This is a genomic window from Rhodococcus sp. Z13, assembly GCF_025837095.1.
GTDB classification, from domain to species: domain Bacteria; phylum Actinomycetota; class Actinomycetes; order Mycobacteriales; family Mycobacteriaceae; genus Rhodococcus; species Rhodococcus sacchari.
In genome coordinates, this window is sequence record NZ_CP107551.1 from 1204270 (window position 1) to 1319612 (window position 115343).

At 70.5% G+C, this 115343-nt stretch carries 109 protein-coding genes and 1 pseudogene (1 of these 110 running past the window's edge); 62 read left to right on the forward strand and 48 right to left on the reverse strand.

Annotated features, from left to right (window positions below; genetic code table 11):
* Positions 1-70 precede the first annotated feature (70 nt).
* Positions 71-1543 (forward strand): PucR family transcriptional regulator, encoded by a 1473-nt coding sequence (locus OED52_RS05565; protein ID WP_264153682.1) that lies wholly within the window; start codon positions 71-73, stop codon positions 1541-1543.
* A gap of 6 nt (positions 1544-1549) precedes the next feature.
* Here OED52_RS05565 and pucL read toward each other — a convergent pair whose 3' ends face one another.
* Genes pucL through uraD form a run of 3 tightly spaced genes read right to left on the reverse strand, consistent with a single transcriptional unit; the run spans position 1550 to position 3297 of the window.
* Complete coding sequence (gene pucL / locus OED52_RS05570) at positions 1550-2470, reverse strand: factor-independent urate hydroxylase (RefSeq protein ID WP_264153683.1); 921 nt, start codon at positions 2468-2470, stop codon at positions 1550-1552.
* Positions 2471-2473: 3 nt separating this feature from the next.
* Positions 2474-2803 (reverse strand): hydroxyisourate hydrolase, encoded by a 330-nt coding sequence (gene uraH, locus OED52_RS05575; protein ID WP_264153684.1) that lies wholly within the window; start codon positions 2801-2803, stop codon positions 2474-2476.
* Entirely contained in the window at positions 2800-3297 is a 498-nt protein-coding gene (gene uraD, locus OED52_RS05580) for a 2-oxo-4-hydroxy-4-carboxy-5-ureidoimidazoline decarboxylase (protein ID WP_264153685.1), read from the reverse strand. The genes uraH and uraD overlap by 4 nt, the downstream gene beginning before the upstream one ends.
* Before the next feature lie 215 nt (positions 3298-3512).
* Here uraD and OED52_RS05585 point away from each other — a divergent pair, with 215 nt between their 5' ends.
* Positions 3513-3905, forward strand: coding sequence for a hypothetical protein (locus OED52_RS05585; RefSeq protein ID WP_264153686.1), 393 nt, complete (start codon positions 3513-3515; stop codon positions 3903-3905).
* A 134-nt stretch (positions 3906-4039) separates the two neighbouring features.
* Here OED52_RS05585 and OED52_RS05590 read toward each other — a convergent pair whose 3' ends face one another.
* Complete coding sequence (locus OED52_RS05590) at positions 4040-5737, reverse strand: fumarate hydratase (protein WP_264153687.1); 1698 nt, start codon at positions 5735-5737, stop codon at positions 4040-4042.
* 237 nt (positions 5738-5974) lie between these two features.
* Here OED52_RS05590 and OED52_RS05595 point away from each other — a divergent pair, with 237 nt between their 5' ends.
* Together OED52_RS05595 and OED52_RS05600 are read left to right on the forward strand one after the other, a co-directional pair.
* Complete coding sequence (locus tag OED52_RS05595; RefSeq protein WP_264153688.1) at positions 5975-6745, forward strand: CPBP family intramembrane glutamic endopeptidase; 771 nt, start codon at positions 5975-5977, stop codon at positions 6743-6745.
* 13 nt (positions 6746-6758) lie between these two features.
* Complete coding sequence (locus OED52_RS05600) at positions 6759-7283, forward strand: 2'-5' RNA ligase family protein (protein ID WP_264153689.1); 525 nt, start codon at positions 6759-6761, stop codon at positions 7281-7283.
* 36 nt (positions 7284-7319) lie between these two features.
* On the opposite strand, the gene OED52_RS05605 is transcribed toward OED52_RS05600, so the two are convergent.
* Positions 7320-7535 carry a maltose regulon activator MalT gene (locus OED52_RS05605; protein ID WP_264153690.1) on the reverse strand — a complete coding sequence of 72 codons (216 nt, stop codon included), beginning with the start codon at positions 7533-7535 and terminating at the stop codon, positions 7320-7322.
* A gap of 132 nt (positions 7536-7667) precedes the next feature.
* Positions 7668-8447, reverse strand: coding sequence for a helix-turn-helix domain-containing protein (locus tag OED52_RS05610; protein ID WP_264153691.1), 780 nt, complete (start codon positions 8445-8447; stop codon positions 7668-7670).
* Positions 8448-8533: 86 nt separating this feature from the next.
* Between OED52_RS05610 and OED52_RS05615 the strand changes: the two genes are divergently transcribed.
* The gene (locus tag OED52_RS05615) at positions 8534-8950 is read left to right on the forward strand and encodes a DUF1330 domain-containing protein (RefSeq protein WP_318841909.1); all 417 of its coding nucleotides are present in this window, start codon (positions 8534-8536) and stop codon (positions 8948-8950) included.
* On the opposite strand, the gene mug is transcribed toward OED52_RS05615, so the two are convergent.
* Positions 8911-9477 carry a G/U mismatch-specific DNA glycosylase gene (gene mug, locus OED52_RS05620; protein ID WP_264153692.1) on the reverse strand — a complete coding sequence of 189 codons (567 nt, stop codon included), beginning with the start codon at positions 9475-9477 and terminating at the stop codon, positions 8911-8913. The two genes, OED52_RS05615 and mug, sit on opposite strands and share 40 nt — an antisense overlap.
* Before the next feature lie 25 nt (positions 9478-9502).
* On the reverse strand, positions 9503-10888 hold the full coding sequence (locus OED52_RS05625; protein WP_264153693.1) for a carotenoid oxygenase family protein: 1386 nt from the start codon (positions 10886-10888) through the stop codon (positions 9503-9505).
* A 190-nt stretch (positions 10889-11078) separates the two neighbouring features.
* On the opposite strand from OED52_RS05625, the gene OED52_RS05630 reads away from it, so the two are divergent.
* Both OED52_RS05630 and OED52_RS05635 read left to right on the forward strand, forming a co-directional pair.
* Positions 11079-12017, forward strand: a complete 939-nt coding sequence (locus OED52_RS05630) for a restriction endonuclease (RefSeq protein ID WP_264153694.1) — start codon at positions 11079-11081, stop codon at positions 12015-12017.
* A 115-nt stretch (positions 12018-12132) separates the two neighbouring features.
* A complete protein-coding gene (locus OED52_RS05635) occupies positions 12133-12891 on the forward strand; it encodes a DUF1906 domain-containing protein (RefSeq protein ID WP_264153695.1) in 759 nt (252 codons plus the stop codon).
* A gap of 33 nt (positions 12892-12924) precedes the next feature.
* On the opposite strand, the gene OED52_RS05640 is transcribed toward OED52_RS05635, so the two are convergent.
* The 3 genes from OED52_RS05640 to OED52_RS05650 form a co-directional block, all read right to left on the reverse strand.
* Positions 12925-14355, reverse strand: coding sequence for an MFS transporter (locus tag OED52_RS05640; RefSeq protein ID WP_264153696.1), 1431 nt, complete (start codon positions 14353-14355; stop codon positions 12925-12927).
* A 111-nt stretch (positions 14356-14466) separates the two neighbouring features.
* Positions 14467-14799 carry a hypothetical protein gene (locus OED52_RS05645; RefSeq protein WP_264154590.1) on the reverse strand — a complete coding sequence of 111 codons (333 nt, stop codon included), beginning with the start codon at positions 14797-14799 and terminating at the stop codon, positions 14467-14469.
* A 112-nt stretch (positions 14800-14911) separates the two neighbouring features.
* Positions 14912-15742 carry an Rv1157c family protein gene (locus tag OED52_RS05650; protein WP_264154591.1) on the reverse strand — a complete coding sequence of 277 codons (831 nt, stop codon included), beginning with the start codon at positions 15740-15742 and terminating at the stop codon, positions 14912-14914.
* Positions 15743-16112: 370 nt separating this feature from the next.
* Here OED52_RS05650 and OED52_RS05655 point away from each other — a divergent pair, with 370 nt between their 5' ends.
* Positions 16113-17369, forward strand: coding sequence for a mannosyltransferase (locus OED52_RS05655; protein WP_264153697.1), 1257 nt, complete (start codon positions 16113-16115; stop codon positions 17367-17369).
* Here OED52_RS05655 and OED52_RS05660 read toward each other — a convergent pair.
* Positions 17305-17601, reverse strand: a complete 297-nt coding sequence (locus tag OED52_RS05660) for a 4a-hydroxytetrahydrobiopterin dehydratase (RefSeq protein WP_264154592.1) — start codon at positions 17599-17601, stop codon at positions 17305-17307. The two genes, OED52_RS05655 and OED52_RS05660, sit on opposite strands and share 65 nt — an antisense overlap.
* A 25-nt stretch (positions 17602-17626) precedes the next feature.
* On the opposite strand from OED52_RS05660, the gene OED52_RS05665 reads away from it, so the two are divergent.
* Positions 17627-18034 (forward strand): (deoxy)nucleoside triphosphate pyrophosphohydrolase, encoded by a 408-nt coding sequence (locus tag OED52_RS05665; RefSeq protein ID WP_264153698.1) that lies wholly within the window; start codon positions 17627-17629, stop codon positions 18032-18034.
* 41 nt (positions 18035-18075) lie between these two features.
* Here OED52_RS05665 and OED52_RS05670 read toward each other — a convergent pair whose 3' ends face one another.
* On the reverse strand, positions 18076-18252 hold the full coding sequence (locus OED52_RS05670) for a hypothetical protein (protein ID WP_264153699.1): 177 nt from the start codon (positions 18250-18252) through the stop codon (positions 18076-18078).
* A 378-nt stretch (positions 18253-18630) separates the two neighbouring features.
* Here OED52_RS05670 and typA point away from each other — a divergent pair, with 378 nt between their 5' ends.
* The 5 genes from typA (at position 18631) to OED52_RS05695 (ending at position 24235) form a co-directional block, all read left to right on the forward strand.
* Positions 18631-20517 carry a translational GTPase TypA gene (typA, locus tag OED52_RS05675; RefSeq protein WP_264153700.1) on the forward strand — a complete coding sequence of 629 codons (1887 nt, stop codon included), beginning with the start codon at positions 18631-18633 and terminating at the stop codon, positions 20515-20517.
* A 79-nt stretch (positions 20518-20596) separates the two neighbouring features.
* On the forward strand, positions 20597-22570 hold the full coding sequence (locus tag OED52_RS05680) for an ABC transporter family substrate-binding protein (RefSeq protein ID WP_264153701.1): 1974 nt from the start codon (positions 20597-20599) through the stop codon (positions 22568-22570).
* Between the two features lie 61 nt (positions 22571-22631).
* Complete coding sequence (gene mshB / locus OED52_RS05685; RefSeq protein ID WP_264154593.1) at positions 22632-23507, forward strand: N-acetyl-1-D-myo-inositol-2-amino-2-deoxy-alpha-D-glucopyranoside deacetylase; 876 nt, start codon at positions 22632-22634, stop codon at positions 23505-23507.
* Positions 23508-23563: 56 nt separating this feature from the next.
* Positions 23564-23722: a hypothetical protein gene (locus tag OED52_RS05690; RefSeq protein ID WP_264153702.1), complete on the forward strand. Its 159-nt coding sequence runs from the start codon at positions 23564-23566 to the stop codon at positions 23720-23722.
* 66 nt (positions 23723-23788) lie between these two features.
* Entirely contained in the window at positions 23789-24235 is a 447-nt protein-coding gene (locus tag OED52_RS05695) for a hypothetical protein (RefSeq protein ID WP_264153703.1), read from the forward strand.
* On the opposite strand, the gene OED52_RS05700 is transcribed toward OED52_RS05695, so the two are convergent.
* Genes OED52_RS05700 through OED52_RS05710 form a run of 3 tightly spaced genes read right to left on the reverse strand, consistent with a single transcriptional unit; the run spans position 24186 to position 26967 of the window.
* A complete protein-coding gene (locus tag OED52_RS05700; protein WP_318841910.1) occupies positions 24186-24935 on the reverse strand; it encodes a uracil-DNA glycosylase in 750 nt (249 codons plus the stop codon). The two genes, OED52_RS05695 and OED52_RS05700, sit on opposite strands and share 50 nt — an antisense overlap.
* Positions 24932-26491, reverse strand: coding sequence for a PH domain-containing protein (locus OED52_RS05705; protein ID WP_264153704.1), 1560 nt, complete (start codon positions 26489-26491; stop codon positions 24932-24934). The genes OED52_RS05700 and OED52_RS05705 overlap by 4 nt, the downstream gene beginning before the upstream one ends.
* A complete protein-coding gene (locus OED52_RS05710; RefSeq protein WP_264154595.1) occupies positions 26488-26967 on the reverse strand; it encodes a PH domain-containing protein in 480 nt (159 codons plus the stop codon). The genes OED52_RS05705 and OED52_RS05710 overlap by 4 nt, the downstream gene beginning before the upstream one ends.
* 162 nt (positions 26968-27129) lie before the next feature.
* On the opposite strand from OED52_RS05710, the gene OED52_RS05715 reads away from it, so the two are divergent.
* The 8 genes from OED52_RS05715 to OED52_RS05750 all read left to right on the forward strand — a co-directional run bounded on the left by OED52_RS05715 (position 27130) and on the right by OED52_RS05750 (position 36966).
* Positions 27130-27330, forward strand: coding sequence for a hypothetical protein (locus tag OED52_RS05715; protein WP_264153705.1), 201 nt, complete (start codon positions 27130-27132; stop codon positions 27328-27330).
* A 45-nt stretch (positions 27331-27375) separates the two neighbouring features.
* A complete protein-coding gene (locus OED52_RS05720; protein ID WP_264153706.1) occupies positions 27376-29967 on the forward strand; it encodes a bifunctional FO biosynthesis protein CofGH in 2592 nt (863 codons plus the stop codon).
* Positions 29968-30119: 152 nt separating this feature from the next.
* On the forward strand, positions 30120-30443 hold the full coding sequence (gene fdxA, locus OED52_RS05725) for a ferredoxin (protein WP_264153707.1): 324 nt from the start codon (positions 30120-30122) through the stop codon (positions 30441-30443).
* 22 nt (positions 30444-30465) lie between these two features.
* A complete protein-coding gene (dapC, locus tag OED52_RS05730) occupies positions 30466-31575 on the forward strand; it encodes a succinyldiaminopimelate transaminase (protein WP_264153708.1) in 1110 nt (369 codons plus the stop codon).
* A gap of 35 nt (positions 31576-31610) precedes the next feature.
* Positions 31611-32351, forward strand: a complete 741-nt coding sequence (locus OED52_RS05735; RefSeq protein WP_264153709.1) for a rhomboid family intramembrane serine protease — start codon at positions 31611-31613, stop codon at positions 32349-32351.
* A gap of 5 nt (positions 32352-32356) precedes the next feature.
* A complete protein-coding gene (locus OED52_RS05740; protein WP_264153710.1) occupies positions 32357-33784 on the forward strand; it encodes an acyl-CoA synthetase in 1428 nt (475 codons plus the stop codon).
* A gap of 171 nt (positions 33785-33955) precedes the next feature.
* Positions 33956-35209 carry a PucR family transcriptional regulator gene (locus tag OED52_RS05745; RefSeq protein ID WP_264153711.1) on the forward strand — a complete coding sequence of 418 codons (1254 nt, stop codon included), beginning with the start codon at positions 33956-33958 and terminating at the stop codon, positions 35207-35209.
* A 101-nt stretch (positions 35210-35310) separates the two neighbouring features.
* On the forward strand, positions 35311-36966 hold the full coding sequence (locus OED52_RS05750) for a substrate-binding and VWA domain-containing protein (RefSeq protein WP_264153712.1): 1656 nt from the start codon (positions 35311-35313) through the stop codon (positions 36964-36966).
* Here OED52_RS05750 and OED52_RS05755 read toward each other — a convergent pair.
* Positions 36935-38269: an amino acid permease gene (locus OED52_RS05755; RefSeq protein WP_413247747.1), complete on the reverse strand. Its 1335-nt coding sequence runs from the start codon at positions 38267-38269 to the stop codon at positions 36935-36937. The two genes, OED52_RS05750 and OED52_RS05755, sit on opposite strands and share 32 nt — an antisense overlap.
* A 93-nt stretch (positions 38270-38362) precedes the next feature.
* Positions 38363-39316 (reverse strand): 2,3,4,5-tetrahydropyridine-2,6-dicarboxylate N-succinyltransferase, encoded by a 954-nt coding sequence (dapD, locus tag OED52_RS05760; RefSeq protein ID WP_264153714.1) that lies wholly within the window; start codon positions 39314-39316, stop codon positions 38363-38365.
* A 98-nt stretch (positions 39317-39414) separates the two neighbouring features.
* Between dapD and dapE the strand changes: the two genes are divergently transcribed.
* From dapE to OED52_RS05810, 10 genes are all read left to right on the forward strand, one after another.
* Positions 39415-40491 (forward strand): succinyl-diaminopimelate desuccinylase, encoded by a 1077-nt coding sequence (gene dapE / locus OED52_RS05765; RefSeq protein ID WP_264153715.1) that lies wholly within the window; start codon positions 39415-39417, stop codon positions 40489-40491.
* Positions 40492-40501: 10 nt separating this feature from the next.
* Entirely contained in the window at positions 40502-41323 is an 822-nt protein-coding gene (locus tag OED52_RS05770; protein WP_264153716.1) for an LOG family protein, read from the forward strand.
* Between the two features lie 23 nt (positions 41324-41346).
* Positions 41347-41907, forward strand: coding sequence for an LOG family protein (locus OED52_RS05775; RefSeq protein ID WP_264154596.1), 561 nt, complete (start codon positions 41347-41349; stop codon positions 41905-41907).
* Between the two features lie 111 nt (positions 41908-42018).
* Entirely contained in the window at positions 42019-43806 is a 1788-nt protein-coding gene (locus tag OED52_RS05780) for a long-chain-acyl-CoA synthetase (protein ID WP_264153717.1), read from the forward strand.
* Positions 43807-43825: 19 nt separating this feature from the next.
* The gene (gene folP, locus OED52_RS05785; protein WP_264153718.1) at positions 43826-44746 is read left to right on the forward strand and encodes a dihydropteroate synthase; all 921 of its coding nucleotides are present in this window, start codon (positions 43826-43828) and stop codon (positions 44744-44746) included.
* Complete coding sequence (locus tag OED52_RS05790) at positions 44743-45660, forward strand: glucosyl-3-phosphoglycerate synthase (RefSeq protein WP_264153719.1); 918 nt, start codon at positions 44743-44745, stop codon at positions 45658-45660. Before folP ends, OED52_RS05790 begins: the two co-directional genes overlap by 4 nt.
* 42 nt (positions 45661-45702) lie before the next feature.
* The gene (locus tag OED52_RS05795; protein ID WP_264153720.1) at positions 45703-46077 is read left to right on the forward strand and encodes a DivIVA domain-containing protein; all 375 of its coding nucleotides are present in this window, start codon (positions 45703-45705) and stop codon (positions 46075-46077) included.
* Complete coding sequence (locus OED52_RS05800) at positions 46074-46697, forward strand: DNA-3-methyladenine glycosylase I (RefSeq protein WP_264153721.1); 624 nt, start codon at positions 46074-46076, stop codon at positions 46695-46697. Before OED52_RS05795 ends, OED52_RS05800 begins: the two co-directional genes overlap by 4 nt.
* Positions 46698-46794: 97 nt before the next feature.
* A complete protein-coding gene (locus OED52_RS05805; protein WP_006554284.1) occupies positions 46795-46962 on the forward strand; it encodes a DUF3117 domain-containing protein in 168 nt (55 codons plus the stop codon).
* Positions 46963-47052: 90 nt separating this feature from the next.
* Entirely contained in the window at positions 47053-47895 is an 843-nt protein-coding gene (locus OED52_RS05810) for a putative RNA methyltransferase (RefSeq protein ID WP_264153722.1), read from the forward strand.
* Positions 47896-47907: 12 nt separating this feature from the next.
* Here the strand turns inward: OED52_RS05810 and glgA are convergent, their stop codons facing one another.
* Complete coding sequence (gene glgA / locus OED52_RS05815; protein ID WP_264153723.1) at positions 47908-49080, reverse strand: glycogen synthase; 1173 nt, start codon at positions 49078-49080, stop codon at positions 47908-47910.
* A 95-nt stretch (positions 49081-49175) separates the two neighbouring features.
* A complete protein-coding gene (locus OED52_RS05820) occupies positions 49176-49475 on the reverse strand; it encodes a metal-sensitive transcriptional regulator (RefSeq protein WP_264153724.1) in 300 nt (99 codons plus the stop codon).
* Positions 49476-49576: 101 nt separating this feature from the next.
* On the opposite strand from OED52_RS05820, the gene glgC reads away from it, so the two are divergent.
* Positions 49577-50791: a glucose-1-phosphate adenylyltransferase gene (gene glgC, locus OED52_RS05825; protein WP_264153725.1), complete on the forward strand. Its 1215-nt coding sequence runs from the start codon at positions 49577-49579 to the stop codon at positions 50789-50791.
* 36 nt (positions 50792-50827) lie between these two features.
* Here the strand turns inward: glgC and OED52_RS05830 are convergent, their stop codons facing one another.
* Complete coding sequence (locus tag OED52_RS05830; RefSeq protein ID WP_264153726.1) at positions 50828-51463, reverse strand: O-methyltransferase; 636 nt, start codon at positions 51461-51463, stop codon at positions 50828-50830.
* A 309-nt stretch (positions 51464-51772) separates the two neighbouring features.
* Here OED52_RS05830 and sigE point away from each other — a divergent pair, with 309 nt between their 5' ends.
* The 4 genes from sigE to tatB all read left to right on the forward strand — a co-directional run bounded on the left by sigE (position 51773) and on the right by tatB (position 54935).
* Positions 51773-52402 (forward strand): RNA polymerase sigma factor SigE, encoded by a 630-nt coding sequence (gene sigE / locus OED52_RS05835; RefSeq protein WP_264153727.1) that lies wholly within the window; start codon positions 51773-51775, stop codon positions 52400-52402.
* A gap of 16 nt (positions 52403-52418) precedes the next feature.
* Positions 52419-52766, forward strand: coding sequence for a zf-HC2 domain-containing protein (locus OED52_RS05840; RefSeq protein ID WP_318841911.1), 348 nt, complete (start codon positions 52419-52421; stop codon positions 52764-52766).
* An 82-nt stretch (positions 52767-52848) separates the two neighbouring features.
* Positions 52849-54465 (forward strand): S1C family serine protease, encoded by a 1617-nt coding sequence (locus OED52_RS05845; protein ID WP_413247720.1) that lies wholly within the window; start codon positions 52849-52851, stop codon positions 54463-54465.
* 71 nt (positions 54466-54536) lie between these two features.
* Positions 54537-54935 (forward strand): Sec-independent protein translocase protein TatB, encoded by a 399-nt coding sequence (gene tatB / locus OED52_RS05850; RefSeq protein ID WP_264153729.1) that lies wholly within the window; start codon positions 54537-54539, stop codon positions 54933-54935.
* A 64-nt stretch (positions 54936-54999) separates the two neighbouring features.
* On the opposite strand, the gene OED52_RS05855 is transcribed toward tatB, so the two are convergent.
* The 5 genes from OED52_RS05855 to OED52_RS05875 all read right to left on the reverse strand — a co-directional run bounded on the left by OED52_RS05855 (position 55000) and on the right by OED52_RS05875 (position 60174).
* Positions 55000-56133, reverse strand: a complete 1134-nt coding sequence (locus OED52_RS05855; protein ID WP_264153730.1) for an Mrp/NBP35 family ATP-binding protein — start codon at positions 56131-56133, stop codon at positions 55000-55002.
* A gap of 51 nt (positions 56134-56184) precedes the next feature.
* Positions 56185-57060 carry a lytic transglycosylase domain-containing protein gene (locus OED52_RS05860; protein ID WP_264153731.1) on the reverse strand — a complete coding sequence of 292 codons (876 nt, stop codon included), beginning with the start codon at positions 57058-57060 and terminating at the stop codon, positions 56185-56187.
* A 230-nt stretch (positions 57061-57290) separates the two neighbouring features.
* Positions 57291-58283, reverse strand: a complete 993-nt coding sequence (locus OED52_RS05865; RefSeq protein ID WP_264153732.1) for a lysozyme family protein — start codon at positions 58281-58283, stop codon at positions 57291-57293.
* A gap of 105 nt (positions 58284-58388) precedes the next feature.
* Complete coding sequence (locus OED52_RS05870) at positions 58389-58907, reverse strand: DUF1003 domain-containing protein (protein ID WP_264153733.1); 519 nt, start codon at positions 58905-58907, stop codon at positions 58389-58391.
* Positions 58900-60174 (reverse strand): magnesium transporter MgtE N-terminal domain-containing protein, encoded by a 1275-nt coding sequence (locus OED52_RS05875; protein ID WP_264153734.1) that lies wholly within the window; start codon positions 60172-60174, stop codon positions 58900-58902. Before OED52_RS05875 ends, OED52_RS05870 begins: the two co-directional genes overlap by 8 nt.
* A gap of 58 nt (positions 60175-60232) precedes the next feature.
* Between OED52_RS05875 and OED52_RS05880 the strand changes: the two genes are divergently transcribed.
* From OED52_RS05880 to OED52_RS05890, 3 genes are all read left to right on the forward strand, one after another.
* Complete coding sequence (locus tag OED52_RS05880; RefSeq protein ID WP_264153735.1) at positions 60233-61192, forward strand: HpcH/HpaI aldolase/citrate lyase family protein; 960 nt, start codon at positions 60233-60235, stop codon at positions 61190-61192.
* Positions 61193-61306: 114 nt separating this feature from the next.
* Positions 61307-61792, forward strand: a complete 486-nt coding sequence (locus tag OED52_RS05885; RefSeq protein WP_264153736.1) for a YflT domain-containing protein — start codon at positions 61307-61309, stop codon at positions 61790-61792.
* Between the two features lie 53 nt (positions 61793-61845).
* Positions 61846-62655, forward strand: coding sequence for a hypothetical protein (locus OED52_RS05890; RefSeq protein ID WP_264153737.1), 810 nt, complete (start codon positions 61846-61848; stop codon positions 62653-62655).
* A 7-nt stretch (positions 62656-62662) separates the two neighbouring features.
* Here the strand turns inward: OED52_RS05890 and OED52_RS05895 are convergent, their stop codons facing one another.
* Positions 62663-63091 carry a protein-tyrosine phosphatase family protein gene (locus tag OED52_RS05895; RefSeq protein WP_264153738.1) on the reverse strand — a complete coding sequence of 143 codons (429 nt, stop codon included), beginning with the start codon at positions 63089-63091 and terminating at the stop codon, positions 62663-62665.
* Positions 63092-63154: 63 nt separating this feature from the next.
* Between OED52_RS05895 and OED52_RS05900 the strand changes: the two genes are divergently transcribed.
* The 5 genes from OED52_RS05900 (at position 63155) to OED52_RS05920 (ending at position 68808) form a co-directional block, all read left to right on the forward strand.
* Positions 63155-64384 (forward strand): GNAT family N-acetyltransferase, encoded by a 1230-nt coding sequence (locus OED52_RS05900; protein ID WP_264153739.1) that lies wholly within the window; start codon positions 63155-63157, stop codon positions 64382-64384.
* Between the two features lie 128 nt (positions 64385-64512).
* Positions 64513-65859: an ABC transporter substrate-binding protein gene (locus tag OED52_RS05905; RefSeq protein ID WP_264153740.1), complete on the forward strand. Its 1347-nt coding sequence runs from the start codon at positions 64513-64515 to the stop codon at positions 65857-65859.
* The gene (locus tag OED52_RS05910) at positions 65856-66806 is read left to right on the forward strand and encodes a carbohydrate ABC transporter permease (RefSeq protein WP_413247721.1); all 951 of its coding nucleotides are present in this window, start codon (positions 65856-65858) and stop codon (positions 66804-66806) included. Before OED52_RS05905 ends, OED52_RS05910 begins: the two co-directional genes overlap by 4 nt.
* Positions 66806-67636, forward strand: a complete 831-nt coding sequence (locus OED52_RS05915; RefSeq protein ID WP_264153741.1) for a carbohydrate ABC transporter permease — start codon at positions 66806-66808, stop codon at positions 67634-67636. Before OED52_RS05910 ends, OED52_RS05915 begins: the two co-directional genes overlap by 1 nt.
* Positions 67637-67641: 5 nt before the next feature.
* Positions 67642-68808 (forward strand): ABC transporter ATP-binding protein, encoded by a 1167-nt coding sequence (locus OED52_RS05920; RefSeq protein ID WP_264153742.1) that lies wholly within the window; start codon positions 67642-67644, stop codon positions 68806-68808.
* A gap of 18 nt (positions 68809-68826) precedes the next feature.
* Here OED52_RS05920 and OED52_RS05925 read toward each other — a convergent pair whose 3' ends face one another.
* Complete coding sequence (locus OED52_RS05925; RefSeq protein ID WP_264153743.1) at positions 68827-69672, reverse strand: chromosome partitioning protein ParB; 846 nt, start codon at positions 69670-69672, stop codon at positions 68827-68829.
* Between the two features lie 73 nt (positions 69673-69745).
* On the opposite strand from OED52_RS05925, the gene OED52_RS05930 reads away from it, so the two are divergent.
* Positions 69746-70336, forward strand: coding sequence for a suppressor of fused domain protein (locus OED52_RS05930; RefSeq protein ID WP_264153744.1), 591 nt, complete (start codon positions 69746-69748; stop codon positions 70334-70336).
* On the opposite strand, the gene OED52_RS05935 is transcribed toward OED52_RS05930, so the two are convergent.
* The 3 genes from OED52_RS05935 to OED52_RS05945 all read right to left on the reverse strand — a co-directional run bounded on the left by OED52_RS05935 (position 70302) and on the right by OED52_RS05945 (position 73625).
* Positions 70302-70544, reverse strand: coding sequence for a hypothetical protein (locus OED52_RS05935; RefSeq protein WP_264153745.1), 243 nt, complete (start codon positions 70542-70544; stop codon positions 70302-70304). The two genes, OED52_RS05930 and OED52_RS05935, sit on opposite strands and share 35 nt — an antisense overlap.
* Positions 70545-70755: 211 nt before the next feature.
* Entirely contained in the window at positions 70756-72567 is a 1812-nt protein-coding gene (locus OED52_RS05940; RefSeq protein ID WP_264153746.1) for a hypothetical protein, read from the reverse strand.
* Positions 72558-73625, reverse strand: coding sequence for a magnesium and cobalt transport protein CorA (locus tag OED52_RS05945; RefSeq protein ID WP_264153747.1), 1068 nt, complete (start codon positions 73623-73625; stop codon positions 72558-72560). The genes OED52_RS05940 and OED52_RS05945 overlap by 10 nt, the downstream gene beginning before the upstream one ends.
* A 142-nt stretch (positions 73626-73767) precedes the next feature.
* On the opposite strand from OED52_RS05945, the gene OED52_RS05950 reads away from it, so the two are divergent.
* The 4 genes from OED52_RS05950 (at position 73768) to OED52_RS05965 (ending at position 77749) form a co-directional block, all read left to right on the forward strand.
* A complete protein-coding gene (locus tag OED52_RS05950; protein ID WP_264153748.1) occupies positions 73768-74622 on the forward strand; it encodes a PHP domain-containing protein in 855 nt (284 codons plus the stop codon).
* Positions 74619-75035, forward strand: a complete 417-nt coding sequence (locus OED52_RS05955) for a hypothetical protein (RefSeq protein WP_264153749.1) — start codon at positions 74619-74621, stop codon at positions 75033-75035. The genes OED52_RS05950 and OED52_RS05955 overlap by 4 nt, the downstream gene beginning before the upstream one ends.
* 467 nt (positions 75036-75502) lie before the next feature.
* On the forward strand, positions 75503-76696 hold the full coding sequence (locus tag OED52_RS05960) for an NAD(P)-dependent malic enzyme (protein ID WP_264153750.1): 1194 nt from the start codon (positions 75503-75505) through the stop codon (positions 76694-76696).
* A gap of 96 nt (positions 76697-76792) precedes the next feature.
* Positions 76793-77749: a glycine betaine ABC transporter substrate-binding protein gene (locus OED52_RS05965; RefSeq protein ID WP_264153751.1), complete on the forward strand. Its 957-nt coding sequence runs from the start codon at positions 76793-76795 to the stop codon at positions 77747-77749.
* Between the two features lies 1 nt (position 77750).
* Here the strand turns inward: OED52_RS05965 and OED52_RS05970 are convergent, their stop codons facing one another.
* Genes OED52_RS05970 through OED52_RS05980 form a run of 3 tightly spaced genes read right to left on the reverse strand, consistent with a single transcriptional unit; the run spans position 77751 to position 81063 of the window.
* On the reverse strand, positions 77751-78668 hold the full coding sequence (locus OED52_RS05970) for an alpha/beta hydrolase (RefSeq protein WP_264153752.1): 918 nt from the start codon (positions 78666-78668) through the stop codon (positions 77751-77753).
* 8 nt (positions 78669-78676) lie between these two features.
* Entirely contained in the window at positions 78677-79504 is an 828-nt protein-coding gene (locus tag OED52_RS05975; protein WP_264153753.1) for an SDR family NAD(P)-dependent oxidoreductase, read from the reverse strand.
* Positions 79501-81063 carry a flavin-containing monooxygenase gene (locus OED52_RS05980; RefSeq protein WP_264153754.1) on the reverse strand — a complete coding sequence of 521 codons (1563 nt, stop codon included), beginning with the start codon at positions 81061-81063 and terminating at the stop codon, positions 79501-79503. Before OED52_RS05980 ends, OED52_RS05975 begins: the two co-directional genes overlap by 4 nt.
* Before the next feature lie 70 nt (positions 81064-81133).
* Here OED52_RS05980 and OED52_RS05985 point away from each other — a divergent pair, with 70 nt between their 5' ends.
* Positions 81134-81820, forward strand: a complete 687-nt coding sequence (locus OED52_RS05985; protein WP_264153755.1) for a TetR/AcrR family transcriptional regulator — start codon at positions 81134-81136, stop codon at positions 81818-81820.
* Here the strand turns inward: OED52_RS05985 and OED52_RS05990 are convergent.
* The 7 genes from OED52_RS05990 to OED52_RS06020 form a co-directional block, all read right to left on the reverse strand.
* Complete coding sequence (locus OED52_RS05990; RefSeq protein WP_264153756.1) at positions 81777-83570, reverse strand: thiamine pyrophosphate-requiring protein; 1794 nt, start codon at positions 83568-83570, stop codon at positions 81777-81779. The two genes, OED52_RS05985 and OED52_RS05990, sit on opposite strands and share 44 nt — an antisense overlap.
* A 202-nt stretch (positions 83571-83772) precedes the next feature.
* The gene (locus OED52_RS05995; protein ID WP_413247748.1) at positions 83773-87444 is read right to left on the reverse strand and encodes a multifunctional oxoglutarate decarboxylase/oxoglutarate dehydrogenase thiamine pyrophosphate-binding subunit/dihydrolipoyllysine-residue succinyltransferase subunit; all 3672 of its coding nucleotides are present in this window, start codon (positions 87442-87444) and stop codon (positions 83773-83775) included.
* A gap of 278 nt (positions 87445-87722) precedes the next feature.
* Entirely contained in the window at positions 87723-91526 is a 3804-nt protein-coding gene (locus OED52_RS06000) for an ABC transporter ATP-binding protein (RefSeq protein WP_264153758.1), read from the reverse strand.
* 60 nt (positions 91527-91586) lie between these two features.
* Positions 91587-92378, reverse strand: coding sequence for an ABC transporter permease (locus OED52_RS06005; RefSeq protein WP_264153759.1), 792 nt, complete (start codon positions 92376-92378; stop codon positions 91587-91589).
* The gene (locus tag OED52_RS06010) at positions 92375-93580 is read right to left on the reverse strand and encodes an ABC transporter ATP-binding protein (protein ID WP_413247722.1); all 1206 of its coding nucleotides are present in this window, start codon (positions 93578-93580) and stop codon (positions 92375-92377) included. Before OED52_RS06010 ends, OED52_RS06005 begins: the two co-directional genes overlap by 4 nt.
* A gap of 119 nt (positions 93581-93699) precedes the next feature.
* Entirely contained in the window at positions 93700-94503 is an 804-nt protein-coding gene (locus OED52_RS06015) for an alpha/beta fold hydrolase (RefSeq protein WP_264153760.1), read from the reverse strand.
* 2 nt (positions 94504-94505) lie between these two features.
* Positions 94506-95237 (reverse strand): hypothetical protein, encoded by a 732-nt coding sequence (locus OED52_RS06020; protein ID WP_264153761.1) that lies wholly within the window; start codon positions 95235-95237, stop codon positions 94506-94508.
* Between the two features lie 73 nt (positions 95238-95310).
* Between OED52_RS06020 and OED52_RS06025 the strand changes: the two genes are divergently transcribed.
* Entirely contained in the window at positions 95311-96174 is an 864-nt protein-coding gene (locus tag OED52_RS06025) for a helix-turn-helix domain-containing protein (RefSeq protein ID WP_264153762.1), read from the forward strand.
* Positions 96171-96626 (forward strand): VOC family protein, encoded by a 456-nt coding sequence (locus OED52_RS06030; protein WP_264153763.1) that lies wholly within the window; start codon positions 96171-96173, stop codon positions 96624-96626. The genes OED52_RS06025 and OED52_RS06030 overlap by 4 nt, the downstream gene beginning before the upstream one ends.
* Positions 96627-96629: 3 nt before the next feature.
* Here OED52_RS06030 and OED52_RS06035 read toward each other — a convergent pair whose 3' ends face one another.
* Together OED52_RS06035 and OED52_RS06040 are read right to left on the reverse strand one after the other, a co-directional pair.
* Entirely contained in the window at positions 96630-97655 is a 1026-nt protein-coding gene (locus OED52_RS06035) for a glutathione S-transferase family protein (protein ID WP_264153764.1), read from the reverse strand.
* A gap of 26 nt (positions 97656-97681) precedes the next feature.
* Complete coding sequence (locus OED52_RS06040; protein WP_264153765.1) at positions 97682-98377, reverse strand: GNAT family N-acetyltransferase; 696 nt, start codon at positions 98375-98377, stop codon at positions 97682-97684.
* Positions 98378-98466: 89 nt separating this feature from the next.
* On the opposite strand from OED52_RS06040, the gene OED52_RS06045 reads away from it, so the two are divergent.
* The 4 genes from OED52_RS06045 to OED52_RS06060 all read left to right on the forward strand — a co-directional run bounded on the left by OED52_RS06045 (position 98467) and on the right by OED52_RS06060 (position 102918).
* Positions 98467-99939: a DHA2 family efflux MFS transporter permease subunit gene (locus OED52_RS06045; RefSeq protein ID WP_264154600.1), complete on the forward strand. Its 1473-nt coding sequence runs from the start codon at positions 98467-98469 to the stop codon at positions 99937-99939.
* Positions 99940-100044: 105 nt separating this feature from the next.
* Positions 100045-101103 carry a class I adenylate-forming enzyme family protein gene (locus OED52_RS06050; RefSeq protein ID WP_264153766.1) on the forward strand — a complete coding sequence of 353 codons (1059 nt, stop codon included), beginning with the start codon at positions 100045-100047 and terminating at the stop codon, positions 101101-101103.
* Between the two features lie 69 nt (positions 101104-101172).
* The gene (locus OED52_RS06055; protein ID WP_264153767.1) at positions 101173-101934 is read left to right on the forward strand and encodes a crotonase/enoyl-CoA hydratase family protein; all 762 of its coding nucleotides are present in this window, start codon (positions 101173-101175) and stop codon (positions 101932-101934) included.
* 51 nt (positions 101935-101985) lie between these two features.
* The gene (locus OED52_RS06060; RefSeq protein WP_264153768.1) at positions 101986-102918 is read left to right on the forward strand and encodes an adenosine deaminase; all 933 of its coding nucleotides are present in this window, start codon (positions 101986-101988) and stop codon (positions 102916-102918) included.
* A gap of 10 nt (positions 102919-102928) precedes the next feature.
* Here the strand turns inward: OED52_RS06060 and OED52_RS06065 are convergent, their stop codons facing one another.
* Positions 102929-104236, reverse strand: a complete 1308-nt coding sequence (locus OED52_RS06065) for a D-arabinono-1,4-lactone oxidase (RefSeq protein WP_264153769.1) — start codon at positions 104234-104236, stop codon at positions 102929-102931.
* A 75-nt stretch (positions 104237-104311) separates the two neighbouring features.
* Between OED52_RS06065 and OED52_RS06070 the strand changes: the two genes are divergently transcribed.
* Genes OED52_RS06070 through OED52_RS06080 form a run of 3 tightly spaced genes read left to right on the forward strand, consistent with a single transcriptional unit; the run spans position 104312 to position 106841 of the window.
* Complete coding sequence (locus OED52_RS06070; RefSeq protein ID WP_264153770.1) at positions 104312-104956, forward strand: TetR/AcrR family transcriptional regulator; 645 nt, start codon at positions 104312-104314, stop codon at positions 104954-104956.
* Between the two features lie 28 nt (positions 104957-104984).
* A complete protein-coding gene (locus tag OED52_RS06075; protein WP_264153771.1) occupies positions 104985-106178 on the forward strand; it encodes an amino acid deaminase/aldolase in 1194 nt (397 codons plus the stop codon).
* Positions 106179-106211: 33 nt separating this feature from the next.
* Positions 106212-106841 (forward strand): alpha/beta hydrolase, encoded by a 630-nt coding sequence (locus OED52_RS06080; protein WP_413247749.1) that lies wholly within the window; start codon positions 106212-106214, stop codon positions 106839-106841.
* Positions 106842-106962: 121 nt separating this feature from the next.
* Here OED52_RS06080 and OED52_RS06085 read toward each other — a convergent pair whose 3' ends face one another.
* The 3 genes from OED52_RS06085 to OED52_RS06095 all read right to left on the reverse strand — a co-directional run bounded on the left by OED52_RS06085 (position 106963) and on the right by OED52_RS06095 (position 110947).
* Positions 106963-108765 carry an AMP-dependent synthetase/ligase gene (locus tag OED52_RS06085; protein ID WP_264153773.1) on the reverse strand — a complete coding sequence of 601 codons (1803 nt, stop codon included), beginning with the start codon at positions 108763-108765 and terminating at the stop codon, positions 106963-106965.
* Positions 108766-108918: 153 nt separating this feature from the next.
* Positions 108919-109584, reverse strand: coding sequence for a phosphoribosyltransferase (locus OED52_RS06090; protein WP_264153774.1), 666 nt, complete (start codon positions 109582-109584; stop codon positions 108919-108921).
* A 52-nt stretch (positions 109585-109636) separates the two neighbouring features.
* Positions 109637-110947: a TrpB-like pyridoxal phosphate-dependent enzyme gene (locus OED52_RS06095; protein ID WP_264153775.1), complete on the reverse strand. Its 1311-nt coding sequence runs from the start codon at positions 110945-110947 to the stop codon at positions 109637-109639.
* Positions 110948-111108: 161 nt separating this feature from the next.
* Here OED52_RS06095 and OED52_RS06100 point away from each other — a divergent pair, with 161 nt between their 5' ends.
* Positions 111109-112977: a DEAD/DEAH box helicase gene (locus tag OED52_RS06100; RefSeq protein WP_264153776.1), complete on the forward strand. Its 1869-nt coding sequence runs from the start codon at positions 111109-111111 to the stop codon at positions 112975-112977.
* Between the two features lie 18 nt (positions 112978-112995).
* On the opposite strand, the gene OED52_RS06105 is transcribed toward OED52_RS06100, so the two are convergent.
* Complete coding sequence (locus tag OED52_RS06105) at positions 112996-114894, reverse strand: ABC transporter ATP-binding protein (protein ID WP_264153777.1); 1899 nt, start codon at positions 114892-114894, stop codon at positions 112996-112998.
* A 184-nt stretch (positions 114895-115078) separates the two neighbouring features.
* Here OED52_RS06105 and OED52_RS06110 point away from each other — a divergent pair.
* Positions 115079-115343: pseudogene (locus OED52_RS06110) on the forward strand (IS1380 family transposase) (it continues 1128 nt past the right edge of the window).

Here is a 115343-nt window from a genome sequence, read left to right on the forward strand (position 1 = left end):
ACGAAACGCCCCGGAAATACCGCCCTTCTACTGTGCGATCGTCCAAGACGATCACCAGGAGGTGAACACCATGCTTCTGCGGGATGTGGTGGAGGCCGAAGAGCTCGGGATCCGGGTGCTGTACGGGGACGACGAGGCGTTGTCGCGGCCGGTGCTGCGCGCCTGCACGACCGACATGCCCGACCCCACCCGCTACGTCAGCGCCGGGTCGCTGGTGTTCTCCGGACTGGTGTGGCGTCGCTCCGCGGAGGACTCGGACCTGTTCGTCAAACGGCTCGTCGGCGCGGGGGTGTCGGCGCTGGCGGCGGGGGAGGCGCTGTTCGGCTGCGTCCCGGACGACGTGGTCGACGCCTGCGCGCGGCACCGGATGCCGCTGCTGGTCGTGCCCGACGAGGTGCCGTTCAGCCGGGTCATCGAGTACATGACCGGGCGGATGGCCGGAGCGCGCATGGACCGTCTGCGCACGGGCCTGGCGCGGCAGCGGCAGTGGCTCGCCGCCGTCGCCGACGGGCGCAGCGTCGGGGAACTGCTCGAACGGCTCGCGCAGCAGTACGGGGTGCGGGCCCGGCTGATCACGGCGACCGGCACGATCATCGAGGGCGGCTGCCTCGACGACGACGCCCTCGACCGCATCACCGCGATCGCGGCCGGCGCGGTCCGCTTCCCTGCCGCGGCGCCCGGTGGACCGGTCGTGCTGTCGGTGGGGCGCGGCCTCTCCGAGCGGCTCGACGCCTGGTATGTGGTGGTCCACCCCGACGGCGCCGTGCGCGACCCCGACGGAACCGGGGTCGACCCCGAGTGCGTCGAGGCGTTCGAGGAACTCGCCTCGGTCGTCGCCCTCGACCGGACGCGGCGTGACGAACGCCGGCGGGTCGCGTGGGAACTCGCCGACCGCGCCACCGACCGGGCTCTCGGGCCGGGGGTGGTGGTGGTCGCCGAGGCCGAGGGGGACGTGCCCGTCCCCACCCTGCGCGGCCTGCTCGAGGACGTCCTGGGGGAGTCCGTCACCTCGGTCGACGCCTCCGGCCGGGTCGTGGCGGTGACCCCGGGTTCCGACACGGAGGTCGCGCGGGTGCTGCGTCGGCGCCTCGGCCGCCTGACCCCGGTGCTCGGCCGCGCGCGGCTGCTCGTGGGGGTCGGGGGACGGTGCACCGGCGACAACATCGTGGGCGCGGTGCGGTCGGCGACGGCCGCCGTGGCCGCCGCCCGCAACGACACCGCCGCGGTGTGCGTGTGCCGCGCCGAACTCGACTCGGCCGTCGGCTTGCTGTCGACGCTGCCCGACGCCCTACGGCGTTCCTACGCCGACCGGCTCCTCGGCGACGTGATCGAACACGACCGCCGCACCGACGCCGGGCTGCTCACGACGCTCGAGACGTTCCTGGACTGCGACGGATCGTGGCGCCGCACCGCCGACCGGCTGCACGTGCACCTGAACACCGTGCGCTACCGGATCGGCAAGGTCGAAGCGCTCACCGGGCGCAGTCTCACCCGCACCGGCGACCGCTTCGACCTGTACCTCGCGTTGCGTTCCCTCGCCTGAGACCGATCACACGGCGCCGGTGTAGGGCTCCCACGCGATCCCGGCGTCGGGGGCGTCCTCGCGCAGCACGCTCGCCTGGATGAGACCGTAGGGGCGGTCGTCGGCGTGGAACACCTCGTTCGCGTTCTCGACACCGAATCGTTCGAGGTCGTAGGTGAAGTGGTGCTTGTTGGGTGCCGACAGGCGGATCTCGGCCAGCACCGGATACCGCTCCAGAGCGGCCTTGCCCATCTCGAACAGGGTCTGCTGCAACGCCTTCGAGTGCAGGGTGGCGAACACTTCGCACAGGGTCGCGCGGATACCGGCGTAGGTCTCGTCCCAGTCCACGTCGGTGCCCGCGAACCGCCACCGCGCCTCCAGGCTCGTCGCCATGATGCGATCGGTGGTGGGTTCGAGGACGGTGTACGGATCGGTGAGGAAGCCGCGGAACTCCGACCCGGTGGACTTGAGGATCACCAGATCCTTCAGACCGCCGATCACCCATTCCTTCCGCTCGGATCCGGTGCCCTGCACGGTGATCGCGGCGGTGCGCACCTCGGATCCCTTACGGGTCCAGGTGTGGTCGTGGCCGACGCCGTCGACCACGACGCGTTCCCAGGCGTACTCCTCGATCTCGATGCGGGCCGCCCCCACGGGTTCGATGTCGTCGACGAAATGCCGTGCGAGCGCGAGGCCGTACTCCTCGACGAACTCGACGCCCTTCTCCTTGGCGTAGGAGTAGATGGTCTGCTTCTGGGTGTCGGTGGGCAGCACGGAACTCTGGTCGCCGTCGAGATGCGCGGCGTCGAAATCGCCTCGCAGGCAGGAGGAGACGTTGAGGTCCCGGATGGTGTGGCGATCGGTGTCGCGCACGATGCGGACGACCCGGTTCTCCGCCTTGCCGTAGCGGTGCGGTCCGAGGACGATCTTGCCGGTCAGTTCGGTCATGGGTCAGCTCCCGCGGTAGGTGGAATAGGAGTAGGGGGACAGCAGCAGGGGGACGTGGAAATGGCCGTCGCCCTCGGGGATCCGGAAGGTGACGACCACCTCCGGGTAGAAGGCCGGGACGTCCCGGGCCGCGAACCAGTCGCCGGTCGCGAAGACGAGGTGGTAGGTGCCGGCGGGCAGCGGGTCGTCGGTGAGGTCGGTGATCCGCCCGTCGTCGTTCGTCACGCCGCCGCCGAGCGGTGTGCCCGCCTCGTCGGTGAGGGTCACCGCGAGTCCGGCGGCGGGGGAGCCGGCGGTCGCGTCGAGGACGTGGGTGCTGAGGGTGTTCGTCACGCGGTCTCCTCGGTCACGAGGCGTTCGAGGCGCAGGCGGGTGATCTCCGCGAGTGCCGCCCGCACCTCCTTCCGTTCGGTCTCGGGGTCGTTGGCGAGGCGTCGTTCGAGGATCTCCAGGAGTTCGCCGGCCGAGCGGCCCGCGGCGCGGACGAGGTAGACGTGCCCGAACTTCTCCTCGTACGCCCCGTTGCCCGCGGCGATCCGCTCGAGGGTGCCGGCGTCGGCGGTGGTCACCGCGGCCTGTTCCCGCCGGGAGGAGGCGTGCTCGGAACGTTCCCCGATGCGGGGATGCCCGGCGAGGGCGTCGTCGAGGTCGGCGCCGGTGAGACTCTCCGCGGCGGCGCTCGCCGCGGAGAGCAGGGCCTCCCGGTTCCCGAAGGGACGCGCGGCGGCGACGGACCGGGCCCAGGTGGGGCTCGCGCAGCAGTCGAGCAGCAACGCGACGGCATCGGCCTCGGGTAGCGCGTCGAAGTCTGCGGGTGTCAGGTGCACGGAACCTCCTCGATCGGTGGTTCCATCCTGCGCGCGGGGGCGGGGGTGGGCAGCGGCATCGGCTACAGACTTCGCGGTCCGGCCCGGGGCGGCTTTGGACGATCCGCCAACCGGTTGCGGACCCCGCGTTTTTCTGGAATCATTCAAGTTAATAGAATTATTCCAGAAAAAGTGTGCGACCCCGCCCGGGTCGCTCTGCTCGAAGGAGTGATCACATGCTCACCGCCGGCCGTCCACGCGCCGTGACGCTTCCGCCGGTCGTGCTCGGCGGACTGCGGCCGCTGTACCGCCAGATGGTCCGCAACAACGTCCCCGCCGCCTCGTTCGAGCACATCGCCGGACGAGCCGTCTTCGAGATCTGCCTGATCGCGGGGGAGCACGGCCCGCAGCTGCAGGTCCGCGCCCGCGACTTCGGGGTCGACTTCACCGTCGCGATGACGACGCACTTCCGCGTCGCGCCGGTGGTGACCGAGGAACAGTACCGGGCCCTGTGCGCGGTGCTCACCCCGGGCGCCGAACCGGTTCCGGAGACCGTCCTCGACTTCCTGGACCAGGTCGTCGTACAGTCGCCCGCCGTGCTCGCCCGCACGCACACCTGCGCCGCCTGAGTTCGCCGACGCTCCGGACCCGTACACCCCGTCGGGAGGGATGTACGGGTCCACTGCCTGCGCGGCGAACATGCCCGTGAGAGCGGAACGGCCCGGCAGGGGATCCCTGCCGGGCCGTTCGTGCGTTCACCGGATCACAGGCCGGGGCGCTTGCCGATCGTGAGGGTGACCTCTCCGGTACCGGCGAAGAAGTCGTTGCCCTTGTCGTCGACGACGATGAAGGCCGGGAAGTCCTCGACCTCGATCTTCCAGACCGCCTCCATGCCGAGTTCCTCGTACTCGACGACCTCGACGCTCTTGATGCAGTCCAGTGCCAGGCGGGCGGCCGGGCCACCGATCGAGCCGAGGTAGAAGCCGCCGTGCTTCTCGCACGCGTCGGTGACCTGCTTGGAGCGGTTGCCCTTCGCGAGCATCACCATCGAGCCACCCGCGGCCTGGAACTGGTCGACGTAGGAGTCCATGCGGCCGGCGGTGGTGGGGCCGAACGAACCCGACGGCAGACCGTCCGGGGTCTTCGCCGGACCGGCGTAGTAGACCGGGTGGTCCTTCATGTACTGCGGCATGTCCTCGCCGCGGTCCAGACGCTCCTTGATCTTCGCGTGCGCGATGTCGCGCGCGACGACCAGCGGGCCCGTCAGCGACAGGCGCGTCTTGACCGGGTGCTTGGACAGCTCCGCGAGGATCTCCGGCATCGGGCGGGTCAGGTCGATCTTGACCGCGGCACCCTTGCCGGTGCCCGACACACCGTCGGTCTCGGCGTCGAGCTGGCTGTCGGTGACCTCCGGCAGGAACTGGCCCGGGTTGAACTCGAGCTGCTCCAGGAACACACCCTCGGGAGTGATCTTGGCCTTGGCCTGACGGTCGGCCGAGCAGGAGACGGCGATCGCGACGGGCAGCGACGCGCCGTGCCGCGGCAGGCGGACGACTCGGACGTCGTGGCAGAAGTACTTGCCACCGAACTGTGCGCCGATGCCGATCTTCTGGGTGAGCTCGAAGACCTTCTTCTCGAGCTCCAGGTCGCGGAAGCCGCGGCCGGTCATCGCGCCCTCGGTGGGCAGCTCGTCGAGGTAGTGCGCCGAGGCGTACTTCGCGGTCTTGAGCGCGAACTCGGCGGAGGTACCGCCGACGACGATCGCGAGGTGGTAGGGCGGGCACGCCGCCGTCCCGAGCGACCGGATCTTGGCCTCGAGGAACTGCATCATCGAGTCCGGGTTCAGGATGGCCTTGGTCTCCTGGTACAGGTACGACTTGTTGGCCGATCCGCCGCCCTTGGCCATGAACAGGAACTTGTAGGAGTTCTCGTGGCCCTTCGCGGTGTCCGCGTACAGCTCGATCTGGGCGGGCAGGTTGTTGCCCGTGTTCTTCTCGTCCCACATCGTCAGCGGGGCGTTCTGCGAGTAGCGCAGGTTCAGTTTCGTGTACGCGTCGTACACACCGCGGGCGATGGCCTCCTCGTCGTCACCCGGGGTGAGCACCTGCTGGCCGCGCTTGCCCATGACGATCGCGGTGCCGGTGTCCTGGCACATCGGCAGCACGCCACCGGCCGCGATGTTCGCGTTCTTCAGGAGATCGAGCGCGACGAACTTGTCGTTGTTCGACGCCTCGGGGTCTTCGAGGATGTTCGCCAGCTGCTTCAGGTGATCCGTACGCAGGTAATGGGAGATGTCGTGCAGTGCGGTCTCGGTGAGCAGGCGCAGCGCCTCGGGCTCGACCTTCAGGAAGGTCCGGCCGTCGGGTCCTTCGACGGTGGACACCCCCTCGGTGGTCAGGAGCCGATACTCGGTGGGGTCTTCCCCGATCGGCAGCAGGTCCTCGTAGAGGAAGTCGGCCATTGTTTCTCCTGGAAGAGGGCTGTGGTTCCCATACACGTTAACGGCGCCGACGCAAGGTCTTGACAACGGGGTGTGTGACGAACACTGCTTTTCCCGGGGATGTGAGTTATCTCTCGCCGTAGCCGACGCCGTGTTTATCCCGACTCGTCCGGGAAATCCCCACAAGAGTCGGGGGCGACCGGAGCCCCGATCCGTACAGTTGAACGGATGCTCGGAGTACCACCGGAGGGAATGCACGTGACCGTGGAAGCAGGACGGTTGCCGTCACCCGAGGTCCAGCGCCTGCCCTCGCTGGCCTGGTTGCCACGTTTCCACGCCTGGATCGACCTCGCGGTCGTCGTGGCGGTGCTCGTGACCACCAACCTCATCGCCCACTTCACGACCGCCTGGGCGTCGATCGCCACCGTGCCGATCGCGGCCGGAGTGCTGGTCGCGATGATGCGCCGGCGCGGCATGCGCTGGTCCGAGCTCGGGCTCTCGCCCCGCCACTGGAAGCGGGGCACCCTCTACTCGCTGGCGGCGATCCTGCTCGTGCTGACGGTCGTCGCCGTCGGGATCGCCCTGCCGTTCACGCGGCAGTTCTTCCTGTCGGAGCGCTACGCCACCGTCTCCGGTGCCCTCGTCGCCTCGATGATCATCATCCCGCTGCAGACCGTCATCCCCGAGGAACTGGCCTTCCGCGGTGTGCTGCACGGCACCCTCGAACGCCTGTGGGGTGCGCGCGGGGTCTTCGCCGCCGGTTCGATGCTGTTCGGCCTGTGGCACGTCGCCTCATCGTTCGGCCTCACCGCCGGCAACGCCGGCCTGAGCGCCTTCCTCGGCGCGGGACTGCTCGCCCAGATCGCCGGTGTGGTCGGCGCGGTGATCGCGACGGCCGCCGCCGGGGTCGTCTTCACCTGGCTGCGCCGCCGCAGCGGCAGCATCCTCGCGCCCATCGCCCTGCACTGGTCGCTCAACGGCGCGGGTGCACTCGCCGCCGCCCTCGTCTGGCACGTGACCCTGAACTAGACGGGCCGGTGCGATGGCCCTCGCGGTCTGCCTCCTCTTCGACCCCGGGACCGACCGCGTGATCCGGGCACTGTGGGCCCGGCTCGAGGAACAGGGGATCCCCACCCTGCTCACCCACACGCACCGCCGGCACGTGCCGCACCTGTCGTACGCGGTGCTGCGCAGCTACGACCTCGCCGCCGTCACCGCGGCGTTCGGGGAGATCCCGGACTCGGGACCGGTCCCGGCCTACATCGACACCTTCGGGTTGTTCCGCCGCGGACGCGCGTCGCTGATCCCCGCTCCCTCCGTGGAGCTCGCGCGGCGACAGGAACGGGTGGTGGCCATCGTCGAATCCACCCGCGCGGATCTGCACCGCTACTACCGGCCGGGGCGATGGACCCCGCACTGCTCGCTGAGCCCGCGGACCCGCCGCGAGGACCTCGCGCGACTGTCCGCGGTCGTCTACGACGTGCTGCCGATCGAAGGGACGCTCACCCGCGCGGTGCTCATCGACACTGCGACGGGAGAGCACACCCCTCTGTCGGTCATCCCCTGAGACCGTCGACGATCCTCCGAGACCAGGGGGAGACGATCAGTCCTCCGGATTCTCGACCCAGGGACCGTAGGGCGGCGGGCCCTCGCTCTGGATCTGGAGGCCGAAGTGCGAACAGTGCTTCCACACGTACCCGTGCAGGACGTGCTCCTCCGCGGTTTCCGTGTTGGTCAGGACGATGTCCCCCGTGGGGCGCTGCTCGAGGGCGTATCCCGACTCCCGCCCGTCGAGGACCCACCATTTCGCAGTACTCATGATCGGTGCCTCCCGAATATCGGCCCGGCAGAAGCATCACCCACCGTAGCGCGGAATCCGTTCCGGATCCGCCGATTCGGTGGGGACGATCGCTCGCCACGGGGCGATCACGATTCGCTCCACGCGGGAGGATCACGCTCCGCTCAGGGCCCGGGCCGTCGCGTCGTCCGCGGGATAGAACGCCTCGATCGCCAGTTCCGACACCGTCACGTCCAGCGGCGTCCCGAAGAGCGTCGTCGTGCTGAGGAACGACAACTCGCCGGCCCCGGTCCGCAACCGCATCGGCACCACCAGCGAATGCGGCTCGACCTCCCCGACCGGATCGTCGCAGGGATAACCGGCGAGCTCGTCGTACAGGCGCAACAGGACCGGATCGGCGGTCGATCCGATCTGGTGCTGCAACCGGGCGAGCAGATGCCCGCGCCACTGCCCGAGGTCGACGATCCGCGGTGCCAGCCCCCGCGGATGCAGCGTCAGCCGCAGCACGTTCACCGGTGGTTCCAGCAGTTCCGGGGCACATCCCTCGACGAACACCCCGACGGCGTCGTTGGAATCGACCATCGTCCAGTGCCGGTCCACCACCACCGCGGGGAAGGGCCGGTGCAGGGTCAGGATCCGGGTGATCGCGTCGGAGACCGCCGCCATCGGCAGGTCGCCGAGCCGATGCTCGGGATAGACGGGTGCGTGACCGGCGGCCACCAGGATCGTGTTGCGTTCGCGCAGCGGGATGTCCAGCTTCTCGCTCAACTTCAGGACGGTCCGGCGCGACGGGCGCGACCGGCCGGTCTCGACGAAACTCAGGTGCCGCGGCGAGATCCCGGCGTTGTGGGCCAGCGTGAGCTGGCTCAGTCCGCGCCGGTCGCGCCACGCCCGCAGCAACGCCCCGGCATGGGGAGTGTCGACCGTGGTCATGACCCGACCGTAGAGCGCGCGGGGAGCGGTCACCATTACTTCCGGGGTAATCGATTCCCCGCCCACCGGGGTCCACCGTGGATGCCATGAACGCATACGCAGTGGCCCATCTCCGCACGATCGACTTCAACGACGACATCGTCCGGTACCTCGAGAGGATCGACGACACCCTCGAACCGCACGGCGGACGGTTCCTCGTCCACGGCACCGAACCGGAAGGAATCGAAGGACCCTTCGAGGGAAACCTCGTGATCATCGAGTTCCCCGACATCCACCACGCCCGCGACTGGTACGAATCCCCGGCCTACCAGGAGATCCTCCCGCTCCGCACCCGGAACTCCGAGGGCTGGGCGATCGTCGTGCAGGGCACCCCACCCGGCTACCGCGCCACCGACTTCCTCGACAAGGTGCTCGGCGCCCGGCGCCAGCAGGACGCTCGGCGGCGGTTCAGGACAGGGGCGGTTCAGGACAGGACGCCGGCCGCCCGTGCCGGTTCGGCATAGGCCCGCGCCAGCGACTCGACCGTCTCGTGGGCGTTGAGCCCGCTCGGATTGGGCACCACCCAGACCGGGACGTCCTCGATCGTCTCCTCCTGCAGCCCCGCCTTCGCCTTGCGACGGCCGAAGGCCGCACGGTAGGCGGTGATTCCCGCGACCGCGACCGCGCGAGGCCGGTACTCCGCGACGACCTTCGCCAGACGATGGCCGCCCTCGCGCAGCTCCTCGTCGGTGAGTTCGTCGGCGCGGGCGGTCGCGCGCGGCGCCAGATTCGTGATCCCCACCCCGCGCGCGAGAAGATGGTCGCGGTCGGTGTCGCTCATCCCCGCCGATGCGTCGATGAGCCGGTCGACGATGCCGGCGCGGAACAGGGCCGGATAGAAGCGGTTCCCGGGCCGCGCGAAGTGCGCGCCCGTCGCGGCCGTCCACAGCCCCGGATTGATCCCCACGAACAGCAGGCGGCACCCCGGCGCGACGAGGTCGGGGACCACGGCATCGCGGAAGGACTCGAGTTCGGCACGCGTGAAACCCATCCTCCCAACCTAGTCGGCGCGCCGGTCAGGAAGCGGGCACCCACGCACCGTGCAGGCCGGCGGGCACCCGGATCGGCAACCGCACCCGCGCGAGCGGACCCGAGGCGGGATCGGATGCGGGGAAGATCAGGAACCAGCTCGACATGTCCTCGCGGTCGGTGGCGATGGTGCCCCAGAAGTCCTCCCCGCCGCCCGGCATCAGGATCGGCTCACCCGGAGCCAGGCTGTCGTGCGTCCACACCGCCTCGGTGTCGGCCCTCACGTCGAACCAGCACAGCGAATCAGCCGCTCCCGGAGGGAGATTCGACGATACGCTCTTGCCGATCGTCGCGACCACGCGGTGATCGAGGGTCGTGGACCGGTCGTCGATGCGCGGGAACTCCATGTCGCGCTCGTACAGCACCGTCCGCGTGACGCCGTTCCTCCCGATCACCGCGCGGCTCAGCGTCGACCGGTTCGGTTCCCGCTGCCGGGTCAACGCACCGGGATAACACCATTCGACGTAGTCGAGCGCGACGTCGCCGCCGGGCAGATCGAAGGCGTTGGCGGTGTGCCACACCCAGAAGGTGTCGGTAGAGAACCAGCGCACCGCACCGCCGTCGCGGGGGACGAGGGCGATCCGGGTGCCGAGCTCGGGCCGCCAGTCCAGGGGCGATCCGCCCGAGAAGACCTGCGCCAGGTCGAACACCAGCGGCGCCAGCACCAGCACGATGTAGGTCGGGGTGAGCGCCATGTCGTGGATCATCAACGGCCGGTCGGCGCCGTCGATCGGGGTGGGCGCGCGGGTGACCGTGCCGTCCGGGGCGAACACCGACCAGGTCAGATAGGGCGGGTCGAGCATGTAGCAGAAGGCCACCATCTCGCCGGTCCGCGGATCGATCTTCGGGTGCGCCGTCAGCCCGACCGGCAGGGTCCCGCCGAAGGTCTCCCGGCCGAGGGTCTCGAGGTCGGAGCCCAGCGCGTACGGCGGCGCGGCCTCCGCGAGGGCGAGCAACCGGCCGGCGTGGGAGACGACGTTGATGTCGGGCAGCTCACGCATCGTGTTCGCCAGGTCCGGCCCGACCTCCTCCTCGGGCGGGAAGTAGGGATCGGTGATCCCCGCCCACAACGCGCGCCCGGCCTTCTCCTCGGCCACCAGCCGCGGTGTCCGCACGAAACGGTTCGTGTACCGCACCGACCCGTCGGTGATCTGCACGCGGTGCACCATGCCGTCCCCGTCGATGGGGTAGACGTAGGTGCCGATCGGATCGAAGCGCGGATTCGGTCCGTTGCGCAGGTAGCTGCCGTTCAGATCGCGGGGCAGGTCGCCCTCGACCTCGAGATCATGGACGTCCACCTCCTCGCGTTGCGGTGCGAACAGGCCGCTGAGATGCGGGTGATGTGCGTGGTCGACCGGCGCCGGACGGTTCATGGCGAACTCGATTCGAAAGAGGCGACAGCGTACGTGAGAAGAATCGTAGGTCCGGGCCGCGAACTCGGCAGCAATTCGGCGCGGCTCACCCGATCCGGTGGCGACCGGCGGCTTCGGTACATCGGATAGGGTTGTTTCCTACGTGCAGGACCGATACTGCGGCCGCACGGCCGCGACGTTAGGGGAAGGTGTGCAGCGCCGGAACGCGATCGAGAACACCGTCCGGAACACCGGCGACGGCGACGTCACGTTGCCGCCGTACACGGATCTTCTCTGGCCGACCGTGCAAGCGGTGATCGAGCTCGGTGGGTCCGGCGTCATCGAGGAGATCGACTCCGCCGTGATCGACCGGACGGGACTGTCCGAGGAAGCACGGGCCGTGCTCCACGGCGACGGCCCCGGCACCGAGATCGAGTACCGCCTCGCCTGGGCCCGGACCTACCTCAAGGGCATGGGCCTGCTGTCGAACACCCGCCGCGGCGTGTGGAGCGTGACCGACCGCGGCCGCGCCGTGCGCGAGCACGAGATCAAGCCGATGCAGGTCGCCTACACGGCCGAGAAGCGCCGCAAGCGCATGGTGCGCAACAGCTCGCAGGGCGCCCAGGTCGTCCCCCTCGCCGCCGCCCCGGAGGATCCCGAACTCTGGCGCGAACCCGTCCTCGGGGCCGTCGCCGACCTCACGCCGGACGGTTTCGAGCGTCTGGCCACCGCGGTGCTGCGCGCGGCGGGCTTCACCACCCTGACCATCCCCGCACCCGGTTCCCCCGAATCCACCGCTGCCTCCGGGTGCGTCGAGGGCACCGGTGTCCTGCGGGTGTCGCTGCTGAGCTTCTCGGTCTTCTTCCGGTTCCTGCGCGGCCCCGAGAAGGCGGGCGCCGACGTGGTCCGCGAGTTCCGGGCCGCGATGGTCGGCCGCGGCGAGAAGGGCCTGCTGGTGACCACCGGTTCGTTCACCGACGACGCCCGCTCCGAGGCGCACCGTCACGGTGCCCCGCCGATCGACCTCGTCGACGGCGACGCCCTGTGCGACCTGCTCAAGGAGCACGGTCTCGGGGTCCGCACCACGGTGCGCACCGTCGAGGACGTCGCGCTGGTTCCGGCGTTCTTCGCGGAGCTGTCCGGCCGCTGACACCCGCCCGACGAGGGCGGAACGTCGCAATCTTCCCGTAAGTGCCGCGTGAGGCACGTGTGAATGTGATGCAATACCGCGTGAACACGTGCAGTACGAAGGGAAACGAGGCTCGATGACTCTCTCGCGGCGGGACATGTTGCGCTATGCGACGCTCGGGTCGGGTGTCGCCCTGATCTCCGCCCTCGGGGCACAGGGGACGGCACAGGCGGGCCCCGTGCTGGGCACCATCGTCGACTACTCGGCCGCCGTGCCGTCCGCCTCGGCGATCCGCCGGGCCGGGCACATCGGGGCCATCCGTTACGTCTCCGATCCGCGACCCGACGCCGCGTGGATGAAGGCCAAGCCGCTCACCGCGTGGGAGGCCGACGCGCTCACCGACAGCGGCCTCGAGGTGGTCTCGTGCTACCAGTACGGCAAAGGCGCCACCGCCGACTGGCGCGGCGGCCTGGAAGCGGGCGTGCGGCACGCCCGGCGCGGTCTGGAGCTGCACCGCGCGGCCGGGGGACCGGCGAACCGTCCGATCTACGCCTCCATCGACGACAACCCCACCTTCGAGCAGTTCACCACCCTCATCGCGCCCTACCTCGTGGGCTGGCAGCAGGTCGTCGGCGCCGCGAACCTCGGGGTGTACGCCAACTCGCCGACCATCGACTGGGCGTCGGCGGCCGGGCTGGGGGCCTTCTTCTGGCAGCACGACTGGGGCACCCCCAAGGGCTATGTGCACCCGCGGGCGAATCTGCACCAGATCCCGGGCGAGGTTCGCATCGACGGTATCGGCGTCGACATCAACCACGTGCTCACCCCGGACTACGGCCAGTGGTCGCTGGCGGACAGCGTGCCGGACACCTCCCCGGGAATCCTGGGCAGCTGACACCGGCCTCCTGATCCCGTCTCGGGTCCCGTCTCAGGCCTCGTCGACGCTGCGCACCGTCCGTCCGGGCGACGGGATCAGGAGGGTGAACAGCAACGCGACCAGCGCGGCGACCACGGCGACGAGGAAGGTGGCGCGGAAGCCCTCCAGCGCGGGCACCACCGCGTCGCCGATCCGCTGGGTCATGGCGGCGAGCATCGCTCCCACCACCGCCGCGGCGCTCGTCGTCCCGACCGACCGCATCAACGCGTTCAGGCCGGTCGCCGCGGCGGACTCGTGCAGCGGCACCGCCGCCATGATGAGCGCGGGCATAGCCGCGTAGGCCAGGCCCACTCCACCGCCGATGAGCATCGACGCCACCACGATCTGCCACAGTTCGTGATGCAGCGCCCACGCCAGCAGGTATCCCACGGCGATGGTCGCGGCGCCGCACGCGAGCGTGACCCGCGCACCGAAGCGGGTCGTGATGCGGGCCGAGATCGGGGACAGGAACATCATGAGCAGGCCCGCCGGTGCGAGCGCGATACCGGCGGTGACCATCGTCTGCCCGAACCCGTAACCGGTCTGCGTCGGCGCCATGAGCAGTTGCGGGAACGCCAGGATGTTCGCGTACATGGAGAAGCCGACGGCGACCGACGCCAGGTTCGTCATGAGGACCGGCCGGCGCGCGGACACCCGCAGGTTCACGAGCGGCCGCGCGATGCGCAGTTCGTACCATCCCCAGCCGAGGAAGACGACGAGCGCGCCGCCGAGCATGCCGAGGGTGCGGGGGGTGTCCCAGCCCCATTCGTTGCCCTTGGAGACCGGTAGGAGCAGCAGCACCAGCGCGACGGCGAGCAGCAGCGCCCCCGCGAAGTCGAAACGCCCCGGATTCCGTTGCGGCGACTCCGGCACCACGAGCAGCACCGCCGCGATACCCACGCAGCCGAGCAGCAGCGACGCGACGAAGAGCATGTGCCAGTCGGTCGCCTGCGCGACGAACGCGGCGAGGGGGAGGCCGACGGCCCCGCCGACACCCATCGTCGCGCTGATCGTGGCCATCGCCCCGGGCAGTCGCCGGGGCGGGAGTTCGTCGCGCAGGATCGCGATGCCGAGGGGGATGGCACCCATCGCGGCCCCTTGCAGCGCGCGGCCCACGACGAGCGGGACCACCGAGGACGCCAGTGCGCACACGGCGGAGCCGAGCACCATCACGGTGAGGGAGGCGAGGAGCATCCGGCGTTTGCCGAACATGTCCCCGAGGCGGCCGCTGATCGGGGTGATCACGGCCCCGCTGAGCAGCGTCGCGGTCACCGCCCACGAGGTGTCCTCGGGGCCGGCGCCGAGGAGCACCGGCAGGCGGGGGAGAACCGGCACGATGAGCGTCTGCATCAATGCCACGCCGATCCCCACCGTGGCGAGCACCGGCACGATGGCGCGCGGGGCGGGTGTCTGCCTGGTGGGGACGGGAATGTCGACGGCCATGCGGCTCCTCGGTCCGGGCCGTCGGATGCGCGGCGGACGATCACGGTGCGGCACCGACGATTTCGGTGCGCTTACGAACGATGTCGTCCTATCTATCTAGCACAGACCGGCTCAGGACTGACAGTGCTGCTCCGGCTGCGGCTCCTCGACGGTGATCGTGAAGGGCGGGTGCTCATCGGGTGCGGTGTGGTCGCCGCGCCAGGCCAGCAGCGACCAGCGCGACAGGCCGGACAGGGCCGAGCCGAGGCTGGCGAAGGAGAACGACGACAGGGCCGAACCCGCCGAGCCGATCGACCCTATGGACAGGATCGACCCGCAACTGCCGACGGACAGGACGGAGTAGGAGGAGCCGATCGACAGGATCGACCCCTCGGAGGCGATCGACAGGATCGACCGGTGGGATCGGAGGGACTTCCACGAGGTACGACGCGCGGTGAAGGCCATGCTCTGGTCTAACACGCCGGGACGCGACGTGGGGGCGGTTCGGAACCGGGGGACGACGAAGGCCACCGGATGGATCCGGTGGCCTTCGTACGTGCTCTGTGCGTCCGCCCGATCAGGGGACGGCGACGAGTCCCACGGTGGGGAGGAAACCGCACGAACGCGGCTCCGCGCCTTCCTTCTGGGTGGTGATCCCGCCGGAGATGGCCGCGAGGACCTGGCCGGGGCCGGTCTCGACGATCGCACTCAGCGTGGTCGGGCCCTCCGGGTTGATCTTCGCCTCGTTGTGGAGCGTCGCCGTGCCGGTGCGTCCGTTGGAGACGTTGATCCAGCTGACCGTCAGGCCCTGCTCCACGTCGGCGGCCGGGGCGGTGCCGAGGGCGGTGAAGACGAAGCCCACCTGGCCGGCGGCCGGGCCGGGCGGCGGCAGCTTCGCCGGACCCGGGACCGCGAGCGCGGTGCCGACGGAGTCCTGGCCGTCGCCGATGCAACCCTGCCCGATGGTCGGGTAGAGGAACTGGGAGATGACCACGGTGTCGGGATCCGGGATCTCGGGGCCGCCGCCACCGCTGCCGTCGAGGAAGGTGATGACCCGCAGCAGCGTGCTCTTCACGTTGTCGGGCAGCTGGGAGTTCTCCAGCAGTTCCCGCGCGGTGGCGAGGAGATCGTTCTTGCCGTCGGCGACGTCGGCCGGGCCGGCGGCGGCACCGAGGATGGCGGGCGCGAGGGAGGCGAGGGCCTCGACCTCCTTGCGATCGGCGTCGACGCTCCCGAACAGTTCGGTCAGCGATTCGACCGAGAGGTCGGCCGGCACGGCGAACTGGGGAAGCTCCAGGATGTGCGCCGGGTCGGGCAGAGCCGGAGGTTCCGGTTGCGCGACTGCGTGCGTCGGCACGATCAGCCCCGCGGTGGCGGCGAGTGCAGACACCATGAGCGCCCGTCGCATTCCTCGAGTACGAAGCACTGTTCCCCATCCTTGTCGTTGAAGCACGCGGACGTTCCGGGCGAACGACCGAGCGCTGACGGCCCGAGGAGACACTTTATGGAGCCTCCTTGGTACAGGACAAGCCCGCCGTGCCGGAGCGGCCGGCCGGTTGCCCGTGGGGGGAGTGTAGCCACAGGCCGTCCTGAACTCTCGATGCGACGACGGTAACCCGTCCGACCTGTGAAGATTGGGGCTGGAGATGAAATCGTTACAGGAGTGACGTTCGGTTCCGTTTTGTTCCTGTCCGAGCGGTAATCTCTAGCGCCGGGTCCGGTACAGCCGGAGAACGATCGACGGGAGAGGCCGTACCGCAGTGCCACGAGGTTTTCCGGTGCACCGGACGTGGGGGTGTGCGGCGCTGCTGATCGTCTCCGTCGTCGTGCGCCTCACCTGGGGGTTCCTCACTCCCAACGGCATGAATCTCGTCGACCTGCACGTCTACGCGGACGGTGCCGCCGCGCTGCTGCAGGGGCACCTCTACGACTTCACCTACTCCGAGGACACCCCCGACTTCCCGCTGCCGTTCACCTACCCGCCCTTCGCGGCGCTGGTGTTCCTCCCCTTGCACCTGGTGCCCTTCGGGGTGCTGGGGGTCGCGTGGCAGCTGCTGACCGTCGCGGCGCTGTTCGCCGTCGTCCGCCTCGCCCTCGAACTGATCGTCGGCCCGGAGCGCGCCCACAGCCGCACCTGGACCGGGATCGCGCTGCTGTGGACCGCGGTGGGGATCTGGACGGAACCGGTCCGCACCACCCTCGACTACGGGCAGATCAACGTCTTCCTCGTGCTCGGCGTCATGATCGCCGCCCGCAGCGCCCGATGGTGGGTGTCCGGCGGCCTCGTCGGCATCCTCGCGGGCATCAAGCTCACCCCGGCCATCACCGGGCTGTACTTCCTGGCGCAGCGGCGTTGGCGGGCGGCGGTGTTCTCCGCGGTCTCCTTCGCCGCGACCGTCCTGGTGAGCTGGCTCGTCCTCGGCTCCCAGGCCGCCACCTACTTCACCTCGTTCTTCGGCGACGCCGACCGAATCGGCCCCGTGGTGTCGGTGTGGAACCAGTCGCTGCGCGGGGCATTGAGCCGCCTCGCCGGGGAGGACATCGGCAACGGTGTCCTGTGGCTCGCCGGGGCGACGGTCTGCGCGGCACTCGCCGTCGCCGCCTGGCGGGCGCTCGACCGCATCGCCCCCGGCGACCGGCTCGGCACCCTGCTGATCGTCCAGCTCTTCGGCCTGCTGGTCTCGCCGATCTCGTGGGTCCACCACTGGGTGTGGGTGGCTCCGATGCTGCTGTGGCTGGTGCACGGGCCGCTGGCCCGGGAGACGGCCGCGCGCGTGGTCGCGGTGGGCTGGGCGCTCATCACGCTGATCGGGGTGCCGTGGGTACTCAGCATCGCCCAGGACTCGATCTGGGACGTCGAACGGCCCGCGCCGCTCGCGTGGCTCGGCGCGATCAACGTCGCCGGTGTGCTCGTCTTCTACGGTCTGCTCGTCGGCGTGGGCCGGAGGAACCGGCGCGACGCGGCCGGCGCTACAGCCCGACCCGGCGGGCTTCCTGGTCGATCCGGTGCGCAAGCGCCGGATCCGACGCCGTGATGCCCCCGGCCGAGTGCGTGCTGAGCAGGAAGGTCACCTTCCGCCAGCGGATGTCGATGTCGGGATGGTGATTCATCTCCTCGGCGACGACCGCGACCTTGTCCACGAGGGCGATCGCGTCGAGGAAGGTCGGCGCCTCGATGGTGCGGACCAGGGCGTCTCCGGCGCGATGCCACTGCGACAGGTCCGCCAGCGCGGTGTCGATCTCTCCGTCCGTCAGCAGCTGGGCCATGATCCATTCTGGGACGATGCACGTCATGACTGCAACAACACCGGCCCCACCGGGCCACGTGGTGGCGGGCGCCGTCGTCCGTGACGGCCGTGTGCTGCTCGCGCAGCGCACCCGTCCGGCCGAACTCGCGGGACTGTGGGAGCTGCCGGGCGGGAAGGCCGAGCCGGGGGAGAGCATCGAGGCCGCCTTGGTCCGGGAGCTGCGGGAGGAACTCGGGGTCGAGGTGCGCGGCGCCGAGCGGATCGGGCCGGCGGTGCCGCTGGCGGGCGGACGGGAGCTGTGTGCCTACCTGGTGGAACTGGTGTCGGGGGTGCCGCGGCCGCTCGACCACGCCGCCCTGCGGTGGGTCGACGCCGACGAACTCGACTCGGTCGATCTCGTGCCGGCCGACCGCGCGTGGATCCCGGACCTGCGGGAGCATCTGCGGCGTTGAATCTGCGGTGCTGAAGCGGGGCGGGATCCGGACCGCCGGGCTCAGGCGGCGCGGGCCTTCTCCAGGTACTTGCGCAGTTCCTTCTTGCTCAGGCCGTCGTTCTCGACCTTCTTCATGCGCATCACGACCACCGGGCACTTGAGGCACCGCGTCTTCTTGCGGCAGCACTTCTTCTTCGGCTTCAAGCTCGCGACCTTGCTCGGCTTGACCTTTCCCATGGGTCTCCCGTCCTGCCTTCCCGGACCGAGGGATCGTGACTGTTCCGGTCCCGTGAAGGGGAGGTTAGCATTCCCTTACTCGCCATCCCGGGAACTGTGCGTCCGGAAAGTCGCGGTCGAGCACGGCGGAAGCGGGTCGGGGAGTGTCGAGCGTCACGCCCGTCGGGCACCGACCTGCGGCGATGAGGTGGGGTAGGCGCGCCGACCCGCACGAAGGCTGTAAAGTGTATCGATGGCCGCAGTACCTGCGCGCGCCGACGGCGACGTCGCGGGTGGCTCGCAATCTCGCGTCGCGGCCATCGAGACGAACGCCGTACGGGCGAGGTGCCGACCGGGTCCAGTGCCGTGTGGCCGGACTACAGCCAGGAGAGCTATCGCGTGAGCACCGCTGATTTTCGGAACGTCGCCATCGTGGCGCACGTCGACCACGGAAAGACCACTCTCGTCGACGCCATGTTGCGCCAGTCGGGCGCGTTCGCCGAACGTGCGGAACTCGTCGACCGGGTCATGGACTCCGGCGACCTCGAGCGCGAGAAGGGCATCACCATTCTCGCGAAGAACACCGCGGTGCACCGGCACCACGCCGACGGCACCGTGACCGTCATCAACGTCATCGACACCCCCGGCCACGCCGACTTCGGCGGTGAGGTCGAGCGCGGCCTGTCCATGGTCGACGGTGTCGTCCTGCTCGTCGACGCGTCCGAGGGCCCGCTCCCGCAGACCCGCTTCGTGCTGCGCAAGGCGCTCGCCGCCTGCCTGCCGGTGATCCTCGTGGTCAACAAGACCGACCGCCCCGACGCCCGCATCGCCGAGGTCGTCGAGGAGAGCCAGACCCTGCTGCTCGATCTCGCCTCGGACCTCGCCGACGAGGCCGCCGAGGCCGCCGAGCTCGCGCTCGAACTGCCCGTCCTCTACGCCTCCGGCCGCGAGGGCAAGGCCTCCAAGAAGCAGCCCGAGAACGGCCAGGTCCCCGACGCCGAGAACCTCGACGAGCTCTTCGAGGTCCTCATGGAGTGCATCCCCGCCCCCAAGGGCGATCCGTCGGCGCCGCTGCAGGCCCACGTCACCAACCTCGACGCGTCCGAGTTCCTCGGCCGCCTCGCCCTGCTGCGCATCCACCAGGGTGAGCTGCGCAAGGGCCAGACCGTCGCGTGGATGCACGCCGACGGCGTCAAGAACGTCAAGATCACCGAGCTGCTCAAGACCGTCGGTGTCGAGCGCCAGCCCGGTGAGGTCGCCGTGGCCGGCGACATCGTCGCCGTCGCCGGTATCCCGGACATCATGATCGGCGACACCCTCGCCGATCCGGAGAACCCGGTCGCGCTGCCGCGCATCACCGTCGACGAGCCGGCCATCTCGATGGTCATCGGCACCAACACCTCGCCGCTCGTCGGCCGCGTGAAGGGCCACAAGCTCACCGCCCGCATGGTCAAGTCCCGCCTCGACGCCGAGCTCGTCGGCAACGTGTCGCTGCGCGTGCTCGACATCGGACGCCCGGACGCCTGGGAGGTCCAGGGGCGTGGCGAGCTCGCCCTCGCGATCCTCGTCGAGCAGATGCGCCGCGAAGGCTTCGAGCTGACCGTCGGCAAGCCCCAGGTGGTCACCAAGACCATCGACGGCAAGCTGCACGAGCCCTACGAGGAGCTCACGATCGACACCCCCGAGGAGCACCTCGGCGCGATCACCCAGCTCCTCGCGAACCGCAAGGGCAAGATGGTCCAGATGACCAACCAGGGCACCGGCTGGATCCGCATGGAGTTCCTCGTGCCGTCGCGCGGTCTGATCGGTTTCCGCACCGACTTCCTCACCGAGACCCGCGGCACCGGTATCGCCAACGCCGTCTTCCACGGCTACGCGCCGTGGGCCGGCGAGATCCGGGCCCGCCACACCGGTTCGCTCGTCTCCGACCGGGCCGGCACCGTCACCCCGTTCGCGATGATCCAGCTCGCCGACCGTGGCACCTTCTTCGTCGAGCCGGGCAGCGACACCTACGAGGGCCACGTCGTGGGCATCAACCCGCGCGCCGAGGACCTCGACATCAACGTCACCCGCGAGAAGAAGCTCACCAACATGCGCTCTTCGACCGCCGACGTGATGGAGACCCTCGCCAAGCCGATCGAGCTCACCCTCGAGGCCGCCCTCGAGTTCTGTGCTGTCGACGAGTGCGTCGAGGTCACGCCCGAGGACGTGCGCGTGCGCAAGGTGCACCTGTCCGCGACCGACCGTGCGCGTGCCCGGTCGCGTGAGAAGGCCCGTAACAAGTAGTCAGGCTGTGGGTGGCCCCGGCGAGCACGTGCTGGCCGGGGCCACCCACGTACCAGCCGCCCGACGGAAGGGAGCCCGAGTGTCGCGTACGTCTGCCCGCCGCTGGCGCACCGGGGCGACGGCCGGACTCGCGGTCCTGGCGCTGACGCTGACCGCCTGTACCGCCGATCCGCCGCCGCCGATCGAGCAGGCCGAACCCACCCCGCCACCGGCTCCCGCCCCGAAACGCACCACCGTGGTGGTCTCGGTCGACGAGATCGGCTCCGGCTTCAACCCGCACCTGCTGGCCGACCAGACCCCGGTCGCGAACGCCGTCGCCGAACTCGTGCTGCCCAGCGCCTTCCGCGCCGTGCCCGACCCGGAGAGGCCCGCCGCCTCCGTGTGGGTCCCCGACGACGCGCTGCTGATCTCCGCCGAGGTCACCGACGAGAACCCCTTCACCATCACGTACCGGCTGCGCGGCGATGCCCAGTGGTCGGACGGCGCTCCGATCGCCGCCGAGGACTTCCGTTATCTGTGGCGGCAGATGGTCACCCAGCCCGGCGTGGTCGATCCCGCCGGCTACCGCCTCATCGACGACGTGAAGTCCTCCGGCGGTGGCAAGACCGTCACGGTGACCCTGCGCGAGCCGTATCCCGCCTGGCGCGAACTGTTCACGAACCTGCTGCCCGCCCACCTCGTCAAGGACACGCCCGGCGGGTTCTCCACCGGTCTGTCCGAGACCGTCCCGGTCTCCGGCGGCCGGTTCCATGTCGACACCGTCGACCGCGGCCGCGGCGAGGTGCTGCTCGAACGCAACGACCGGTTCTGGGGTACCCCGGCCGTGCCCGACGAGGTCCTCCTGCGCCGCAGCGGCAGCGACGCGCAGGTCACCCAGTCGATGCGCAGCGGCGACACGCAGGTCGTGCAGCACCGCGGCGGCCGCGCCCTCGAAGCCCAGCTCGGCGCCGTACCGGGCGTGCGGACCGGCGTGCAGCTGCAGTCGCGCACCCTCGACCTGACGCTCAACACCCGCACGCCCGAACTCACCGACCCGCAGGTGCGACGCGGGCTGCTCGGCCTGCTCGACCCCGACCTGCTCGGCATGGTCGCCGCCGGCACCGAGACCGGTGTGGTGCCCGCCCGCGCGCAGGTGCTCGCACCCTCCGATCCGGGCTACGCCCCGTCGATGCCGCCGCGCCCCGACCGGGAGGGAGCCCTCCGTCTGCTGGCCGAGGCCGGATACCTGCCCGTCCCGCCCGAACCCGTCGCCGTCGATCCGGCGCCGGTTCCCGAGGACGCCGCGCCGGCCGAGCCGTCGGCGCCCGTCCCGGAGCCTCCCGTCACGACCACCCCTGCCGCGACCACCGCCGCCGGCCCGACCGGTCCCGCCCTGCCGGAGGGCACCCTGGTGCGCGACGGCCGGCCGTTGACGCTTGTCGTCGGGGTGCCGGAGGGCGACGACATCGCCCGCGCCGTGGCCCGCACCGCCGTCGACGTGTGGCGCGGCGCCGGTATCGACGCGTCCGTCGAGGAGATCGAGCCCGGCGAGCTGTACGGGGAGTCGCTCGTCGAGGGCGACGTGCACGCGATCGTCGGCTGGACGCGGGCCGGGGGAGATCCCGCCACCGCTGCCCTGTCGCGGTTCGGGTGCCTGCCCGCCCCGGTCGATCCGGCGGTGGAGACCGAGGAGACCGGTGAGGCCACTGCATCCGACACCGTCGGCGCCGATGCCGCGGTTCCCGGCGCCACCGCGGAGACCACCGACCGGCCCGACCCGGAGGACCTGCGCGAAGCACTCGAAGCGCAGCTGGAAGCGCCGAGCAATCTGTCGGGTGCCTGCGTCCCCGAACTCGAGCCGCGGCTGCTCGACGGGCTCCGTGGCACCGCCGACGCCGCGGAGATCCTGGCCGCTGCCCAGCCGCAGCTGTGGGATCTCGCCGTGACCCTGCCGATCTCGCAGGACCGAGCCGTCGTCGCCGCCGGACCGGGCGTCGAGAACGTCTCGCTGACCGCGGCGGTCGCCACCGGGATCCTCGGTGACGCCTCGCTGTGGTCGAGGACCACACCGTGAACCCGTGGGGAAGGACCGCGCCGTGACCGAAACCCCTGTACCAGAGAGCCCTGTACCCGGAATCGCCGATCGCCGGCTGCTCCTCGTACATGCCCATCCCGACGACGAGACCCTCACCACCGGAGGTGTCATCGCCCGCTACGTCTCCGAAGGCGTCGAGGTCACCGTCGTGACCTGCACCCTCGGTGAGGAGGGCGAGGTCATCGGCGACGAGTGGGCGCAGCTCACCGCCGACCGGGCCGACCAGCTCGGCGGCTACCGCATCGTCGAACTCACCCGCGCGCTCGGGGCGCTCGGCGTGGACCGGCCGCGGTTCCTCGGCGGGGCCGGGCACTGGCGGGACTCCGGCATGGCCGGCACCCCGTCGGCGGAGAACCCGCGTGCCTGGGTCAACGCCGACCCGGAGGAGGCCGTCGAGGCGCTCGTCGCGGTGATCCGCGAGACCCGGCCGCACGTGGTGGTCACCTACGACCCCGTCGGCGGTTACGGGCATCCCGACCACATCGCCGTGCACGAGCGTGTCACCGCGGCCGTGGAGGCGGCGGGGACCGAGGACTATCCGGCTGCCGGTGCACCCTGGACACCGGCGAAGGTGTACTGGACGGTGACCGAGCGCTCCGCTCTCGAACGTGGCCTCGCCGAGATGGGGGAGTTGCCGGAGGGCTGGCGGCGTCCCGAACCGGGCGAGCTGCCGAGCGTGCCGGACGAGCAGGTCACGACCGTCGTCGACGTCCGGTCGGTGCTCGACGCGAAGCGCACCGCCATGGCGGCGCACGCCACCCAGGTGCTGGTCGCGCCGGGTGGGGAGCAGTTCGCGCTGTCCAATCTCGTCGCGCAGCCGGTCTTCGACCAGGAGCACTTCGTTCTGGTGCGGGGCGAACGGGGTCATGTCGACGCCACGGGCCGGGAGGACGACCTCTTCTCCGGAATCGGATAGTGTGATTCAGGTCATTATCGTGTCGATGAAGTGACCTGCGTCATACAGGGGGTCCGATGTACAACTGGTCCGTCCAGAATCAGATCGTCGCGTTCGTGGACTCGCTGCGACCGTATGCCGACCAGATCCACGCCGACTACTGGAACGCCCTCTACGCCTGGGCCGACCAGCAGAGCGCGCTGCTCACCATGCTGGGCTACCCGCCGGTGCCCTGAACCACCCGCCCATCCCTGCCCCGACCCGGTTGCGAGGCCCGAGCCCCGGTAGCGCACCATCGAAGCATGACTGTCGATCCCGCAATCGCAGCCCCCGCCGCGGCACCCCTCGAGACTGGGCCGCGTCGAGGAGTGGTCGCGCTGCTCGTGCTCGACGGTGCGCTGTGCGCCCTGTTGTCGGTCTTCTTCCTGGGCCTGTACATCGGCGGGGTGCCGTTCCCCGTCACCCTCGTCCTGTCCGGCATCGCCAATCTCCTGCTGGTGATGGCGGTCCGCACCGAGACCGGCTCGCTGCGCCCGGCGGTGCTGCCGCTCGTCGCGTGGGCGGTGATGTTCTTCGTCTGCCTGTTCGGCGGTCCCGGCGGCGACGTGCTGCTCGTCGACGACTGGCGCACCCTGCTGCTGCCCGTCACCGCGCTCGCCCCGGCCGGCGCCTACCTGTTCTCGGCCCGCATCAAGGAGATCACCCGGCAGGTGTCGCCGGCAGCCCCGCAGCCCGGCCCGCGTCCCTGAGCACATCGGTCACCATCTCCCGGGTCAACCGCCCGGTGAAGGTGTTCTGCTGGCTGACGTGATAGCAGCCGAACAGTTGCAGCGGCCGCTCCCGCCGCTCGGTCGGCGCGAGGACCGCGTGCGCGCCGTGCCCGAATCTCGGCCGCGGCACCGGGATCGCCCACCCCGCCGCGGCGAGCACCGGCAACAGGGCCTGCCACCCGAAACCCCCGAGGACCACCACCGACCGCAGTGTGGGGGAGAGCAGGTCGAGTTCCTGCTCGAGCCAGTGCCGGCAGGTGTCGCGTTCGACGACCGTCGGCTTGTTCTCCGGCGGCGCACAGTGCACCGGTGAGGTGATGCGGGTGCCGAACAGTTCCAGCCCGTCACCGGTGCGGGTGGCGGTGGGCTGCGAGGCGAGACCCGCCTCGTGCAGGGCGGCGTAGAGCACCTCACCCGACCGGTCGCCGGTGAACATCCGGCCCGTCCGGTTCGCGCCGTGCGCCGCGGGCGCGAGCCCGACGATCAGCAGCGCGGCGTCGGCCGGGCCGAAACCCGGGACGGGCCGCCCCCAGTACTCCTCGTCGCGGAAGGCCGCGCGTTTCTCCCGTGCGACCCGCTCCCGCCACGCGACCAGCCGCGGGCAGGCCCGGCAGTCGATCAGTGCCTCGTCGAGTTCCATGAGTGTGCTCGGCGGTGTGCCGCGCAACGGTCCCCTCATCGCTGCATCCACCTCCCACCCATGCCCGGGGTGACCTCGTCGACGAGCGACCACGCCAGCTCCTCGGGCAGGTCCACCACCTCGTACCGGCCGGCGCCGGCGGGGGTCGCGGCGACGACGGTCGCGAGCCCGGACCGTCGCTGGAAGAAGGTCTGCCGGACCGTCCACCCGATCACCCCGTCGGCGTCCAGGTGCACGCGCTGCCGGTCGACCGACCCGCTGCGGGCGACCAGCCGTCCGCGCACCACGGCGTGCCCGAGCCCTCGATAGCGGTCCTGTGCGAGCGCCACCGCCGCGACCAGCAGCACCGACACCACGATCGTCAGGGGAACGGGGACGGGCCGTCCGGTGAGCCGGAGCACGACCCCTGCGACCGCCACGGCGACCGCCAGGGGACCGAGGGTGCGGACGTAGCGCCGCCGGCGCGCGGCCGGGCCGTGTGCGCGCAGTGGCACGTCGACGGGCGCCGGGTCGGTGAGCACCTCCGCCGCGACCCGCCGCACCTCCTGTTCGGGCGCCGACGGCAGGACCAGCGACGAGCCGCCCGGTCCCGTCTCCACCCCGGTCATCACGGCGTCGAGGCGGGCCGCACCCACCAGCCGGAGCGCGAGCGGTTCGCGCACCACGACCCCGCGCAGCCGGGCCCGGTCGAGGGTGGTGTGCCGGGTCTCGAGCAGACCCCGGCCGATGCGCAGCACCCGGCCGTCGTCGGTCACCCGCAGGTTGCCGTAGACCAGCAGGTACCGCACGCATGCTGCGACACTCGCGACCGCCAGGACGGCGACCAGCAGCACACCGAGGGCCACGATCGGCCCGATGGCCGCGACGGTCTCGACGCCGCGCCGCACGACCTGCGACTCGGCGATGCGCCGGCCCAGCTCGAACTGGAAGAGTGCACCCGCGACCGCGGCGACACCGGCCAGTCCGGTCGCGGAGAACGGCGCGTAGCGCACCCACCGCGGGTCGAACCGGGCCAGTTCGCGTTCGGCTCGCGCCCCGGCGTTCCCTGTCGCAGCGTTCCCTGTCGCAGCGTTCCCGGTCTCGGTGGTCCTCGTCTCGGAACTCTGCTCGGTTTCGCGGGCCACGGCCAGCAACGCGGCCCGCAACGCCGGCACCGCAGCGACCGGCAGCCCGGCGAGCTCGAAGCGGTTGCGGTCGTCGCCGCTGCGCTGCCCGGTCCCGATCTTCACCACGGCCAGGCCCAGCAGACGGTGCAGCACCCGCTGCTCGACGTCCACCGACCGGATCCGGCTGCGCGGCACCGACAGCTCCTGGCGCTGCAGCAGCCCACGCCGCAGTTCCACGTGGACGGGACCGATCCGGTAGGTGGTGGTGAACCACCGCAACAGGCCCACCGTCACGAGCACCCCGGCGACCGCGAGCCCCAGGAACGGATTGCCCTGGGCGGTACCCAGGATCACCGTGCCGACCAGCACCGGCAGCAGCCTGAGGAGCTCCTCGATCGGGTGGACGAGCAGCATCCGGCCGTCCAGTCGCGACCACGGCACCTGTTCGTCGGGGCGGGGTTCCGTCTCGGGGGGAGGGGGCACGGTCATGTGGCGTCCGCCTCGGCTGTGGCGGCGAGCGCGGTCAGACGGGCGACGGTCTCGTCGGCGACGTCCCGGTCGAGGGCTGCGATCCTCACCGCGCCCGCTGCCGACGCGGTGGTGACCGTGACCGTGGCCAGGCCCAGCCAGCGGTCCAGCGGCCCGCGTTCGGTGTCGACGGTCTGGATCCGCGAGATCGGGGCGATGCGACGCTCCTGCGTCCACCAGCCCGACCTGGTGTACACGGCGGTGTCGTCGATCTCCCAGCGGTGCACCCGGTACCGCCAGAACGGCACCACACCGATGTGAGGGCCGGCGAGCACGACGGTCGCGGCCGCGGCGACGAGATGCCAGACCGGGGCCACCGGGGCGACGACCACCCACACGACCTGCGCGATCACCACCGGCAGCCACATCAGGGCCGCTCCCGCCGCCCACAGGAGACGGGCCTTCGGGCTCGGGTGCCAGGCGGGTTCGCGCATCATCACCACGGTGGAGGCGTGCCCCGTATCGCTGTCGTCCAACCCGTACCTCCTGCTCCGCCCGACCCGTATCGTGAACCACGCTAGGCTGGATTCCGAAGCCCGGGCCGGAACCCGTCCCCGTCGGCGTGATCCGGCCCGGACCGACCACAGGAGGAGATCGCCGTGACCGAGTCATCGAACGCCCTCGACATCGAGATCCAGTCGGACAACGACTCCGAGGCCGACCGCCTCGAGCAGGCGATTCCCGTCTACGACGATCCTGCCGACGATCTGCCCTCGGACGTGCCGCTCGAAGCGGACCCGGCCGACACCTACGAGCAGTACCGCGAGGTCCCGGTCGACGACGACTACCCGCACGAATAGACCCCGAGGTGGCATGGGGGTGCTCGGAGGCGCATGATCGGGCGCATGACCGATTCCGCTGACGACGCCCCGCAGTCCGCGATGCTCCCCACGCCGACAGTCCGGCCCGGAGCAAACCCGTATCCGACTGCTTCGGCCATGCGCCGGGCGCTTCGGCGCGCCCGCGACGGGGTCACGCTCAATGTGGACGAGACCGCCGTGCTGCTGCAGGCGCGCGGCGCCGATCTCGAGGATCTGTGCACCTCGGCCGCCCGGGTCCGCGATGCCGGACTCGTGACCGAGGGCCGGCCGGGCACCGTCACGTACTCGCGGAAGGTGTTCGTGCCCATCACCCGGCTGTGCCGGGACCGGTGCCACTACTGCACCTTCGTCACGGTGCCGGGCAAGCTCCGCGCCGAGGGCCGCGGCATGTACCTCGAGCCGGACGAGATCCTCGAGATCGCCCGCCGGGGCGCCGAACTCGGTTGCAAGGAAGCGCTGTTCACCCTCGGTGACCGCCCGGAGGACCGCTGGCCCGAGGCGAAGCAGTGGCTCGACGAGCGCGGCTACGACTCCACCCTCGACTACGTGCGGGCCATGGCGATCCGGGTGCTCGAGGAGACCGGTCTGCTGCCCCACCTCAACCCGGGGGTCATGAGCTGGGCGGAGATCTCACGCCTGAAGCCGGTCGCGCCGTCGATGGGCATGATGCTCGAGACCACCTCCGAGCGGCTGTTCGCCGAGAAGGGGCAGTGCCACCACGGCAGCCCCGACAAGAACCCCGAGGTGCGGCTGCGGGTGCTCACCGACGCGGGGCGGCTGTCCGTGCCCTTCACCACCGGCATCCTCGTGGGCATCGGTGAGACCGTCACCGAGCGCGCCGAGTCGCTCCACGCCATCCGCAAGTCGCACAAGGCATTCGGTCACATCCAGGAAGTCATCGTCCAGAACTTCCGGGCCAAGGACGACACCGCCATGCGCGACGCCGACGACGCCGACCTCGACGAGTTCCTCGCCGCCATCGCCGTCGCCCGCCTCGTGCTCGGCCCCGGCATGCGCATCCAGGCGCCGCCGAATCTCGTCTCCCTCGACGAGTGCAAGGCCCTGCTCGCCGCCGGTGTCGACGACTGGGGCGGGGTGTCGCCGCTGACCCCCGACCACGTCAATCCCGAACGGCCCTGGCCGAATCTGGACGTCCTCGCGCAGGTCAGCGCGGAGGCGGGTTTCGAACTCACCGAACGCATCGCGGCGCAACCGAAGTACGTGCTCGCCGGGCAGCCGTGGATCGACCCGCGCATCACCGCGCACGTGCAGGCGCTGGCCGATCCGCGAACGGGCCTGGCGCGCGACGTGATCCCGTCGGGCCTGCCCTGGCAGGAACCCGACATCGACTGGGAGTCCTCGGGCCGCATCGACCTGAACTCCGAGATCGACGTGACCGGACGCAACACCGAGCACCGCTCCGACCTCGGCAGCGCCTTCGGGGACTGGGAGACCGTCCGCGAACAGGTCCTCGCCCTCGGCTCGTCGGCGCCGGTGCGGCTCGACAGCGACGTGCTGTCGGCGCTGCGCTCCGCCGAACGCGACCCGGGGGGATGCACCGACGCCGAGTACATCGCCCTCGCCAACGCCGACGGCGCCGGGCTCGAGGCGATGGTCGCGCTCGCCGACCAGCTGCGCCGCGACACCGTCGGCGACGACGTCACCTTCGTCGTCAACCGGAACATCAACTTCACCAACATCTGCTACACCGGCTGCCGGTTCTGCGCCTTCGCACAACGCAAGGGCGACGCCGACGCGTTCACCCTGTCGACGAGCGAGGTCGCCGACCGCGCCTGGGAGGCCCACGTCGCCGGCGCCACCGAGGTCTGCATGCAGGGCGGCATCGACCCCGAGCTGCCCGTCACGGGCTACGCCGATCTGGTGCGGGCCGTGAAGGAGCGCGTGCCCACCATGCACGTGCATGCCTTCTCGCCGATGGAGATCGCCAACGGTGTGGCGCGCGGCGGCACCTCCGTCCGCGACTGGCTCACCGAGCTGCGCGCGGCCGGTCTCGACACCATCCCGGGCACGGCGGCCGAGATCCTCGACGACGAGGTCCGGTGGGTGCTGACGAAGGGCAAACTGCCCACGGCCGAGTGGATCGACATCGTCACCACCGCGCACGAGGTGGGCATCCGGTCGAGCTCGACGATGATGTACGGGCACGTCGACCAGCCGCACCACTGGGTCGGTCACCTCAACGTCATCCGCGGGATCCAGGACCGCACAGGCGGTTTCACCGAGTTCGTGCTGCTGCCCTTCGTGCACCAGTCGTCGCCGCTGTACCTGGCCGGCGCCTCGCGTCCCGGCCCGACCATGCGCGACAACCGGGCCGCGCACGCGCTCGCGCGGATCATGCTGCACGGCCGGATCGCCAACATCCAGACCAGCTGGGTCAAGCTCGGCATCGCCGGGACGCAGGCCATGCTCGAGGGCGGCGCCAACGACCTCGGTGGCACGCTGATGGAGGAGACCATCTCACGGATGGCCGGTTCGCAGCACGGCTCGGAGAAGACCGTCGCCGAGCTCGTCGCGATCGCCGAGGGCATCGGCCGTCCGGCGCGGCAGCGCACCACGACCTACGCACCGGTGGAACTTCCGCTGACCGTGCGCTGACCTCGCCGAGCGTCTCCGGCCGTAGTAGGGCACCCTTACTCCGGGGTGCCTCCGGGTGTCGGGGGATACTGGAGGACCGGGGGCGTCGAGGACGCCCGGTTCGGCGAGGCCGCACAGGTCGGCGGGCTGACAGAGAGGCAGGGAGAACAGCAGTGACGTACACGATTGCGGAACCGTGCGTGGACGTGATGGACAAGGCATGCATCGAGGAATGCCCCGTCGACTGCATCTACGAGGGTGGACGCTCGCTGTACATCCACCCCGACGAGTGCGTCGACTGCGGCGCGTGCGAGCCGGTCTGCCCCGTCGAAGCGATCTTCTACGAGGACGACGTCCCGGACGAGTGGTCGGAGTACATCAAGGCGAACGTCGACTTCTTCCAGGACCTCGGATCGCCCGGCGGTGCCGCGAAGCTCGGCAAGATCGACTACGACCCGCCGTTCATCAAGAACCTCCCTCCCATGGGTGAAGAGTGACGAACGGGTCGGTGGAACTTTCGTGAGCACGCGCGTCCGCCGGTCGGTGGCGAAAAATCTGCCGGACTTCCCGTGGGATTCCCTGACCGACGCGAAGAACAAGGCAGCCGCTCATCCCGACGGAATCGTCAACCTGTCGGTGGGCACCCCCGTCGACCCCGTCGCGCCCGTCATCCGCGAAGCGCTGACGGCGGTCGCCGAGGAGCCCGGTTATCCGACCACGCACGGCACCGCCGAACTGCGGGCCGCGGCGGTGGGCGCCCTCGAACGGCGTTACGGCGTCACCGGTCTCGACCCGGCGGCGATCCTGCCGGCGATCGGCACCAAGGAGATGATCGCCTGGCTGCCGTCGCTGCTCGGTCTCGGTGCCGACGACCTCGTCGTCATCCCCGAACTGGCGTACCCCACCTACGAGGTGGGCGGACTGCTCGCCGGCGCCCGCATCATCCGCGCCGACGGCCTCACGCGCCTCGGACCCGAGGTCGCGTCGCTGGTGTTCGTGAACTCGCCGTCCAACCCGACCGGCAAGGTGCTCGGCGCCGACCACCTGCGCAAGGTCGTCGAATGGGCGCGCAGCCGCGACGCGATCGTGGTGTCCGACGAGTGCTATCTCGGCCTGACCTGGGAGGGTGAGGCCCCGTCCATCCTGCACCCGAGCGTGTGCGGCGGCGACCACACCAACCTGCTCGCGGTGCACTCGCTGTCGAAGACGTCGAATCTCGCGAGCTACCGCGCCGGTTTCGTCACCGGCGACGCCGAGCTCGTCGCGGACCTGCTCGAGGTCCGCAAGCATGCCGGGATGATGCTGCCCCTGCCGATCCAGTCGGCGATGACGGCGGCGCTGAACGACGACGAGCACGAGAACGCCCAGCGCGAGAAGTACCGCAAGCGCCGCGAGGTGCTCCTCGAGGCGGTCCGCGGGGCCGGCTTCACGGTCGACCACTCGGAGGCCGGGCTGTACCTGTGGGCCACGCGCGGCGAGGAGTGCCGGGCCACCGTCGACTGGTTCGCCGAACGCGGCATCCTCGTCGCCCCCGGCGAGTTCTACGGTCCCGGCGGGGTCCTGCACGTGCGGATCGCGCTCACCGCGACCGACGAGGCGATCGCGGCCGCGGCGGAACGGCTTCGCTGACACGTCCGGCAGGGACACGCCGGTAGATTGGCCCCGTGACTTCGTCCGGTGAGGATCCGCGCCTGTGGGTGCTCTACGTCGCCGTCGTGGGGGTCGCTGCGTTCGCCGCGGCCCCCACGACGCGAGCGGCCGCCCGGACGTTCCGGTGGCCACCACCCGCGGCCGCCGTCGTGCTGTGGGCGACGGTCACGGCCGCGTCCGTCGCGCGGCTGATCGCCCCGGACCTGCTCGACGTCCTCGACCGCAGACCGGTCCGCACCCGCGACTCGGGTGAATGGTGGCGGGTGCTCACCGCCGGTGTCGTCGAGGACGGCGGGGTGCTGCTCACCGTCGCCAATCTGGTGCTGCTGGCGATCGTCGCCGTCGCCGCCGTCCGCAGCTGGGGCTGGTACCGCGCCGTCGGCCTGTTCGTCCTCGGCCAGATCCTGTGGGGACTGTTCACGACCTTCGTCGTCCCGTCGGTCGGCGCCGGCACCACCGGCGCCACCCTCGCCCTGGCCGGGAGTCTGGCGGGCCTGTGGCCGATCGTCGGCGCGAGCCGTCCGCAGGTGATCGCGTCCGTCGCGACCTTCCTGCTCGGCGCGGTGCTCGTGGCCCTCGGCGACGCCCACGGCGTCGCGGTGCTCATCGGGATGTTGCTCGGTGCGGTGCTCGGCACCGTCCTGCCCCCGCTGCGCCCGGCACACACCGGAACCGGCGAGGACCGCCCGGCACACCCGCATCCCGAACTGCAGGCTCCGCCTCCCGGGACGCCCCGCCGCGATATGGGATCGTGACTGTCGTGTCTGCACTGCTTCGTTCGCTGAACCCGCTGGCCGTCGCACGCGGCGACGACCTGCCCGACGCGGTCCGCATCGACGGCCACAGCTTCTCCCGCAGCGGCCTGCTCGGTGCCGCCACCGCCGTCGCCGCGCGGGTCGCCCGCGCCGACCGGGTGGCCGTGCTCGCCGTCCCCACCGCGACGACCGTCGCCGCCGTCACCGGATGCCTGCTGGCCGGCACCACCGTCGTGCCGGTGCCACCCGACTCGGGCCCGGCCGAACTCGCCCACATCCTCACCGATTCGGGGGCGCAGGCGTGGCTCGGTCCCGCCCCCGAGGCGCACCCCGACGTGCCGCAGCTGCCGAGCATTCCCGTCCGCCTGCACGCCCGCGACTGGCACCACCTGCCCGAGCCGGATCCGGCCCGGCCGGCGTTCGTGCTGTACACCTCGGGCACCACCGGCGCCCCGAAGGGCGTGCTGCTGAGCCGCCGCGCGATCGCGGCCGGCATCGACGCCCTCGCCGAGGCCTGGGCCTGGACCGAACGCGACACGCTCGTCCACGGCCTGCCGCTGTTCCACGTCCACGGCCTCGTACTCGGGGTGGTCGGGGCGCTGCGGGTCGGCAGCCCGCTGATCCACACCGGCAGGCCCACCCCGCAGGCCTACGCGGAGGCGAAAGGAACGCTCTACTTCGGTGTTCCCACCGTGTGGTCGCGGATCGTCGAGGACGAGGACTCCGCCCGCGCCCTGAGCGGTGCCCGGCTGCTGGTCTCCGGCAGCGCACCGCTGCCCGTGCCCGTCTTCGAGCGGCTGCGCGACCTGACCGGCCTGACCCCGATCGAGCGCTACGGCATGAGCGAGACCATGCTGACCCTGAGCACCCGCGTCGACGGGGAACGCCGCCCCGGCTGGGTCGGCACGCCGGTCGCCGGGGTCGAGACCCGCCTGCGCGACGAGCAGGGCCGCGACGTGCCCCACGACGGCGAGAGCATCGGGGTACTGCAGGTACGGGGCCCGATGCTCTTCGACGGCTACCTGAACCGTCCCGACGCGACCGCCGCCGCGTGGACCGAGGACGGCTGGTTCGTCACCGGCGACGTCGCGGTGATCGACCCGGACGGCTTCCACCGGATCGTCGGCCGCGAGTCCACCGACCTGATCAAGTCCGGTGGGTTCCGGGTCGGGGCGGGGGAGATCGAGACCGTGCTGCTCGGACATCCGTCGGTGCGGGAGGTGGCCGTGGTGGGGCTGCCCGACGCCGATCTCGGACAGCGGATCGTCGCCTTCGTCGTGCCCGCCCCGGACGGGCCGCCCGTCGACCCGGACGAGCTGATCGACCTGGTGGCCGGGCAGTTGTCGGTGCACAAACGCCCACGTGAGGTGCGGGTCGTGGACGCCCTGCCCCGCAATGCGATGGGGAAGGTCCAGAAGAAACTGCTCGCTTGAGGATCCGATCGGCCCGCGCACGTCGCGGGCCGATTCTCGTTGCCCGGATCACAGGAACATCGGCACCAGGGGTTGCATGTGTCACACTGCGAGGCGGATTCTCTACTGCACAGTATGTAGATCTACTCTTCGATGGGGGTTCGAGGGATGTCTGTAACGGATCATGTCCGGGTGCCCGGACACGACCGCGGGGGGGAGAACGACCGGACCCCGGCGTTCGTGGTCGACGGCGAACCGGCGTCCGTGCCGCTGCGCGACCTGCCCGCGGTCGCGCGCAGGCTCGTGGCGCACTTCGCCGAGAACGTGGCGCCGTGCTCCCTCAGGCCGGGCGAATCGCTGCGCGGCGACGTCACCGAGGTGACGGTGCGCTGCCTGCGCATCGCCATCCACCTCCTCGACTCCGGGGAACTGCCCACCGACGCGGAACTCGCCGACCTGCGCAGCAGCGCCGCCCAGTGGGCCCGCGCCGGGTTCCGGCTCGAGTACATGCTCCGGATCTACCACGAAGGGATAAGGCTGGGCTGGGAACTCGTCACCGACCGCGCGCGCGAGGGCGACGTCGCATCCGTCGCCGACGCCTCCCGGCTGTGGATGGCGCTGCTCGAGAAGGTGACCGTCGCGGCGACCACCGGTTTCGTCGCCGAACTCGACGCCATCCGCCGCGAACGCGACGTCGCGTCGCAGGAACTGGTGACGGCGCTGCTCAGCGGCCAGGACGCCGCCGCCGTCGCGCAGCGTTCCGGGCTCGTGCTGGCCGACACCTACGCGGTGCTCGCCGTCGCGCTCACCCGTCACCCCGACGAACGCAATCCGCACGTGCGCCCCGAGGTCGTCGCGCGACGCACCCTGCGTCGCGTCGAGACCGAACTCGAGGCGATCTGCGAGGGCCGGCACCTGGCGATGCTCGGGCCCGAGGGCGGCACCGTGCTCCTGCCGGAAGCCCCCGGAGTCGACAACGTGGAGGAGTTCCGTACCCGCCTCGAGTCGGTGGCCGGGGTGTCCGTGACGATGGCGCTCGTCCACGCGACGGTGCCGGAGGTACCCACGGCCGCGAAGCAGTCCCACGAACTGCTCGACCTCGTGCGCCGGCTCGGACGCCCGGTGGGCACCTACGGCATGCAGGACCTCGCCCTCGAATACCAGCTGACCCGGCCCGGTCCCGCCCGACGGCATCTCGCGCGGGTCCTCGACCCGCTCGACGACTCGCCCGAGCTCGTCGAGACACTCGAGACGCACATCTCCCACGACCTGAGCCGTCAGCTCACCGCCCGCACCCTGCACGTCCACGCGAACACCGTCGACTACCGGCTCAAGCGGGTCGCGCAGCTGACGGGTTTCGATCCGACGCGGCCGTCCGGTCTGCGTCAGCTCCAGGCGGCGCTCATCGCGCGGCGGCTGGAGCAGGAGAGCCCCGAATACGCCTGAGATCGCGCCGGATTCGGCGTGGTCACCGGACCCGGCCGATACGATCGGTGTTCGGATGCACACCCGTGCCGGTCGGTCGGTCCGGGTAAGGGGGGCGAGGCATGGCGGCGGAGTCCGACGAAGCGGGACCACCGGTGACGTCCCGCGGCGCGCGGAGCCGCCGCCGACGGTGGGTCACGTTCGCGGTGGTCCTCGTGCTGGCGGCGGGCGTCACGGCCTATTTCGTCCTGCGCGACCGCGTGGAGTGCGGCTCCGTCGAGGAGTACCGCGTCGCGGTGGCCCCCGACCTGGCCCCGGTGATCGAGGAGGTCGCCGGCCGGGTGCGGTGCACCCGCTACGAGATCGTCGCGCAGGAACCCGGCGAGGTCGCCGCGCAGCTCGGCACCAGCGACGTGCCCGACCTGTGGATCCCGGCCGGCGGGTGGTGGGCGCCCTGGGCGGGCCGGACCGCCACCGGTCCCGTCCGCACCATCTCCCTGCCCGTCGCCACCACCCCCGTGGTGCTCGCCGGCGCCCCGGACGCGGTGGATCGCGCGGCCGACTGGCAGACCGCCCTGCAGGGTCCCGATCTCGTGTTCGGCAACCCGCTCCGGACCGGTGCCGCGGCGGGGGCGATCCGGGCGGTGCTGGCCGAGGCGGAGGGTGACGCCGTCGCGATGAGCACCGTGCGTCCCGTTCTGGCGCCGCTCGCCGACCGCGAGAGCATCCGCAACGAGGAACCCCCCACCGGCACCAACCTCCTGGCGGAGGTCGTCGCGGCCGGAGGTGTCGCGGTGACGACGGAACAGCAGGTCGACACCTACCGTCGCACCCACGAACGCGATCTCGAGACCGCGGTGCCGCTCACCGGCACCCTGCTGATCGACTATCCGCTGGTCGTCACCGCCCGCGACGGCCGCCACGACCCGGCGGGTGCCGCGGGGGCGTCGCTGATCGACATCCTGCACACCCCCGACGGGCTCGCGGCGCTGGCCCGGCACGGCTTCCGCGACGGCGGGGGACGTCCGTTGCCCGACGGCCGCGGGGTCGGCCCGGTGCCGATCCTCGAACTTCCCGACGAGAGCGTGGGGGAGGAGGCGATGAGCGTGTGGGCGCTCATGGCGCTGCCGGTGCGCACGATCTTCGCGGTCGACGTTTCCGCGTCGATGAACCGGACGCTGGGGGAGGAGACCCGCATCGAACTCGTCCGGCGCGCTGCGGTCGCTGCGAACGACATCCTTCCCGGCAGTGTCTCCGCCGGTCTGTGGCTCTTCGGTGGGGACGTCGGCGGCACCGCACCGGGCGGTACCCCGCAGGACGGCGACGCGCAGGCCGGCGGTCACGTCGTCGCCGCGCCGATCCGCCGGTTCGACACGATCGTCGAGGGACGCACTCACCGCGACGTGATGACCTCCCTCGTCGAAAGCATGCAGGGCACCGGCGAGGAGGAGACGGCCCTCTACGACACGATCCTCGCGGCGTTCCGGCACGTCCAGGAGACCTACGACCCGCGCGCGTCGAACAGTGTGGTCGTGGTGACCGACGGCACCGACGAGGGCTCGTCGATCACGCGGGAGGAACTGGTCGCGACCCTCGAGGCCGAGAACGATCCGGCGCGTCCGGTGCGGGTGGTGACGATCGGGCTCGGCGACGACGTGGACTCCGCCTCGCTCGAGGAGATCTCCACCGCGACCGGCGGGACGAGCTATCTGACGAGCGATCCGCTCGACATCACCGATCTGGTCGTCACGGCGCTGGCGGAGCGGACGGGCGGCTGACCCGGGCGTCCTGCCGGCGGTGCCAGACCGCGCCGATGGCGGTGATGATCAGGAACAGCACGAAGGTCGAGACGAGCTGGGCACGGGCGTCGGTGTCGGTGAGCATCAGGCAGATGAAGCCGATCAACATGGCCAGGGTGAACCAGCTCAGGTAGGGGAACAGCCACATCCGCAGGCGCAGCGTTCCTTCTTCCTCGAACTTCCGCCGCAGCCGCAGGTGGGCGACGACGATGAACAACCAGATCGCGATGAGCGCGGACCCGACGGCGTTGAGCAGGATGCCCAGGATGGTCTCGGGCAGCAGCCAGTTGAGGAGCACACTGACGAAGCCGAAGAAGACCGAGACGAGGACGGCGTTGCGCGGCACCCCGTTGCGGGAGAGTTTGCTCAGCCAGGCCGGGCCGTCGCCGCCACGGGCGAGGGAGTAGGCCATCCGCGATGTGCCGTAGACGTTGGCGTTGAACGCCGACAGCAGCGCGATCACCACGACGAGTTCCATGAAGCCGGACACGTAGGGGATACCGGCGATGTCGAGCACGGAGACGAAGGGTGAGGTCTCGCCGCTCGCCGCCGTCCACGGTAGGACCAGCACCATGATCGCGATCGACCCGAGATAGAACACCGAGATGCGCCAGACGACGCTGCGCACCGCGGTAGCGATGGACCGCTCGGGGTCCTTCGACTCGGCAGCGGCGATGGTGACGATCTCGATGCCGCCGAAGGCGAACGCCACGGCGAGCAGACCGGCCGCGATGCCGGCCAGGCCGTTCGGGGCGAAGCCGTCCCCGTCACCGAGGAAGTGCTCGGTGCCCACCGGTTCGGTACCGGGGAGCAGGCCGAAGACGAGCAGCACACCGATGACGAGGAAGCCGAGGATGACCGCGACCTTCAGAGCGGCGAACCAGAATTCGAACTCACCGAAGTTGGCGACCCGCGTCAGGTTGATCACCGCGAAGACGGTGACGAACACCAGCGCGACGACCCATTGGGGTACCGAGGGGATCCACGACTGCACGATGCCCGCGGCGCCGGTGATCTCGACGCCCAGGACCATGATGAGCATGAACCAGTAGAGCCAGCCCATCGAGAAGCCGGCCCACCGGCCGATGCCGATGCGGGCGTAGTGCGAGAACGACCCGCTGACCGGCAGTGCGGCGCCCATCTCGCCGAGCATCCGCATCACGAAGATGATCATGATGCCGGCGATGACGTACGAGACGAGGATCGCCGGTCCGGCTGCGGAGATGCCCACCCCGGAGCCGAGGAAGAGCCCGGCGCCGATGGCGGAACCGAGGCCCATCATCGTCAGGTGGCGGACCTTCAGGCCGCTCCCGAGGTTCTCGGTTCCGGTCGTGGGCTGCCGGGCTTCGGTCACAGGCTCCTCGGTTCCGCAGTATCAGTCGTTGGCGTGCAGTGCCGCGTTCAGTTCGACACCGCTGCCCTTGTTCGGGACGACCTCGACCGCTCCGCTCACGGAGTTGCGGCGCAGAAGCAGGTTGGACGCGCCGCTGAGGGTCTTGGCCTTGACAACCGTACCGTCCGGTCCGGTCACCTTGGTACCGGCGGTCACGTACAGCCCGGCCTCGACGATGCAGTCGTCACCGAGCGAGATGCCCACACCGGCGTTCGCGCCGAGCAGGCACCGCTTGCCGATGGAAATGACCTCCTTGCCGCCACCGGACAGCGTGCCCATGATCGAGGCGCCACCGCCGATGTCGGAGCCGTCGTCGACGACGACACCCGCGGAGATGCGGCCCTCGACCATCGAGTTGCCCAGCGTGCCGGCGTTGAAGTTGACGAAGCCCTCGTGCATGACCGTGGTGCCGGACGCGAGGTGCGCGCCGAGACGGACACGGTCGGCGTCGGCGATGCGGACACCCGACGGGACGACGTAGTCGACCATCCGCGGGAACTTGTCGACGCCGAAGACGGTCACCGGGCCGCGGATGCGCAGGCGCGACCGCACGGTCTCGAAGTTGTCGACCGCGCACGGGCCGTAGTTGGTCCACACGACGTTGGCGAGCAGACCGAAGATGCCGTCGAGGTTCAGGCCGTGCGGGCGGACGAGACGGTGCGACAGCAGGTGCAGACGCAGATAGGCGTCGTGGGTGTCGACCGGGGGCTGCGACAGGTCGGCGATGGTGGTGCGCACGACCACCTGGTGGACCTCGCGGGCCTCGTCGTGTCCGGCGAGGAGAGCCAGATCCGACGGGATGTCGGTGCCCTCGAGCCGCGTCGTGCCGGTCTCGGACTGGTCGCCGAGGGCCGGGCCGGGGTACCACGTGTCGAGGACGGTGCCGTCCTCCGTGATGTTCGCGATGCCTACTGCTGCTGCTCCGTGTGCACTCACGGGTGTGAAGCGTACGCGAGGCACCCGTCGGGCTGTGGACGCCCTGGGAAAATCGTGCGGCGCCCCGGGGCGACCCGCACGTTTCGTATCGTTCAGGTATGCCGCTGCCCCAGTTGGACCTGCACGCCGACCCCATCGACCTCACCGCCGCCCTCGTGGACGTCCCGAGCGTGTCGCAGGACGAGACCCTCATCGCCGATGCGGTCGAGACCGCCCTGCGGGAACAGACGCAGGGCTTCGAGATCGTCCGCAACGGCAACTGCGTGCTGGCCCGCACCAACCGCGGGCTCGGCAGCAGGGTGATGCTCGCCGGGCACATCGACACGGTGCCCATCGCCGACAACGTGCCCTCCCGCCGCGAGGGGAACCTGCTGTTCGGCTGCGGCGCCTCCGACATGAAGGCCGGCGACGCGGTGTTCCTGCACCTCGCCGCGACCGTCACCGATCCCGCGCACGACCTGACCATCGTCATGTACGACTGCGAGGAGATCGCCGCCTCCTACAACGGTCTCGGGCGGATCGAGACCGAACTGCGCGACTGGCTCGACGCCGACGTCGCGATCCTGGGCGAACCCACCGGCGGTGAGATCGAGGCCGGATGCCAGGGCACGCTGCGGGTGCGGATCACCACCGAGGGTGTGCGGGCGCACTCGGCCCGGTCCTGGCTCGGCGACAACGCCATCCACAAGCTCGCCCCGGTCCTCGACCGGCTCGCCCGCTACGAGGCGCGCTCGGTGGACATCGACGGCTGCGTCTACCGCGAGGGCCTGTCTGCGGTGCGCATCGAGGGTGGCATCGCCGGCAACGTCGTGCCCGACTCGGCCGCACTCGACGTGAACTTCCGGTTCGCCCCGGACCGCACCCCCGACGACGCCCTCACCCACGTCCGGGAGGTCTTCGACGGCCTGCCGATCTCGATGGAGCTCACCGACATGTCGCCGGGGGCACTGCCCGGACTGTCGCACCCGGCGGCGGCCGCGCTGGTGGAGGCCGCGGGCGGGCGGTTCCGCGCCAAGTACGGCTGGACCGACGTGTCGCGCTTCGCCGCGCTGGGCATTCCCGCCGTCAACTACGGGCCGGGCGATCCGAACCTCGCCCACAAGCGCGACGAACACGTCGAGGTGGAGCGCATCACCGAGGTGACCGCGGTGCTGCGCCGCTATCTCACCCGATAGCCTGACCGGCATGTCCGGCGACAACTCCTCCGAAGACGGTCGATCCTCCGAACAACCTTCGCGGCGGACCCGCGAGATCGTGCACCGCGGTCCCGTGCAGCTGCGCGGGGAGCGGGCCCGCGAGGTCACCACCATGGACCAGCGGCTGCTGGACCGCCGGGGTCCGTCCGACTGGGTGCACACCGACCCCTGGCGGGTGCTGCGCATCCAGAGCGAGTTCGTCGAGGGGTTCGGTGCCCTCGCCGAGGTGCCGCGGGCGGTCGCGGTGTTCGGGTCCGCCCGCACCCCGGAGGGACACGAGGAGTACGAGCTCGGGCGCCGGCTCGGCGAGGCCCTGGTCGAGGCCGGCTACGCGGTCGTCACCGGTGGTGGCCCGGGCGCGATGGAGGCGGCCAACCGGGGTGCGAACGAGGCCGGCGGGTTCTCGATCGGCCTGGGGATCGAGCTGCCCTTCGAGCAGGGCATCAACGAGTGGGTCGATCTCGGTCTCAACTTCCGGTACTTCTTCGTCCGCAAGACGATGTTCGTGAAGTACTCGCAGGCGTTCGTGTGCCTGCCGGGTGGGTTCGGCACCCTCGACGAGCTGTTCGAGGCCCTCACCCTCGTCCAGACCCGCAAGATCACGCAGTTCCCGATCGTGCTGTTCGGGTCCGAGTACTGGGGCGGGCTGGTGGACTGGCTGCGCGACACCATGATCCGCGGCGGCAAGATCTCGCCGAAGGATCTGGACCTGCTGTTCGTCAGCGACAGTGTCGAGGAGACGGTGCAGATCATCCTCGACGCGCACCGCGGTGAGGACGAGGGCGCACTGTACGGGGAGGCCTCGTGGTGACCCGGCACGTGGAGAACCGGCCCGTGGTGACGCAGCCCTTCGCCGTATGCGTGTACTGCGCGTCCGGCCCGGTGGACCGGTCGTTCCTCGATCTCGCCGCCGCCGTGGGCAGTGAGATCGGCCGGCGCGGCTGGCAGCTCGTGTCCGGTGGCGGCAACGTCGGGATGATGGGGGTGGTCGCCGAGGCCGCCCGCGCCGCCGGTGCCCGCACCGTCGGTGTGATCCCGAAGGCGCTCGTGCACCGGGAGGTCGCCGACGTCGACGCGGACGAACTCGTCGTCACCGAGACGATGCGCGAACGCAAGCGGATCATGGAGGACCGTTCGCAGGCCTTCCTCACGCTGCCCGGCGGGATCGGGACGCTCGAGGAGCTGTTCGAAACGTGGACGGCCGGGTATCTCGGTATGCATGACAAGCCGGTCGTGCTCCTCGATCCCTCGGGACACTTCGACGGCCTGCTCACCTGGCTCGGGTCGATGGTCGACACCGGGTTCGTGGCGCGGCGGGCGCTCGACACACTTCAGGTCGCCACCGACCTCGGTGACGCGCTCGACCGGTGCGCCGCGCCGTACGCCGCGGTCTGACGGTTCCGCTCGGGCCCACTCTTATCTACTCTTCGGTAAGTTCGGGGGAACGCCGCGGAGCGCTCACCCGAGCGCCCCGCCCGTCCCCGATGCAGCCGTGAGGATCCCGTAGTGACCACTCCAGCTTCCACCGACCGCGCCCCGGTCGTCTCCCTGCCCGGACTCGTCTCGAAGCTCCCCGGGATGGCCGTCGACCTGCCCATCGTCCTGCGCGGGGCAGCCGGGATGGCCCGCCGCCCGCAGGCCCGCGAGAGCATCGGCACGGTCTTCCAGAAGCTCGCCGAACGTCAGCCCGAGCATCCCTTCCTGCGGTTCGAGGGCAGGACCATCACCTACGGCGAGGCCGAGGAGCGGGTCAACCGGTACGCCTCGGTGCTCACCGACCACGGGGTCCGCACCGGCGACGTCGTCGGCATCCTCATGGGCAACCGGCCCGAGACGCTGCTGCTGGCCCTGGCCACCGTCAAGCTCGGCGCCGCCGCCGGGATGCTCAACATCAACCAGCGCGGCGAGGTGCTCGAGCACAGCCTGTCGCTGCTCGACAGCGCCGTGCTGGTGGTGGGGGAGGAGTGCGAGGCGGCCGTCGACTCGCTCGGCGGTGCCCCGCAGGCCCGCACCGTGCTACGCAGCACCGAACTCGACGAGCTCGCCGCCGACGCCGACGCGGCACCCCCGGCCGTCACCGAGCAGCTGAAGGCCTCCGAGACCGCCTACTACATCTTCACCTCGGGCACCACGGGCCTGCCCAAGGCCAGCCGGATGACGCACTTCCGCTGGCTGAAGTCGATGTCGGGACTCGGCAGCCTCGGGGTGCGCCTGCGCCGCAGCGACACCCTGTACTGCTGCCTGCCGCTCTATCACAACAACGCCCTGACGGTCGCGCTGTCGTCGGTGCTCGCCGCCGGCGCCACCTTCGCCCTCGGCAGGAAGTTCTCGGCATCGAACTTCTGGGACGACGCCGAGCGCAACGGTGCGACGTCCTTCATCTACATCGGCGAGATCTGCCGCTACCTGCTCAACCAGCCGCCGCGCCCCGACGACCGCGACCACGGCATCCGGCTCGCCGTCGGCAACGGCCTGCGCGCGGAGATCTGGGACGAGTTCGTCGACCGCTTCGGCATCGGCCGTGTCGCCGAGTTCTACGGCGCCAGCGAATGCAACATCGCCTTCATCAACGCCCTCGACCAGAAGCGCACCGCGGGGATCTGCCCGCTGCCCTACGCCGTCGTGGAGTACGACCCCGAGACCGGGCAGCCCCGGCGCGGCGACGACGGGCGGCTGCGCAAGGTGGGGCGCGGCGAGGTCGGTCTGCTGCTGGCCAAGGTCACCTCCCGGGCGCCCTTCGACGGGTACACCGACCCCGAGGCCTCCGAGAAGAAACTGGTGCGCGACGCCTTCTCCGACGGCGACGTCTGGTTCGACACCGGCGACCTGGTCCGCAACCAGGGCTGGATGCACGTCGCGTTCGTCGACCGCCTGGGCGACACCTTCCGGTGGAAGGGCGAGAACGTCGCGACCACGCAGGTCGAGGGCGTGCTCTCGACGGACGGCCAGGTCGACGAGGCCGTCGTCTACGGCGTCGAGGTGCCCGGCGCCGACGGTCGCGCGGGCATGGCCGCGGTCACCCTGAAGGAGGGCACCGAACTCGACGGGGCCGCCCTCGCGCGGACCCTGCACGACGGCCTGCCCGACTACGCCGTGCCGCTGTTCGTGCGCGTGGTGAAGGAGCTCGAGTACACGACCACCTTCAAGAGCCGCAAGGTCGATCTGCGCAAGCAGGGATTCACCGAGGTCGGCGACGATCCCGTCTACGTGCTGGCGTCCCGCAAGGAGGGTTACCGGCCGATCTTCGACGGTTACGTCGACGGCGTCGCGCGGGGTGAATTGCCCGAACGCTGAGCGTGTCAGGATGGGATCCATGAGCGGCCCCGTGAGCGATGTCCACGAGCATCCCCCCGTGACCCGTCCCGGTCCGGTCCCGTCCACCCTGTGCGGGCGTCCCGTCGCCACCGACCGGGCCCTCGTCATGGCGATCGTCAACCGCACCCCCGACTCGTTCTACGACCGGGGCGCGACCTTCTCAGACGACGCCGCCCTCGAGCGGGTCGACCGGGCCGTGGCCGAGGGGGCGGACGTCGTCGACATCGGGGGAGTGAAGGCCGGTCCGGGCGACGTCGTCGACACCGCCGAGGAGATCCGCCGGGTCGTGCCGTTCGTCGCGGCGATCCGCGAGCGCTATCCCGACCTGATCATCAGCGTGGACACCTGGCGCAGCGAGGTGGCGCGCCGCGCCGTGGCCGCGGGCGCCGACCTGATCAACGACACCTGGGCCGGGGCCGACCCCGAGCTGGTCGCGGTCGCGGCGGAGCTCGGGGCGGGGCTCGTGTGCTCCCACACCGGCGGCGCGGTGCCGCGCACCCGCCCGCACCGGGTGCGCTACCGCGACGTCGTCGCCGACGTCGTGCAGGAGGTGGTCACGGCCGCCGACGCCGCCGCCCGGGCGGGCATCGCGGCCGACTCGATCCTCATCGATCCGACCCACGATTTCGGGAAGAACACCCATCACGGACTCGCCTTGTTGCGGGAGGTCGACGTTCTCGTAAAAAGTGGATGGCCTGTGCTGATGGCCCTGAGCAACAAGGACTTCGTGGGAGAGACTCTGGGTGTCGAACTCGCCGACCGGTTGGAGGGCACATTGGCAGCGACAGCACTGGCCGCGGCGGCGGGGGCGCGGATTTTCCGGGTACACGAGGTAGCGGCCACCCGGCGGGTGGTCGACATGGTCGCGGCGATCGCCGGCACCCGTCCGCCGGCGCGCACGGTGAGGGGACTGGCATGAGTGCACCGGCGCGCAACTGGACCGCGGCGAACAGCTGGGACCGCCCCAGCTGGACCGTCGAGGAACTCGAACGGGCCAAGGCGGGACGCACCGTGACGGTCGTGCTGCCGGCCCTCAACGAACAGGAGACCGTCGCGGGGGTGATCGACACGGTCCGCCCGCTCCTGGGCGGTCTCGTCGACGAACTCGTGGTACTCGACTCCGGCTCCACGGACGAGACCGTCGTGCGGGCACGCGCTGCGGGCGCCCGGGTGCTGTCCCGGGAGGAGGCGGTGCCGGGGCTCGCCCCCGTCCCGGGCAAGGGCGAGGTGCTGTGGCGGTCGCTGGCCGCCACCTCCGGCGATCTCGTCGCGTTCGTCGACTCCGATCTCATCGATCCGGATCCGGCGTTCGTCCCGAGGCTGCTGGGGCCGCTGCTGCTCTGCGAGGGCATCCACCTGGTCAAGGGCTACTACCGGCGGCCGCTGCGCACCGGGGGGTCCGAGGACTCGCACGGCGGCGGCCGGGTCACCGAACTCGTCGCGCGGCCGCTGCTGGCGGCGCTGCGACCCGAGCTGACCTGCGTGCTGCAGCCGCTCGGCGGCGAGTACGCCGGGACACGGGAGCTGCTGCAGTCGGTGCCCTTCGCTCCCGGTTACGGGGTGGAGATCGGCCTGCTGCTCGACACCTACGAGCGGTTCGGACTCGATGCGATCGCCCAGGTCAACCTGGGTGTGCGCAAGCATCGCAACCGTCCGCTCATCGAACTCGGGGCGATGAGCCGGCAGATCGTCGGGACCATGCTCGGGCGGTGCGGCATCCGCGACTCGGGGGCGCCGCTGACGCAGTTCCTCGTGGAGGGCGAGGGCTTCGTCCCGTTCGACACCACCGTCGATCTCGCCGACCGGCCGCCCATGGTGACCATCACCGGCTGAACCGGCATCCGCCCTGTCGGCGGTCCGTGCCAAGATCGGGGCATGCTCACGGTTCTGATGTACGTGCTCGTGATGGTGGGCGTCGGGGCGGTGCTGTTCTTCGTCGCGAGCGCCGTCTTCGGGCGGGGCGAGACATTGGCGCCGCTGCCGCCGGGCACCACGGTCACGGTGCTCCCGGTCACCGACGTCACCGGCACGGACATCCGCGACCTGCGGTTCCAGCAGACCCTGCGCGGTTACAAGATGAGCGAGGTCGACTGGGCGCTCGACCGGCTGGCCCGCGAGGTCGACGACCTGCGCGACCGCCTCGCCGCCGCCGAGGCCCGCGCGGCCGTTCACGAGCACCGCGTTCACGAGCCCGGCACCCGCGAACACGACGACGCGGACGTTCCCGTCACGAAGGGGGAGTCCTCGTGACCGACGACGGCCGCATCCGGTGCCCCTGGGCGGTGGACGGGCCGGGAGCGACCCTCTACCGCGACTACCACGACACCGAATGGGGGCGGCCGCTGCACGGCCGCGACGCGCTGTTCGAGCGGCTGTCCCTCGAGGCGTTCCAGTCGGGGCTGTCGTGGCTGACGATCCTGCGCAAACGCGAGGCCTTCCGCGCCGCCTTCCACGGCTTCGACGTCGAGGCGGTGGCCCGGTTCACCGACATCGACGTCGAGCGGCTGCTCGCCGACGCCGGCATCGTGCGCAACCGCAGCAAGATCGAGGCGGTGATCGCCAACGCCCGCGTGGTGCTCGAGCTGCCCGTCGATCTCGACGAGCTGCTGTGGTCGTTCGCGCCGCCGCGACGCGCGCGACGGTGGGAATCGATCGAGTCGATCCCGGCGGTCACCGAGGAGTCCACCGCCATGGCCCGCGAACTCAAGCGGCGCGGTTTCCGGTTTGTCGGTCCTACCACGGCTTATGCGCTGATGCAGGCCACCGGGATGGTCGACGACCACCTCGCCTCGTGCTGGGTCGCGGCCGAGACGGTGGGTGCGGAGAAGGCCGACGGGAAAGAGTCGGCTACGCGGTCACCGACCGAATAGGGAAGAATGGGAGGGCGCGCGTCGCCGTCACCGGCGATGCAACCACACGGTAACCCACGCGCCCGGCGGTCGGGTGCAGATTTGGAGGGAGCAGAGGATGGCGGCCATGAAGCCCCGGACCGGGGACGGTCCCCTCGAAGCAACCAAAGAGGGACGAGGAATCGTCATGAGGGTTCCACTCGAGGGCGGCGGACGTCTGGTCGTCGAGCTCACGCCGGAAGAGGCTGCGGCACTCGGCGACGAACTCAAGAGTGTCACCAGCTGATCGGCGCCTCTCAGGGCACTCCGGGCCCCGCGCTCTTCCGTGCGCGGGGCCCGGTGCCGTCCTGAGCCCCGCCCGCCCGGAGGAGACGTGATGCTCGCGGATGTGATCGACCTGCTCGCATGCCCGCACTGCGGGACCGGCCTCGATCTCGACGACCGCACCGTGGTGTGCGAGCGCGGGCACAGCTTCGACGTCGCCCGCCAGGGTTACGTCCCGCTCCTCGGCGGCGGGTCCACTCCCTTCACCGGCGACACTGCCGACATGATCGCCGCGCGCGCCGACTTCCTCGGCGCCGGTCACTACGACCCCATCCGCACCGCCGTCGCCCGCGCCTGCGCCGACACCGGCACCGGTCCCGCTCGTGTCCTCGAGGTGGGGGCGGGCACGGGTCAGTATCTGGAGACCGTCCTCGACACGCTGCCCGACGCCCGGGCCGTGGGCCTGGACGTCTCCAAACCCGCGGTGCGCCGCATCGCACGCAGTCATCCCCGGGTGGGGGCCGTCCTCGCCGACGCGTGGCAGCAGCTGCCCGTCCGTTCGGGGGCGCTCACCCACGTGCTGTCGATCTTCGCTCCGCGCAACGCCGCCGAGAGCCATCGGGTGCTCGCACCCGGTGGTGCGCTGATCGTCGTCGTCCCGACCTCCGAGCACCTGCGCGAGCTGGTGTCGCTGCCGGGCATGGTGACGGTGGACGAACGCAAGACCGAGCGGCTCTCGGCGGCGCTGTCGGGGCACTTCGAGCGGACGGCACGCGAGGACGTGCGGTTCGTCGCCCGGCTGCCGCGTCCGGCGCTCGAACACGTCGCGGGCATGGGCCCGTCCGCGCACCATCTCACCGCCGCGGACCGCGCGGCGCTGCTCGACCGGCTGCCGGATCCGTTCGAGGTGACGGTCTCGGTGACCGTCTCCACCTGGAGGCGGCGCGACTCCTGACCGTCCCGGCCGTCAGCGACCGGCGATGACGTGCTCGTAGACGGTGACGGTCTGGCGGGCGATCTGCGCCCAGGAGAACTCCGAGATCGCGCGGTCGCGTCCGGCGCGACCCCACTCGGCGGCCCGCACCGGATCCCCGGCGACCTCGTCGATCGCGGCGGCCAGGGCACGTTCGTAGGCCTGCGGATCGAAGGCGTCGTAGTGCACCAGCCGGCCGGTGACCCCGTCGCGGACGACCTCGGGGATGCCGCCGACATCGGAAGCGACGACGGCGGTTTCGCACGCCATGGCCTCGAGGTTCACGATCCCCAACGGCTCGTACACCGACGGGCACACGAACACCGTTGCCGCGGACAGAAGTTCGCGCACCGCTTCGGTGGGCAGCATCTCGCGGACCCAGTGCACGCCGTCGCGCACCGACTGGAGTTCGGCCACCGCCCGTTCGGTCTCGGCGGCGATCTCCGGGGTGTCGGGCGCGCCCGCGCACAACACGAGCTGGATGGCGGGATCGAAGTGGTGGGCCGCCGCGATCAGGTGCCCCACCCCCTTCTGCCGGGTGATGCGGCCGACGAACACGACCACGGGCCGATCCGTGTCGAGACCGATCCGCTCGACCACCGACTCGCGGCCGGGCACGGCCGGGCCGGGATGCCAGACGGCGGTGTCGATCCCGTTGCGCACCACGTGGACCCGCGCGGGATCGAGGAAGGGGTAGGCGTCGAGCACATCGAGGCGCATGCCGTCGCTCACGGCGATGACGGCGTCGGCGTAGCGCACCGCGTTGCGTTCGGACCACGACGAGATGCGGTAGCCGCCACCGAGTTGCTCGGCCTTCCACGGCCGGCGGGGCTCGAGCGAGTGCGCGGTGAGCACGTGGGGCACGTCGTAGAGTTCGGCGGCCAGGTGCCCGGCCAGGCCGGTGTACCAGGTGTGCGAGTGCACCACGTCGGCCCCGTCGGCGGCGTGCGCCATGCGCAGTTCCGCGGAGAGGGTGGTCAGCGCCGGATTCGCGCCGAGCAGAGCGGGATCGGGGGCGTGCACGATCGCCGTCTCACGCGGTGCGCCCATGCAGTGCACGTCCACCTCGATCAGCCTGCGGAGCTGCTCGGTCAGTTCGGTGACGTGGACACCGGCCCCGCCGTACACCTCCGGCGGGTACTCCCGCGTCATCATTGCCACCCGCACCGCCTCAAACTATCCGGCCGCGGCGCGTCCGGCCACCCGACCCCGGTTTCCCGGCGGGGCGTGTCTCGCCCGCGACCGCGCGGGGTGTGCCTCGCCTACGAGCGCACGAGGCGGGCGATCGCGGCCGAGGCCTCGGCGAGCTTGCGTTCGCCCTCCTCACCGCCGGACTTGGCGGCGTCGACGACGCAGTGCCGCAGGTGATCGTCGAGCAGGCCCAGCGCGAGTCCCTCGAGGGCGCTGGTCAGCGCGGATATCTGGGTGAGGACGTCGATGCAGTACTGCTCCTCGTCGACCATCCGGTGGATACCGCGGACCTGGCCTTCGATGCGCTTGATCCGGGCGAGGTACTTCTTCTTCTCGCTCAGATAGCCGTGCGGATGGGATGACTCGTTCACATCACCGATCCTATACCCCTCCCGGGTATGCGACCGGCGTGATCGGAGACGGAGATTCCGCTTCGCTGGCGGCAGGATGGGGCGGGGGATAGGTTGAGCGTGTGAGGAGCCAGCCACATGTGCTTGGAATCGTGCTCGCCGGCGGCGAGGGTAAACGCCTGTATCCGCTGACGGCGGACCGAGCCAAGCCGGCAGTACCGTTCGGGGGTGCCTACCGCCTGATCGACTTCGTTCTGAGCAATCTCGTCAACGCCGGGTACCTGCGCATCTGCGTACTCACCCAGTACAAGTCGCACTCGCTCGACCGGCACATCTCCCAGACCTGGCGACTGTCCGGTTTCACCGGCGAGTACATCACCCCGGTTCCCGCGCAGCAGCGCCTCGGTCCCCGCTGGTACACCGGCAGCGCCGACGCGATCCTGCAGTCGCTCAACCTGGTCTACGACGAGGACCCCGACTACATCGTCGTGTTCGGCGCCGACCACGTCTACCGGATGGACCCGGAGCAGATGGTGCGCCAGCACATCGAGTCCGGGGCGGGCGTGACCGTGGCCGGCATCCGGGTGCCGCGCAGCGAGGCGTTCGCCTTCGGCTGCATCGACAGCGACGAGACCGGGAAGATCACTCAGTTCCTGGAGAAGCCCGCGCATCCGCCCGGCACCCCCGACGACCCCAACGTGACGTTCGCGTCCATGGGCAACTACGTGTTCACGACCAAGGTGCTGGTCGAGGCGCTGCGGGCCGACTCCGAGAATCCCGACTCCGACCACGACATGGGCGGCGACATCATCCCCGCCCTCGTCGAGCAGGGCGTCGCGCACGTCTACGACTTCAACGACAACGTCGTCCCGGGCGCCACCGAACGCGACCGGGGCTACTGGCGCGATGTGGGGACCCTCGACGCCTTCTACGACGCGCACATGGACCTGGTGTCGGTCCACCCGATCTTCAACCTCTACAACCGGCGCTGGCCCATCCGCGGCGCCGCCGAGAACCTCCCGCCCGCCAAGTTCGTGCAGGGCGGCCTGGCGCAGGAATCCATCGTCGGCGCCGGCAGCATCCTGTCGGCCGCGACCGTCCGCAACTCGGTGCTCAGCTCCAACGTCATGGTCGACGACGGCGCGACCGTCGAGGGCAGCGTCCTCATGCCGGGGGTGCGGATCGGCAAGGGTGCGGTCGTCCGCCGCGCCATCCTCGACAAGAACGTCGTGGTGGGCGACGGTGAGATCATCGGCGTGGACCTCGAACGGGACCGTCAGCGCTTCGCCGTCAGCAACGGCGGTGTCGTCGCCATCGGCAAGGGCGTGTGGATCTGACGGTCCGGTGGACTCCGCCGGGAGGCGGGGAGATCCTCAGCTGAGGCGCACCGCGCACAGCAGGCCGTCGCCGAGCGGCAGCACCACCGGAGCCAGCCGTTCGTCCGACGAGACGGCCCGCGCCGCCTCGCGCACCGCGAGGACGGTGGCGTCGCGCGCCGAGGGGTCGGCGACGCGCCCGTCGAGGAGCGCGTTGTGCAGCACGATCACCCCTCCGGGACGCAGCAGCCGCACCCCCTCGCGGACGAAGTGCGGGTGGTCGGCCGGGGTCGCATCGACGAAGACCAGGTCGTAGCCGGCGTCGGCGAGCCGCGGCAGCACGTCGAGGGCGCGCCCGTTGATGAGCCGGGTGCGCGAGGCGACGATGCCGGCCTCCCGGAACGCGATCTTCGCCGCACGCTGGTGCTCGGGTTCGCTGTCGATCGTGGTGAGGACCCCGTCCTCGCGCATGCCGTGCAGCAGCCACAGCCCGCTCACACCCGCGCCGGTCCCGATCTCGACGACCGTCTTCGCGTCGAGCATCCGGGCGAACATCGCCAGGGCGGCACCGACGGACGGGGGAACGGGGTCCGCGCCGAGATCCTCGGCACGTTCACGCGCAGCGACGAGCTGCTCGTCTTCGACGACGACGGTCTCGGCGTGGGTCAATATGCGATCGGCGTTGGTCTGCACCCCACTGAGGCTATCCTCAGCGTTTCCGTCCTGCAGGCAGGCGCGCTCAGGGGCGTAACGGAACTTGTGTGATTTCGGGACGGGGAACCGGGTCGCAGCGGTGTTCGTCGCCCCGGTTTTCTCAGGGTCGTTTCAGGTTACTCACACGGCGACCACATCGCGACGGTGAAGACTGATCACACGTAGAAGACGATCGTCTCGGCGCGGTCCTCGGCGGAACGCTCCGGCGGAATAACTCCGGCCGGATCGGTGTTCCAGTCGATGCTCCGTCACCGTAGCGATCCCGACAAGGAGGATCCAGCGATCCACATGACCCGAACCGTTCCCGAGTACGACGCCCCGGCGCTCGACGACGCCCTCGAGGCGGACCTGAGCGGCACCGCGGCGTTCGATGCCACCGGGGACCGTGCGGCCATGCCGTCCTGGGACGAACTCGTCCGAGAGCACGGCGACCGCGTCTACCGCCTGGCCTACCGGCTGTCCGGAAACGCCCAGGATGCCGAGGACCTGACCCAGGACACCTTCATCCGCGTGTTCCGGTCCCTGCAGAACTACCAGCCCGGCACGTTCGAGGGCTGGCTCCACCGCATCACCACGAACCTGTTCCTCGACATGGTCCGCCGCCGGAACCGCATCCGGATGGAAGCCCTGCCGGAGGACTACGATCGGGTACCGGCCCCCGGGCCGAACCCCGAGGAGATCTACCACGACGCACGTCTCGGCGCCGATCTGCAGTCCGCACTGGACTCGTTGGCCCCCGACTACCGCGCCGCGGTGGTGCTCTGTGACATCGAAGGTCTGTCCTACGAGGAGATCGGTGCCACACTGGGGGTGAAACTCGGTACGGTGCGTAGTCGCATCCACCGAGGCCGCCAGGCACTCCGCGAGTACCTGCGCGAGCACGGGAAGGTCGAAAACGGTCGCGTCGATGCGGGGTAGCCGCCGGGAGGTAGTGATGACGATGGTGCAACCACCTCGCAGGTTCGGTTCCACGGAACATCTCGCCAGCGAGGCCGTTGCGGCATTCGTCGACGGCGAGCTCCGCATGAACGCCTACCTCCGCGCCGCCCAGCACCTGTCGCTGTGCCCGGAGTGCGCCGCCGAGGTCGAGGCCCAGCAGCAGGCTCGTCACGCCCTGCGCGCGGCCGCCGACCACGTGCCCACCATGCCGAGCTCGCTGCTCGGGGCCCTGAGCAACATCCCCATGCATCTGTGCGATCCGGCCGGTTCCGATCCCACCCGGGCGCCGCAGGCCGACGACTGGTTCGGTGCGCGCCGGTGGTCGATCCGCCGCCGCCGGTGAGTGGACGGGCGATCACCGATCACCCGGCGTCATCGGTGATACTGGGCTGCGTGACGGACCGAGACGGGGGAGACGGACACGCGTGACGGCGGAATCTGCGCAGGACACCGGACGACGGACCACCGACGACCCTCGTGACGGCGAGGAGCTTCCGCACGCCTCCGAGGGCCGCCCCGGCACCTCCACACCCGCGGGCCGCCCGCAGGCGCCCGCGACGGACGCCGATCTGATCCCCGACGGCGCGATCCCCCGTCCCGCGGATGCGCCCCGCCTCGAACCGCGGCCGGTCTACCGGCCGGCGATCGACCCGGCCTCGGCGCAGGTCTTCGGCCGCCCCGAGGGCGCCGAGGGTTCCTTCGGTCCCGCGGAGGGCCCCCGGCTCCCGGACCCCGCCCTCCGTCAGGTCCCGCCCCCGGACGCGATCCTCGCCGAGGCCTACGGCCGTCCGGCCGACACCGCCGAGACGCTGCAGCGCCCGCCCGCGGAACCGGCCCCCGAACCGGACGACGACGTCGACGCCGATCCGTGGCGCGATCCCGACGCTCCCGTGCGCCTCGGCCCGCCCCTGCCCGGTGAGACGCAGGACGGCCCGCTGCCGCCCGCACCCCGCCTCACCCTGCGCGAGGTGCTGTTCGACCGCCGCGTCGAACCCCGCGCCCTGGCCACCCTCGCCGCCGTCGCCGTCGTGATCGGCATGGTCGGTGGGCTCGTCGTGGCGCTGGCGACCTCCGACACCGGATCTCTCACCAGCCGCGGAGTGACCCTGTCGCAGTCCTCCGGCGACGACGAACTGCCCAGCGGCGCGGTCGCGCGGGTTGCCGACGCGGTGCTGCCCGCCGTGGTGTCGATCCAGGTGGCCGTCGGAAACGACGCCGGCACCGGCTCGGGGGTCGTCATCGACGGCGCCGGCTACATCGTCACCAACAACCACGTGATCTCCATGGCCGCCGACAACCCCGACGCCAAGGTGCAGGTCACCTTCGACGACGGCACCAAGGTCCCGGCGTCCATCGTCGGCCGCGACATCAAGACCGACCTCGCCGTGCTCGCCGTCGAGGATGTGGACGGGCTCGTCGTCGCCGAACTCGGGAAGTCCGACGACGTGCAGGTCGGGGAGGACGTCGTCGCCGTCGGGTCGCCGCTCGGACTGAGCAAGACCGTCACCCGCGGCATCGTCAGCGCCCTGCACCGGCCCATGCGGCTCAGCGGTCAGGGCACCGACACCGACGCCGTGATCGACGCCGTGCAGACCGACGCCTCGATCAACCCCGGCAACTCCGGCGGACCCCTAATCGACATGGAGGGCCGCGTCATCGGCATCAACTCGGCGATCAAGTCCGAGACCGGCGGGTCGGTGGGCCTCGGCTTCGCCATCCCCATCGACGACGTCACCGCCGTCGCGCAGGAGCTGATCCGCACCGGCGAGATGCACCACCCCGACATCGGCGTCAACGCCCGCTCGGTGGTCAACGACGTCGCCAGCGGCGCGGAGATCGCCAACGTGCGGCAGGACAGCCCCGCCCAGCGCGCGGGGATCGTCGAGGGCGACGTGATCGTCAAGGTCGGTGACCGGGAGGTCACCAGCGCCGACGAACTCGTCGTCGCGGTCCAGCAGCAGAAGATCGGCGAGCCGGTCACCGTCCAGCTGGTGCGCAACGGCCGCCTCGTCGACGTCCAGGTCACCCCGGCGTCCGACTGACCCGGGCGCCGCGAGGGTGTGACCTTGCCCGTCGGTGCTGCGATCCGGCGGCGACCACGTACTCTGGATGCGTGTTCGGCAACATCGGTTGGGGCGAGTTCATGGTTCTGCTCGTGGCTGCCCTCGTGGTTCTGGGTCCCGAGAGGCTGCCCGGCGCCGTCTCGTGGGTGGCGAAGTCGCTGCGGCAGCTTCGCGAGTACGCCACGGGCGCGCGGGAGCAGCTCAAGAGCGAACTCGGCCCGGAGTTCGACGATCTGCGACAGCCGCTGTCCGAACTCAACCAGCTGCGCGGCATGACGCCCAAGGCCGTCATCACCAAGCATCTGCTCGACGGCGACGACTCCATCTTCACCGGCGACTTCGACAAGTCCTCGAAGCCCGGAGGCACGGGAGCGGGCATGCCGCGGCCGAACCTGTCGAAGCCCCTCGGGCCCGACGAGAAGCCCCCGATCGATCCCGACGCGACCTAGCGTCGAGCATTCCCACGACGAAGCCCCTCACCGTCCGGTGCGGGGCTTCGTCGTGGCAGAAGAGTCACAGGTGCCGGGTGGTGTCGATGCTCAGCGACATGCCCGCCAGGCCACGCTTGCGGACGGCCAGCTTGTCGGCGATCTCCCGGAGCGCCGTCCCCGGGGCCGAGTCGGGCGCGGAGAGCACGATCGGGGTGCCGGCGTCCCCGGCCTCGCGGATCGCGGGATCGAGCGGGATCTGGCCGAGCAGCGGCACCGTGGCGCCCACGGCGCGGGTGAGGCGCTCGGCGACGGCCTGGCCGCCCCCGGAGCCGAAGACGTCCATGCGGGTGCCGTCGGGCAGCTCGAGCCAGGACATGTTCTCCACGACACCGGCGATGCGCTGACGGGTCTGCAAAGCGATCGAACCGGCGCGTTCGGCGACCTCCGCGGCGGCCTGCTGCGGGGTGGTCACCACGAGGATCTCGGCGTTCGGGATCAGCTGCGCGACGGAGATGGCGACGTCGCCGGTGCCGGGCGGCAGGTCGAGCAGCAGGACGTCGAGATCGCCCCAGAACACGTCGGCGAGGAACTGCTGCAGCGCGCGGTGCAGCATCGGGCCGCGCCACACCACCGGGGTGTTGCCCTCGGTGAACTGCGCGATGGAGATCATCTTCACGTCGTGCGCGATCGGCGGCATGATCATCCGCTCCACCTGTGTGGGCTTGGCGGAGGTACCGAGCATGCGGGGGATGGAGTGACCGTAGATGTCGGCGTCGAGCACACCGACGGACAGGCCGCGCGCGGCCATCGCCGCGGCGAGGTTGACCGTCACCGACGACTTGCCGACGCCGCCCTTGCCGGACGCGACCGCGTATACGCGGGTGAGCGAGCCCGGCTGCGCGAACGGGATGACCGGTTCGGTGGAGTCGCCGCGCAGCTTCTTGCGCAGTTCGGTGCGCTGCTCGTCGCTCATCACGTCGAGCGTCACGCGGATCTCGCCGACCCCGGCGACGTCGGCGACGGCCTTGGTGACACGGTCCGAGATCTCGGTGCGCATCGGGCACCCCGCGGTGGTCAGGTAGACCGCGATGTCGACGCTGTCGTCGGCACCGATCTCGATGCTCTTGACCATGCCGAGATCGGTGATGGGCTTGCGGATCTCCGGGTCCTGTACCCGTGCGAGCGCACTGCGGATGTCGGACTCACTGACTGCCATGACGCCCATGGTAGGTGGCGGGCGGGGTGACGCCGCCCGGCAGGTCCGTCGTCAGTGGATGCGGGGCAGGTCGGCGGGGCTCGGGTCGATGCCGGTGGAGTAGGCCGTGGACCACGCGAGCACGTTGGCGACGTACGCCATCGAGTTGTTGTAGCGGTGGATCGCCTTGGTGGTGTCGGCGAGATTGCGCATGTCCAGCCCGCCGTCGCACAGGTACTTGGCGGTGGTCAGCGTCGAGTCGTAGAGGTTCTGCGGGTCGGAGACACCGTCGCCGTTGCCGTCGCCGGCGTACTGCGTCCACGTGGTGGGGATGAACTGCATCGGGCCGACCGCGCGGTCGTAGACCGTGTCGCCGTCGAGTACGCCGCCGTCGGTGTCGGTGATGACCGCCTGGCCGGGCAGGCTGCCGTCCAGCGGCAGGCCGATGACGGGCTCGAGCAGGTTGCCCTTGTCGTCGGCGCGCCCGCCGTTGGCGTGCCCGGACTCGACGCGACCGATGCCGGCGAGGAGCGTCCAGTGCATGCCGCAGCCGGGGTTCTCCTCGGCGAGGACGCGTTCGGCGTTGCGGTAGGCGGCGTAGTTGATGCCGGGGATGCCGAGCGGGCCCTCCTCGAGGACCTCGGGCTCGGGGGCCGGGGCGGGAGCCGCCTGGGAGGCCGCCTTGAAGGTGCGGACGGGCGCCGGTTCGGGCTCGAGCATGATCGTCTGCGCCGCGGCGACGGCCTGCGGGATCGACACGGCAGTCTCGGTGTCGGAGGACGACGCCGTCGGTTCGGTCTCGTGCTGTTGCACACCGAGCAGTGCGCGCGGGGAGGCGCCGGCCGTGGTGGCGGCCGCGGCGACCAGGCCGACCGGTACCAGACCCGTCATCGCGATCACGGAATTGCGCCGGAGCTTCGAATCCGATGGTTTGGCGTGGCGGCCCACTGGTTGACAACCTCCCTGGGGCATCTCGGCACGAGACACCTTCGTTACATAGCCGGGCCGAGGCTACATGATCCGATGTTCTTCCGTTACTCAAACGTGATGTAACGGCGGGACACGGACATATCCGTGTCCCGTTCGTGCTGATGAGAGGGAGGTCGGCCGAGTCGAGGCCGTGATGTGACTTCGAGCACACCTGGGTTTGCCGGGTGTGCGGGGCTTCGGTCAGCGGATCATTCGCAGAAAGTCGGTACGAGACACGGCAATTCGGGCAGTTCCGGCAATGCGGGCGCTGCCGGCTGCGGGGGCGCGGCCGGAGCCGGCTCGGCACCCGTGCCCTGCGCGTCCTCCGGCTGCGCGTCCTCCGACTGCGGAGCGGGCGGCTGCTCGGCGGGCGGGGTGGCCTCCGGCTGCTCCGCCGGCGAGGTCCCGGTGCTCTGCGCGACCACCGGTGCCGACGCCGCGACGTCCACCGGGATCGGGCGCGCGGGCAACGGCGCCAGATCCGCGGGCGCGACCTCGGCGGCCTTCGCGTAGGCCGCCGACCAGGCGCGCACGTTCGCCAGATACTGCGGGGACGGGTCGAACAGGGCCACGGCTCGGGCCTCGCCCTCGGGCTCGCGCAACCGGCCGCCCTCGGCGCACATCCACGCGCCCGCCGCGAGGGTGGAGTCGAAGACGTTCTGCGGGTCGGTGGCGCCGTCGGCGTTGCCGTCCTTCGCGAACCGCTCCCACACTGCCGGGGACAGCCGCATCGGGCCGATCCGGCCGTCGGGGGTGACCGACGGGGTGGTGAGCGTGCCCACCACGTTCGTGCGGCCGCCGTCGGCGTGCCGGGAACCGAGCCGGCCGATCGCGGCGAGCAGGTGCCACGGCAGCCCGCACTCCGGCTCGTCGATGTTCAGCTGCATCTCGGCGGCGCGGTAGGCGTAGAAGACGAGTTCGGGGATCGCGAGGGGGCCGTCGCCGAGCACGGCCATGCCGCCCGCGGCCTCGATGGCCTCCGGGGGCAGCTGGGCCAGCGGGTCGGTCTCGGGCTCGCCCTCGGTGCTGCGCGGCGGCTCGGCCTCCCGGGGCTCGCCCGGAATCAGCCCGACACCACCGGGCGCCGAGACCTCCTCGGCCTGTGCCACGGTGTCCACGACGACGGGCGGGGTCGACGACGCGGTCGCCGCGAGCCCGGCTGCGACGATCACCGGCACCGTCAGCGCGACCTTCCAGCGCACGCGATCACACTCCTTCCGCCGGTCCGCACGAATCGGCTGTGACGAAGGTTACAGAACCGGTGACGACTGTGTGCAACCGCGGGTCCCGGGCATCCGCGATCCCCCTCAGCGCCGGGGAGCGCGCGACCGGGAGCCCGGCTCGTCCTCGTTCTCGTCGTCGACGAGCAGCGCCCGCAGGTCGTCGAGTTCGCGCCGCAGGTAGTCGCGGGTCGCGACCTCACCGACGGCCAGACGCAGGGCGGCGAGCTCCCGGGCGAGGAACTCGGTGTCCGCCTTGGTCTGCTCGGCGCGGGCGCGGTCCTCCTCGAGCGACACGCGGTCGCGGTTCTCCTGCCGGTTCTGCGCCAGCAGGATCAGTGGTGCCGCATAGGCCGCCTGCGTCGAGAAGGCCAGGTTGAGGAGGATGAAGGGATAGGGATCCCACTGCAGGCCCACCGCGGTGATGTTCAGGGCGATCCACACCACCACCACGATCGTCTGGATCGCGAGGTAACGGCCGGTCCCGAGGAAGCGGGCGATGGACTCGCTGACCCGGCCGACCGCCTCGGCGTCGAAGTTGAAGCGGAATCGGGAGGTCCGGGGCGTCTCGAGGCGGGAGCGGCCCTGGGTGCTGCGGTCACTCATCCTCGGTGTCCTCCTCACGCCAGTCCTCGGGCAGCAGATGGTCGAGCAGGTCGTCGACGCTCACCGCGCCCAGCAGGTGCCCCTCGTCGTCCACCACCGGGCCGCACACCAGGTTGTAGGTGGCGAAATAGCGGGTGACCGTGGTCAGGGCGTCGTCGGGTGCCAGGCGGGGCAGGTCGTCGTCGACGACTCCGCCGACCAGGGTGGCGGGCGGTTCCCGCAGCAATCGTTGCAGATGGACGCAGCCGAGATATTTGCCGGTGGGGGTCGCGGTGGGTGGGCGCACCACGAAGATCATCGACGCCAGCGCCGGGCTCAGATCGGGATTGCGGGCCCGCGCGAGTGCCTCCGCGACCGTCGTCGCCGGGGTGAGCACCACCGGCTCCGGGGTCATCAGACCACCGGCGGTGTCGGGGGAGTGCTCGAGCAGGCGACGCACCGGCTCGGAGTCCTCCGGGTCCATCCGCTGCAGGAACGACTCGGCGTCGGTCGCGGGCAGGCCGCCGAGGAGGTCGGCGGCGTCGTCCGGGTCCATCGCCTCGAGCACGTCGACGGCGCGGTCGAGACCCAGCTGGGCGAGCAGTTCGGTCTGGTCGTCGGCGGGCAGTTCCTGCACGATGTCGGCGAGCCGTTCGTCGTCGAGCGCCCCGGCGACCTCGATCCGGCGTTTCGCCGGCAGGTCGCGCAGCGCGTTCGCCACGTCCGCCGGGCGCATGTCCTCGAACTGCAGCAGCAGCTGCGACACACCCTGCCCGGGCATCGACAGGGCCTGCTGGGTCAGGCCGTGCACGTGCGCCCACTCCACGATGTGGATGGGGGCGCGCCGGGCCAGCCGCCCGCGCTGGCGGCGCACCGCGACCCGCGCGACCACCCAGTCGCGGGTGCGAGTCAACTCGATGCCCAGGTCCACGACCACCGCGTCGCTGCCGATCAGCTCGGGCAGCTCCGGGTCGTCGACCCGCACCCGCGAGTCGAGCACCTGGCCGAGGGCGAGCACCTCGGAGGGACGCTGCGTGAACCGGCGCAGACTCACGTTGCCGGTGACGAGGGTGACCGCGCCCGGCTCGATCGCGGTCACCCGCAGCATGGGAACGAAGATCCGCTTGCGCGTCGGCAGTTCGACGACGAGACCGAGCACGCGCGGCGGCTGGCGGCCGATCCGGATGGTGAGCACGACGTCGCGGACGCGACCGACCGATTCGCCGTCGGGGCCGAGTACGACGAGACCGGCCAACCGCGCGACGAACACCTTGCTCACTGCTGCCATGATTGCCAGGCTAGAGCGTGCCCACGCTGTCCCCTGAATGCGGAGGTCTTGTCAGGTCATGTCGTTTTCGTTCAGGCCCAGAAGGTCGGTCCTCGCCGTTCCCGGCAGCAGCCGGAAGATGATCGACAAGGCCAAGGGCCTTCCCGCCGACGAGATCTTCCTCGATCTCGAGGACGCCGTGTCGCCGCTCGCGAAGGAGCAGGCCCGCGCCACCATCGTCGAAGCACTCAACGAGGACGGCTGGGGCGACCAGATCAAGGTCGTGCGGGTCAACGACTGGACCACCGACGCCACCTACCTCGACGTGACCACCGTCGTCGGCGGGGCCGGGGCCAACCTGGACGCGATCCTGCTGCCGAAGGTGCCCGACGCCAGTCACGTCAAGGCCCTCGATCTGCTGCTGACGCAGGTCGAGAAGGCCCACGGTCTCGAGGTGGGCCGGATCGGCATCGAACCGCAGATCGAGGACGCCCTCGGCCTGACGAACATCAACGAGATCGCCACCGCCAGCCCGCGTGTGCAGACCCTCGTGTTCGGTCCCGCCGACTTCATGGCGAGCATCAACATGCGCACCCTCGTGGTGGGGGAGCAGCCGGAGGGCTACGACGTCGGCGACGCCTACCACCACATCCTCATGACGATCCTCATGGCGGCGCGTGCTCACGGCCTGCAGGCCATCGACGGTCCCTACCTGCAGATCCGCGACGTCGACGCCTTCCGCCGGTCGGCGCAGCGCACCGCGGCCCTCGGCTTCGACGGCAAGTGGGTGCTGCACCCGAGCCAGATCGAGGCGGCGAACGAGGTCTTCAGCCCGCGGCAGCAGGACTACGACAAGGCCGAACTGATCCTCGACGCCTACGAGTGGCACACCTCCGCAGCGGGCGGCGCCCGCGGTGCCGCGATGCTCGGTGACGAGATGATCGACGAGGCGAGCCGGAAGATGGCGCTCGTCATCGCCGCGAAGGGCCGCGCGGCCGGTCTGCAGCGCACGCAGAAGTTCGAACCGCCGACGGACTGACCCTCCGCAGAAAGAGTGCATATCGGGCGAACCGTCGCGGCGTGCCGTCCCGCCTCCGGGCAGAATGGAGACGACGCCGCGACGGTCGCCGCGCACGTGAAGGAGCCGAACGACATGACGAATCCCCTCGGACCCGGTCGTCAGCTGCCCGGTCTGCCGACCCCACCCTCGGGCTGGCCGGTCGGTTCCTACCCGACCTACGCCGAGGCGCAGCGTGCCGTCGACCACCTGGCCGACCAGAACTTCTCCGTCGAGGACGTGACGATCGTCGGCGTCGACCTCATGCAGGTCGAGCGGGTCACCGGACGGCTCACCTGGCCCAAGGTGATCGGCGGCGGCATCGTCTCGGGTGCCTGGCTCGGCCTGTTCTTCGGCCTGCTGCTCGGCATCTTCTCCACCGACTTCCTCGGCCCGCTGCTCGTCGGGCTCGTCGGCGGCATCGTCTTCGGTCTCATCTCGACCGCCATCCCGTACGCGGCGACCCGCGGCCAGCGCGACTTCTCGTCCACCATGCAGCTCGTCGCCGGGCGCTACGACGTGCTGTGCAAGCCGGCCACCGCGGAGCGGGCCCGCGACATCCTCGCCAAGCTCGCCCTCTGATCGTCTCGCGCTTCCCCGCTCGGTTGTCGGACGCGGCCACTAGGGTCGGGGACATGCCCGACCTCGACTCGGTCGCCGACGCCCTCTACGGGCTCGACCCAGGCGACTTCGTGGCCGCGCGTTCCGAGTACGCCGCCGAGGCGCGCAAGGCGGGTGACCGCGAACTGACCGCCGCCATCGGGCGGCTGCGCAAACCCACGGTCGCGGCGTGGATGGTCAATCTGCTCGCCCGCGAACGCGCCGACGAACTCGCCGCGCTGCTCGACATCGGCGCGGCCCTGCGTACCGCCCAGCGCCGGCTGTCCGGAAGCGAACTGCGGGCCCTGTCGGACCAGCGCCGCCGGGTGGTCGCCGCGCTGGAGAAGGACGCCGCCCGGCTCGCCGCCCAGCGGGGCCGCACCGTCTCCGAGGGTGCCCTCCGTGAGGTGGGCCGCACCCTCAACGCCGCGCTCGTCGACCCGGAGGTGGGCGAGCGCGTCCGGCAGGGCCGGCTCGACGCGATCATCGAGGTCGACGCCTTCGACCTGTCGGCGGTACCGCTCACCGTCGTCCCCGACCGGCCCGAACCGGAGGAGGACGAGGAGCCCGGATCCGGGGCCCGCGACGCCGAGATCGACGAGGCCGCCGCCGCGCTGGACGCCGCCCGCGACGCGGCAGTGGAGGCGCGCACCGCGGCCGCGGAAGCCGAGGACGAACTCGCCCGCCGCGAGGACGAGGTCGCCGAACTGCGCCGCGCCCTCGAACACGCCGAACAGAAGCGCACATTCGCGCGGCGTGCGGTGACCGAGGCGAAGAGCAAGGTGGTCGCCACGGAACGCGCCGTGGCCGCAGCCGAGGCGCGACTCGCCCGGGCACGGAACTGACGCCGCGTCAGGCCGTCCGCTCGACGAACCGTCGCTGCCAGGGCGTCTCGACCGCGCGCGGATGATAGTGGCGGCGCACGTAGTCGATCGCCTCGGAAGGTGTGAGGCCGTCCACGACGGCGAGGCAGGCCAGCGCCGTCCCGGTGCGTCCGCGGCCGCGCCCGCACGCGATCTCCACGCGGTACCGCCCGGCCCGCACCCACGCCTCGTACAGGACCTCCCGCGCCAGATCCGGGTCGCGGGGTGTGCGGAAGTCCGGCCAGCGGATCCAGCGCGACTCCCACTCCATCGGGATCGGGGGACCGGCGAGCAGATACACGCCGAAATCGGGGAGCTCCCCTTCCGGAAGCGACCGGTGCAATCCACGCCCGCGGACGAGCCGACCGGACGGCAACCGCAGCACGCCGGTCTCTGCTGGATCCCACTCGCGTCGCACGGGTGAAAACGTACTCCCCGAAGGCGACGGCATCGCGGTACGCGTATCGCTAGTGTCGGGATCATGACAGAGCGGACCGAACCCGAGATCCGGATCCTCGACACGGAAGCCGAACTCCGGGAGGCATCGGCCCTGTTCCGTACGGCGATGGTGGGGTTGCCGGCCTGGCCGGAGGTGCCCGACGGCACAGTGGACCGCTATCTCGAGTCTGGACGCACCTGGGGTGCCTTCCTCGACGGCAGGCTCGTCGGGACCGTCGACGCCACCTCCGGGCGGCTCGTCCTCCCCGGCGGCGCGCGGGTGCCGCACGCCGCGGTCACCCACATCGGGGTGCTGCCCACCCACACCCGCCGCGGTGTGCTCTCCGGACTCGTGCGCCGGCAGCTGCGCGACGCCCGCGACCGCAGTGAGGTCGTCTCCACCCTCCGCGCGTCGGAGGCGGTGATCTACGGCCGGTTCGGTTACGGCGTCGCCTCCCACTCCGTGGCCCTCGACGTCGAGACCCGGCGGGCGACACTGCGACCCGACGTCCCGGACTCCGGGCCGGTGCGGCTGCTGACCTATCCGGATGCGTGGGATGTGCTGGCGGCGATACATTCCCGGCACCTGCCCGACCGGCCGGGCATGATCGACCGGTCGGAGTACTGGTGGAACTCGCGGCGCTGGCGGGCCGACTCGCTCACCGACCCGATGTACGTCGCGGTACACGGGGAGCCGGGGGAGGAGAACGGATTCGTTCGCTACCACCCGATCGACACGCAGGCCTGGTTCACCAGCCGCGACCGGACCGTGGTGGTCGACGACTTCTTCGCACCCACCCCCGACGCCTACGTCGGGCTGCTGCGGTTCCTGCTGGGTCTCGATCTCGTGGACTGTCTGCGGTTCGTGGCGACCCCCACCGACGACCCGCTGCCGCTGCTGTTCCACGACGCCCGGGCCGTGCAGGTCCGATCGGTCTCCGATGAGACGTGGCTGCGCATCCTCGACCTCGACCGCGTGCTGTCCGCCCGCGCCTACCGCGGGGCCGGGACGGTCACGCTCGCGACGACCGACCGTCTCCTGCCCGAGAACGAGGGCACCTTCGTGATCTCGCCCTCCGGCGCGGGCCGTACCTCCGGGTCCGCCGACCTGACCGTCGACGTCGCGGACCTCGCCGCGGTGCTGCTCGGCGGGACCACCTGGCGCCGTCTGGCCGCGGCCGGTCGGGTCCGCGTGCACCGGTCCGGGGCAGTGGACGTCGCCGACATGTTGTTCGCGTGGCCCTGCGCGCCTTTCGCGGGTACGTCCTTCTGACCTGAGCCGGTCCTCCGGTGTGTTCGGCTCCCGCCGAAGGCGTGTTTGCCTCCCTCCGAAAGGGGGAACCTCATCGTCGGATCATGCGACGGCCGACAGCCGTCCCGCCGACCCGAGCGGAGGCCGATATGAGACGCACGGTGGGTCGGCACCTCACGGTCGCTGCGGTCGCAGTGCTCCTGGCGGCGGGTCCGGTGGCGTGCGGCAGCGACGACGACGACGGGATCGTCCTGAACTTCTACACCGCCGCCGACGGCGCCGAGCAGTACGCCCAAGCCGCCGAGGTGTGCACGCAGGAGGCCGCGGGCCGATATCGCGTGCAGCAGCGGACACTTCCGAAGAACGCCGACGATCAGCGCCTGCAGCTGGCCCGCCGTCTCACCGGCGGGGATCCGGGACTCGACCTCATGACGCTGGACGTCGTGTGGACCTCGGAGTTCGCCGAGGCCGGCTGGGCGCTGCCGCTGCCCGACGACGTCGCCGTCGCGGTCTCCGAGGGCACCCTCGCCGGACCGCTCGAATCCGCGACCTGGCAGGACCACCTCTACGCCGCACCGCTCAACACGAACACCCAGTTGCTCTGGTACCGCAAGGATCTGATGCCCGACGGGCAGCCCCCGGAGACCTGGGACGAGATGATCGAGATCGCGAGCGGGCTCGCCGCGGAGGGTCGCCCCTCGTGGATCGGGGTGCAGGGGCGGCAGTACGAGGGCCTGATGGTGTGGTTCAACAACCTGCTGTCGAGCGCCGGCGGTTCGGTGGTGGCCGACGACGGTGTCACTGTCACCCTCGCCGACGGTGATGCGGCGGTGACCGCTCTCGACATCATGAAGCGGGTCGCCACGGCTCCCGGCGCCGATCCCTCCCTGAACCAGGCCGACGAGGCCGCGGTCCGCCTCGGGATGGAGAGCGGCCGCACCGCCTTCCAGGTCAACTGGCCGTTCGTCCTGCCCGGCATCATCGAGAACGAGGACGCCCTCCCCTTCATCGACGAGAACGGCAACGTCACCGCGCAGAACACCGGCAACACGGTCCTGACCGTCGACGGCGAGCAGAACTTCCTTCCCGCACCGTATCCTTCGGTGATCCCCGGCGAACCGGCGAAGGTCACGATCGGCGGCTTCAACATCGCCGTCGCCCGCACCAGCACCCACCCCGACCTCGCATTCGAGGCGTTGCAGTGCCTGCGCAACGAGGAGAACCAGCGCAACAACGCCATCGGCGGCGGTGTACCCCCGACCCTCGCTGCGCTGTACGACGACCCGGAGTTCCAACGGGCCTATCCGGCCTGGCGGGAGGTCCGCGAAGGATTGGAGAACTCCGCCGTCCGACCGGCTTCGCCTGCCTATCAGAGCATCTCGACGCTGGTGACCGCGACCCTCAACCCGGTCGACAGGATCGACCCGCCCCACACCGTCGACGAACTCACCGAGCAGGTGCGCAAGGCAGTCGACTCGGAAGGACTGATCCCGTGACCGCCGTCGAACCGCGACCCTCCGACGACACCGCAGCACCTCCTCCGAGGAAGAGGAAAGCGGCGCTGTCCGAAGGGAAGAAGGCCGAGCGTCGCCTCGGGCTGCTGCTCGTCGCACCCGCGGCGCTCGTGATGGTCGCGGTGACGGCCTATCCGGTGGTGTACGCGATCTGGCTGAGCCTGCAGCGCTACGACCTCCGCTTCCCCGACGATCGCCGGTTCGTGGGGCTGTCCAATTACGTCGCGGTGCTGAGTGACGGGTTCTGGTGGCAGGCCTTCTTCGTCACCGCGATCCTCACGATCGTCTCCGTGGCGATCGAATTCGTCCTCGGCCTGGCGATCGCACTGGTCATGCACCGCACCATCGTCGGCAAGGGCCTGGTGCGCACCGTGGTGCTCATCCCGTACGGAATCGTCACCGTCGCCGCCGCATACAGCTGGTACTACGCGTGGACCCCCGGAACCGGCTATCTCGCGAACCTGCTGCCCGACGGCAGTGCGCCGCTGACGGATCAGATCCCGTCGCTGGTGATCATCGTCTTCGCCGAGGTGTGGAAGACCACGCCGTTCATGGCGCTGCTGCTGCTCGCCGGACTCGCGCTGGTGCCCGACGATCTGCTCAAGGCCGCGCAGGTGGACGGGGCGGGTTCGTGGACCCGCCTGGTGCGCATCATCGTACCGCTGATGAAGCCCGCCATCCTCGTGGCGTTGCTGTTCCGCACCCTCGACGCCTTCCGCATCTTCGACAACATCTACGTGCTCACCCGCGGGTCGAACGGCACCGGCTCGGTGTCGATCCTCGGCTACGACAACCTGTTCAAGGCCTTCAATCTCGGGATCGGATCGGCCATCAGCGTGCTGATCTTCCTGTGCGTCGCGCTCATCGCATTCGTGTTCATCAAGCTGTTCGGCGCCTCGGCACCCGGCTCGGACGAAGGGGGACAGTGATGGCCGAGACCAGGCGGCGCACCCTGTCGTGGTCGGCGGTGAACCTGCTCGTGCTGCTCTACGCGCTGATCCCGGTGCTGTGGATCGCGAGCCTGTCGTTCAAACCGCCCGGCACGATCCAGGACGGGCGGTTCGTCCCGCAGGAGTGGACCCTCGACAACTACCGCGGCATCCTCCGCACCGACGCGTTCACCAGCGCCCTGATCAACTCCATCGGCATCGGCCTCATCGCCACCTTCGTCGCGGTGATCCTCGGGACGATGGCCGCCTACGCGATCGCCCGGCTCGACTTCCCGGGCAAGAAGGTCCTCGTCGGCGTGGCACTGCTCATCGCGATGTTCCCCCAGATCTCGCTCGTGAGCCCGCTGTTCGAGATCATGCGCGGCCTCGGGCTGTTCGACACCTGGATGGCCCTGATCCTGCCGTACATCACGTTCTCGCTGCCGCTCGCGATCTACACGCTCTCGGCCTTCTTCAAGGAGATTCCCTGGGAACTGGAGAAGGCCGCGAAGATGGACGGCGCAACCCCCGCACAGGCCTTCCGCAAGGTCGTCGCTCCGCTCGCCGCACCGGGCATCATCACCGCCGGCATCCTCGTGTTCATCTTCTGCTGGAACGACCTGCTGTTCGCCATCTCGCTCACGTCCACGGAACGGTCGATCACCGCTCCGGCCGCGATCGCGAACTTCACCGGCGCCTCGCAGTTCGAGGAACCCACGGGATCGATCGCGGCCGCGGCCGTGGTCATCACGATCCCCATCATCGTGTTCGTGCTGATCTTCCAGCGTCGTATCGTCGCCGGCCTGACCTCCGGCGCAGTGAAGGGGTGAGTGCCGTGGCCGAGATCGTGCTCGACAAGGTGACGAAGGAATATCCGGACGGGGCGCGGGCGGTCAGCGACGTCGACCTCGAGATCGCCGACGGCGAGTTCATCATTCTCGTCGGACCGTCCGGATGCGGAAAGTCCACGACCCTCAACATGATCGCGGGCCTCGAGGACATCTCCGACGGCGAACTGCGCATCGGTGGCGAGCGCGTCAACGAGAAGGCGCCCAAGGACCGCGACATCGCGATGGTCTTCCAGTCCTACGCGCTGTACCCGCACATGACGGTACGCGAGAACATCGCCTTTCCCCTGACACTCGCGAAGGTGCCCAAGGACGAGATCACCCGGAAGGTCGACGAGGCCGCCCGCATCCTCGATCTCGGGCAGCATCTGGACCGCAAGCCGGCCAATCTGTCCGGCGGTCAGCGACAGCGTGTCGCGATGGGACGCGCGATCGTGCGCAGCCCCAAGGCGTTCCTGATGGACGAGCCGCTGTCGAATCTCGACGCGAAACTGCGTGTGCAGATGCGCACCGAGATCGCGCGCCTGCAGAAGCGGCTGGGCACCACCACCGTCTACGTCACCCACGACCAGACCGAGGCGATGACGCTCGGCGACCGCGTCGTCGTCATGCGCGGCGGTCTGGTGCAGCAGGTCGGGGCGCCCCAGGACCTCTACGACCATCCGGCGAACCTGTTCGTCGCCGGGTTCATCGGCTCCCCGTCGATGAATTTCGTTCCGGGACAGATCGAGAACGGGTCGATCCGCACCCCCTTCGGGGAGTTCCGGCTGCCCGACGACCGGTGGGAGCGGGTGCGGCGCCACGATCCGTCGCGGGAGGTCGTCGTCGGCATCCGGCCCGAGCACTTCGAGGACGCCGACCTGCTCGACCCGGCCCAGCGGGAAGCGGGCGTGATCTTCCCCGCCGAGATCGACGTGCTCGAGTCGATGGGCTCGGACAAGTTCGCGTACTTCTCCGCGGAGGGACCGGGGGTGCGGTCGCGTGATCTCGACGAACTCGCCGCCGACGCCGGGGCCGATCTCGCCGCCGACTCGCTGGTCGCGCGGTTGTCCGTCGAATCGCAGGCCCGCAAGGGCGGCACCGTCCGGCTGTGGTTCGACCCCGCGAAGATCGCCCTGTTCGACCAGGAGACCGGGGAGAACGTCACGCTCTGACCGGATCCACCGAAGTCGTCAGCGGGGAGCGCGGCCCCGCAGTTCGTCGACGATCTCCTCGTTCCACACGTGCCGGCGCACCAGCCGGTACCGTTCGCCCGCGATCCACAGGTAGACCTCGGCGTCGGTGCGCGAGGGCAGCATGTCCGCGCGGCGGGCCATCGCGACGACGGGCACGAACTCCTCCTCGTACCAGCGCCGCGCGACCTCCTCGCGGGTGAGGTACTCGCCGAGTTCCTGCATGAGCCGGTACCCCCACGCCTCGACGGTCTCGGCCAGCTCGGCGTAACCCCACGGGTCGGCGACACGGATCGCGTCCTGCGTCGCACCGGAGAGGGGAACCCGGCCGAGGAACATCCGGAAGTGGTCCTTGCGGACGAGATCGGACCGGCCGTGGATGCCCTCCGGCGGCACCTTGGTGGCGACCTCGGTGACGTATGCGTCGATGGTGCGGTCGCCCTGCGCGCAGGCGATGGACACGCGGTGGTGCCCGTCCTGCACGAAGTGCATCGAGCCCACCCGGTAGACGGAGATCGGCGGCATGGCTTCGCCGCGGCGCCGGGCCGCGGCGATCCGTTCCCAGCGTTCCCGCAGCCGCGCCGAGGTGGGCCGGAACCGGCGGTCGAAGTCGTCGGCGCGGTCGACGCTGCCCACGATGGAGTCGACGTCGATGATCTGCAGTCCGAGTCGCCGTTCGCCGAGCCGGCCGAGCGCCGCGACGACGTCGTCGAAGGGCAGCACCGTGTTCACGTCGGCGGGTTCGCGGCGCAGCCACGTGATCAGCCGCGCGTACTCCGCACGCCGCCGCTGCCGGGCGAAGTCGTCGCCGGCGTCGGAGACCGGAAACCCGGTGTCACGAGCCACGCTTCGACCGTACCCACCGCACCCCGGAGGCGGTCGGAAATCACGACGGCCGCGATGACGCTAGATTGCAGGAGTGACCGACGCAGTGCTTTCCGCAGTTCGCGCCCACCTCACCGACCACCTGTCCGCGCCGGGGGACCCGGAACCCGAAGCGGCCTCGGTGACCTTCCTCGGTCTCGAACCGATCGAGGTCCTGCGTTTCCGTGGCTCGGATCTCCTGCGGTACGCGACGCTCGGGTGCTCACGCCACCCCATGAGCGACCCCACGGCGATGGTCGCCGACCCCAGCCGCGGTCCCCGCGCGGAGTTGCTGCTCACCGTCCGCGACCACGAGGGTGTCACCAACGGCGTGCACCGGGCCCTGGCGGTGCTCGCAGCCCTGCCCGCGGTGGAGGGCGTGGTGCTCACCGACGACGCGCTGCTCGACCTCGGTGAGCCGCTGTGGCGGGGAGCGCCGTTCACCGCCGTGCTGCTCGAGCCCGCCGACGTGCCCGACCTCGACCTCCCCGAGCCCGCCGACCCGGTGTGCTTCTTCGAGGCCCGGCCGATCACCGGCACGGAGGCGGCGTGGAAGCGGCTCAAGGGCACTCCGGCGCTGCGGGAGGCCTGGGAGGAGGCGGGGATCGACCTCAGCGATCCTCGCCGCGCGCAGGCGCGTTTGTGACACCGCCGCGCGCAGACGCGTTTGTGACACCGCCGCGCGCAGGCGCGTTTGTGACCGGCTGGAGAAGCGTGCGGTCCGTGCGCCCCACGACCATCGGCAGATCGGCGGAGGTCCGCACCCCCGGCGGAGCGGCGACCACGTCCACCCCGAGGTTGTCGGTGACCATGCGCACCGCCTGGCGGTAGCCGCCGTCGAGCAGGCCGAGCATCGGCCCGGCGGCCGCCTCGTCCCGCCCGCTTCGCAGGCGGCGTTCATCCGGTCGAGTTCGGCCCCGGTCGGATGGAACCAGCCGACGGGGGTGACGATGTTCTTGCCCGACCGCAGCAGCTGTTCGACCTCCCGGCCGCGGGGGACGAGCGGCGCGTACATCACGGCGTCGGCGTCCAGCGCGAGGATCTCCTGCACGTCGGAGGTGTTCGTCAGTTCCGTGGGACGACCACGCCCAGTGCCCCGCCGTCGACGCACACCGTGGTGCCGGACGCCGTCACCTGCAGCGCCGGCCCGTCGCCCGACAGCCGCACGTACACCGTCCCGAGTCCCTCGGTGACCGGGACGGTGACGGTCTCGTGCCCGGGGAAACCCACGTCGAGGGTGCCGTCGCGCGCGGCGAGATGGTTCAGTTGCACCGTCCATTCCCAGTCGCCCGCCGGGGAATCGAGGGGCAGCGCGGTCACGGCGCCCTCGCCGATCCGGTGCCCGCAGCCCGGCTCGGTTCCGGGGCGCAGGGTGCGCAGCGAGAACAGGTCGGCGGGAACGCGGTCGCCGCGGTCGTCGAGCACCCACAACTCGGTGGTGTGCTCCCCGATGTCGGACCGTCCGGGCAACGCCGAGAACACCGACCCGATCAGGTTGTGCGGGTGGGTCACCGGCAGCAGGATCCACACCGAGACCGGCTGGTCGAACAGCGCGAGGTCGGGCCGGGCGGTGAGCGCGGCCTGCGCGCGGGCCAGATAGTCGCCGGTCGGGTTGTCCACCCAGCTGCGCGCGAAGGTGAACGTCGACCACAGCGAACCGGCCGTGAACACCGCCGCGCACACGACGGTCACGGCCCGCGTGTACCGGGACGGGATCCGGGTGGGAGCCTCCCGGGCTGGGGCGCGCAGGATCAGCGCCGCGGCGATCGCGACAACGACCGACGAGTCCGCGAAGTAGCGCAGGGTCTGCGCCAGTTCGTAGGTGGTCTCCGGCCCGAATCGGGTGCAGATCATCGCCGCCAGGGAGGCGAGCACGTAGGCGATCGCCGCGAGCCACACCGCGCCGGTCCGCCTACGCCGCCGCAGGCTCCATCCGGCCGCGACGAGCACCGCCACCCACGCCGCGACGACGAGCACGGCCGGGGGATCGGCCCAGGGCGGGCTCGGGTTCCACCGTTCCCACCGCCACGGTCCACCCAGCAGCGACGGCAGCAGCCCGTACGACAGGCCGTGGTTCGTCAGCCCGTCGACCATCGACCAGGGCGGCACCCCGAACCGCGACGACACCGTGCTCGTGTAACCGGCCGCCCACACGGCCAGGAGCGCGCCGGTGCCCACCCACAGCGGGCGTGCGTGACGCCAGGCGTACCGGACCGGGCGGGCGACGCCGTCCACATGTGCCGACAGTGCCACCGTGGCGAACGCGGTGAACGGCACCACGACGGCCTTCTCGAAGAACATCAGCGCGACCGCCGAGACGAGCACCGCGCTCACCAGATGCCGTCGCCGCCCGGTGCGGGAGTACCGCAGGGCGTCGCCCGCGACCCACGCCAGCGCCGCCTGCAGGGGCAGTGCGTTGAGCCCGGCCGCCCACCAGGCGAACGCCGGCAGCGTGAGCGGGGTGAACAGGTAGAACAGCAGCGGCCCCCACAGCGCGCGCCGCGGTCCCAGCAGCAGCCACAGCACGCGCAGTACCGCCAGCGACGCGAGCACCTGTCCCGCCACCAGCGTCACCGCGGCCGGCCACCACTGCAGCGGTGCCAGCGCCGTGAGCACCCCGGCGACGAGGAACGCGGCGGGCATGAGGTGCCCGTCGTGGTCGTAGCGCAGGAACTCCTCGGACAGCAGCGGATACGACCCGGCCCGTCCGACGAGGATCAGGTCGTCCCAGTAGAAGTCGCCCGAGACGGCGACCGCCGCGCGTGCGACGGTCTGGACCGCGACGAGCAGCAGGGCGACGGTGAGCACCCGCTGCGGGGACACCGGCCGGCACAGGGCCGGCGGAAGACGGTCGAGCAGGCCGGTCGTCACAGCCACTTGTTGCGGCGGAAGGTCACGAACAGGGCGGCGGTGATCGCCACGATGACTGCGAGCACGACGTAGTAGCCGTACTCCCAGTCCAACTCCGGCATGCGGTCGAAGTTCATGCCGTAGATCCCGGCGATCATCGTGGGCACCGCGGCGATCGCGACCCACGCCGAGATGCGGCGCATGTCGGTGTTCTGCTGCACGGTGACCTTCGCGATCGCCGTGTCGAGCAGGGTGCCGAGCGTCTCGTCGAAGGCGGCGATGCGGTCGGCCACGGTGGTGTGGTGGTCGGCGACGTCGCGGAAGTAGCGGCGCACGTCCTTCGGGACCAGGACGCCGGGTGCCCGGATCAGTTGCTGCAGAGGCTCGGCGAGCGGGACCACCGCCCGGCGCAGTTGCACGATCTCGCGTTTGAGCATGTAGATCTGCTCGACCGCGATCCGGCTGTCGGGGGCGAAGACGAGTTCCTCGAGGTCGTCGACGTCCGGCTGCACGGCCGTGGTGACCTCCAGATAGGAGTCGACGACGTGGTCGGCGATCGCGTGCAGGACGGCGGCCGGGCCGCGTCTCAGCCGCGCCGGGTCGGCTTCGAGCCGTTTGCGCACCTGCGACAGTTCCGAGTGGTCGCCGTGCCGCACGCTGACGACGAATCCGGGACCGGTGAAGAGCATGATCTCGCCGGTCTCGACGATGTCGTTGGTGGTGGCGACGGATTCGTGCTCGATGTAGGCGACGGTGCGCAGCACGAGGAACAGCACTTCGTCGTACCGCTCGAGCTTGGGACGCTGGTGGGCGTGGACGGCGTCCTCGACCATGAGTTCGTGGAGGGCGAAGGTGTGTGCCACCTCGGTCATCTGCTGCTCGTCGGGATGGTGCAGGCCGAGCCACACGAATCCGTCGCCGCGGCGGCGCACCTCCTCGACGGCCTCGGCGTGCGTGAAGCTCCCCGGGAGCCGGTGCCCGTCGACGTAGACCGCGCAGTCGACCACGGCGCTCTCGGCGCGCGCACTCGGCTCCGGGTGCAGCGCCGGGCCTCGACGCGCCGCGCGGGAGGGCAGGTTCGGCATCGGCTCCCTTCCTCGCGCGACAGTCGCTGCGACCCTTGCGGCAGCGGCTGCGACACGGTCTGGTGGTCCGTCGCGGACGCGGCCGGTCGCGTCGTCATGCTAGCCCGCCGACCCCGACGGACCGACCTGACAGACTGGTGGCGTGCGTATCGACCTGCATACCCATTCGACCGCGTCGGACGGCACGGACCGTCCGGCGGCACTCGTCCGTGCTGCCGCGGAGGCCGGCTTGGACGTGGTGGCCCTGACCGACCACGACACGACGGCCGGATGGGGTGAGGCGGTCGAGGCGCTGCCGCCAGGGTTGCGGCTGGTGCGGGGGATGGAGATGTCCTGCACGGGTCGCGGTGAGGACGGCGCCCCGGTGGCCGTGCACCTGCTGGCCTATCTGTTCGACCCGCACCAGCCGGTGTTCGTCGCCGAACTCGAGCGGTTGCGGGGGGAGCGGGTGCAGCGGATCCGGGCGATGGGAGAGGCGATGGCCGCCGACGGCCTGCCCGTCGACGTCGACGCGGTGCTCGAGGAGGCCGGGCCGTCCGCGGGACGGCCGCATCTGGCGCGGGCGCTCGTCGCGGCGGGGGTGGTGCCGACGGTCGCCGACGCGTTCACCGACCTGCTGTCGCCGCGGGGGCGTTACTACGTGCCGAAGGCCGATACCCCGCTCGCCGATGCGGTGGCGATGGTGCGGTCCGCCGGTGGGGTGACGGTGGTGGCGCACGCCCGGGCCCGGGCGCGTGGACGGATCCTGGCGCTGGACCACATCGAGGAACTCGCCGAGCTCGGTCTCGCGGGTGTGGAGGCGGACCATCCCGACCACGACGCCGACGACGTGCGGACGATGCGGGATCTCGCTCGCGGGCTCGGGATCGTCGTCACCGGGTCGTCCGACTATCACGGGGCGAACAAGGAGGTGCGGCTCGGCCGGTTCACCACCCACCCCGCCGCGTACGAGGAGTTGCTGGACCGGGCGACCGGTGTGGAGGTGGTCGTCGGATGAGGCGCGGAGGGCGAGGCTCCGGGTGGGGGCACGAGGCGTGGGAGGACGAAAACCGCTACGACAGTGACAACTACGCGGACGAGTACTACACGAATGAGTACTACGACGACGGGTACGCCGAGCCGCCCCGGCGCGCGGGGGTGCTCGTCCGCGCCGGACGGGTGGTCTCCGGGGTGGTGTGCGGCGCGGTCCTCGTCCTGACCGTGGCGGTGTGCGTCGCCCAGTACCTCGCCGACGGCCGCGGATTTCCCGGCCCCGGGACCACCTCGGTGGCCTCGCACGTGGCGGGAACGGTCGTGGCGGTCGCGGCGCAGGTGACCGCGGATCGTCGCCGTGGCGCATCCTCCCTGGTCGCCAGTGCTGTGGTCATCTTCACTGCATCGATTCTGATGCTGACGCAGTGGTGGGGTTAGGCCGCGGGGTGAGCTCGGGCGCTACCCGCCGGTAGCCGTGGCGGAACTGCAGAAATCGGATTGCCGAACCGCATCGGGGCGTGATTCGCGGCCGTAAACTCACAGGTGAGACAGCAAAACCGTGAGACCTTCGCAATCGATGCCGATTTGATTGTTCGTCTGCGAAGGTGGCAAACTTGCGGTCAATCCGAAGCCGGAAACCCCCGGCGGCGGACGCAGGATGGCAGAACCCCAGGGCTCGATATCACCCAGGGCACGACGCCAGGGCCACCCGCCCGGTTCCATCACGTTCCGGAAGCCGTACAGGTTGTGCAGCGGCAACCATGATCGCGCCCGGAAGCTCAAACCGAATATGTCCTTGGCGAATCGCCGGCAGATCGAACATCCCACGTACGGAAAAAGCCGAAATGCACGCGATTTCGTAGCAACCGGGCCTCACCGGTATCGGAACACGCAGGAGTGTCATCGTGTCAATTGTGTCTGATACATCCACCCCCGAGAAGCTCACGCTGACCGACGAAGAGATCTTCAGCAGTCACGTGGACGGCAAGCTCTCGGTCGAGCTCACCGCTCCCCTGGAGAACCAGCGCGACCTGTCCATCGCGTACACCCCGGGTGTCGCACAGGTCTGCCGGGCGATCGCCGCCGACGAGACCCTCGTCGACCGCTACACCTGGACCAACCGCCTGGTCGTCGTCGTCTCCGACGGCACCGCGGTCCTCGGCCTCGGCAACATCGGCGCCCGCGCCTCCCTGCCGGTCATGGAGGGCAAGTCCGCGCTGTTCAAGAAGTTCGCCGGTCTGAACTCCATCCCGCTCGTACTCGACACCACCGATCCCGACGAGATCGTCGAGACCCTCATCCGGCTGCGCCCGTCCTTCGGTGCCGTCAACCTCGAGGACATCTCCGCGCCGCGCTGCTTCGAGATCGAGAAGCGCGTCGTCGAGGCGCTCGACTGCCCCGTCATGCACGACGACCAGCACGGCACCGCGATCGTGGCCCTCGCCGCCCTCAAGGGCGCGCTGAAGGTCCAGTCCCGCGACATCGCCGACCTGCGCATCGTCATCTCCGGCGCCGGGGCCGCCGGCGTCGCCTGCACCAACATCCTGCTCGCCGCCGGTGCGCGGGACGTCGTGGTGCTCGATTCCAAGGGCATCATCTCCGCCGAGCGCGCCGACCTCGGTGACATCAAGGCGGACCTCGCGGCGCGCACCAACCCCAACGGCCGCACCGGTGGCATCGCCGAGGCTCTCGACGGCGCCGACGTCTACCTCGGTGTCTCCGCCGGCACCGTGCCCGAGGAGATCGTCGCGACGATGGCCGACAACGCCATCATCTTCGCGATGTCGAACCCGGATCCCGAGATCCACCCCGACATCGCCCACAAGCACGCCGCGATCGTCGCGACCGGTCGCAGCGACTTCCCGAACCAGATCAACAACGTGCTGGCGTTCCCCGGTGTGTTCAAGGGTGCGCTCGACGCGGGCGCCCGCCGGATCACCGAGGGCATGAAGCTTGCCGCCGCCGAGGCCATCCTCTCGGTCGTCGGTGACGAACTGGCCGCGGACAAGATCGTCCCGAGCCCGCTCGATCCGCGGGTCGCTCCCGCTGTCGCCGAGGCCGTCGCGGCCGCTGCGAAGGCAGAGGGTGTCACCGCCTGACGGCGACACCACCCCCGAGATCGCACCGTACGCCCCGGCCGGAACCGCACAACGGTTCCGGACCGGGGCGTCCGGCGTTCTGGGCAGTAGGCGACAATGACCGCCGTGGCGAAGAAGGCAGCACGGTTCCGGCCCGCAGCGATCGCACTCACCGTCTGTGCGGCGGTGGTGCCGGGCTGCTCGTCGTCCGTCCTCGACGACCCGGCCGCGTCGACGACGGTGACCGTCGGAGCGGGCGACGCCGCCGACGAGACCCTGCTCGCATATCTGTACGCCGGCGCGCTGCGCACCACCGGGATCGACGTGGAGGTCCGTACCGGGCTCGACGACCCGGCCGCTGCCCTGGACGCCGCCGAGGTCACGCTCGTCCCCGGCTACACCGGGCGTCTGCTCGATCGCTACGACCCGGGAGCCGGGCAGACCGACGCGGAGGACGTCTTCGCCGCGCTTGCGCGGGCGCTGCCCGACGAACTCACCGTCTCCGACTACGCCTCCGCCCAGGATCGTGCGGTGCTGCTCGCCGACACCGCGGCGCTCGCCGCAGGGTCCATCGCCGCAGGGTCCGTCACCACGGTGGCCGACCTCGTACCGCGCTGCCCCGAACTGACCTTGCTGGTCACCGAATCCTTCGGATCCGCAGGTGGACTCGACGCCCTCGACGCCGTGGACTGCCGTCCGCGGGAGATCCGGACCGTCGACGACGAGCGGGCCGTCGCGGACCTGACGGGACCCGGCCTGCTGCTGGGGACGACCACGACCCTGCCGGCGTTGTCCGGAACCGGCACCGATGCCACGGTGAAGGCGGTCCCGGACGTACCGGACCGCACCTCCCGCGACGAGGCGGACGCCGACGTGACCGCCGCCCCGGTGTTTCCCGCACAGAACGTGGTTCCGGTCCTCCGCAAGGGGATCCTCGGCGAACCCCAGCTCGACGCGCTCCGCACGATCGCCGGGGAACTGACCACCGCCGACCTCGCCGAACTACGGGCCCGCATCGACGACGGCGAGGATCGCGAGACGGTTGCGCGCACCTGGCTCGAGGAACACGCCTGAGTCAGACCGAGCGCGCACCCATCCGCTCGCGGAGGAACACACCGAAGTCGGTGATCGCCGCGGCCGCCTCCGGTACCAGGGAGGCCTGCAGCGCCGCCACGTGCCACAGCTCGGGCTGTTCGACGAGGGTGACATCCACCCCCGCCGTCCGCAGCTTCTCCGCGTACCGGCACACCTGCGGATGGAACATCTCCTGCGTGCCCACCTGGATCAGCGTCGGCGGGAAACCGGTCGGATCGGCGTGCATCGGCGCGTAGTCGGGATCGGTGGGGCCCCCGTCCCCGAGGTAGGCGTCCGCCGAGGAGTACAGCCAACCGGTGTTGATGACGACGTCGTCCACCGTCGGCAGGTCGCGGGCGCCGGGATCCGTCCACGGCGACAGCAGGCCGAGCGCGGGCGGCGTGATGCCGTGGCGGTCGATCAGCCGGCGGATGGTCGCCGCGGCGAGGCCACCCCCCGCGGAGTCTCCCGCGACCGCCGTGCCCGCCACGTCGAAGCCGTGCTCGCTCACGAGCTCGAGATAGGCCGCCTCGGCGTCGTCGACCGCTGCGGGACAGCGGTGTTCGGGGGCCAGCCGGTAGTCCAGGACGTACACCGCCGACTCCGCTGCCGCGGCGAGATGGGCCGCAAGCGACCGGTGCGTGGCGGGGGAGCCCGCCGTGTACGCGCCGCCGTGCAAATACAGGATCGCGGTGCGACGCTCGGTGGCTCCCACCGTGATCCGCTCGGCCGGACGCCCCGCCAGGGCGACCTTGCGGACGACCGTGTCCTTCGGCGGCCGCTGCAGGGGAGCGGCGAGCTCGAGCAGGCGACGCTGCGTGGTGAACGACCATCGCGGCGACAGTGCGGTTCGGAAGACGGGACGTAGGAGCGTCCGCGCCACCCGAGGGGAGAGCTGAGGTGACGGTAGTTCGGGCATAGCGCAGCTTAACCTTTGGGCACGACCCGTGCGGTCACTCCGGCCACGATGCGCTGGTAGGCGGGACCGGCGATGCGCACGAACGCGTCGAGCAGCTTGGCGTCGGCGCCGATGAGCACGCGCGGCTTGTTCTTCCGCACGCCGGCGAGAACGGTCTTCGCCGCGTCCTCCGGGGTGGTGCGGGCGAGCTTGCGGTCGAAGAACTCCGCGAAGGTCTTCTGGTCGTCGCCCTCCGGGACGGCGGCGTTGCGGGCGATGGCGGTCTTGATGCCGCCGGGGTGCACGCACGTGACCTGCACGGGATGCCGGGCGATCAGCATCTCCTGGCGCAGCGCCTCGGTGAAACCGCGCACCGCGAACTTCGCCGAGTTGTAGGCGGCCTGACCGGGAATGCTCAGCAGGCCGAACAGGCTCGAGACGTTGACGACGTGACCGTCGCCCGACGCGATGAGGTGCGGCAGGAAAGCCTTGGTGCCGTTGACGACTCCCCAGAAGTCGACGTCGAGGACCCGCTCGAAGTCCTTGAACTCGGTGCGCTCGAACTCACCGTGGTAGGCGATGCCCGCGTTGTTGTACACCTGGTGCACCGCGCCGAAGTGGGCGGCGACCTGCTCGGCGTAGTCGAGGACCTTCTCGCGCTGGGTGACGTCCAGGTGGTCCGCCTTCACTTCGGCGCCGAGTTCCCGTGCGCGGCGCGCGGTCTCCTCGAGGCCGGTGGTGTCCACGTCGGAGATCGCCAACCGGGCACCCTCGGCGGCGAGGGCCAGGGTGAGGGCCCGGCCGATGCCGGAACCCGCGCCGGTGACAACGGCGACGCGGCCTGCGAAATCACTCATCGAACTGCTGCCTCTCGGGACGGACGCTCCTGCACGGGAACATCGACGGGGGCCGGGAGATCGGCTTCGGCGACACTACGGTACGCCTCGAGGTCGAACTTCCGGGTCTGTCGGCGGAACTCGAAGGTGAAGCCCGGCCACAGCGTGGTGTTGTTGCCGTGCTTGTCGAGATACCAGCTCGCGCACCCGCCGTTGTTCCACACGCTCGACCGCAGCGCGTGCTGCAGCTGCCGGTTGTACTCGTCCTGCACGTCCTCGCGGACCTCGACCGTGCCGATACGGTTGCGGTCGATCGTGCGGATCGCGTCGACGACGTACTCGAGCTGCGACTCGATCATGTACACCATCGAGGTGTGGCCCAGGCCGGTGTTCGGGCCGACGAGGAAGAACATGTTGGGGAAGCCGGCGACGGCGCTGCCCTTGTAACCCTGCATGCCGGTCTCGTCGAAGACCTCGGCCAGCGAACGGCCGTCCTTACCGAAGATCCCGGCGAAGGTGGGCGAGTCGGTGACGTGGAATCCGGTGGCGACGACGATGGCGTCGACCTCGCGTTCGGTGCCGTCCTTCGTGACGATGCCGTGCGGGGTGATGCGTGCGATGCCGTCGGTGACCAGGTCGACGTTCGGTCGGTCGAGCGCTGGATAGTAGTTGTTCGAGATCAGCATGCGCTTGCAGCCGATGGCGTAGTCCGGCGTCACCTTCCGTCGCAGTTCCTTGTCGCGGATCTGGCGGCGGATCTGGAACCGCGCTGCGAGTTCGAGCGGCTTCATGAACACCGGGGCCTTGGCCAGGCCCACGACCTGCGTCTCGCGGGCGGTGTACTGCAGGGCACGCGAGAGGCGCTGGAAGCCGGGCACGTGCCGGAAGGCGAACTTCTCGGGGCCGGTGTACTCGCGGTCGAAGCGGGGGAGGATCCAGGGAGCCGTGCGCTGGTAGACGTCGAGACGTCCGACGGTGCCGGCGATGGCGGGCACGATCTGGATGGCCGAGGCGCCGGTGCCGATGACGGCGACGCGCTTGCCGGCCAGGTCGGCGTCGTGGTTCCAGCGGGCCGAGTGGAAGATCTCACCCTCGAAGTCGGTGATGCCCTCGATGTCGGGCAGCGACGGCTCGCACAGCGCTCCGACGGCGGAGACGACCACCTTGGCGCTGAACTGCCCGCGGGTGGTGGACACGTCCCAGCGATGGGTGCCGGTGTTCCACCGGGCGGACTGCACGTCGCACCCGAAGACGGTGTGCTTGCGTACGTCGTACCTGTCGGCGACCGACCGGATGTACGCCTGGATCTCGGGCTGGGGGGAGAAGGACCGGGTCCAGCCCGGGTTGAGGGCGAACGAATAGGAGTAGAGATTGGACGGCACGTCGCACGCGGCGCCCGGATAGGTGTTGTCGCGCCAGGTGCCACCGACCTCGGAGGCGCGTTCGAGGACGAGGAATTCCTTGCCCGCCCGGGACAGCTTGACGGCCGCACCGAGTCCGGCGAATCCGCTGCCGATGATGAGCGTGTCGACCTGACGGATCTCCGCGTCGGCGACGGTATCTGTAACCGGAAGACTCATGTATCTGAGGCTAGAGCCTTACTGAGACGTGGTCAACAGTTGTTGACCCTTATTCAATAGAGGTGTTTGCATGGATGTCGTGACCGACGACAGCCGTACCGACGCCGCCGAAGCCCGACGCACCCGCCTCGACCCACAGCAGCGTCGGGCACAGCTGATCGACCTGGGTCTCGAACTGCTCGCCGAACGCCCCCTCGAGCAGATCTCCGTCGACGAGGTCGCCGAGCGCGCCGGCGTCTCCCGCGGGCTGCTGTTCCACTACTTCGCTTCCAAACACGACTTCCACGTCGAACTCGTGCGTCACGTCAGCAGGGAACTGGTGGAGTACACCGCCCCCGATGAGGACCTCGAACCGCTCGGGATGCTGCGCGGCACCCTCGTCGCCTACGTCGACTTCGTGACCCGGCGACGCGACATGTACCTGTCGATCCTCAGCGGCGCCACCAGCGGTGACCCCGACATGCGCGCGGTCTTCGAGGACACCCGCACCGCGATGGTCGACCGGACCGTCGCACACCTGCCGATCATCGGCATCGAACCGACCCCCGCGGTGCGGCTCGCGGTCCGCGGCTGGATCGCCTTCGTGGAGGACACCACCATCGCCTGGCTGCGCGACCCCGACCTGAGCCGCGACGAGTTCATCGACCTGGCCGTCGCCGCGTTGCCCGGCGTGGCGCTCGCGGCGCACTCGCTCGCCGGAAACGGCACGGCGTTCAGCGATCCCCTCCGGGAAGATACTCCTGCAGCTTCGTCCTGACGCCCTTCTTCACGAACCCCCAACGGTTCTCGTCGCCGGCGAGGACCGCCTTCGCGACATCGGTGAACTGCTCCCAGGTGGCGTGCGGCGGGATCGGCGGCATATCGGGATCGGTGTACACGTCCAGCACCGTCGGGTGATCCGCGGCCAGTGCGCGCTCCCAGGCCGGTCCGAGTTCCTCGGTGGTCCTGACGGTTTCGGCCCCCAATCCGAGACTCCGTGCGAAGGCGGCATAGTCGACGTCCGGAAGCGTCTGGGACTCCGCGAATTTCGGTGCACCGCCCATCGCACGCATCTCCCAGGTCACCTGGTTGAGATCGTTGTTGTGGATGATCGCGACGATCAGCCGCTGGTCCTCCCACTGCTCCCGGTACCGCTGGACGGTGATGAGCTCGGCCAGACCGTTCATCTGCATCGCACCGTCGCCCGCGAACGCGATCACCGGCCGGTCGGGATGCCCGAACTTCGCGCCGATCCCGTACGGCACGGCCGGGCCCATCGTCGCGAGTGTGCCCGACAGCGAGCCGCGCACGTCACCGCGGAACCGCAGCTGACGCGCATACCAGTTCGCCGCCGACCCGGAATCGGCGGTGACGATCGCGTTCTCCGGTAGTCGCGCCGACAGCTCGGCGAACATCCGCAGCGGATTGACGGCGTCGACCTCGACCTCCGCCTGCTGCTGCATGGTCCGCCACCAGCGCTCGACGTTCCGCTCGATGCCCTCGCGCCAGGAGCGGCCCTCCTTGCGCCGCAACCGGGGGATCAGCGCGTCGAGTGCCGCGGCCGCATCGGCGACGAGCGCGACCTCGGTGGGATAGCGCATTCCGATCCGGTTCGCATCGACGTCGATCTGTACGCAGCGGGCCCGGTCGTATTCCGGCAGGAACTGACTGTAGGGCATGGACGAGCCGACGATGAGCAGCGTGTCGCAGTCGGTCATCATCTCGTGGGTCGGCCGCGTGCCCAGCAACCCGATCGAGCCGGTGACCCAGGGCAGCTCGTCCGACAGCACGTCCTTGCCCAGCAGTGCCTTGGCGGCGCCCGCCCCGAGCAGCTCGGCGACCTGTTCGAGCTGCGCCCGGGCGCCCCGGGCGCCGCTGCCGACGAGCATCGCGACCCTGCTCCCCTCGTTGAGGACGTCCGCCGCCCGCCGGATCGCGTCGTTGTCCGGAGCGATGCGGGGACGCGTGAATCCCAGGCTGGACGGCACCATCTTGAACTCGTGACCCGGGGGAGCGTATTCGAGTTCCTGCACGTCGCCGTGGATGATCACGGCGGTCGGGGTGCGGTACGCGATGGCGGTGCGCATCGCCCGGTCCAGCACGTTCGGTAGCTGCTCGGGCACGGTGACGGTCTCCACGTACGCCGAGGCCACGTCCTTGTAGAGGCTGTGGAGGTCCACCTCCTGCTGGTAGGAGCCACCCATCGCGGAGCGGTCGGTCTGCCCGACGATCGCCACCACCGGCACGTGGTCGAGCTTCGCGTCGTACAGGCCGTTGAGCAGGTGGATCGCCCCGGGACCGGAGGTCGCCACGCACACTCCCACCCGGCCGGTGAACTTCGCGTAACCCACTGCCTCGAAGGCACTCATCTCCTCGTGACGGGACTGGACGAAGGCCGGTTCGTTTCCGGTGCGGGTCCAGGCCGCGAGGATGCCGTTGATGCCGTCGCCCGGATAGCCGAAGACGTGCTCGACCCCCCATTCCCGGAGACGGCGCAGCAGGAAATCGGCGACGGTGGTCTCGGTCATCGGTACTCCTCGTCGGACGATCGGTGTCGTCCGGAGGGTGCCCGTGCCGCCCACCCCGAAACACGGTGCTCGCGAAGTGCCGTGTTTCCGAAGTGCAGTGTTCCCTGAATGCCGCGAGCCGGGCCGGCCGTCCCGGTGAGGGACGAGCCGACCCGGCTCACATGAGAACCGTCAGGGGCCCGAAGGGTCCGAAACGGAGTTTCTAGCGGGCGAACGCCTTCTCGAGGATCTCCTGCTGCTCGACGGCGTGGACCTTGCTCGAGCCGGACGACGGAGCCGACATGGCGCGACGCGAGATCCGCTTGATGCCGGTGAGCTTCTCGGGCAGGAGCTCCGGCAGGGCGAGGCCGAAGAACGGCCAGGCGCCCTGGTTCGCCGGCTCCTCCTGCACCCAGAAGAACTCCTGGGCGTTCGGGTAGCGGTCGAGGACCTCGGCGATGCGGCGGCGCGGCACCGGGTACAGCTGCTCGATGCGGACGATCGCGACGTCGTCGCGGTTCTCCTTCTGCTTCTTCGCCAGCAGCTCCCAGTAGAGCTTGCCGGAGGTCAGCAGCACGCGGGTGGCCTTCGACCGATCCGCCGAGCCGTCCTCGAACGGGATCTCCTCGAGCACCGAGCGGAACTTGCTGTCGGTGAAGTCCTCGACGTTGGAGACCGCGGCCTTGTTGCGCAGCATCGACTTCGGCGTGAACACCACCAGCGGGCGGCGGATGCCGTCGAGGTGGTGACGACGCAGCAGGTGGAAGTAGTTCGCCGGGGTGGACGGCACGGCGACCGTCATCGAACCCTCGGCGCACAGCTGCAGCCACCGTTCGATACGACCCGAGGTGTGGTCCGGGCCCTGGCCCTCGTGGCCGTGCGGCAGCAGCAGCACGACGTCGGAGAGCTGACCCCACTTCGCCTCACCGGACGAGATGAACTCGTCGATGATCGACTGCGCGCCGTTGACGAAGTCGCCGAACTGGGCCTCCCACAGCACGAGCGCGTCGGGGTTGCCCACCGAGTAGCCGTACTCGAAGCCCAGGCCCGCGAACTCGGTCAGCGCCGAGTCGTAGACCATGAAGCGGCCGCCCTTGCCGGACTGCTGGGCCAGCGTGGCGAGCGGGTTGTACTCCGCACCCGTCTTGCGGTCGATGAGCACCGAGTGGCGCTGCGTGAACGTGCCACGGCGCGAGTCCTGACCGGCCAGGCGCACCAGGGCACCCTCCTCGGCCAGTGAACCGAACGCGAGCAGCTCCGCGAACGCCCAGTCGATCTTGCCGTTGCGCGACATCTCGCGACGCTTCTCGATCACCGGCTTGACGCGCGGGTGCACCGTGAAGCCCTCGGGAACGTTGGCGAACGCGTCGCCGATGCGTTCGAGGACGTCCTTGTCCACGGCGGTCTTCAGACGCTGCGGCGGGGTCTGGTCGAGCTCGACCGACTCGGACGGCTCCGGCGGGAACTTCTCGAGTTCGCGCACCTCGTTGAACACCCGCTCCAGCTGGCCCTGGTAGTCGCGCAGGGCGTCTTCCGCTTCCTTGAGCGAGATGTCGCCGCGGCCGATCAGGGCCTCGGTGTAGCTCTTGCGGACGCTGCGCTTGGTGTCGATCACGTCGTACATCGCCGGCTGCGTCATCGACGGGTCGTCGCCCTCGTTGTGGCCGCGGCGGCGGTAGCAGATCATGTCGATGACGACGTCCTTGTGGAACTTCTCGCGGAAGTCCACGGCGAGCTTCGCGACCCACACGCAGGCCTCGGGATCGTCGCCGTTCACGTGGAAGATCGGCGCGCCGATCATCTTCGCCACATCGGTGCAGTACTCGGACGAACGCGAGTGCTCCGGCGCGGTGGTGAAGCCCACCTGGTTGTTGACGACGATGTGCACGGTGCCGCCGGTGCGGTAGCCGCGCAGCAGCGCGAGGTTGAGGGTCTCCGCGACGACGCCCTGGCCGGCGAAGGCCGCGTCGCCGTGCAGCAGCAGCGGCAGGACGGTGAAGCCGTCCTCACCCTTGTCGAGGATGTCCTGCTTGGCGCGGACCAGGCCCTCGAGCACCGGGTTGACCGCCTCGAGGTGCGAGGGGTTCGCGGTGAGCGACACCTTGATGTCGTTGTCGCCGAACATCTGGATGTAGGTGCCCTCGGCGCCGAGGTGGTACTTCACGTCGCCGGAGCCGTGTGCGGCGGCCGGGTTCAGGTTGCCCTCGAACTCGGAGAAGATCTGCGAGTACGGCTTGCCGACGATGTTGGCGAGCACATTCAGGCGACCGCGGTGGGGCATGGCGATCGCGACCTCGTCGAGCTCGTGCTCGGCGGCCTGATCGATGATCGCGTCCATCATCGGGATGACGGACTCGGCGCCCTCGAGCGAGAAGCGCTTCTGGCCGACGTACTTGGTCTGCAGGAACGTCTCGAAGGCCTCGGCGGCGTTCAAGCGGCTCAGGATGTACTTCTGCTGGGCGACCGTCGGCTTGACGTGGTGCGCCTCGACGCGCTCCTGCAGCCACTTCTGCTGCTCGGGCTCGAGGATGTGGGTGTACTCGACACCGACGTGGCGGCAGTACGCGTCGCGCAGCACCGACAGCACGTCGCGCAGCTTCATCTTCTGCTGGCCGTGGAAGCCACCGACGTTGAACTCACGATCGAGATCCCACAGGGTCAGGTCATGGGTCGTGACGTCGAGATCCGGGTGCGAGCGGAACTTGTCGCGCACGAACTGCAGCGGATCGGTGTCGGCCATGAGGTGGCCGCGGCTGCGGTAGGCGGCGATCAGCTCGAGCACACGGGTGTGCTTGTCGACGAGACCTTCCGGGATGTCCTTGCGCCAGCGGACCGGCTCGTAGGGGATGTGCAGGGTGTGGAAGATCTCATCGTAGAAGTCGTCGCTGATGAGCAGCTCGTGGACCTTCTTGAGGAACTCACCCGACTCCGCACCCTGGATGACCCGGTGGTCGTAGGTGGAGGTCAGCGTCAGGAGCTTGCCGATGCCCATCTCCGCGATCCGGGCCTCGGACGCGCCCTGGAACTCGGCGGGGTACTCCATCGCGCCGGCACCGATGATGGCGCCCTGGCCCTGCATCAGACGCGGAACCGAGTGCACGGTGCCGATGCCGCCCGGGTTGGTCAGCGAGATCGTGACACCCGAGAAGTCGTCGCCGGTGAGCTTGCCGTCGCGGGCGCGGCGCACGATGTCCTCGTAGGCCGAGTAGAACTGCGCGAAGTTCATCGTCTCGCAGTTCTTGATGGCCGCCACGACGAGCGAGCGCTGCCCGTTCTTGCCGGGCAGGTCGATGGCGAGACCGAGGTTCGTGTGCGCGGGCACGACGAGGTTCGGCTTGCCGTCGATCTCGGCGAAGTGGTTGTTCATGTTCGGGTACGCCTTGACCGCCTGGACGATCGCGTAGCCGAGGATGTGCGTGAACGAGACCTTGCCGCCCCGGGTGCGGGCGAGGTGGTTGTTGATGACGATGCGGTTGTCGAACATCAACTTCGCGGGCACGGCGCGAACGCTGGTGGCCGTCGGGATCGACAGCGAGGCGTTCATGTTCTTCGCAACGGCAGCAGCAGCGCCGCGGAGAACCTTCTTCTCCTCAGCGGTCTGACCCGTCGGGGCCGCCGCCGGCTTGGTGGCCGGGGCGGAAGGCTTGGTCTCCGCCTTCTGGGCGGGTGCCGCCGCAGGCTTCGGAGCGGCCTTGGGTGCGGCCGGGGCTGCTGCGGGGGCGGAAGAAGTCGTGGGGGCCGGCGCGGGCTTCTGGCTCGGCGCGGGCGTCTCTGTCGTGGCGGTCTCGGAGCCGTTGGTACCTCCGGCGACCGCGGTTTCCGGCGAATAGTCGGTGAGGAACTCGTGCCAGCTCGCATCCACGGACGAAGGATCGTCCTGGAAGCGCTGGTACATCTCGTCAACCAACCACTGGTTTTGTCCGAATTGTGATGTAGAGCTGCTGCTCACGGCAGTTGTTCGCCTCGTTTCTTTCTTCGGTACCCGATCGGAGCGCCTGTGTTCATGAGGCTAGCCCGTAACATGTGACGACCCGAACTGGCTGGGCAGGCACGTGGGCGACCTCACAATCTCGGTGCGATGGGGTCTCCATCGATGACGGTTCTCGGCTGCCGATTATTCCCTGTGCGGCCCGTCCTTGCAGTACGCACCCCGGCACAAACGTGACGACTATCTCAGTCTCTGCTCGCCGTGAACGCCTCGAGCGGCGCGTCCGGCGTCTCCGGAACGAGATCTCCGGTGGCGAGCTGCCACAGAGTGGTGTACAGACCACCGGCCCGGCGCAGCTCCTCGTGCGGCCCGCACTCGACGATCCGGCCGTCGTCGACCACCACCACGAGGTCGGCCCGCGCCGCCGTGGCGAGCCGGTGCGCGACGATCACCGCGGTGCGCGACCGTGTCACCCGGGCACCGGCCTCGAGCACCGCCCGTTCCGTCGCCGGGTCGAGGGTCGCGGTCGCCTCGTCGAGCAGCAGCAGATCCGGATCCACCAGTTCCGCGCGCGCGAGCGCGAGCAGCTGACGCTGCCCCGCCGACAGGCCCTGCCCACGCTCCCCGACGGGATGATTCATCCCGCCCGGCAGCGCCGCGATCGTGTCCAGCGCCCCCACGGCCCGGGCGGCGGCCTCGATCTCCTCGCGCGAGGCGTCGGGCCGCCCGTAGGCGATGTTGCTCGCCACCGTGCCCGTGAACAGGTGCGCCTCCTGCGGCACCACCCCGAGCCGGCGGCGGTAGTCGCGCAGCCGGTAGCGGCGCAGGTCGGTGTCGTCCACCAGCACCGCACCCGAGGCCGGGTCGTAGAAGCGGGCGAGCAGCTTGACCACCGTCGACTTCCCGGCGCCGGTCCGCCCCACCAGCGCCACCGTCGACCCGGCGGGGATCGACAGGTCCACCCCGGACAGCGCCTCGCGTTCGGCGTCGCGGTACCGGAACCCCACCTCGCGCAGTTCCACCTCGCCCCGCAGCCGCCCTGTGATCGCCACCTCGCCGGTCGTGGCCGTCTCCAGCGAACTCTCGGTCCGGAGCAGATCGCCGATCCGGCGCAACCCGACCCGGGCCTGCTGGTAACCGTCGAACACCTGCGACAGCTGCTGGATGGGCGCGAACAGCAGGTTCAGGTACAGCACGAACGCGATCAGCACGCCCGGCCCGATCTCACCCGACGCTACCTGCCGGGCCCCGATCAGAACGACGGCGGCGAGCGCGAGATCCGACAGCAGCGTGATGAACGGGAAGTACAGCGAGATCGCCCGCTGCGACCGCATGCGGCTGCGCCGGTAGGCGTCGGCGCGTTCGGCGAAGCGGCGGGCCGCAGTCTTCTCCCGGCGGTACGCCTGGGCCGCGCGCAGACCGGTGACGTTCTCCTGGAAATCTGCGTTGACCAGTGAGATCCGCTCCCGGGACTGCGCGTAGGCGGTGCCCGAGACCCGGCGGAACCACAGGGTCGCGCCGGCCAGCACCGGCAACACCGCGAGCACCACCAGCGCCAGCGCCGCGTCGGTCACGATCAACGCCACCGAGATGCCGGTCAGGGTCAGCACCGCCACCACCGCGGTGGACAGCCCGGTCTGGATGAACTGCGACAACGCGTCCACGTCGGTGGTCATCCGGGTCATGATGCGGCCGGACAGCTCGCGCTCGTAGTAGTCGAGGCCGAGTCGCTGCAGGTGCGCGTAGCTGCGCACCCGCAGCCCGAACAGCACCCGCTCGCCGGCGCGGGCGGTGAGCACCGTGAGCACCGCGACGGCCAGCCAGCCGAGCAGCGCCAGCAGCACACCCCCGGCCGCCGCCTGCCACAACCGTCCCGGATCACCGGCCGTGACCCCGCGGTCGACGGCGAACCGCACCAGCGAGGGGAACCCGATGGAGGCGAGCGATTCGACCGCCAGGCACAGCACCACGGCGGTCAGCAGCCACCGCACCGGGCGCAGCGTCGTGCGCAGCCGGAACTCCGGGTCGGGCCGCCGCAGCGCCTCGGACCGCAGCTCCGGGGCGCGCCCGGGGGTCTCGCGGGCCGGGGGCAGCGCGGCCACCGCAGCCCGCAGCTCGGGGGTCGGGGCGATCGCACCGAGCGCACCCGAGACCGGCCCGCCGCCCCGTCCGCCGCGCGGTCCGCCGGACCCGGCCGGGGCATCCGTGCTGCGGGGGACCGGTCCGTCGTCCCCCTCGACGGCCGGCCACAGTTCATCCGGCTCCGGGGCCGGTGCCGGGGCGGCGGGTTCCGCGTCGTCGGCCGACAGCAGCCGCCGGAAGGCGGGACTGCGGGCGTCGAGTTCCTCCACCGTGCCGATGTCCACGATTCGTCCGCCGTCGAGGACGGCGACCCGGTCGGCCAGGGACAGGGTGGAGCGGCGGTGGGCGAGGACGAGCGTCGTGCGGCGCCGGCCCGCCCGCAACGCCCCGTAGATCGCGGCCTCGGTCTCGGCGTCCACCGCCGAGGTGGCGTCGTCGAGGATCAGCACCCGCGGATCGACGAGCAGGGCCCGGGCCAGCGCGACACGCTGCCGCTGCCCACCCGACAACGTCAGGCCGCGTTCACCGACCTCGGTGTCGTAACCCTCGGGCAGCGCCTCGACGAACTCGTCGGCGCGGGCCGCGGCCGCCGCCGCCCGGATCTCCTCGGCCGACGCGTCGGGCCGGCCGAGCGCAATGTTGGAGGCGACGCTGTCGGAGAACAGGAAGGGTTCGTCGAAGACGAGACCGACGGCTCCGCGCAGGTCGTCGGCGCGGAGCGAGGCCACGTCGATCTCGCGGCCCCCGGAGGTCAGGCACACCGCCCCACTGCGCGGCGCGTAGAAGCGGGGGAGCAGCAACGACAGCACCGTCTTGCCCGACCCGGCGGGACCGACGATCGCGACGGTCTCACCCGGCGCGATCTCGAGGTCGAGGCCGCGCAACACGTCGCGGTCGTCGAAGCCGAAGGTCACGTCGCGGAAGCGGACCCCGAGGGGACCGTCCGGCAGCGGTGCCGGGTGCGGCGGGTCGGCGACCTCCGGTTCGGTGTCGATCACCTCGTAGACCCGCTCGACGGCCGCACGCGACAGCTGCGCCATGATCACCACCGACGACAGGGTGCGGGTCGTCGCGGTCATCGTCGACACGTAGGCGGTGAACGCCACGAAGGTGCCCACGGTGATCGTGCCCTCGAGCGCGAGCCAGCCGCCCAGCGCGATGGTCGCGACGAGCCCGAGCTGGGGGATCGCACCCATCGGCGCGGTGAACCACGAATTGATGCGCGCGGCCCGCAGCCGCTCGGCGTAGAGCTGCCGGCCGAGGTCCTCGAGGCGGTCGACGGCGCGGGACTCCTGCCCGAAGCCCTTCACCACCCGCACCCCGGTGACCGTCTCCTCGACGTGCTGGGCGAGATCGGCGGCGCGTTGCTGCGCCGACCACGTCGCCGCGAAGAGCCTGGGCCGCACGATCCGCACGATCGCCACGATGATCGGCACCGTCACCACCGCGATCAAGGTCAGCGGCGGCGACAGCGACGTCATGATCACCAGGGCGAGCACCAGCTGCAGCAGAGCTCCGGCCGACATGGGCACCATCGCCAGCAATCCCTGTACGAGCTGCAGGTCGGTGATGGAACGGGAGACCACCTGGCCGGTGCGGATCCGGTCCTGGCCGTGGCCGTCGAGGCGCTGCAGCGACCCGAGCAGCCGCAGCCGCAGGTCGTGCTGCACGTTCAGCGACAGGCGCCCGGCAAGCATCCGCCGCCCGTACTGGCACGCGAACCGCACGAGCGCACCGGCGGCGATCGCCCCGGCCGCGAGACCGATCAGGCGCAGATCGTCGGCGGGCACGCGGCCCTGGCCGGTGGCGCTGTCGAGGGCGACCTTCGTCAGCAGCGGGAAGGTGATGTCGATCAGGGCCGCGACGATCGTGACGGCGAGTGCCCCGACGGCGGTGTGGCGGTGGTTCAGGCACTCGGCAAGGAGCCGGGAGATCCATCCGGGAGTACGGGACACGTCGTCAGCCATCGCTCTCGACAGTAGCGCCGAGTGGTGACAGGCAGCGCCGAGCGGTGACGGCCGGATCGGTCAGACGACGTCGCGGGTGCGGGTGCGCCACCAGCCCAGCCCGCACAGCAGCGCGGTCCACAGGACGAGCACGAGCGGCGCGACCGGCCACGCCACCTCGAGTACGACCTCGTCGGGGGAGGTCGCCGCCGAGAACAGGGTGTACCAGGTGACCTGGGCGGGCAGATAGGGAGCGACCCCACCGAGACCGAGGCCGTGCAGGATCAGCGAGACGATCAGCTCCCCGAACGGAACCCACACGCACAGGGCCAGGACGCTGCCGGTCGTGGAGCGGGTGAGCAGACCCAGCCCCGCGCCGATGAGCGACCACAGGGCGGTGCACACCAGCCCGATGCCCAGGACCGTGCCGACGGCACCGAACACCTCACCGTCGAAACCACCCCCGAACAGCAGGAGTGTCACCACCGAGGACAGCGACGTGATGATGCAGTACAGCATCCCCACGACCGCGGCGGTGACGAGTTTCGCGGCGATCACCCCGTCCCGGCCGCGTGCGGTGAGGAAGGTCGGCACGACGGTGCGGTGCTGGAACTCGCTGCCGGTCTCCACGGCCCCGAACACCGCGGCGAACAGGAACACCAGCGCGAGGGACAGGGAGGTGCCGACGGCGGCGGCCACCGCCTCGGCGAAACCGGTGGAGGTGCCGAATCCGAAACCGTCCTCGATCTGGCGGGCGATGGGGAGGGTGAGAGCGCCGCAGAACAAGCCGACGAGCAGGGGTGCGATCCCGAGGATCCACCAGTAGCGCAGACTCGTCACCTTGCGGAACTCGGCGGTCAGCAGTGCGGTCATGGTCTCGGCCCCTCCGGTCCGGTCGGTGGGTGCGGGTTCGGTGGGGGTGGGCCCTGCGGGTGCGGATTCGGGGCCGGCGGTCCGTAGGGACCCGGGGGTCCGTAGGGACCCGGGGGTCCGTACTGCGCCCGCGGGTCCCACTGCTGCTGTTGTGCCCACTGCTGCTGTTGTGCCCACTGTGGAGGTGGTCCCCAGGTCTGCTGGGGCTGCGAGTGATGGGGCTGCTGCGGATAGGGGGACTGCTGCTGGTACTGGGCCGACGGGTGGTGGGCCGCGGCGTACCGCCCGGCGGTCATCGACAGGTACACCTGCTCGAGATCGACGTGCTCGACGCTGGTGCCGAACAGGGTCACCCCGGTCTCCCGGGCGATCGCGGCGATGCCGTCGGGATCGATCCCGGCCACGGCGAGACGGCCGTCCTGCTGCACCTGCGCGTCGGTGTACCCGGCGGCGGCCAGGGCGGTGGCGAGCAGCGCGGGATCGGAGGCCGCGACGAACACCCGGGAGCGGTGCGCCTCGCGCAGATCCGCCATGCTGCTCTCGGCCACCAGCGTGCCGTTGCCGATGATCACGAGACGGTCGGCCATCTGCTCGACCTCCCGCAGGATGTGACTCGAGATCAGCACCGTCCCGCCGTTGCGGGCGAAGGCGACCAGGAAGTCGCGCAGCCAGGCCATCCCCTCGGGATCGAGGCCGTTCGCGGGCTCGTCGAGCACCAGATACCGCGGCCGGCCCAGCAGTGCCGTCGCCAGCGCCAGGCGCTGACGCATACCGAGGGAGAACTCCCCGACACGGCGGTTGCCCACCGATGCCAGGCCGACGAGTTCGAGCATCTCCCGCGCCCGCGCGTCGGGCACCCCGATCGCGGCGCAGTAGACGCGCAGGTGCGCCACGGCGGTGTGCTTGGGGTGGGCGCTGTTCGCGTCGAGGACCGCCCCGACGACCTGCGCCGGGGACTCCAATTGCGCGAACGGCGTCCCGTCGACGAAGGCACTTCCGGCGGTGGGGCGGACGAGGCCGAGCAGCATGCCCAGGGTGGTGGTCTTGCCCGAGCCGTTGGGGCCGAGGAAACCGGTGATCGACCCGGGCGGCACCGAGAACGAGAGGTTCGACACGGCGGTGTGTTCACCGAACACCTTGGTCAGTCCGTGCACGACGATGCCGGCAGGCGGTGCAGTGGTGCCGGCAGGCGGTGCTGTCACAGGCGCGACCCCCGTTTCTCGCGTTGCGCCGCGGCGTCCTGTCGCGGTCGCCGAGAGCTTACGTCCACGACGCGGACCGGACGGTACGGCGAAGACCGTCCGCGCGTCACGCCGGGGCGTCATTCCAGGAAGGGCAGAACCACGTCGAGGAACTCCTGCGGTGCGTCGAGATGGGGACAGTGCCCGGCGTCGGGGATGATCACCACGCGCCGGGTCCCATCGGCGTCTACTCGCCGCGCCGCGTTCGCCGGGGTGAGGCGATCCCGGGCACCCCACACCAGCAGGGCGGGCATGTCCAGGGCGTGCACCATCTCCGGGATCGGCAGGCGCCCCAGCTCGTGGATGGCGTGCCGGCCCACCGACAGCAGCGCGTCGACCTGCCGGCGGGTCGCGAAGTTGGCGCTGAACGCGGTCCGCACCGCACGGTCGAGACTTCCGGGCCGGTGCACCGCCGCCCGCGCGTACAACGCCCCGATGGTGCGCTGCACGAGCGGCGCGGGCACGGGCCGGGTCAGCAGCCGCGACAGCTCGACGGGCAGCCGCGCCCCGCGCGTCCAGAGGCGGGGGATCCCGGCGACCCCCGGCATGTCGGACAGCACCACCCGCCGCACCCGCGCCGGGCGGGCGGAGGCGTAGACCAGGGAGGTGACGGCACCGAGGGAGTTGCCGATCAGCGACACCGGCTTCTCGGTCCCGGCGAGGAGGTCGTCGAGGACGTCGACGTAGTGGTCGAACAGGGGCGCCGTCCAGTGCTCGGCGCTGCGGCCGAAACCGGGAAGGTCGACGGCGAGCACGCGGTAGCGCTCGGAGAGCGTGGGGGCGACCCGGCACCACGTCCCGCTGTGGTCGGAGAAGCCGTGCAGTAGAACGACGGTGTGGTCGCCGGTGCCCGTCTCCCGTACGTACACCTCGCCCTTCGGCACGGTCAGCCCTTCGGCACCGTCACGTCGCCCCCGAGTCCCGGGCCGGTCGCGGCGGGCAGGACCCGCAGCGGGGTGGGCCAGGCGGCCGGGGGCGGACCGAAGGCGTCACGGGCGTTCTCGATGGTGCGCTTGCCGAGCGCGCGGTTGCCCATGCCGCCGACCGCCGCACCGACACCGGCGGGCAGGAGTTTGCCGATCAGCAGCGGGCTGCGCTTGGCGAAGTAGCGGCGGATGAACTTCTTCACCAGCGAGTTGTTGAGGGCCTTCAACTGCCCGCTCGCCGCACCGGAGGTGAGCACCCTGGGCCAGTTGCGCAGCGACGCGCCCGTCGCCGTCGCGACCAGTTCCTTCCCGACGTCGCCGAGCGACACCGCGAGGACCAGTGCGCGGCGCTGTTCGTGGTCGTGGGGTTCGATGCCGTGCACGGAGGCGATGGCCAGGGTGAGCAGGGAGGAGGCCTCGAAGAAGAAGGCGGTCTCGGCGCCCACTGCGCCGATCGCGGCCAGGGTGCCGACACCGGGGAAGGCCGCGGTCGCGCCGGCGGCCGAACCGCTGCCCGTGACGCTGAGCAGGAACTGCTTCTCGAGCCGCTCGATGATCTGCGCGGGGGACTCGTCCGGATGGGAGCGCCGCAGCAGGTCGACGTACTTCGCCACGGCCGGGCCCTGCAGCCGTGCCCCGTTGTCGAGCATCTTGACGACGAAGGTCTCCGCCACGCCTGCTCTCTTGTTCATCGTGCCCCCGTCCTCGTCGTGCACCGTCCTCCGGAGCGGTGCTCGCCCGGTCTGTGCTCGCTAACCTGGTCGTATGACCGGGTCCGCAGCGGCCGGTGTCGCGGAGGGTGTCCGCCGCCGCCCGGCGCCGCTACTGACACCCTACGTACGTCGTTACGAAGCGTATCGGCTCGAAGGGTTCCCTCCGGGTGTTCACCTGGGAATGCCCGCACCCGAGATCACCGTCGTGGTCGGCATCTCCCGGCCCGTCGAGCTGTCCCGCGGCGAGGGGCGGCCACCGGACCGGTTCGATACTCTCGCCGGGGGCCTGTCGACGTGGCCGGTGCCGATCGTGCACGACGGGAACCAGCACGGCATCCAGCTCTCGTTGACCCCCGCCGGGGCGCGGACCCTGCTCGGAGTGCCCGCGGCGGCCCTCGGTTCGTGGGTGGTCGATCTCGAGGATCTTCTCGGCGCCATCGGCCGGGAGCTCTCCGACGGGATCACCACCGCACCGGACTGGGAGACCCGGTTCGAGCTCCTCGACCGGATCCTCACGCGCCGCCTGGCGTCGGCTCCGCGGCCCGAACCGGAACCGGAGCTGACCCGCGCCTGGCATCTGCTCGTGTGCGATCCGACCCGACCGGTGCAGGAGGTCGCCGACGACATCGGCTGGAGCAGAAGGTATCTCGCGAAGAAAGCAGTCGCCGAGTTCGGGCTCTCCCCCAAGGACCTCGCCCGCCTGTCGCGATTCGACCGCTCCCGCCGGCTGTTGCGGGCACAGCCGCACCGGTGGCTCGCGGACGTCGCCGCGACCTGCGGTTTCTACGATCAGGCGCATCTGGCCCGCGAATGGCGCGATCTGGGTGGGCTGCCCCCGTCCCGCTGGCTCGCCGAGGAGGTGTTCCCATTCGTCCAAGACGTCGACGGTGTCGGCGGCGAACACTGGGAGTCATGACGAACACGACGCATTCCGCAACCACGACTCCGGCCGTCCTCGCCGACGCGGTGTGGCCGTGCCTGACCTACAGCGACGCCCGCGCCGCGATCCGGTTCCTCGTCGGGACACTGGGTTTCGTCGAGTCCGCCGTGTACGGCGAGGGTGAGAGCGTCGAGCACGCCGAACTCCTCTGGCCGCACGGCGGGGGAGTGATGCTCGGCTCGGCCGGCCGCGGATCACCTCTCGACCCGCACGCCGATGCCGGGAACGTTTACCTGATCGCTCCCGACCCGGCCACCGTCGACACGCTGTACGAGAAGGTGCTCGCGTCCGCCCGGGCCGAGGACCCCGTCGTCCGGGCGCGCGTGACGGTCGAACTGTGCGACGAGGACTACGGTTCGCACGGATTCACCTGCCGCGACCCGCACGGCGTGTACTGGAGCATCGGCACCTACCGCCCGCCCCGCTGACGCCTACGAGACCGGTTCGGTCACCGTGTGCGCGGCGGGCACGACCTCGGCGGCCGACGGCGGGGGAGGCGGGGTGCCGTCGCCGAACGGCCGCCCGCCGAGCGCCTCGCGCCCGTGCGGGGTGAGCCAGGACGACAGATCCGGCCCCTTGGGCACGATCCGCGTCGGATTGATGTCGGTGTGCACCAGGTAGTAGTGCTGCTTGATCTGCACGAAGTCGACGGTGTCCCCGAAACCGGGGGTCCGGAACAGATCCCGCGCGTAGGCCCACAGCGCCGGGAAGTCGACCAACCGGTTCCGGTTGCACTTGAAGTGGCCGTGGTAGACGGCGTCGAACCGCACCAGGGTCGTGAACAGTCGCACGTCGGCCTCGGTGATCGTCTCTCCTACCAGATAGCGTTGCGCCCCGAGCCGTTCCTCGAGCCAGTCCAGGCGCGCGAACAACCGGTCGAAGGCCTCCTCGTAGGACTCCTGCGAACCGGCGAAACCGCACCGGTACACCCCGTTGTTGACGTCCTCGTAGATCACCCGGGCGACCTCGTCGATCTCGTCCCGCAACGGTTCCGGATACAGATCCGGGGCGCCCTCGCGGTGGAACTGCGTCCACTCGGTGGACAGATCCAGGGTGAGCTGCGCGTAGTCGTTCGTCACCACCTGCCCGGTGGGCACGTCGACCACTGCCGGGACGGTGATGCCCCGGTCGTATCCGGGGAAACGCGCGCAGTAGGCGTCCTGCAGGCGCGGGATGCCCAGCACCGGGTCGACCCCGCCCGGGTCGAGATCGAAGGTCCAGCTGCGCTCGTCGTGGGTCGGGCCGCACAGCCCCAGCGACAACGCGTCCTCGAGCCCGAGCAGCCGCCGCACGATCAGCGCGCGGTTCGCCCAGGGGCACGCCCGCGCGGCGACGAGCCGGTACCGCCCGGCCTCCACCGGATACCCGTCGCGTCCGTCCGCGGTGATCCGCGTGGCGATGTAGCGGGTGTCGCGTGTGAACTCCGCGCCCGGCTCGACGTACTTGTTCTCGGCCACCTACGTACCTTCTCTCGGAATCGGGGTCACCGGCCGGGGGACAGCCGGACCGTCACGAGGGTTCCCCAGATGTCGTATCCCGACACCGCCGCGACCGCCCGGGCTCCCCGGTTGTCGCGGCGGACCCGGGCCAGCGGCACGAGACCGGAATCGAGCGCGTCGTGCGTCGCCAGCGTGGTCACCGTCGCCGCGAGACCCAGGCGGCGCACCTCCGGCGCCGCCACGACCCGCACGTCGGCGAGCAGCGACCCGAGTTCCCGGTGGGCCGCCCCGGCGAGGGGCCGGTGGTCGTCGTCCAGCAACACGAACGCGTGGGTGGGCGGGCTCGCGGTCAGCTCGGTCTCGGTGGCGTCGTCGGGCGGGCAGCGGCGCAGCAGCTCCGCGAGGTCCCCGGGATCGTGGGAGATCAGCGGGTTCTCCACGCGGGTCGCGTCGACCCAGTCGGTGCACAGGCACAGCAGTTCGGTACGTCCGGCGTGCCCGCCGACGAGGCTCTCCGCGCGGGGTGCGTCGAGGTCGGCGTGGTCGCCCGCCGCTTCGAGCCGGGACACCGCCTCGGACGGGCCGACGATCGCGGTCGAGGCGCCGGCGACGAGCAGCCGCACCTCGTCGGCCGAGTCGTCGATGCGGGTGGTGCAGCCGGGTTCGGCCAGGGCGTGATCGGGTAGCCCCAGGGCGCGGCACCAGGCCAGGGCAGCGATGCTCGAGATGTGTGGGTCCACCCCGCTACCGTAGGACTCCTACGAAAGAAGAGACTCCGGTGAGCGAAACCAGCAGCGTGCCGACGGGCGGACGTGGACCCGAACCTGCGGTGGCGGAACTGACGGACGGTGCCCGCTGGGCGGCACTGGGAGCGTTGTGCCTCGGCTTCTTCATGATCCTGGTCGACAGCACGATCGTCGCCGTCGCCAACCCGGCGATCATGCGGAGCTTCACGGCCGAGATCAACACGGTCGTGTGGGTCACCAGCGCCTACCTGCTCGCCTACGCCGTGCCGCTGCTGGTCACCGGGCGCCTGGGCGACCGATTCGGCCAGCGCCGCGTCTACCTGTCCGGTCTGGTGCTGTTCACGCTCGCGTCCCTGTGGTGCGGCCTGTCGTCGTCCATCGAGATGCTCATCGTCGCCCGTGTCTTCCAGGGCTTCGGCGCCGCGCTGATGTCGCCGCAGACGATGGCCGTGATCACCCGGATCTTCCCGCCGGACCGCCGCGGCACCGCGATGGGACTGTGGGGCGCCGTCGCCGGCGTCGCGACCCTCGTGGGTCCGCTCGCCGGCGGCTTGCTGGTCGACGGGTTCGGCTGGGAGTGGATCTTCTTCGTGAACGTGCCCGTCGGGATCATCGGGTTCGTCCTCGCCGCGAAGTTCGTGCCCACCCTGCCCACCGGCCGGCACCGCTTCGACGTGGTCGGCGTGATCCTCAGCGGCCTGGGCATGTTCTTCCTCGTCTTCGGCATCCAGGAGGGCAACTCCTACGACTGGTCGGCCGGGGTGTGGGCCTCGATCCTCGCCGGCCTCGCGCTGCTCGTCGTGTTCGTCTACCAGCAGTCCCGTAACCGCGGTGAGCCCCTCGTGCCGCTGAGCCTGTTCCGCGACCGCAACTTCGGGCTCGCGAACATCGGCATCTCCTCGATGGGTTTCGCCATCACCGGTGTGATGCTGCCGATCATGTTCTACGCGCAGGCCGTGCGTGGGCTCAGCCCGACGGGTTCGGCACTGCTCATGGTGCCGATGGCCGTCCTCAGCGGTGTGCTCGCTCCTTCGGTCGGCCGGCTCGTCGACCGGGTCCACCCGCGCGTGATCGCCGGTACCGGCTTCGCGTTGCTGGCCATCGGCCTGGGCTGGCTCGCGCTGGTGATGACCCCCGACGTGCCCACCTGGCAGCTGCTGCTGCCGATCGCCCTGGTCGGTGTCGCCAACGCCGGCATCTGGTCGCCGCTGTCGGCCACCGCGACCAACCGTCTCTCGCAGAGCCAGGCCGGTGCCGGTGCCGGTGTCTACAACACGATGCGTCAGGTCGGCGCGGTCCTCGGCAGCGCCGCGCTCGGCGCGATGATGGCCGCCCGGCTCTCGGCCAACGGTCTCGGTGGTGGCGGCACCTCCGAGATGGACGTGGCCGTCCTGCCCGAGCCGCTGCGCGAGCCGTTCGCGTCGGCGATGGCGGAGTCGATGTGGTTGCCCGCCGTGGTCCTGCTCGTCGGGCTGGTGGCGTCGCTGTGCTTCGAACGGCCCGCGAGCCAGCAGGCGCAGCGTCTCGCCACGGCCGAGGCGGGACGACCGGCCTAGCGCTTCCACCCGCCGGCCTGCGTCCGGGCGGCCGGTCCCCGGTTTCCGCCCATCGGATGTGATCCACGCCATATAGTGCAGTCACACGCGGCGGTGGGAGGTGACATGTCGTTGGCAGTGGTCGAGATTCCGGTGGGCGGCCGGTGGCTGCGGGACGAACGGATCACCCGCCGGACCGGTGGAATCCTGCAGTACGAATCCCTCGAGCCGTGCCTGGCCGAGCTGCTCGATCGCAGTGCCCTGCGGTATTCGAACCGCACGGCGGCCGTCGACCGTGTCGGCCGGGTCCTCACCTTCCGGGAACTGTGGGCGTCGGCCGCGCGGGTCGCCGGCGGGCTCCTCGACCAGGGGGTCGGCCCGGCGGACCGGGTGGTGGTGAGCTATCCCAACGGTTTCCGCTGGCTCTCCGGTTTCCTGGGGGTGGTGCTCGCCGGGGCGGTTCCGGTGCTCCCCGCCCCCTCGTGCAACGCCGCCGAGATCGAGTGGATCGAGGCCCACAGCGGCGCCGTGCTGACCCTCGACGGCGACCTCCCCGACGGCGTTCCGTTCCTCGACGGCGGTGCGTCCCCGGACGAACTCGCGCTGCTGTACTACGTGCGCGCCGAGGCCGGTGCCCTGCGCGGCGTCGAGCTGACCAACACCAACGTGCTGTCGACGATCGAGGCGGTCGGGCACGCCATGGATCTCGGGGCGGAGGGCACCCGCACGGTGATCACCGCGCCGCTGTCCACGGCGGTCGGCTGCAGCGTGCAGTTGCTGCCCACCCTCGCCTTCGGTGGCACCGTGGTCGTCGGTGGTTCCCGGGTCGTGCGGGTGCCGTGGCGGCACCTGCGTGCCGCGTTCCCGACCTCGCGGTGCGTCCGCGGCTGGGGGGTGGCCGAGACCGGCGGCATCGGATTACTGCTGCCCTCCGAACACCGCCACCGGCACCCGCGCAGCGTCGGAGTCCCGTTCGGTGGGATCGAGGTGGCCCTGCTCGGCCCCGACGCGGAGAAGGGGATCGGCGAACTGCTGTGCCGCGGACCGAGTGTGGCCCGTCGGTACTGGCAGGACCCGGTTGCGACGGCCGAGGCGTTCACCGAGGACGGGTGGTTCCGTACGGGCGATCAGGTGTGCATCGACGGGGAAGGGTTCGTCGATCCGATCGCCGTGCGGGTGTTGTGATCGCACTCACAGACGAAGTCGGGTATACAGCTGTCAGCAGATCCAGGTTCCCGCGCGAGAGGTGCACGTATGTCCGACGAAGTCCTGCTCGAACGTCGCGATCGAGTTCTGATCATCACCATCAACCGGCCCGAGGCCCGCAACGCGGTCAACGCCGCGGTGAGCCGGGCCCTCGCCGACGCCGTCGACGAGCTCGACGACGACGATTCGATCTCGGTCGGCATCCTCACCGGTGCCGGCGGTAACTTCTGTGCGGGCATGGACCTCAAGGCGTTCGTGGCGGGCGAGAACGTCGTCGTCCCCGGCAAGGGACTCGGGTTCACCCAGGCGCCGCCGCGCAAGCCGCTGATCGCCGCGGTCGAGGGTTTCGCCCTCGCCGGCGGCACCGAACTCGTCCTCGCCACCGACCTCGTCGTCGCGGCGAAGGACGCCCGCTTCGGCATCCCCGAGGTCAAGCGGGGGCTGGTCGCCGGTGCCGGCGGGCTGCTGCGCCTGCCGCACCGCATCCCGTACCAGAAGGCCCTCGAACTCGCGCTCACCGGCGACACGTTCACCGCCGAGGAGGCGCACGGTTACGGCTTCGTCAACACGCTCACCGAACCGGGGCAGGCGCTCGACGGCGCGCTCGCGCTGGCCGAGCGCATCACCGCCAACGGCCCGCTCGCCGTCGCGGTGACCAAGGAGATCATCGTCCGCTCGGGCGACTGGTCGCGCGAGGAGGCCTTCGACAAGCAGATGGAACTCATGGCGCCCGTGTTCACCTCGGAGGACGCCAGGGAGGGCGCGACCGCCTTCGCGGAGAAGCGCGCCCCGGTCTGGAAGGGCCGCTGACCCGGAAGGACGCCGGCCCGTGACGCCGTGGGCGGGGGAGGAGAGGATCCGGTGACCGAGGGTTTCGCCGAACTGCACGTGCACATCGAGGGAAGCCTCGAGCCGGAGACCATCCTCGCGCTCGCCGAGCGCAACGGCGTCGAGCTGCCCTACCGGGATCTCGACGACCTGCGCGCCCGCTACCGGTTCACCGACCTGCAGTCCTTCCTCGACCTGTACTACGCGAACATGCAGGTGCTGCGCACCGCGCAGGACTTCGCCGACCTCGCCCGCGCGTACTTCGCGCGCGCGGCGAGGGGTGGGGTGCGACGGGCGGAGTTCTTCTTCGACCCGCAGGCCCACACCTCGCGCGGGGTGCCGCTCGCGGAGGTCGCGGCCGGTCTCGCCGACGCGGTCGCCGGTGCGCACAGCGAGTTCGGGATGGACGTGGCGATGATCGCCTCCATCGTGCGTGACCGGCCGGTGACGGAAGCGCAGGAGGTCTTCGGCGAACTGCTGCGTCTCGGCGCCCCGATCATCGGGCTCGGTCTCGACTCCGCCGAGGTCGGACATCCGCCCTCGCTGTTCGAGGACGTCTTCGCCCGCGCCCGCGCCGAGGGCCTCCACGTCACCGCGCACGCGGGGGAGGAGGGGCCACCCGAATACGTGTGGCAGGCACTCGATCTGCTCGGCGCCGAACGGATCGACCACGGCATCCGCTCCCTCGAGGACCCCGAGCTCGTCGCCCGTCTCGTCGACGAACGGATCCCGCTGACGGTGTGCCCGTTGTCGAACGTGCGTCTGCGCGTGGTCGACACGCTCGCCGACCATCCCCTGCGGCGCATGCTCGACGCCGGGCTCGCGGTGAGCGTGCACTCCGACGATCCCGCCTATTTCGGCGGCTACGTCGACGACAACTTCGCCGCGCTGCGGGACTCCCTCGATCTCACCGACGACGAACAGTCGGTGCTGCAACGCAATTCCTGGGAAGCCGCCTTCCTCTGATTCGGTTTCCTCAGGTGCCGAGGATGCGGTCGAGATAAGGGTTCGTGAAGGTCCGCTGCGGATCCACCTTGTCGCGCACGGCGAGGAAGTCTCCGAAACGGGGGTACAGATCGGGCAGTTCGGCGGCGGTGAGCGAGTGCAGCTTGCCCCAGTGCGGCCGGCCCTGCGCCGCCCGCAGGATCGGCTCGACCCCGTCGAAGTACGGGCGGTGGTCGCGCCGGTGGTACTGGTGCACCGCGACGTAGGCGGTGTCGCGGCCGTGCGCGGTCGACAGCCACACGTCGTCCGCGGCCGAGAACCGCACCTCGACAGGGAAGCCGATGCGGATGTCGTTGCGCTGCAACCATCCGTCGATCTCCCGCAGCACCTCCGGCAGGCTGCCGGCCGGGACGGCGTACTCCATCTCACGGAACCGCACCCGCCGCTTCGACGCGAACACCCGGTAGCTGCGGTCGACGTAGGTGCGCGGCGACAGGGCGCGCGAGGAGATCCGGTTGAGCGCGGGGATCGTGGCCGGTGCCCGGGTCCCGACCTGCTGGAACAGTGCGAACGCGCCGTTGGAGAGCAGTTCGTCGTCGAGGGTGGTCCGCACCCGGCCGACCGGGTGCACCGGCGTCGGTCCCGGCAGTCGGGTATTGCGCTTGACCAGCACCCCGTCCGTGTGGGGGAACCAGTAGAACTCGAAATGATCGACACCGCTGCGCAACTCGTCGATCCGGTCGAGCGTGTCCCGCAGCGACGAAGGGGACTCCTCGGCGCGCAGGCGGAAGGCCGGTACGCACTCGAGGGTCACGGTGGCGAGCACGCCCAGGGCGCCGAGACCGAGGCGGGCGGCCTCGAAGAGCTCGGGGTCCTGCTCGGGGGAGCACGTGGCCACGTGGCCGTCGGCCAGGACGATCGTCGCCCCGCACACGGCGGCGGCCAGGCCGCGGAAGGCCGCGCCGGTGCCGTGTGTGCCGGTGGAGACGGCGCCGGCGACGGACTGCACGTCGATGTCGCCGAGATTCGGCAGGGCGAGCCCGTGCGACCACAGCAGTTCGCTCAACTCGTGCAACCGGGTCCCGGCCTGCACCGTGACGCGGGCGCCGAGCGCCGTCGGTTCCACCTCCACGAGGCCGGACATGCGGTCGAGAGAGATCAGGGTGCCGTCGGTGACAGCGGCACCGGTGAAGGAGTGTCCGGCGCCGACGGCCTTGACGTGCTCGCCGCGCTCGGTGGCGCGGGCGACGACACGGGCGAGTTCGTCGACGGTCTCCGGGGTGTCGAAGTACCGCGGGGAGGCGCTCTCGGTGCGCGCCCAGTTCTGCCACAGGGCCATGCCGACATCATCGACATGGACGTACGTCCAAGTCAATACTTCCTCCCGAACCGTTCGGGCCTCTACGATCGGTGCATGTCGAATCGGTTGCCTGCCGACGAGCGCCGTACCCAACTCGTGGACGCCGCACTGGAACTCGCAGAGGACGGAGGCGTCGGGGCGGTGACCGTCCGCGCCGTGGCGGAGAAGGCCGGGGTCTCCCTCGGCGTCGTCCACTACTGCTTCGAGAGCAAGGAAGCCCTCGTCGTCGCGATGGCCCACACCGTCGTCGACCAGCTGCTCGAGGCCATGCAGGCCGCCTTCGACGTGCCCGCGGACGGAACGCACCTGCAGGGCATCGAACGCCTGCGTGCGATGCTGCTGTCCGCGCTCCGGGCGATGTGGTCCGCCGTCGACTCCACCCGCGGCCTGCAGATCCTCACCTACGAGATCACCACCTACTCGCTGCGGCACCGCGCGGGCGGGCCGGCCACGAGCGGTGACATCGCCGCGCAGCAGTACCGCCGGATGGACGAGCAGGCGGTGGCCTTCCTCGACGCCTGCGCCGAACGCAGCGGTGTCTGCTGGACGCTGCCCACCGAGGCGGTCGCCCGGCTCGCCCTGGCCCTGCTCGACGGTTTCGTGCTGCGCTGGCTCGTCGACCGGAACGCCGACGCGGGCGAGGCCGAACTCGACACCATCGCCGACGTCATCGCCTCCCGCGCCGTCACCCGGCCCTGACCCCACCCGCCATCCGAACGGATTCGCCGTGCTCCGAGCAGATTCCAGCCCCGTCGACGTACTCGACCGCATCGACGCCGCGACCGCCGACCTCGACCCGCCCTTCGCGGTCATCGACCTTCCGACCCTGCGCCGCAACGCCGACGACCTCGTCCGGCGCGCGAGCGGGGTGCCGGTGCGGGTCGCGAGCAAGTCGGTGCGGTGCCGGGCCGTCCTCGAGGAGGTGCTCGGCCCGGAACTGACCGCACGCGGCGGCTTCCGCGGCATCATGGCCTATTCGCTGCGCGAGGCACTGTGGCTCGTCGAGCGCGGCGCCCGCGACATCCTGCTGGGCTACCCGACGGTCGACCGCACGGCCCTGGCCGATCTCGGCGCACGCCCGGACGCGCTGGACGCCGTGACGCTCATGGTCGACTCGCCGGATCATCTCCGCATCATCCGGGATGCATTTGGTTCCAAGGATATTCGTCCACGTATCTGCCTCGACGTCGACGCCTCGCTGCGCGTCGGGCCGGTGCACCTCGGGGTGCGGCGCTCCCCGCTGCGCACCCCGCAGGAGGCGGCCGATCTCGCGAGCCGGGCGACCGCAGCGGGATTCACCGTCGTCGGGGTGATGTTCTACGAGGCGCAGATCGCGGGCCTGCCCGACTCGTCGCTGCCGGTGCGGTGGGTCAAGCGGGCCTCCGCCCGCGAACTCGCGTCGCGGCGCCGCGCCGTCGTCGACGCGGTCCGGTCGGTGGCGGGCGATCTCGGGATCGTCAACGGCGGCGGTACCGGATCGCTGGAGGTGACCACCGCCGATCCCGTCGTCACCGAGGCGACCGCGGGATCGGGTCTCTACGTCCCGACCCTCTTCGACGGCTACCGGGCCTTCACCCCGCACCCGGCGATGTTCTTCGCGCTGCCCGCGGTCCGCAGACCGTCCCCGTCGATCACCACCCTGTTCGGCGGCGGATACATCGCCTCCGGTCCCGCGGGCCCGTCCCGGGTGCCGAAGCCGGTCCGCCCGTCCGGGCTGAAGCTGCTCGGCACCGAGGGGGCGGGGGAGGTGCAGACCCCGGTGACGGGGCGCGCCGCCGCCGGCATCCCCATCGGTGGGCGGGTGTGGTTCCGGCACGCGAAGGCCGGTGAGCTGTGCGAGCGGTTCGACCGCGTGTATCTCGTCGACGAGCAGGGCCGCACCGAGGTCCCGACCTACCGCGGGGAAGGTGGATGCTGGTGAGATCCGCGGGGCGGCGACAATGACCGCATGCCGCTGACGTTCTTCCCGGGATCCGTGGGCCGTGTCCACTGGCGCACCTGGCCGGTCGACGATGCCTGCGCCGGTGTCGTGTTCACCCACGGCTTCGGCCAGCACACCGGGCACTACCACCGCTTCGCCGCCGGCCTGGCCGCGGAGGGCATCGCCTTGTGGGGACTCGACCTCGCCGGTCACGGCCTGTCCGAGGGGCAGCCCGGCTCGGCCGGGGACGTCGCCGACCACGCCGCCGACATCGCCCGCCTGACCGCCCTCGCCCGGGAGTCGGGCCTGCCGCTCGTGCTGATGGGGCACTCGCTGGGAGCGGCGTCCACGCTCGCCGTCCTGCGCGCCGATCCCGATCCCGCTCCCTGTGCCGCGGTGGTGCTGTGCGGGACCCCGCGCACCGTGCTGTTGCCGGAGACGGCCGCGGCCCTGCGCGACAGCAGGCTGCCGGCGCTCGTGGTCCACGGCGTCGACGACCGGCTCGCCCCGATCGACCCGGTCCGGGCCTGGGTGCGCGACCTGCCGGGGGTGCGGATGCGCGAATACGAGGACGCGGGTCACGACCTGCTGCACGAGCCGGTGCATCGCACCGTCACCCGGGACGTCGCCGCCTTCGTGCGCGAGACCACCGGGTGTCCCTGACGGACCCGAACACACACGGCCGGGACACACGACCGCGGAAACGACTGTGCCCCCGCACGGAGCGGGGGCACAGTCGCCGTGACGGTGTGGCCGGGTCGTAGGCGGCCCGGTCGTAGGCGGCCTAGCTGTAGATCGACTCGATCTCCTGGCCGTGCTTCTCGTGGATGATGTTCCGCTTGAGCTTCAGCGTCGGGGTGAGCTCACCCGTCTCGATGCTGAAGTCCGTCTCGAGGATGCGGTACTTGCGGATCGACTCGGCCTTGGAGACCTTCTTGTTGGTCTCCGCGACGGCCTCGTCGATCTCGGCGATGAGATCGGGGTTCTTGATGAGCTGCGAGACCGTGGTGCCCGCGGGCAGTCCGTGCCGCTCGAGCCAGCCCGGCAGGGCCTCGGGGTCGAGGGTGATGAGGGCACCGACGAACGGCTTGTTGTCACCGACGACGATGACCTGGCTGATCAGCGGGTGGGCGCGCAGGGCGTCCTCGAGGATCGCCGGGGCGACGTTCTTGCCACCGGCGGTGACGATGAGCTCCTTCTTGCGGCCGGTGATCGAGATGAAGCCGTCCTCGTCGATCGTGCCGATGTCGCCGGTGTGGAACCAGCCGTCGCGGATCGCGTCCTTGGTGGCCTCGTCGTTCTTCCAGTAGCCCTCGAAGACCATCGGGCCCTTGAGCAGCAGCTCGCCGTCGTCGGCGATCCGCGCCGCGCAGCCGTTGAACGGCTTGCCGACGGTGCCGATCTTCTGCTCCTTCGGCGTGTTCATGATGATGCCGCCGGTGGTCTCCGTCAGGCCGTAGCCCTCGTAGATGGTGACGCCGATGCCGCGGAAGAAGTGGCCGAGGCGGGCGCCGAGCGCGGCACCGCCGGACACGGCGCGGGTGACGTTGCCACCGAGCGCGGCCTTGAGCTTGCTGTAGACCAGCTTGTCGAACACGAAGTGCTGGATCTTCAGGGGGAGGCCGGGGCCACCGTTCTCGAGCGCCTTGCTGTACTCGATCGCGACGTCGGAGGCCTTCTCGAAGATCTTGCCCTTGCCGCCGTCGTAGGCCTTCTGCTTCGCCGAGTTGTAGACCTTCTCGAACACGCGGGGCACGGAGAGGATGAAGTTCGGCTTGAACACCGCGAACTGGTCGAGCAGGGTCGACAGGTCGGAGGTGTGGCCGACGGTGACCTTGGTGTCGAACGCCGCGAAGGAGATCAGGCGCGCGAACACGTGGGCCAGTGGGATGAACAGCAGGGTGCGCTGACCCTCGTGCATCGAGTCGGGCAGCGCGAGCTGGGCCGCGGCCGACTCGGACGCGAACTGGCGGTGCTTGAGTAGCACGCCCTTCGGGCGTCCCGTGGTGCCGGAGGTGTAGATGAGGGTCGCGGCGGACTCGGAGTTCACCTGCTTGCGACGCTCCTCGACCTGCTCGTCGGTGACGGCCGCGCCACGCGCCACGAGCTCGTCGATCGCGCCCTTCGCGCCGGAGGCCGGCTCGATCTGCAGCATCTCCCGCACGGAGGGGGCACCCTCGACGACGTCGCGGACCGTGTCCACGTGGCCCGAGTTCTCGACGACGATGAGCTTGGTCTCCGAGTCCTCGAGGATCCACTTCGCCTGCTCGGCGGAGGAGGTCTCGTAGATGGAGACGGTGGCGCCGCCCGCGGTCCAGATCGCGTAGTCCAGCAGGACCCACTCGTAGCGGGTGGCCGAGAGGATCGCGACGCGATCGCCCAGCTCGATACCCGAGGCGATCAGGCCCTTCGCCACGGCGCGCACCTGCGCCGCGAACTCGCGAGCCGTGACAGGTACCCACTTGCCGTCGATCAGCCGCTCGAACGGCACGAAGTTCGGCGATTCCTTCTCGTGCCGGAACACCGAATCGGCCATCGACGTGTTCTCGGCAATCGAGAACGACTGTGGCACGGCAATCTCTCTCACTGTGACCCCTCCATCGTTAAGGACTTGCGCTGTGCATTGCATCACATGCGGGGGAGATTTGCATCACCCACGTGTCTGAAATGCCCAGATTTTACAGTCCGATAAGCAGTGATCTGTACAACAATGCTACCGGCGAGTAATGAGAAACACCACTCATTCCGCCGAATTCGGGAGGCTGTGGAGCAGACGGTGCGCTTCCGCGTCGTCCAGCTGATGGAAGTCGTGATATGCCGCGCCGACGCTGTCGGTGTCGGAAGGCGTCCACGGGCAGATCACCTCGTCGGCCACCCGGCGCACCCGCGCGACGGCCTCCGGGGAGGCGACCGGCACCGCGAGCACCACCCGCGCCGCACCCGCGGCCCGCGCGGCCGTGCAGGCCACCGCGGCGGTCGCGCCAGTGGCGATGCCGTCGTCGACGAGAACGGCCGTGCGGCCGGCCAGGGGGAGGCGGGGACGTCCCGCACGCAGGACCTCGGCGCGGCGCACGAGTTCCGCGGTCTCGCGCAGCTGGATGTTCTCGATCGACTCCGGCGCGATCCGTCCGCGCCGGACGACCTCGTCGTTGAGGACCCGGAACAGGGGTGGGTCGCCCGCCGGATCTCCCTCGGCGATCGCGCCCATCGCGAGTTCGGGATGCCAGGGGACGCCGAGCTTGCGGACGACGAGGACGTCGAGGGGCGCCCCCAGCGCGGACGCCAGCTCGCGGGCGACGGGGATCCCGCCCCGGGGAAGCGCGAGCACCACCGGATGGGTGCCGCGCAGATGCTCGGCGGAGCGGGCGAGTCGTCGGCCCGCCTCCGCGCGCGTGGCGTACCGCACGTCTCCAGTATGGGACGGTGCGATACGCCACGCGGGACCTTCGGAGCGGCTGTCAGGCCTGGTCGAGCTCGCCCGACAGGTACGAGTGGTAGGCGGGCAGATCGAGCTGGCCGTGGCCGGACAGACCGATGACGATCACCTCCGGCTCCGACAGCGACCGCGCGTACTTCGCGGCCGCGGCGATCGCGTGCGACGACTCCGGCGCGGGCACGATGCCCTCGTTCCGCGCGAACAGCACGGCCGCGGCGAAGGCCTCGGTCTGGGCCACGGCCTGGGCGTTCACCAGGCCGAGCTCGACGGTGTGGCTGAGCAGCGGCGCCATGCCGTGGTAGCGCAGGCCACCGGCGTGGATCGGGTCCGGGATGAAGTCCTGGCCGAGGGTGTGCATCTTCAGCAGCGGCGTCAGGCCGGCGATGTCGCCGTGGTCGTACCGGTACTCGCCCTTCGTGATGGACGGGCACGCCGCCGGCTCGACGGCCACCACTCGGGTCTTCGCACGGTCGTGCAGGACCTCGCGCAGGAAGGGGAACGCCAGACCCGCGAGGTTGGAGCCACCACCGGCGCAGCCGAACACGACGTCCGCCTGCGGCTCACCGGCGTCGCGCAGCTGCTCGACCGCCTCGAGGCCGATGACGGTCTGGTGCAGCACCACGTGGTTCAGTACCGAGCCGAGGGTGTAGCGGGCTGCGGGATCCTTCACCGCCACCTCGACGGCCTCGGACACGGCGATGCCGAGCGAACCGGGGGTGTCGGGCTGCTCCGCGAGCACCGCGCGACCGGCCTCGGTCAGCTCCGACGGGCTCGAGTGCACCGTGCCGCCGTAGGTCTCGATGAGGAAGCGACGGTACGGCTTGGACTCGTAGGAGGCACGGACCTGCCACACCTCGAGGTCGATCCCGAACTTCGCGCACGCGAACGACAGGGCCGAGCCCCACTGACCGGCGCCGGTCTCGGTGGTCAGCTTGGTGACCCCGTCGAGCGAGTTGTAGTACGCCTGTGCCACAGCGGAATTGACCTTGTGGCTGCCGACCGGGCTCACACCCTCGTACTTGACGTAGATGCGGGCCGGGGTGCCGAGCGCCTTCTCGAACGAGCGGGCCCGGAACAGTGGGGTGGTGCGGTAGCCGGCGTAGACCTCGCGCACCGGCTCGGGGATCTCGATGTCGGTCTCGGTGGACAGCTCCTGCTCGATCAGGCCCGAGGCGAACAGCGGCGCCAGATCGTCGGCGGTGAGGGGTTCGCGGGTGCCGGGATGCAGGTGCGGCGGCGGCGCGACCTCGAGGTCGCCGACGATGTTGTACCAATGGGTCGGAACGCCCGACTTCCCGACGGTGGGAGCGGGTGCGGCGAGGGAATCCGTCACTTCGGTGAATCCTTCGATCGTGTACAGGGGCGCGCCCAGTGTGACCTGTACGGCCTGCGGGCACCGGGGGTGGGGTCGGTCATCCGCGGGCCCGTTCCGCTGCTGGTCGCTGGTCCGGTCCCGCACGGGGGAGTAGGTTCATCGGATAAACTGCTGGTCAAATGAGTGAAATTCAAGACGCCCCCGACCAGGAGACCGCGGCTCTCACGTTCGCCGATCTCGCCATCGACGACCGTGTCCTGCAGGCTCTTTCGGACGTGGGTTACGAGTCCCCGTCGCCGATCCAGGCGGCGACCATCCCACCGCTGCTGGAGGGACGGGACGTCGTCGGTCTCGCTCAGACCGGCACCGGCAAGACCGCCGCCTTCGCGGTGCCGATCCTCTCCCGGATCGACGCCGCCAAGAAGCGGCCCCAGGCGCTGGTGCTGGCGCCCACCCGCGAACTCGCGCTGCAGGTCGCGGAGGCTTTCGGTAAGTACTCCGCCCACATCCCGGGCCTGCACGTGCTGCCCATATACGGCGGCCAGGCCTACGGTGTGCAACTCTCCGGCCTCCGCCGCGGCGCCCAGGTCATCGTCGGCACCCCGGGACGTGTGATCGATCACCTTTCCAAGGGCACCCTCGACATCTCCGAGCTCGAATACCTCGTCCTCGACGAGGCCGACGAGATGCTCACCATGGGCTTCCAGGAGGACGTCGAGCGCATCCTCGCCGACACCCCGGACACCAAGCAGGTCGCGCTGTTCTCGGCGACCATGCCGGGTGCGATCCGCCGGCTGTCGAAGCAGTACCTGAAGGATCCGCAGGAGATCACCGTCAAGTCGAAGACGACGACGTCGGCGAACATCACCCAGCGGTGGGTCCTCGTCTCGCACCAGCGCAAGCTCGACGCGCTGACCCGCATCCTCGAGGTCGAGTCCTTCGAGGCCATGATCATCTTCGTCCGCACGAAGCAGGCCACCGAGGACCTCGCCGAACGCCTGCGCGCCCGCGGTTTCTCCGCGGCCGCCATCAACGGCGACATCGTGCAGGCGCAGCGCGAACGCACGATCAACCAGCTCAAGAACGGCACCCTCGACATCCTGGTCGCCACCGACGTCGCCGCCCGCGGCCTCGACGTCGACCGCATCAGCCACGTCGTGAACTACGACATCCCGCACGACACCGAGTCGTACGTGCACCGCATCGGCCGCACCGGCCGCGCCGGGCGCACCGGCGACGCGCTGCTGTTCGTCGCACCGCGGGAGCGTCACCTGCTCAAGGCCATCGAGCGGGCCACCCGCCAGCCGCTGGCCGAGATGCAGCTGCCCACCGTGGAGGACGTCAACGCGCAGCGCGTGGCGAAGTTCAACGACTCGATCACCGAGGCGCTGACCTCCGATCACCTGCAGCTGTTCCGGACCTTCATCGAGGACTACGAGCGCGAGCACGACGTGCCGCTCGCCGACATCGCCGCCGCGCTGGCGGTGCTCTCGCGCGACGGCGAGTCGTTCCTCATGGAGGCCGACCCGGAGCCGTTCGTGCCGCCGCGCCGCGAGCGCGAGCAGCGGGAGCGTCCGCCGCGTCGCTTCGACGACGGCCCGAAGGTCGGTCGCGACGGCCAGGAGATGGCCACCTACCGCATCGCGGTGGGCAAGCGGCACCGGGTGCAGCCGGGTGCGATCGTCGGCGCCATCGCCAACGAGGGTGGCCTGCGCCGCGGCGATTTCGGGCACATCAGCATCCGTGCCGATCACAGCCTCGTCGAGCTGCCCAAGGACCTGTCGCCGCAGACCCTCGAAGCGCTGCGCGCCACCCGCATCTCGGGCGTGCTCATCCAGTTGCAGCCCGACACCGGTGCACCGTCCGGGCGTCCGGGCTCGTACCGCGGGCGCGACGACCGCCGCGGCGACGACCGGCGTGGCGGGGACCGTCGCGACCACGGCAAGCGTGATCGCGGTGGCCGACGTGAATACGGCGAAGGTCGGGGCCGGTCCGGCGACTTCTCGCACCGCAGCGACCGCGGTGGTCGTGGCGGATACCGCGACTGACGACGCCTCGCGGATGCGTCAGCCGGCCGCCGGTGCGGTCACCGGCGGCTTCGGCTCCGCATCCGCGAACTGCGTCCGGTACAGCTCCGCGTAACGGCCGCCCACGGCGAGCAGTTCGTCGTGGCTGCCACGTTCGACGATGCGGCCCTCCTCGACCACGAGGATCTCGTCGGCCGCGCGGATCGTCGAGAGGCGGTGCGCGATGACCACCGATGTGCGTCCCGCCAGGGCTTCGGCCAGTGCCTCCTGCACCGCGGCCTCCGAGGTGGAATCGAGATGGGCGGTGGCCTCGTCGAGAACCACCACTCGCGGCTGGGCGAGCAGCAGCCGGGCGATCGTCAGGCGTTGACGCTCACCACCGGACAGACGGTATCCGCGTTCCCCGACGACGGTGTCGAGTCCGGAGGGTAACGACGCGACGAGCCGGTCGAGCCGGGCCCGGCGCAACGCGTCCCACAGCTCCTCCTCGCCGGCCTCCGGCCGGGCGAGCAGCAGATTCGCGCGGACGGTGTCGTGGAACAGGTGCCCGTCCTGGGTGACGAGCCCGACGGTGGCGCGGATCGAATCGGCGGTCAGTTCCCGCACGTCGACCCCGCCGAGACGCACCGACCCGGAGTCGACGTCGTACAGTCGCGGAATCAGCTGCGCGATGGTCGATTTCCCGGCACCCGAGGAACCGACGAGGGCGACCATCCGTCCCGGCTCGACGTGGAACGACACGTCGTGCAGAACGGTCTCGCCGCCACGGTTGTCGAGCACGGCGACCTCCTCGAGGGAGGCGAGCGAGACCCTGTCGGCGGACGGATAGGCGAACTCGACGTCGCGCAGTTCCACCGAGACCGGTCCCTCCGGTACCGGACGTGCGTCGGGTGCCTGGGAGATCAGCGGCTTCAGATCGAGGACCTCGAAGACCCGCTCGAAGCTCACCATCGCGCTCATGACGTCCATCCGCGCGCTGGCCAGTGCGGTGAGCGGCGAGTACAGGCGGGTCAGCAGCATCGCCATCGCGACCACCGATCCCGCGTCGAGTTGCCCCCGCAGGGCGTAGAACCCGCCGAGTCCGTAGACGAGCGCGAGCGCGAGCGCGGACACCAGGGTCAGCGAGGTGACGAACACGCTCTGCAGCATCGCGGTGCGCACCCCGATGTCGCGGACGCGTCGCGCGCGGACCGCGAACTCCACCGACTCCTGCTCGGGCCGGCCGAACAGCTTCACGAGGGTCGCACCCGGAGCCGAGAACCGTTCGGTCATCTGGGTGTTCATCACCGAGTTGTGGTTCGCGGCCTCACGGCTCAACCGCGCCAGCCGGGTTCCCATGTGCCGCGCGGGAACGATGAAGATCGGCAGCAACAACAGTGCGAGAAGCGTGATCTGCCAGGAGATCCCGATCATCACCACGAGTGTGATCACGAGGGTGACGACGTTGCCGACCACTCCCGAGAGGGTGTCGCTGAACGCGCGCTGCGCCCCGATGACGTCGTTGTTCAGCCGCGACACGAGTGCCCCCGTGCGGGTGCGGGTGAAGAATGCGACCGGCATCCGCTGCACGTGGTCGAACACCGTGGTGCGCAGATCCAGGATCAGATCCTCACCGATGCTCGCCGACAACCAGCGGTTGGCGATCGCCAGGCCCGCCTCGAGCAGTGCCACCGCGGCGATGATCGCCGCGAGCACGGCGACCACCGATACGGCGGCACCGGAGACGATCGCGTCGACCACGCGGCCGGCGAGCACCGGGGTCGCCACCCCCAGGGCCGCGATGACGACACTCAGGACGAGATAGAACGCGATGTTCCGACGGTGCGGGCGTGCGAACTCGGCGATGCGCGTCAGGCTCGCTCGCGAGAACGGTCGGCGATCGTTCTCCGCGTGCATCGCGTTGTACATCGCGTTCCACGCGGTGACTTCCATGCTCATGGACGTGGCCTCCTCGGGTCGCACCCGACGCTAGAACCTCGAGTGCGCTCGAGGTCAAGGTTAGCCTCGGGCATTCATGCCGATTGAGCGGAAACCCGTGTCAATCACGAAGAATGATGCTCTGAGCTGGGATAATTCGACTTGCGAAGGTTGAATCAGTCCCAGTTCGAGGAGCACCATTCCGGTGAGCAAGTCTACGTCCCCCTATCCCCACCTGTCCGCATCAGCCACCGGAACCGGCCTCGTGTCGCATGCCGGAGCCGTCCTGCTGCTGCGCACCGCGGAGAAAACCGGACTTGCCACGGCATTGACGACCGAACTCGCACCGTATCGAAAGCCGTTGACCCGACACGATCCCGGCAAGATCGTCCTCGACCTCGCGGTATCCCTCGCACTCGGTGGGGACTGCCTCGCCGACATCGCACAACTGCGCGCTCACCCCGAACTGT

Excerpts from the sequence above, each read along its gene's own strand:
- OED52_RS05565 (WP_264153682.1), top strand. The coding sequence starts at position 71 with ATGCTTCTGCGGGATGTGGTGGAGGCCGAAGAGCTCGGGATCCGGGTG.
- pucL (WP_264153683.1), bottom strand. The coding sequence starts at position 2,470 with ATGACCGAACTGACCGGCAAGATCGTCCTCGGACCGCACCGCTACGGC.
- OED52_RS05585 (WP_264153686.1), top strand. The coding sequence starts at position 3,513 with ATGCTCACCGCCGGCCGTCCACGCGCCGTGACGCTTCCGCCGGTCGTG.
- OED52_RS05590 (WP_264153687.1), bottom strand. The coding sequence starts at position 5,737 with ATGGCCGACTTCCTCTACGAGGACCTGCTGCCGATCGGGGAAGACCCC.
- OED52_RS05600 (WP_264153689.1), top strand. The coding sequence starts at position 6,759 with ATGGCCCTCGCGGTCTGCCTCCTCTTCGACCCCGGGACCGACCGCGTG.
- OED52_RS05605 (WP_264153690.1), bottom strand. The coding sequence starts at position 7,535 with ATGAGTACTGCGAAATGGTGGGTCCTCGACGGGCGGGAGTCGGGATAC.
- OED52_RS05610 (WP_264153691.1), bottom strand. The coding sequence starts at position 8,447 with ATGACCACGGTCGACACTCCCCATGCCGGGGCGTTGCTGCGGGCGTGG.
- OED52_RS05615 (WP_318841909.1), top strand. The coding sequence starts at position 8,534 with ATGAACGCATACGCAGTGGCCCATCTCCGCACGATCGACTTCAACGAC.
- mug (WP_264153692.1), bottom strand. The coding sequence starts at position 9,477 with ATGGGTTTCACGCGTGCCGAACTCGAGTCCTTCCGCGATGCCGTGGTC.
- OED52_RS05625 (WP_264153693.1), bottom strand. The coding sequence starts at position 10,888 with ATGAACCGTCCGGCGCCGGTCGACCACGCACATCACCCGCATCTCAGC.
- OED52_RS05635 (WP_264153695.1), top strand. The coding sequence starts at position 12,133 with ATGACTCTCTCGCGGCGGGACATGTTGCGCTATGCGACGCTCGGGTCG.
- OED52_RS05640 (WP_264153696.1), bottom strand. The coding sequence starts at position 14,355 with ATGGCCGTCGACATTCCCGTCCCCACCAGGCAGACACCCGCCCCGCGC.
- OED52_RS05645 (WP_264154590.1), bottom strand. The coding sequence starts at position 14,799 with ATGGCCTTCACCGCGCGTCGTACCTCGTGGAAGTCCCTCCGATCCCAC.
- OED52_RS05650 (WP_264154591.1), bottom strand. The coding sequence starts at position 15,742 with ATGCGACGGGCGCTCATGGTGTCTGCACTCGCCGCCACCGCGGGGCTG.
- OED52_RS05660 (WP_264154592.1), bottom strand. The coding sequence starts at position 17,601 with ATGGCCCAGCTGCTGACGGACGGAGAGATCGACACCGCGCTGGCGGAC.
- OED52_RS05665 (WP_264153698.1), top strand. The coding sequence starts at position 17,627 with ATGACTGCAACAACACCGGCCCCACCGGGCCACGTGGTGGCGGGCGCC.
- OED52_RS05670 (WP_264153699.1), bottom strand. The coding sequence starts at position 18,252 with ATGGGAAAGGTCAAGCCGAGCAAGGTCGCGAGCTTGAAGCCGAAGAAG.
- OED52_RS05690 (WP_264153702.1), top strand. The coding sequence starts at position 23,564 with ATGTACAACTGGTCCGTCCAGAATCAGATCGTCGCGTTCGTGGACTCG.
- OED52_RS05695 (WP_264153703.1), top strand. The coding sequence starts at position 23,789 with ATGACTGTCGATCCCGCAATCGCAGCCCCCGCCGCGGCACCCCTCGAG.
- OED52_RS05700 (WP_318841910.1), bottom strand. The coding sequence starts at position 24,935 with ATGAGGGGACCGTTGCGCGGCACACCGCCGAGCACACTCATGGAACTC.
- OED52_RS05705 (WP_264153704.1), bottom strand. The coding sequence starts at position 26,491 with ATGACCGTGCCCCCTCCCCCCGAGACGGAACCCCGCCCCGACGAACAG.
- OED52_RS05710 (WP_264154595.1), bottom strand. The coding sequence starts at position 26,967 with ATGATGCGCGAACCCGCCTGGCACCCGAGCCCGAAGGCCCGTCTCCTG.
- OED52_RS05720 (WP_264153706.1), top strand. The coding sequence starts at position 27,376 with ATGACCGATTCCGCTGACGACGCCCCGCAGTCCGCGATGCTCCCCACG.
- OED52_RS05750 (WP_264153712.1), top strand. The coding sequence starts at position 35,311 with ATGGCGGCGGAGTCCGACGAAGCGGGACCACCGGTGACGTCCCGCGGC.
- OED52_RS05755 (WP_413247747.1), bottom strand. The coding sequence starts at position 38,269 with ATGATGGGCCTCGGTTCCGCCATCGGCGCCGGGCTCTTCCTCGGCTCC.
- dapE (WP_264153715.1), top strand. The coding sequence starts at position 39,415 with ATGCCGCTGCCCCAGTTGGACCTGCACGCCGACCCCATCGACCTCACC.
- OED52_RS05770 (WP_264153716.1), top strand. The coding sequence starts at position 40,502 with ATGTCCGGCGACAACTCCTCCGAAGACGGTCGATCCTCCGAACAACCT.
- folP (WP_264153718.1), top strand. The coding sequence starts at position 43,826 with ATGAGCGGCCCCGTGAGCGATGTCCACGAGCATCCCCCCGTGACCCGT.
- OED52_RS05790 (WP_264153719.1), top strand. The coding sequence starts at position 44,743 with ATGAGTGCACCGGCGCGCAACTGGACCGCGGCGAACAGCTGGGACCGC.
- OED52_RS05795 (WP_264153720.1), top strand. The coding sequence starts at position 45,703 with ATGCTCACGGTTCTGATGTACGTGCTCGTGATGGTGGGCGTCGGGGCG.
- OED52_RS05805 (WP_006554284.1), top strand. The coding sequence starts at position 46,795 with ATGGCGGCCATGAAGCCCCGGACCGGGGACGGTCCCCTCGAAGCAACC.
- OED52_RS05810 (WP_264153722.1), top strand. The coding sequence starts at position 47,053 with ATGCTCGCGGATGTGATCGACCTGCTCGCATGCCCGCACTGCGGGACC.
- sigE (WP_264153727.1), top strand. The coding sequence starts at position 51,773 with ATGACCCGAACCGTTCCCGAGTACGACGCCCCGGCGCTCGACGACGCC.
- OED52_RS05840 (WP_318841911.1), top strand. The coding sequence starts at position 52,419 with ATGACGATGGTGCAACCACCTCGCAGGTTCGGTTCCACGGAACATCTC.
- OED52_RS05855 (WP_264153730.1), bottom strand. The coding sequence starts at position 56,133 with ATGGCAGTCAGTGAGTCCGACATCCGCAGTGCGCTCGCACGGGTACAG.
- OED52_RS05870 (WP_264153733.1), bottom strand. The coding sequence starts at position 58,907 with ATGAGTGACCGCAGCACCCAGGGCCGCTCCCGCCTCGAGACGCCCCGG.
- OED52_RS05875 (WP_264153734.1), bottom strand. The coding sequence starts at position 60,174 with ATGGCAGCAGTGAGCAAGGTGTTCGTCGCGCGGTTGGCCGGTCTCGTC.
- OED52_RS05880 (WP_264153735.1), top strand. The coding sequence starts at position 60,233 with ATGTCGTTTTCGTTCAGGCCCAGAAGGTCGGTCCTCGCCGTTCCCGGC.
- OED52_RS05885 (WP_264153736.1), top strand. The coding sequence starts at position 61,307 with ATGACGAATCCCCTCGGACCCGGTCGTCAGCTGCCCGGTCTGCCGACC.
- OED52_RS05890 (WP_264153737.1), top strand. The coding sequence starts at position 61,846 with ATGCCCGACCTCGACTCGGTCGCCGACGCCCTCTACGGGCTCGACCCA.
- OED52_RS05900 (WP_264153739.1), top strand. The coding sequence starts at position 63,155 with ATGACAGAGCGGACCGAACCCGAGATCCGGATCCTCGACACGGAAGCC.
- OED52_RS05905 (WP_264153740.1), top strand. The coding sequence starts at position 64,513 with ATGAGACGCACGGTGGGTCGGCACCTCACGGTCGCTGCGGTCGCAGTG.
- OED52_RS05915 (WP_264153741.1), top strand. The coding sequence starts at position 66,806 with ATGGCCGAGACCAGGCGGCGCACCCTGTCGTGGTCGGCGGTGAACCTG.
- OED52_RS05935 (WP_264153745.1), bottom strand. The coding sequence starts at position 70,544 with ATGCTCGGCCTGCTCGACGGCGGCTACCGCCAGGCGGTGCGCATGGTC.
- OED52_RS05945 (WP_264153747.1), bottom strand. The coding sequence starts at position 73,625 with ATGCCGAACCTGCCCTCCCGCGCGGCGCGTCGAGGCCCGGCGCTGCAC.
- OED52_RS05955 (WP_264153749.1), top strand. The coding sequence starts at position 74,619 with ATGAGGCGCGGAGGGCGAGGCTCCGGGTGGGGGCACGAGGCGTGGGAG.
- OED52_RS05965 (WP_264153751.1), top strand. The coding sequence starts at position 76,793 with ATGACCGCCGTGGCGAAGAAGGCAGCACGGTTCCGGCCCGCAGCGATC.
- OED52_RS05970 (WP_264153752.1), bottom strand. The coding sequence starts at position 78,668 with ATGCCCGAACTACCGTCACCTCAGCTCTCCCCTCGGGTGGCGCGGACG.
- OED52_RS05975 (WP_264153753.1), bottom strand. The coding sequence starts at position 79,504 with ATGAGTGATTTCGCAGGCCGCGTCGCCGTTGTCACCGGCGCGGGTTCC.
- OED52_RS05980 (WP_264153754.1), bottom strand. The coding sequence starts at position 81,063 with ATGAGTCTTCCGGTTACAGATACCGTCGCCGACGCGGAGATCCGTCAG.
- OED52_RS05985 (WP_264153755.1), top strand. The coding sequence starts at position 81,134 with ATGGATGTCGTGACCGACGACAGCCGTACCGACGCCGCCGAAGCCCGA.
- OED52_RS05990 (WP_264153756.1), bottom strand. The coding sequence starts at position 83,570 with ATGACCGAGACCACCGTCGCCGATTTCCTGCTGCGCCGTCTCCGGGAA.
- OED52_RS05995 (WP_413247748.1), bottom strand. The coding sequence starts at position 87,444 with ATGTACCAGCGCTTCCAGGACGATCCTTCGTCCGTGGATGCGAGCTGG.
- OED52_RS06000 (WP_264153758.1), bottom strand. The coding sequence starts at position 91,526 with ATGGCTGACGACGTGTCCCGTACTCCCGGATGGATCTCCCGGCTCCTT.
- OED52_RS06005 (WP_264153759.1), bottom strand. The coding sequence starts at position 92,378 with ATGACCGCACTGCTGACCGCCGAGTTCCGCAAGGTGACGAGTCTGCGC.
- OED52_RS06020 (WP_264153761.1), bottom strand. The coding sequence starts at position 95,237 with ATGAACAAGAGAGCAGGCGTGGCGGAGACCTTCGTCGTCAAGATGCTC.
- OED52_RS06025 (WP_264153762.1), top strand. The coding sequence starts at position 95,311 with ATGACCGGGTCCGCAGCGGCCGGTGTCGCGGAGGGTGTCCGCCGCCGC.
- OED52_RS06030 (WP_264153763.1), top strand. The coding sequence starts at position 96,171 with ATGACGAACACGACGCATTCCGCAACCACGACTCCGGCCGTCCTCGCC.
- OED52_RS06050 (WP_264153766.1), top strand. The coding sequence starts at position 100,045 with ATGTCGTTGGCAGTGGTCGAGATTCCGGTGGGCGGCCGGTGGCTGCGG.
- OED52_RS06055 (WP_264153767.1), top strand. The coding sequence starts at position 101,173 with ATGTCCGACGAAGTCCTGCTCGAACGTCGCGATCGAGTTCTGATCATC.
- OED52_RS06065 (WP_264153769.1), bottom strand. The coding sequence starts at position 104,236 with ATGGCCCTGTGGCAGAACTGGGCGCGCACCGAGAGCGCCTCCCCGCGG.
- OED52_RS06070 (WP_264153770.1), top strand. The coding sequence starts at position 104,312 with ATGTCGAATCGGTTGCCTGCCGACGAGCGCCGTACCCAACTCGTGGAC.
- OED52_RS06100 (WP_264153776.1), top strand. The coding sequence starts at position 111,109 with ATGAGTGAAATTCAAGACGCCCCCGACCAGGAGACCGCGGCTCTCACG.
- OED52_RS06105 (WP_264153777.1), bottom strand. The coding sequence starts at position 114,894 with ATGAGCATGGAAGTCACCGCGTGGAACGCGATGTACAACGCGATGCAC.